Consider the following 114,537-nt stretch of genomic DNA (forward strand, 5'->3'; position numbering starts at 1 on the left):
CCGGTAACCACCCCCTGACGTGCCCAAACCTACGAATCCTTGAAACCCCCACCCCCCCCCCGGACCTTCGAACCCGGTGCACCCACCCGCCGCACCCCGGGGCCCACCCCCCCGCCCCACGGCCCCCGACCCCCCGCCCCCCCCCCCCCCGGACGCCCCGGCCGCCCCCCCTGGGGCGGGCCGGCCGGGCCGACTGATCATCAATTCCCTTGTCCGCCCCCTTGTTTGACCTTCGACTGCCCTGGGCAGGCGTTGGTCCAGACAAGGGGGCGGCCGCGTTTCGGCGCACTTTCAGGGATGTAACACTGCGTAACAAGTAGGAAATCCGAACTTTCGACCACTTCCGGGCCCGCAGCAGCCCGGAGGTCCTTCGTCAATCCCTCGGATGTCCGATATTCGGACGCACACGCCCGAAACCAGCACGCCGAACAATCATGTCCGATTATCGGTGAGGCCAGGAGTCACCCGCATTTCTGGCCCTTACATGCGCCTACCAGCGAGTAAATGCCCGATGGTGCGGGATCGATCGAACCAGAACGACCACATACTGAGACGGTCGCTCCGTGTGCTCATAACAAGAGAATCACAGCCTCGCCGCACTACTGCCCGAGCCGCCCAGGGGCATCTAGAGTCACGGCCAGTCACCGCGCCACCGGAGTGGGCCAGCCCCACCGCGCATCCCGGCTCCCGCCACTCAGGCGCGGCGCCCTCCTGAACCGAAGGGGACCCCTGTGCGTCACCGTTCAGCAGTTGTCGTGAGCATTGCCGTGATCGGCGCCCTCAGCATCAGCGCCTGCGGATCCCGCGGCGAGAAGAAGTCCGGGGACGGCAACGCCGGGGCGACCACCACCGTCACCATCGGCGTCGACGCCCCGCTCACCGGCGACCTCTCCGCCCTCGGCCTCGGCATCCGCAACTCCGTCGAGCTCGCCGTCAAGCAGGCCAACGAGAAGAACGAGGTCCCGGGCGTCAAGTTCGAGATCAAGGCCCTGGACGACACCGCCAAGCCCGCCCCGGGCCAGCAGAACGCCACCCAGCTGGTCGCCGACAAGAACGTCATCGGCGTCGTCGGCCCGCTGAACTCCAGCGTCGCCCAGTCCATGCAGCAGATCTTCAACGACGCCAAGCTCGTCCAGATCTCCCCCGCCAACACCGGCGTCGCCCTCAGCCAGGGCGAGAAGTGGGCCAGCGGCGTGAAGGCCCGCCCCTTCACGTCCTACTTCCGCACCGCCACCACCGACGCCGTCCAGGGCCCCTTCGCGGCCCAGTACCTGGTCAAGGACGCCAAGAAGACCAAGGTCTTCCTCATCGACGACCAGAAGACCTACGGCGCCGGCCTCGCCGCCACCTTCAAGGGCGAGTTCACCAAGCAGGGCGGCACCGTCGTCGGCGAGGAGCACGTCAACCCCGACGACCGCGACTTCGCCGCCGTCGTCACCAAGGTCAAGACCTCCGGTGCCGAGGCCGTCTACTACGGCGGCGAGTACCCCGCCGCCGGCCCGCTCTCCCTCCAGCTCAAGGACGCCGGCGTCAACATCCCGCTGATGGGCGGCGACGGCATCCAGAGCGGCGACTTCATCAAGCTCAACCCCAAGAGCCAGGGCGACTACGCCACCGCCGTCGGCCTGCCCGTCGAGGCGCTCCCGACCGCCGCCAAGTTCATCGCCGACTACAAGGCCGCCGGCTACAAGGACGCCTACGAGACCTACGGCGGCTACTCCTACGACAGCGCCTGGGCCATCATCCAGGGCGTCAAGGCCGTCGTGAGCGCCAACAGCGGCAAGCTCCCCGACAGCCCGCGCGCCAAGGTCGTCGACGCCGTCCAGAAGGTCTCCTTCGACGGCGTGACCGGCAAGGTCTCCTTCGACGAGTTCGGCGACACCACCAACAAGCAGCTCACCGTCTACACCGTCAAGGACGGCAAGTGGGCCGTGGAGAAGTCCGGCACCTTCAGCGGCTGAACCGACCGCACGTCGGAACCGAGGAACGGCTGAGCCGACCGCACGTCGGCGACGCCGCGGCACGTCGGAACGACCCGCGCGGGGGCACCACGAGTGCCCCCCCGCGCCCCCACATCCACCACCCACGCGGACCCACCACACGCACAACGGAGGCCCAGCGGTGCACGACCTACCGCAGCAGCTGGCCAACGGCCTGATCCTCGGCGCCCTGTACGGGCTCGTCGCGATCGGCTACACGATGGTCTACGGCATCGTCCAGCTCATCAACTTCGCCCACGGCGAGATCGTCATGGTCGGCGGCTTCGGCGCCCTGACCGCCTACCTCGCCCTCCCCGGCGGCACCACACTCTGGCTGGCCCTACCGCTGATGCTGATCGCCGGCGTCCTGGTCTCCACCCTCACCGCCGTCGCCGCCGAGCGCTTCGCCTACCGGCCGCTGCGCAGCGCCCCCCGGCTCGCACCGCTGATCACCGCGATCGGCCTGTCGATCGTCCTCCAGCAGCTCGTCTTCTCGTTCTACCCCGACGCCAAGAAGGCCCGGGTCTTCCCCAAGATCCCCGGCGACCCCTTCGAGCTCGGCTCCGTCACCATCCAGCGCAGCGACATCTTCCTGATCATCGCCGCCCCGCTCTGCATGCTCGCCCTCGGCTGGTTCGTCACCCGCACCCGCTCCGGCCGCGCCATGCAGGCGACCAGCCAGGACCCCGACACCGCCAAGCTCATGGGCATCGACACCGACCGGATCATCGTGATGGCCTTCGCCATCGGTGCCGCCTTCGCCGCCGTCGCCGCCGTCGCCTACGGCCTGCGCAGCGGCCAGGTCGACTTCCGGATGGGCTTCATCCTCGGCCTCAAGGCCTTCACCGCCGCCGTCCTCGGCGGCATCGGCAACATCTACGGCGCCATGCTCGGTGGCGTCGCCCTCGGCCTCGCCGAAGCCCTCGCCACCGGCTACATCCAGCACCTGCCCGGCATGCACCTCTTCGGGGGCGGCGCCTGGAAGGACGTCTGGGCCTTCGTACTCCTCATCGTCGTCCTGCTCGTCCGACCCCAGGGCCTGCTCGGCGAACGCGTCGCGGACAGGGCGTGAGCACCATGACCACCACCTCGACCACCGAGACCACCCCGGTCATCCCGCTCCCCGCCCGAGCAGCCGCCGCCCTCACCGGCATCGGCGCCGTCACCACCACCGCCTCCGCCCTGATGGCGTGGACCTGGACCGACGAGTTCCCCGGCGACCTCACCTACTACGGCTCCCCCGCCGGCCTCCAGTGGCTCGCGCTCACCTCCGGCCTGCTCACCCTCGCCGTGCTGCTGGCCACCCAGGGCGTCCCCGGCCTGCGCTGGCTCGCCCCCGCCCGCAGCAACAACGCCGTCCTGTTCGCCGCCGCCGGCGCCTTCGCCGTCAGCTGGTTCTCCGTCATCGCCATCGCGGTCGACCTCGGCGGCCTCGCCAACCTCGAACCCGGCGGCTGGGTCGCCGCCCTCGGCTCCCTGCTCGCCCTCGCCGGCACCCTCGGCCTGCCGCTCGACCGCCGCCTCCACGTCCCGCTGCGGATCCTCGACCGGCGGCTCTTCCTGCTCGTCCCGGCCGCGCCGATCGCCTGGTTCGCCACCCACGCCGTCCCCGAGGACAAGCCGGTCGCCCCGGTGCTGACCGCCCTGGCCGGCGCCCTCGTGATCGCCACCGGTGTCGTCCTGCTGCTCCAGCTGGGCCACCTCGCCAACAGCCGGCTCCGGCTCGGCACCGTCGAGCGGCCGCTGCCCGCCGCCCGGGAACTGCCCTCCTGGGTCGAGGTCCTGCTCATCGTCGCGGCCTTCGCGGTCGGCCTGTTCGCGATCACCTTCGGCATCGACACCGAGTACGGCGAGCTCTTCATCGCCTACCTGCTGCTGGCCGGCGCCGTGATCCCCGCCCTCGGCAAGGCCGGCCTGCTGGCCCGGCTGCGCGCGCTGACCGTCAAGCACCGCCCGGTCACCACCGGCGCCGCCTTCGCCGCCGCCGCGGGCTTCCCGTTCACCCAGACCAGCGACCAGTACACCTCGGTCGCCGCCAACATCCTGATCTTCGCCACGGTCGCGCTCGGCCTCAACATCGTCGTCGGCCTGGCCGGCCTGCTCGACCTCGGGTACGTCGCCTTCCTCGGCGTCGGCGCCTACGCCGCCGCCCTGGTCTCCGGCTCCCCCGCCTCGCCGATCCAGGTCCAGTTCCCGTTCTGGGCCGCGATGCTGACCGGCGCCGTGGTGTCGATGATCTTCGGTGTCCTGATCGGCGCCCCCACCCTGCGGCTGCGCGGCGACTACCTCGCCATCGTCACCCTCGGGTTCGGCGAGATCTTCCGCATCACCATGCTCAACCTCAACGGCACCACCGGCCCGAAGATCACCAACGGCTCCAACGGCATCCCGCGGATCCCCGACCTCCAGATCTTCGGCTTCGACCTCGGCAAGCCGCACACCGTCCTCGGCGTCGAACTCGGCCGGTTCTCCAACTACTACCTGCTGATGCTGCTGGTCACCGCCCTGGTGGTGCTGGTCTTCGCCCGCGTCGGCGACTCCCGCATCGGCCGCGCCTGGGTCGCCATCCGCGAGGACGAGACCGCCGCCGAAGCCATGGGCATCAACGGCTTCCGGCTCAAGCTCCTCGCCTTCGCCCTCGGCGCCTGCCTCGCCGGCCTCGCCGGCACCGTCCAGGCCCACGTCAGCTACACCGTCACCCCCGACCAGTACACCTTCGCCGAGGCCCTGCCGCCCAACTCCGCCTTCCTGCTCGCCGCCGTCATCCTCGGCGGCATGGGCACCATCAGCGGCCCGCTGGCCGGCGCCACCCTGCTCTTCCTCGTCCCGAAGAAGCTCGAATTCCTCTCCAACTACCAGCTGCTCGCCTTCGGCATCGCCCTCATCGTGCTGATGCGCGTGCGCCCCGAAGGGCTCATCCCCAACCGGCGCCGCCAGCTCGAATTCCACGAGGCCGCGATCCCCGCGCAGCCCACCGGCGACACCGTCGCCCTCACCAAGGCAGGGGCGTGACCAGCCAGATGACCACCACCGACGCCCCCGCTTCGGTCTCCGACCGGCCCGGCCCCGCCCGACCCCTGCTCGAAGTCTCCGGCGTCACCATGCGGTTCGGCGGCCTCACCGCCGTCAACGACGTCTCCCTCACCGTCGGCGAGGGCGAGATCATCGGCCTGATCGGCCCCAACGGCGCCGGCAAGACCACCTTCTTCAACTGCCTCACCGGCCTCTACGTGCCGACCGAGGGACGCGTCGCCTACCGCGGCACCGTCCTGCCCCCCAAGCCCCACCTCGTCACCCAGGCCGGCATCGCCCGCACCTTCCAGAACATCCGGCTCTTCGCCAACATGACCGTCCTGGAGAACGTCCTGGTCGGCCGGCACAGCCGGACCAACGAAGGCATCTTCTCCGCCATCCTGCGCGGACCCCGCTACCACCGCGCCGAGGCCGAGAGCCGCGCCCGCGCCATGGAACTCCTGGAGTTCACCGGGCTCGCCGACAAGGCCGACCACCTCGCCCGCAACCTCCCCTACGGCGAGCAGCGCAAGCTGGAGATCGCCCGGGCCCTCGCCTCCGACCCCGGCCTGCTGCTCCTCGACGAGCCCACCGCCGGCATGAACCCGCAGGAGACCCGGGCCGCCGAGGAGCTGGTCTTCGCCATCCGTGACCGGGGCATCTCCATCCTCGTCATCGAGCACGACATGCGGTTCATCTTCAACCTGTGCGACCGCACCGCCGTCCTGGTCCAGGGCCAGAAGATCGTCGAAGGCGACCGCGAGACCGTCCAGAGCGACGAGCGCGTCATCACCGCCTACCTCGGCGCGCCGCTCGAAGGCACCGCCCCCGCAGCAACGGAGACCGACCAGTGACCGCACTCCTCGAGGTCAAGGACCTCCGCGTCGCCTACGGCAAGATCGAAGCCGTCAAGGGCATCAGCTTCACCGTCAACCAGGGCGAGGTCACCACCCTGATCGGCACCAACGGCGCCGGCAAGACCACCACCCTGCGCACCCTGTCCGGCCTGCTCAAGCCCACCGGCGGCACGGTCACCTTCGACGGCCGACCCCTCACCACCGTCCCCGCCCACAAGATCGTCGCGCTCGGACTCGCCCACTCCCCCGAAGGCCGGCACATCTTCCCCCGGATGACGATCGAGGAGAACCTGCTGCTCGGCGCGTTCCTGCGCAGCGACACCGCCGGCATCGCGGCCGACGTGGAACGCGCCTACGGCCTGTTCCCCATCCTCGGCGAGCGGCGCAAGCAGGCCGCCGGCACCCTCTCGGGCGGCGAGCAGCAGATGCTCGCGATGGGCCGCGCGCTGATGTCCCGGCCGAAGCTGCTGATGCTCGACGAACCCTCGATGGGCCTCTCCCCGCTGATGATGCAGAAGATCATGGCGACCATCGTCGAGCTCAAGGCCTCCGGCACGACCATCCTGCTGGTCGAGCAGAACGCCCAGGCCGCGCTCTCGCTCTCCGACCACGGCTACGTGATGGAGACCGGCCGCATCGTCCTCAAGGGCACCGGCGCCGACCTGCTGCACGACGAGTCCGTCCGCAAGGCCTACCTCGGCGAGGACTGACCCGGCACCCGAACGGCGAGGGGCCCCGTCCGACCGGACGGGGCCCCTCGCCGTTCCGCGCGGGACTTCTCAGGCCTCCGAGGCGCCCTCGTCGGCCTTCTTCCTGTCCTGCGCCTCACCCTCCTCGATCACGGCCTCCGCGACCGCGGCCATCGTCATCCGACGGTCCATCGAGGTCTTCTGGATCCACCGGAAGGCGGCCGGCTCGTTCAGACCGAACTTGGTCTGCAGCACGCTCTTCGCCCGGTCCACCAGCTTGCGGGTCTCCAGCCGCTGGGTGAGATCCGCGATCTCCTCCTCCAGCGTCCGCATCTCGGTGTAGCGGGACACCGCCATCTCGATCGCGGGCACCAGGTCGCTCTTGGAGAACGGCTTCACGATGTAGGCCATCGCGCCCGCGTCCCGGGCCCGGTCCACCAGCTCGCGCTGCGAGAACGCGGTCAGCATCAGGACGGGCGCCAGGTGCGCCTCGTGGATCTGCTCGGCGGCGGAGAGCCCGTCCAGCACGGGCATCTTCACGTCCAGGATCGCCAGGTCGGGCCGCAGCTCCTGGACCAGCTTCACCGCCGTCGCCCCGTCACCGGCCTCGCCGACGACGGTGTACCCCTCCTCTTCGAGCATCTCCTTCAGGTCGAGGCGGATCAACGCCTCGTCCTCGGCGATCACAATTCGGGTGATCTGGGGCATATCGGTCTCAAGCGGCTCTGCCTGCTCGTCGGCGGTGCTCACGGGGCTCCTCATTCCGGCGGGGTACTGCATGCACGAGGGTACCTAGCTGCGCCGAACAACGCGCGCAGGGTATCCTGCACGAGCGCAAACCAGCCGGGTTGGTGGAAGGGCAGACACGATCGCCTCAAAAGCGATTGCTCGAAAGGGCGTGTGGGTTCGAATCCCACACTCGGCACCCGTTATCTCCTCGCATTCCCAGGTCATGGGGAATTCATCACATTCGGTGAATCGCCCACGAACCCACTTCCACGCGACCGCGCGCTTCCCATGCTGATGCGCATGACCAGCTCATCCGTTCGCGAACAAGCCGTCCTCCTCCTGCGCCAAGGCGTCCGCAACCGCGACGTCTCCCGTCGCCTCGGAGTCCCGCAGAGCACCGTCGGCGACTGGAAGCACCACGACCTCGCCAAGCGCGGCATGCTCCCCGGCCGCAAGCGCTCCACGTGCGCCCACTGCTACGGCGACGAGCTCGACCGACCCGCGTACGCGTACCTGTTGGGCCTCTACCTCGGCGACGGCCACATCCTGCTGCCCAACGAGCACCGCAGGACCCAGAGCCTCCAGATCACCTGTGACGACAAGTGGCCCGGCATCGCCGATTCCGCGGAGACGGCCATGCGCCGGGTCCTCCCGAGGAACACACCCTGCCGGGTCCGCCGTACCGGCTGCCACGACGTCAAGATCCACTCGAATCACCTGACCTGCCACTTCCCCCAGCACGGCCCCGGCAAGAAACACGCTCGCGCCATAGCCCTGGAGCCCTGGCAGCAGGAGATCGTCGACGCCCACCCCTGGGAGTTCCTCCGGGGCCTGATCCACTCCGACGGCTGCCGGATCACCAACTGGGCGACCCGCACCGTCAACGGCGTCGTTCGGCGGCACGAGTACCCGCGCTACTTCTTCACCAACACCTCGACCGACATCATCCGCCTCTTCACCGACACCCTCGACGCCGTCGGCGTGCGCTGGAAGGCCTCGGCCCCGCGCCCGACCGGCCAGGTCAACGTCTCCGTCGCGCGCAAGGAGTCCGTCGCCCTCATGGACGCCCACATCGGGCCCAAGTACTGACCCCGGCGCGGCTCCCCCCGGAGGCGGAGCCGCACCGACGTCCGGTCAGTTGTCCAGCGTCCCCACGTGGTGGACGCGGACGAGGTTGGTGGACCCGGCCAGGCCGGGCGGGGAGCCGGCGGTGATGACGACGATGTCGCCCTTGCGGCAGCGCCCGAGCGAGAGCAGCGCGGCGTCGACCTGTTCGACCATCTCGTCCGTGGTGGGGGCGAAGGGGCCGAGGAAGGTCTCCACGCCCCAGGTGAGGGCGAGTTGGCTGCGGACGGCGGGCTCGTAGGTGAAGGCGAGCACCGGGATCGGCGAGCGGGAGCGGCTGAGGCGGCGGGCGGTGTCGCCGGACTGGGTGAAGGCGATCAGGTACTTGGCGCCCAGGAAGTCGCCGATCTCGGTGGCCGCGCGGGCGACGGCACCGCCCTGGGTGCGCGGCTTGGTGCCGGCGGTGAGCGGCGGGAGGCCGGCCGAGAGGACGTCCTGTTCGGCGGCCTCGATGATGCGGCCCATGGTCCGGACCGTCTCCACCGGGTACTTGCCGACGGAGGTCTCGCCGGAGAGCATCACCGCGTCGCTGCCGTCGAGGACGGCGTTGGCCACGTCGGAGGCCTCGGCCCGGGTGGGGCGGGAGGCGTTGATCATCGAGTCCAGCATCTGGGTGGCGACGATGACCGGCTTGGCGTTGCGCTTGGCCAGCTTGACGGCGCGCTTCTGGACCATCGGGACCTGTTCGAGGGGCATCTCCACGCCCAGGTCGCCGCGGGCCACCATGACGCCGTCGAAGGCGTCCACGATGGATTCCAGGTTCTCGACCGCCTGCGGCTTCTCCACCTTGGCGATGACCGGGACGAAGCGTCCCTCCTCCGCCATCACGCGGTGGACGTCCTCGATGTCGCGGCCGCTGCGGACGAAGGAGAGCGCGATCAGGTCGGCACCGGTCCGCAGGGCCCAGCGCAGGTCGGCGACGTCCTTGTCGCTGAGCGCGGGGACGGAGACGGCCACGCCGGGGAGGTTGAGGCCCTTGTGGTCGGAGACCAGGCCGCCCTCGACGACGGTGCAGCGGACCAGCGGGCCGTCGACCGCGACGACCTCCAGGGTGACCCGGCCGTCGTCGACGAGGATCCGCTCGCCGCTCGTGACGTCGGCGGCCAGGCCCGGGTAGGTGGTGCCGCAGATGTTCTGGTCTCCCACGACGCCCTTGTCGGTGGAGATGGTGAACGTGTCGCCGCGTTCGAGAAGTACCGGACCTTCGGCGAAGGTCTCCAGGCGGATCTTCGGGCCTTGAAGGTCGGCGAGCACACCGACGCTGCGGCCGGTCTCGTCGGCGGCCTTGCGGACCCGGCGGTAGCGCTCCTCGTGCTCGACGTGGGAGCCGTGGCTCAGATTGAGGCGGGCGATGTCCATCCCGGCGTCGACCAGGGCCTTGATCTGGTCGTACGAGTCGGTGGCTGGCCCGAGAGTACAGACGATTTTTGCTCGGCGCATACTGCTGAGGGTAGGCATTACCGGCGCGTAACATCGACGCCCGTCCGACCAGCGGGATGACCTTTGCAGGAAGGCGAGTTGAACAATCTGACACAGGGTCGGACAGGTGTGCGCGCGGCGGCCGGCGCGGACCTCCCGATGCGATTCCGTGAAGGGGTGTTCACCCCCGGTTCACCGTGACTTCCCGCGCCGCTCGCGGCCCGGCGGGACGCTCGTCACCCGGGTGGGAGCCCGGACAGTGATCCGACGAGGGGGGAATCGTCCGGCATGAAGCGTGTGTTCGGAGTGGTCGCAGCGTTGGTGCTGCTCGGCGGGGTGGCGTTCGCGCTGCTCAGGTCGCCCGGGGGCGACCCGGGGCCCAAGGTCGTCACCGTCACCGGAGTGATCGGATCCGAGAAGCGCGACTTCTTCAAGGACCCGGCCGTCATCGCGGAGCTGGCGGCCCAGGGCCTCAAGGTCGAGGCGCAGACGACCGGTTCGTGGCTGATGAGCGAGAGCAAGGTCGACCAGCTCGACTTCACCTTCCCCGCCAGCCTGTCCCCGGCCGAGGCGATCCGCAAGCAGCTGCAGGTGAAGGACGCGCCGATCCGCCCGTTCTACTCGCCGCTGGTGGTCCTGGCGCACCAGTCCACGGCCAAGGTGCTGGCACGGAACGGGCTGGCCTCCCAGGATCAGAACTCCCGGGTGTGGACGTTCAAGATGGACGAGTACCTCACCCTGGTCAAGGCCGGCAGGAAGTGGGAGGAACTCGCCGGGGCCAAGGACGAGTCGGACCTCAGCGGGTCGATCTTCATGACCACCACCGACCCTGCCGAGTCCTCCTCCGGCGCCCTGTACATCGCTCTCGTCTCCTACCTGTTGAACAACCACCAGGTGGTGTCGAACGACACCGAGGTGCAGCAGACCAGGGGCGTCCTGCAGACGCTGACCGCCAAGCAGGGCATCCAGAAGAGCAGCAGTGACGAGCCGTTCCGGGACTTCCTCTCGAACGTCGGCAATCCGCTGGTGCTCGCCTACGAGTCGCAGGCGGCCCAGCTGACGGTGGAGGGCAAGAGCACCGGCGACATGGTGGTGCTGTACCCGGACACCACCATCTCCTCCGACCACACCATCGTCGGGCGCACCGAGGCCGGGCAGAAGCTGGCCAACCTGCTGCGCGACAACGAGCGGCTGCGCAAGCTGGAGGCCACGTACGGCTTCCGGCCGCAGTCGGACCCCAAGGCCTTCGGCCTGCAGACCGCCGGCCGGGAGAATCCCGCCTTCGCGGCGGAGCTGGCGCCGGCCGGGGTGAAGCAGGCGCCGGTGCCGGAGTCCGCGGTGCTGGCCAAGCTGGTCGACGCGGCCAAGGGGAAGTGACCGGCCGATGGCGATCAGGACCGGCGGCACGACGGCAGGCCCGGCACCCGGCTCGACCGCCGGCGCAGCGGGCGGCACAGCAGCGGGCGGCACCACGGGCGGCACAGCAGCGGGCGGCACCACGGGCGGCACCACGGACGGCACGGCACACGGCAGGCTCGACGGCAGGACAGGCGGCACGGTGATGGGGACGAGCAGGGCGGGGGCCGCGCTGCGGCGCGGCGGGCGGGCGGTGGCGGCGGGGGTGGCCCTGCTGGTGGCGGTGACGGCGTGCACGTCCTCGCCGGCGCCGGCGCCCAGGCAGAGCGACGCGCCCGCGCCGACCGCGCGGGCGGGGGTGCTGCGGGTGCTGGCCGGGAGCGAACTCCAGGACATGGCTCCCGTCCTGGAGGAGGCGCAGAAGGCGACCGGGGTGACCGTCCAGTTCTCCTGGACCGGGTCGCTGGACGGCGCGGACGCGGTGGCCTCGGGCCGGGCCGACGGCAAGTACGACGCGCTGTGGTTCCCGTCCAACCACTACCTGCGGCTGGACGACACGGGGAAGTCCAAGCTGTTGTCCGAGACGCCGGTGATGGTGTCGCCGGTGGCGGTGGGGGTGCGCTCCTCCGCGTTGGGCGAGCTGGGCTGGGGGGACGGCTCGAAGGTGAGCTGGGCGCAGCTGGCGGACGCGGCCTCGACCGGCAAGCTGGCGTACGGGATGGCCGATCCGTCGCGGTCCAACTCGGGGTTCTCGGCGCTCGTGGCGGTGGCCTCGGCGTTCTCGGGGGCGGACGGGGCGCTCACGGACGCGGATGTGCGGAAGGCGACGCCGTCGCTGAAGCAGTTCTTCACGGGGCAGAAGCTGACCTCGGGGTCGTCCGGCTGGTTGGCGCAGGCGTACACGCGGGCGGAGCAGGGCCGGGTCGGGGCGCTGGTGAACTACGAGTCGGTGCTGCTGTCGCTGAACAAGACCCTGGCGGCGGACCAGCGGTTGACGGTGGTGCGCCCGACCGACGGCGTGGTGTCGGCGAACTATCCGTTGACGCTGTTGAGTTCGTCGGCGCAGCGGGAGCGGGACTCCTTCCAGCGGCTGACGGAGTACCTGCTGAAGGAGGACACGCAGAAGCGGATCTCGGAGCTGACGCTGCGGCGTCCGGTGGCGGCGGGGGTGGCGCCGGCGGCGTCGTTGCCGGCGGACCGGCGGCGTGAGCTGCCGTTCCCCGGCAACAAGGCGGTCGCGGACGGGCTGTTGGCCTCGTACCAGGACGAGCTGCGCCGGCCGTCGCGGACGGTGTACGTGCTGGACACCTCGGGGTCGATGGCGGGTGGGCGGCTGGCGGCGCTGAAGTCGGCGATGGGCCGGCTGACCGGGGCGGACGATCCGCGCGGGGTGCGGCGGTTCCGCAACCGGGAGGAGGTCACGCTGCTGTCGTTCGCGTCCAAGGTGAAGTCGACGAAGACCCACACGGTGCCGGCGACCGGGGCGCAGCAGGAGCTGGCGTCGATCAACGCGGATGTGCAGGCGTTGTCGGCGGACGGCGGGACGGCGGTGTACAGCTCGCTGCAGGAGGCGTACAAGGTGCTCGACCGTCAGCAGGCGGCGGCGGGGGACGACCGGTTCACGTCGATCGTGGTGATGACGGACGGCGAGAGCAACGAGGGCGCGTCGGACAAGGACTTCCGGAGCTTCTACAACGGGTTGTCGGCGGCGCAGAAGGCGGTGCCGGTGTTCCCGATCCTGTTCGGGGACGCGGCGAAGAACCAGTTGCAGGGGATCGCGGACCTGTCCGGCGGCAAGCTGTTCGACGGGACGGCTTCGCTGGACGGCGCGTTCGAGGAGATCCGTGGGTACCAGTAGCGGCGCCGGCCCGGCCGGGAGGGCGGGCGGGCGGCGGGTGGTGGGCTATCTGGAGTCGACCCGCAACATGGTCGGTTGCGGGGCGGGGGCGGTCGGGCTGCTGCTGCATTTCGTGGGGCTCGGCGGGGTGTGGTGGCCGGGGATCGTGGCGGCGCTGTACACCGCGGGTGTGCTGCTGACGCCGCGGCCGCGGGTCCTGCCGCCCCGGGTGGCGCAGGTCGCGCCGCCCGTGCCGCCGGCGCCGCCGGAGTGGGCGGCGCTGGAGGTGCTGGCCGGTTATCTGGGGACGGTGGCGGTGCCGCCGTCGGTGGAGTTGGGCGCGCTGTTGGCGCGGTTGCGGGTGGCCGGGCCGGGGCCGGCGGCGGAGCGGATCGTGCTGCGGCGGCTGCCGGTGGCGGTGGACGGGTACCTGCGGGCCCGGACCTGGCAGCGGTGGACGCCGGACGGGGCCGACCCGGGGGTGGCGCTCGCCCGTGAGGTGGAGCTGATGTCGGCGGCGCTGGCCGGCTGAGCGGGCGGGGCGGCCGGGGGCCGACGGGCCGCCCGGGCGTGGTCCGGGCGGCCGTCCCGGGGGCGGGTCACGCCTCCAGGGCGCCGGCCAGTTCGGCGCGCCGGCGGACGCCGAGTTTGCGGAAGCTGTTGGTCAGGTGGGTCTCCACCGTCCGGACGGCCAGGTGCAGCATCGCGGCGATCTCGGCGTTGGAGTGGCCGGCCGCGGCCAGTCGGCAGATCCGCAGTTCGCTGTCGGTGAGGGCCTCCGCCCCGGCGTGTTCGCCGCGGCCGCGGCGGGCGCCGCTGGCGCGCAGGGCCTCCACGGCGACGGCCCGCTGCCGGACCGCGCCGAGCCGTTCGGCCCGGCCGGCGGCCTCGCGCAGGGCCCGGCGGGCGGCGCCGCGCCGGCCGCCGTCGGCGAGCAGGCGGCCGTAGGTGATCAGCGCGGGGATGAGTTCGGTCTCGACCTCCGCGGTGCGCAGCAGTTCGACGGCTTCGGCGGCGAGGTCGAGGCCGTGGCGGCCGCCGGTGGCGGCGCCGAGGGCGCGCAGGGCGCGGCCGACGACGCGCGGGGTGCCCCAGATCCGGGCGAGCCGCAGTTCCTCCTCGGCGAGGGCGACGGCGGGGCCGGGCTCGCCGAGGGCGATGTGGCAGTCGGCGGCCGCGGAGCGCCAGGGGGTGACGATGGGGCTGTGGACCTGCCGTTCGCTCTGGCGGCGTCCGCATTCCATCAGGTCGGCGAGGGCTTCGGCCGGTTCGCCGGTGGCCAGCCGGAGCAGGCCGCGGGCGTACAGGTACTCGTTCCACTCCCAGGAGCCCTGGGCGCGGTCGGCGGCGACGGCGCGGGCGAGGCCGTGGGCCTGCCAGTGGCGGCCGGTCTCGGTGAGGGCGATGACGGCCTGGGCGACGAGGTGGGCGTTCTGCTGTCCGAGCAGGCCGGCGTAGTGGCCGGTGGGCGCGTCGGTGGCGGCGGTGTCGCGGTCCCCCGCGCGGGCTCCGACCGGTTCGCCGGGGCCGTGGCCGGGCCCTGCCCCTGCCCCGGCGAAGACCTCGGCGAAGGCCTCGACGCTGCCGGGCGCGGCGCCGGCCGGGCCCGTCGGGGCGAGGCCCCGCACGGTCGGCGCGGTGGCGTCCGACCCGAGCTCCGCCGGTGCGCCGCACCACCAGGACCGGACGGACCGCTCGGACCGCTCGGCGGCCTCGCCGCCGGCCCGTCCCCGCGCCCCGCTCCAGGGCCCGTGCCGACCGTTCTGGACGGTGGGCCGAGGAGCCGGCCCGTCGGCGGGCGGGCCCGCCGGACCGGCGGTGTCCCCGCCCTCCGGCACCCCGGCGGCCAGGGACATCGCGGTCGGCCCGGTGAGGGCGAGGTCGTCCAGCAGTTCCTGGTACTCCCCCCGCATCACCCGGGTCTCGGCCCGGACGCTCAGCAGGCACTGGTACCCGGGGTCGAGCGACGGCCCCCGGTACGCGGCCAGGCCGCGCGCCACGACGCGGTCCGTCTCGGGCAGCAGGTCCGCCCACTGGGCGAGGGTGGCGGCCGAGACCAGCACGTAGGAGCGGCAGAGCGGGTCCACCGGGGCGTCGAGCAGTTCCCTGACCCGCCCGGCCACCTGGGCGGCGGAGAGCACGCCGCTGGTCGAGTCGAACTCGGTGAGCAGCGCGTACGCGGGCGGCGCGAGCCGGTGCTGGGTGCGGGCGGCGAACCGTTGGACGCCCTCGACCACCTGGAGCCAGCTGTGGCCGTCGTGCGCGGCGATCAGCGCGGCGGCGGCCTGCACGGCGTGGACGAGGTCGTCGCGGTCGGCGAAGCGTTCGGCGAGTTCCTCCATCAGCTCCAGCGCGGCGGGGGCGTCACCGCGGGCGGCCAGCACGGCGCCGAGCGTGTTGGCGGTCTGGAAGACGCCTTCGTCGGACTGCTGGAGGTGGACGGCCTCGGCGAGGTGGCGGACGCCGGCGGTGCGCTCGGCGGGGCCCAGGGTGACTTCCAGGCCGCCCAGCTCGGTGAGCACCAGGCCGCGCCGGCGGTCGCTGAGCGGCTCGGTGAGGGCGCGGCGCAGCAGGGCGACGGCGTCCTCGGGGCGGTCGGCCTCGGCGGCCTTGCGGGCGGCGCGGCGCAGTGCTTCGGCGGCCCAGCGCGGGTTGGGGGCGGGGGTGAACAGGAGGTGCCCGGCGACGCGTTCGTCGGGTGCCCCGCCGCGGTGCAGGAACTCGGCGGCGGCGCGGTGGACGCGGGCGCGGTGGCCGGGTTCGTGGCCGGCCAGGACGGCGTCGGCGAGCAGCGGGTGGGCGAAGCGGGGCCAGCGGCCGGGTCCGGGGTCGTCGAGCAGCCGCTGGGCGGTGAGTTCGGCGAGCCAGCCGGCGGTCTGGTCGGGGTCGGTGCCGGCGAGTTCGGCGAGCATCGGGACCGGGTCGCAGTCGCCGGCGCCGGGCAGCGGCGCGCTGCGGGCGGCCGGGTGCTCCTGCATCCGGGCGAGCGCGCGGGCCGCGCCGAGGGCGCGTTCACCGCCGCCGCGCAACCACTGTTCGACGGCTTCGGGGAACGCGCCACCGGGCAGCCGGGCGCAGCTGTCGGGCAGCTGCCGCAGGGCGGCGTGGGCGCGGGGCGGCGGCAGGGCCGGCAGGCCGACGAGGGCCGGGGGCGCGGGGAGCGCGGTGAAGGCGGTGGGGCCGGGCCCGTCGGGGTGGTCGCGCAGGTCGGAGAGGAGCGCGGTGAGCAGCAGCGGGTTGCCGCCGGTGGCGTGCGCGCAGGCGGCGGCGAGGGTGGGCGGGGCGCCGAGCCCGAGGTGGAGTTCGGCGAGCCGGATGGCGGCGGTGGTGTCCAGGGGGCCCAGCCGGGTGGTGTCGGCCAGGCCGGGGGGCAGGCCGCGGCCGAACCGCGCGGGCGGGGTGCCGAGGGCGGCCTGGCGGCGTTCGGTGGCCAGCAGGAGGACGGGCAGCCGGTCGATCCGGCGGGCGAGCTGGAGCAGCCAGTCCCGGGAGGGCCGGTCGGCGAGGTGGATGTCGTCGACGGCGAGCAGGACGGGGTGGTGGGCGGCGTGCAGGCGCAGCAAGGACCAGAGGTCGGCGTCGGTGTCCGGTGCGCGACCGGGTCCGGCGGGCGGTGTGCCGAGGCCGGGGACCGCCTCGAACAGCTGGCGGGCGGCGGCGAAGGGGGTGGTGGCCTCGTCGGCGGAGCAGCGGGCCCACAGGACGGTGCTGCCGTGGGCGGACTCGCGGCGGGCGGCTTCGGCGAGCAGGGCGCTGCGGCCGGTGCCGGCGGCGCCGGTGAGCAGCAGGACGCCGCCGGTGCCGGCGCGGGTCCGGGCGGCGAGCGCGGCGATCCGGCGCAGCTGGGAGTCGCGGGCCGCGAGGTGCGGTGGTGCGGCGACGGCCCGGTCCTGGTGGTGTCCCCGCGTCCTGACGGTGCTCATCTGCTTCCCTCCCGCGACGCCCGCCGGATGACCGGACGGGCATGTTTCCCCGTTGTGCGGGGAAACGGCTTGACGCCGTGTCAGCGGCTCGGCTAGAGCTGTGATTCTCGTCGCACCCCTTCCGGAGCCGCACATCACCCCTACCCGACCCGCCCGGCACCCCCCGTCGGGCCCCGCACCGCCCCCGCCCGGGATCGGGCGGCGCGTCTCGTCCGCGTGTCCGCACGGCGCTGCGCTGCTCCGATGCCGCCGGGTGGCCGATCTCGTGGTGGACCACGATGGTCGTGGCCGCCCGTGGCGGGGACCATGGAGCCTACCGGGGGGCCGTCGTCGTCCCCGCATCGCACGCCGCACGCCTCCGCCCGCCGGGTTCACGCACCGCCCCTCGGCGCGGCGCACCGGCCGTTCGGTGGCGGGCCGGGACCTTTGAGGAGGGGGCCAGATTTGACTGTCCTGCACACCGACCACGAACGCCGCGCCGTGCCCCGGCACGCTCCCGCGTCGACCGGTCAGCGCATGGTGCCGCCACAACGCCCGACCGCCCGCCACGTCGCCCCGTCTGCCGCTCCCCCGTCCAGCGGTGGCCGGACCAGTGTCGTCGTGCAGGCCGCGGACCCGATCTCGCGGGCCGGCGCGGAGGCGCAGCTGCGCCGTCACCCGGGCCTGGAGCTGGCGGACCCGGCTCCGGGCACGCCGACCACGCCGGGGGCGGTCACCGTCCTGCTGGCCGAGTCGGCGGACGCCGCCGTGATGGCGAATCTTCGGCGGCTGGTGCGCGGCGCGGACCAGCGGGTGGTGCTGGTCGTCGAGCGGATGCGCGAGGCGGAGCTGCTGGAGGCGGTGGAGTGCGGGGTGGCCGCGATCATCTGGCGCCGCGAGGCGACCGCCGAGCGGCTGGGCCGGGCGGTGCTCGCCGCGGCCCGGGGTGACGGGGATCTGCCGGCGGACCTGCTGGGGCGCCTGATCAGCCAGGTGGGCCGTTTGCAGCGCAGTGTCCAGGGGATGCCGGGGCATGCGCCGGCGGGCCTGTCCGAGCGGGAGTCGGACGTACTGCGACTGGTGGCCGAGGGCTGGGACACGGGGGAGATCGCGGCCCGGCTGTCGTACTCCGAGCGCACGGTCAAGAACGTGCTGCACGGGCTGACCACCCGTCTGCAGTTGCGCAATCGGGCACATGCCGTCGCCCATGCGGTCCGCGAGGGCTACATCTAGGCCCGACGGCCCCCGCCCGCCCCGCCCCACCCCACCCCGCCCCGCCCCGCCCCGCCGCGATTGCGCCCCGCGGCGGGGCGGGCGTGCTCGGGCGACCGCGAGGCGGGCGGGGCCGTGCGTACGTGGGCGGGCGGGGCGGTGTCACGAACGAGTCGCCAAGATCTCACCTGCTGGAAACGTTCCGGGGCTATCCATCGACCCGGTCGCGCGGCACACTTCTACGCGCGTACTTCTACGCGCGTCACCAGTACCGTTGACGATCCGTTCGCCGTCCCCACCCGGGAGAGTCGTCCATGCCTCTGAACCGCCGTGACTTCGTCACCCGGTCCGCCGCCACCGCCGCCGGCGCAGCCCTCGTGAGCGGCGCCGGCCTCGCCGCGGCCTCGCCCGCCGCGGCGGCCGGCCCGGACGGGGCCCGGGCCAAGGGCCCGGCCAAGAAGCAGGCCTTCACCGTCATGGGCACCACCGACCTGCACGGCCGGGTGCTCAACTGGGACTACTTCACCGACGCGGTCTACGCCGACAAGGCGCACAACGAGGTCGGCCTCGCCAAGATCTCCACGCTGGCCAAGCAGGTCCGCGAGGAGAAGGGCTGGGACCGCACCCTGCTGATCGACGCCGGTGACACCATCCAGGGCACCCAGCTGACCTACTACTACGCCCGGGTCGACCCGATCGCCACCGACGCCGACACCGCTCCCGAGCACCCGATGGCGCTCGCCATGAACACCATGGAGTACACGGCCGCGGCGCTCGGCAACCACGAGTTCAACTACGGCATCGACACCCTGCGCGCCTACGAGGAGCAGCTGGACTTCCCGCTGCTGGGCGCCAACGCGCTGAACGCCAAGAACGACAAGCCGGCCTTCCCGCCGTTCGTGATCCGCAAGCTGAAGCTGGGCGGCGGCCCGGCCCTCAAGGTCGGCATCCTGGGCCTGACCAACCCGGGCATCGCGATCTGGGACAAGGCGAACGTCGCCGGCAGGATGACCTTCCCCGGCATCGTGGAGACCGCCAGGATCTGGGTGCCCAAGGTCAAGGCGGCCGGCGCGGACGTCGTCGTGGTGGCCTGCCACTCCGGGATGGACGAGGCGACCTCCTACGGCGACCAGCTGCCGTGGGCGGAGAACGTGTCGGTCGCGCTGGCCGAGCAGGTCGCGGGCATCGACGCCGTCCTGGTGGGCCACGCGCACAAGGAGATCCCGCAGCGCCTGGTGGTCAACAAGGAGACCGGCCGCACGGTCGTGCTCTCCGAGCCGCTCTGCTGGGGCCAGCGGCTGACCTGCTTCGACTTCGAGGTGGAGCTCGACAAGGGCGCCTGGAAGGTGGTCTCGCTCTCCTCCCGGGTGCTGAACTCCAACACCGTCCCGGAGGACCCGGAGATCGTCGGCCTGATGACCGACCAGCACAAGAAGGTGGTCGAGTACGTCAACCAGGTCATCGGCACCGCGAAGATCCAGCTGTCGATCGCCGAGGCGCCGTTCAAGGACGTGCCGATCATCGACCTGATCGGCCGCGTCCAGGCGGACGTGGTCAAGGAGGCGCTGGCCGGCGGCCAGTACGCCAAGCTGCCGGTGCTGGCACAGGCCGCGCCGTTCAACCGCAGCGCGGTGATCCCGGCCGGCCAGGTCAAGCTGCGCGACGCGGCCGGCCTGTACATCTACGAGAACACCCTGGAGGCCCGGATCCTGACGGGTGCCCAGCTCAAGGACTACCTGGAGTTCTCCGCCAAGTACTACGCCCAGCTCGCCCCGGACGCGCCGGTCGACAAGGCCACCCTGACCAACGCGCAGAACACCCCGGACTACAACTACGACGCGGTGTACGGCCTGAGCTACGACATCGACATCGCCCAGCCGGTCGGCTCCCGGATCGTCAACCTCTCCTTCGAGGGCAAGCCGGTCGACCCCGCCGCCCAGTTCGTCCTCGCGGTCAACAACTACCGCGCCAACGGCGGCGGCAACTTCCCGCACGTCGCGGCCGCGCCGAAGGTGTGGGCCAACTCGGACGAGATCCGCAACGCGATGATCTCCTGGGTGAAGGCCCGCGGCGTCATCGACCCGGCCGACTTCGCCGCCGAGTCCTGGCGCCTGGTCCGGGCCGGCCGCCCGGTCTTCTGATCCCGCCGCCGCACGCGGACGGGAGCGCCCCGCCTCCACTTCCCCGGATGGCGGGGCGCTCCCGTCCGCGCGGCGGCACCCCGGCGACCGGGTACCGATCCCGGCACCGTTCGCCTTCGAGCCGGCCACCGCCGCACTGCTCCGCCACCCCGCCTGAGCCTGGGCCCCGCGGCACCGCGGCACCGCGACCGGCGGAGCACCGGCGGAGCACCGGCGGAGCACCGGCGGAGATCACCCGCCCGCCGTGCCCCTTGAGGCAGCGGACGCCGACGCCGGGGCAGCGGTCACCCGGCGTCATTGACGACGCGTCAGATCCTGGCGAAGGCTGACGGCGGGCCACTGCCGGCCCTTCGCGCCCCCGCATCGCCGGGCACCACCAGGAGTACTGATGAGCAGGTTCAAGACCGCCGTCGTCGCCGTCGCCACCGTGGCGGCCATCGGGCTGGGCTCGTCCCCGGCCCTCGCCGCGGGCCAGGGCGGCGACACCGGCACCGCCCAGCCGGGGCCCGCCAAGCCGAAGTCCTGCAGCGCGTACGGCGGGACCTTCTTCTGCGGCGGGGACTACGGGGACGGCAAGACCTCCGTGACCCTCTCGGACGGCACCAAGCAGATCTTCGTGGTCGGCACCGACTACGACATCTGGACGACCTGGTTCCCCCCGAAGGGCGCGCAGGCCCCGTGGATGTCCCTGGGCGGCGACCACGACTTCGTCAACAAGGTCAAGATCTCGAACAAGAAGGGCAACGCCTTCACCGTCGGCGCGCGCTCCTTCCACCTCGGCGCGGACCTGAACCGTGACCGCGACAACGGCGGCGCCTGGAGCGGCTGGTGGACCAAGGCCGTCCCGGCCGGCTGACCGGTCCGCCCCGCACGCGTGACACACCCCGCGTACGGCGGGAGCGAGCCCCTGCCGTACGCGGGAAACGGCCGTCCGGCCGCGCCGGTCAGAACGGGAAGCGGCTGCGCCCGTGCTGGATGGAGATCCACTTCACCGTGGTGAAGGCGTCCACGGTGGACTCGCCGTTGAGGCGGCCCACCCCGGAGTTCTTCTCGCCGCCGAAGGGCACCACCGGCTCGTCGGCGATGGTGCCGTCGTTGACGTGGATCATGCCGGTCTCGATCCGCTGCGCCACCCGCACGCCGCGCTCCACGTCCGCCGTGTGCACGGCGCCGCTGAGCCCGAACGGGGTGTCGTTGGCGAGCCGGACCGCCTCGTCCTCGCCGTCGAACGGCACCACCAGCACGACCGGGCCGAAGAGTTCGCGCTGCAGGATCGGCGCGCCGGCCGGCAGCCCGCCGAGCACGACCGGGTCCATCAGGCTGCCGTTGGTCTCGCCGCGCAGCAGGGCGGTGGCGCCGCCGGCGATCGCCTGGTCGACCTGGGCGGTGATGGCGTCGGCCTGCACCGGGTTGATCAGCGGGCCGATCTGGGTGGCCGGGTCCTTGGGGTCGCCGACGCGCAGCGAGGCCACCTTGCGGACGAAGCGCTCGGTGAACTCCGCCTCGACGGCCCGGTCGACCAGCACCCGGTTGGCGGCCATGCAGACCTGGCCCTGGTGGGCGAAGCGGCTGAACACGGCGGCGTCCACCGCGTAGTCGAGGTCGGCGTCGTCGAGCACGATCAGCGCGCTGTTGCCGCCGAGCTCCAGCACCGTCCGCTTGAAGTGCGAGGCGGCGACGGTGGCGACGTGCCGGCCGACCTTGTCCGAGCCGGTGAAGGAGATCACCTTGGGGACGGGGTGCTCGATGAACGCGTCCCCGATCTCGGCGATGTCGGTGACCACGACGTTGAGCAGGCCGGCCGGCAGGCCCGCCTCCTCGAAGATCTTGGCGATCAGGGTGCCGCCGACCACCGGGGTCTCCTGGTGCGGCTTGAGCACCACGCCGTTGCCGAGCGCGAGGGCGGGGGCGACCGCCTTCAGCGACAGGAACAGCGGGAAGTTGAACGGGCTGATCACGCCGACGACACCGACCGGGAGGCGGTACAGGCGGTTCTCCTTGCCCTCCACCGGGGAGGGCAGCAGGCGGCCCTCGGCGCGCAGCGAGAGCTGCATCGACTCCCGCAACATGTCCTTGGTGAGGGAGAGTTCGAACCCGGCCTTGAGGGCGGTGCCGCCCAGCTCGGCCATGATCGCCTCGGTGATCTCCCGCTCGCGGTCCTCGATGATCCGCAGCGCGCGCTCGAAGACGAGCCGGCGCGTGTAGGGGTTGGTGGCCGCCCACTCCTTCTGCGCCCGCTCGGCGGCGCGGTACGCCCGGTCGACCTCCTCGACGGTGGCGACGGTGATGGTGGCGAGCTTGTCACCGGTGAAGGGGTCGACGTCGACGATGTCCCAGGAGCCGCTGCCGGCCCGCCACTCGCCGTCGATGTACTGCAGCGCCAACTCGGAAAGGTACGACATCTGGTCCCTCTCGTACTGATTCGGGGGCTGCGGGAAAGCCCGCAGGCCTCCCTCGATCAGATCTGATCGAAACTCATCGTACTGACGGGTTACAGCTCTTGGCGTACGGAGCGAAGAAGTTCCCGTGTCAGCTCGGGGGAGAGACTGTCGGCCACCAGACCGTCCGCCGCGCCGGAGTACTCGGCCACCTCTGCGGGCTTGTCCAGGTACAGCGCGGTGGTGAACTGCTCCAGGTAGACGACGTCCGCGAGGTCCGGCTCGGCGAAGCTCAGCACCGAGAAGGCACCGCCCTCCGCGCGCAGCCCGCCGAAGCCCAGCGGCATCACCTGGAGGACGACGTTGGGCAGCTCGGTCAGCTCCAGCAGCCGGTCGATCTGCGCCCGCATCAACTCGGGCCCGCCCCAGGGGCGGCGCAGCGCGGCCTCGTCCAGGACGGCGAGCAGCCGCGGCGCCCGGTCGGCGGTGAGCACCTGCTGGCGCTTCAGCCGGACCTCGACGCGCCGCTCGACCTCCTCGGGCTCGGTGACGTGGCCGCCGTGGGTGATCACCGCCCGCGCGTAGTCGGCGGTCTGCAGCAGCCCGTGGACGAACTGGACCTCGTAGCTGCGGATCTCGGTGGCGGCCTCCTCCAGGCCGAGATAGGTCTGGAACCAGCCGGGCAGGACGTCGCCGTAACCGTTCCACCAGGACGTCGCGTTGGCGTCGCGGACCAGGCCGAGCACCGAGGCCCGCTCCTGCTCGGCCTCGACCCCGTACAGGGTGAGCAGGTCGGCGACGTCGCGCTCCTTGAAACCGACCCGGCCCAGCTCCATCCGGCTGATCTTCGACTCGGACGCGCGGATCGAATAACCCGCCTCCTCCCGGCTGACGCCTCTGGCCTCCCGCAGCCTTCGCAGCTGGGAGCCCAGCAGCAGGCGCCGTACCGTGGCACCTCCGCCTGCCTGAGTCGTGCTCATCGCGTCACCCTCCGCACCTCGCGCAGCCCCCCGGCCGTCGGCCGCAGTCTGCCATCTGGCACCGACAAACAACAGTCCGTCAGCGGTCGCGTTCCAGGCGTAGCAGCCCCGGAACCGCGGCCAGGCTCAGGACCAGCAGGAACAGCCAGGGCCAGCCGGCGCCCCGGCCGAGCAGCAGGGTGAGCAGGGCGGGAGCGACGGCCTGGCCGATGTTCCAGGAGAGTTGGTAGACGGCGAGGTAGCGGCCGCGCAGCCCGGGGTCGGCGAGCGAGACGCTGAGTTCCTCCCGGAACGGGGTGGCCATGGTCTCGGCGAGGTTGTAGAGGACCATCGCGGTGTAGAGCCCGGCGAGGACGGCCCAGCCGGGGGCGGCGGCCAGCAGGGCGAAGGCGCCGAAGGCGAGGGCGTTGAGGAGCGAGGCGGCGGCGAGCACCCTGGTCGGCCGGAACCGCTCCAGCCGCCCGGCCACGACGTTCCCGGTGAGGACGACCTGGACGCCGTTGAGCACCAGCAGCGAACCGGCCTCCCAGGCCTCCCGGTGCAGGCCTTCGGTGAGGTAGACGGCGAGCAGCATGCTGAGGATCATCGAGCCGAAGACGAAGGTGAGGTTGACGGCGACCAGCAGCAGGTACCGGCGGTCGCGCAGCACCACCCGGTAGCCGCCCGCCTCCACAGCCGCCGGGGTCGACTCCCCCGCCTCCGGGACCACCGGCGCGGGCGCGGGCCGCCAGACGGCCAGCAGGGCGGCCGCGAGGACGTAGCTGGCCGCGTTGAGCGCCACCAGCAGCCGCAGGCCTCCGGTGCCGCCGCCGGCCACCAGGAGGGCGCCCAGCGCCCCGCCCAGGCCCAGCCCGGCGTTGCGCAGCGTCTGCACCAGCGCGAACCAGCGGGTGCGCTCCCCCTCGGCGGAGGCGAGCACCACCAGGCCGGTGCTGGAGGTCCAGTACGCGACGTGGCCGATCTGGGCGAGCAGGCAGACCAGCACGATCTGCCAGAGCTGCTGGGCGAGCAGGTAGCCCCCGAACGCGAGCGCGGAGAGGACGTTGCCGCCGACGGCCACCACCCGGGCGCCGTGACGGTCGATCAGCGGGCCGACGCCGATCGCGGTGGGCAGGGCGAGCAGCCGGGCGGCGGTGACGGCGGCGCCGACGGCGGCCACCCCCAACCCGGTGGCGCGGGTGAAGTAGACGAGGGTGAAGGCGAGGATCAGGCCGGTGCCCAGGCTGTCGATCAGGTGGGCGCCGACCAGTCCGGTCCGGCCGGAGGTGTCCGGCAGGCCCAGTCGGTCGCGGAGCGGGGTGAGCGTCGCGGTGGTCATGGCACCAGGCTCTCGGGCATGATCATCCCTGCCCAGAGATTCCATCCTGATCGAATCCGTCCCGCGTCCCCGCCGGAGGCACCGTGCTGACCTTGGACTTCTCGGCCCAGGACGTGGCCGCCATCCGGTTCGCCTGCTCACGCGTCATCGAGGTGGTGACCAGCGTCCAGGTGCTCAAGGACCCGGGCGCCAAGGCCGTCCACCTGCCGTGGGTGCGCCGGGCCCGGCAGCGGCTGGCCGCCGGCGATGTCCGGTACGAGCTGCTGTCCCAACTGGTGCCGATGCCCGCCTGGCACCTGCCGGGGTTCCTGACCGCGCTCCCGGCCTCGTCCGCTCCCGACATCGAGGCCGAACTGGCGGTGCTGACGGCCACCACCCCGGAGGCCGTCCGGGCCGAGCTGGCCCTGGTCGGACAGCCGCTGCCGCCGCTGGTGGCGGCGCTGCACGCCGATCCGGCGGCCGGCCTGGAGCGGCTGGCCGGCGAGATCCGGGCGTACTGGTCCGCGCTGGTGGAGCCGCACTGGAGCCGGATCGTCCGGCTGGTGGAGGGCGAGATCCTGCACCGGGCGCGGCGGATGGCGGCCGACGGGCCGGCCGCGCTGTTCGACGGCCTCCACCCCAAGGTGCGCTGGGAGGAGAGCCGGATCACGGTGACGCAGCGGCGCTACGAGATCGCGCACCGGCTGGACGGCGGGCGCGGTCTGGTACTGGTGCCGGCGGTGTTCGTCTGGCCGGGCATGGTCTGGCAGGCCGAGGGGCAGCCCGGCCTGGTCTACCCGCCGCGCGGGGTGGCCACGCTCTGGGAGAACGCCGGGGCGCCCGTCCCCGACGGCCTGGCGCGCGTGATCGGCCGGACCCGGGCCCGGCTGCTCGCCGAGCTCGACGCGCCCGCCTCGACCACCGAGCTCGCCGCCCGGACCGGCCTGTCCGCCGCCAACGTGTCGCACCACCTCACCGCGCTGCGCGAGGCGGGCCTGACCGCCCGGCACCGGACCGGCCGCACCGTCCTCTATCTGCGCACCGACGCCGCCGACCTCCTGCTGCGCGGCTGAGGCCCGGCACAGGACCCGAGTCGGGACTGGCAGAGGACCGGGCAGAGGACCCGACGGAGAGCCCGGCACACGACCCCGGCACACGACCCCGGCACACGACCCGACGGAGAGCCCGGCACACGACCCGCCCCGCCCCCGGAGCGGGACAACGAAAAGCGGCACCTGCCCTCAACTTGGTCGGGGAGAGGGCAGGCGCCGTGGGACCGCGTTTGGCCCGGCGACACTGGCGGGAGGAGCGGCTCATACTCCCGGCGATGCGGTGCCGGGCGCTCTGGGGGTGGACGGGATCCGACGGCGGCGGTGGCCGCGACCGGTCCGGCCGTGCGTCAGACCACCAGCGGGCGGTCCGTCGGACGGATCGGGGCGGGCAGCGGGGTCTTGCCGCCCAGGTACGTGTCCACCGCGGCGGCGGCCGAACGGCCCTCCGCGATGGCCCAGACGATCAGCGACTGGCCACGACCGGCGTCACCGCAGACGTAGACGCCATCGACATTGGTGGCGAACTTCCCGTCCCGGGCCACATTACCCCGAGCGTCGAGCTCGACGCCAAGCTGCTCGACCAGGCCGTTCTTCACGTCCGTACCGGTGAAGCCCATGGCGAGGGTGACCAGCTGGGCCGGGATCGCCCGCTCGGTGCCGGGCACCGGCTCGAAGCGGCCGTCCTTGAACTCGACCTCCACCAGGTGCAGCTCCTGGACGTTGCCGTCCTCGTCGCCCGTGAAGTGGGTGGTGTTGACGGCGTAGACCCGGCCCTCGTTGCCGCCCTCGGGCGCGGGGGTTCCCTCCTCCTGGCCGCCCACCGTCTTCGTCTCGCGGACGAAGACGGCCTCCTCGTGGGCCGAGGTGACCTTGTAGGTCATCGGCATGGTCGGCCAGGGCTGGTGGCCGGGGCGCCCCTCGCTCGGCCGCGGCATGATCTCCAGCTGGGTGACCGAGGCCGCCCCCTGGCGCAGCGCGGTGCCGAGGCAGTCCGCGCCGGTGTCGCCGCCGCCGATCACGATGACGTGCTTGCCCTTGGCGCTGATCGGGGAGTCGACGAAGTCGCCCTCCTGCACCTTGTTGGCCAGCGGCAGGTACTCCATCGCCTGGTGGATGCCCTTGAGCTCCCGCCCGGGGACCGGCAGGTCGCGGGCGGTGGTGGCGCCGGCGGCCACGACCACCGCGTCGAAGCGCTCGCGCAGCTGCTGGCCGGTGATGTCCTCGCCGACGTGCACGCCGGTGCGGAACCGGGTGCCCTCCGCGCGCATCTGCTCGATGCGGCGGTTGATGTGGCGCTTCTCCATCTTGAACTCGGGGATGCCGTAGCGCAGCAGGCCGCCGACGCGGTCGGCGCGCTCGTACACCACCACGGTGTGCCCGGCCCGGGTGAGCTGCTGGGCGACGGCCAGGCCGGCCGGGCCGGAGCCGACCACGGCGACCGTCTTGCCGGACAGCCGCTCGGGGATCTGCGGCGTGACGCCGCCGCGGTCCCAGGCCTTGTCGATGATGGTGACCTCGACGTTCTTGATGGTCACCGCGTCCTGGTTGATGCCCAGCACGCACGCGGACTCGCACGGAGCCGGGCAGAGCCGCCCGGTGAACTCCGGGAAGTTGTTGGTCGCGTGCAACCGCTCGATCGCGCCGGTGAAGTCGTCCCGGTAGGCCAGGTCGTTCCACTCGGGGATGAGGTTCCCGAGCGGGCAGCCGTTGTGGCAGAACGGGATGCCGCAGTCCATGCAGCGGCCGGCCTGCTTGGTGATGATCGGCAGGAGGCTGCGTTCGACGTAGACCTCGTTCCAGTCCCGCAGACGGACGTCCACGGGCCGGCGCTCGGCCAGCTGCTTGCCGGTGGTCAGGAAGCCCTTGGGGTCAGCCACGTGCCGCCTCCATCATCTTGCGAGTGGTCTCGGACTCGGAGAGTCCATCGCGCTCAGCGGCGTCCTTGGCGGCGAGCACAGCCTTGTAGTCGGTCGGCATGATCGTGGAGAAGCGGGAGACCCCGCTGCCCCAGTCCGCCAGGAGCTCGGCGGCGACGGTGGAGCCGGTCTCCTCGTAGTGCTGCTGCACGGTCTCGCGCAGCCAGTCGCGGTCGGCGGCACTCGGGGCCTCGATGCCCACCATGCCGTCGTTGACGTTCGCGGGACGCAGGTCCAGCACGTAGGCGACACCGCCGGACATGCCGGCCGCGAGGTTGCGCCCGGTCTCACCGAGGATGACGACCCTACCGCCGGTCATGTACTCCAGGCCGTGGTCGCCCACGCCCTCGACCACCAGGGTGGCACCGGAGTTGCGGACGGCGAAGCGCTCGCCGGCCTTGCCGCGCAGGTGCACGCGGCCGCTGGTGGCGCCGTAGCCGATGGTGTTGCCGGCGATCACGTGGCTCTGCGCGTCGGCACCGATCGCGGCGGCCTCGCGCGCCGGGCGGACGACGACCACACCGCCGGAGAGGCCCTTGCCGACGTAGTCGTTCGCGTCGCCCTCCAGGCGCAGCGTGACGCCCTTCGGCACGAAGGCGCCGAAGGACTGCCCGGCCGAGCCGGTGAAGGTGACGTCGATGGTCCCCTCCGGCAGGCCCTCGCCGCGGTAGCGCTTGGTCACCTCGTGGCCGAGCATGGTGCCGACCGTGCGGTTGACGTTGCGGATCGGCAGCTGGATGCGGACGGCGTCGCCGCGCTCCAGGGCGTCCTGGGCGAGGTCGATCAGCTGGTTGTCCAGGGCCTTGTCGAGCGCGTGGTCCTGCGTGGTGGTGCGGTGCAGGGCCGCGCCCTCGGGCAGCTCGGGCACGTGGAACAGCGGCGCCAGGTCGAGCCCGGCGGCCTTCCAGTGCTGGATCGCGGCCTGGGCGTTGATGTGCTCGGCGTGGCCGACGGCCTCCTCGATCGAGCGGAAGCCCAGCTCGGCCAGGATCTCGCGGACCTCTTCGGCGATGAACTCGAAGAAGTTGACGACGAACTCGGGCTTGCCGGAGAAGCGCTCGCGCAGCACCGGGTTCTGGGTGGCGACGCCGACCGGGCAGGTGTCCAGGTGGCAGACGCGCATCATGATGCAGCCGGAGACGACCAGCGGGGCCGTGGCGAAGCCGAACTCCTCGGCGCCGAGCAGCGCGGCGATGACCACGTCGCGGCCGGTCTTCAGCTGGCCGTCGGTCTGCACCACGATGCGGTCGCGCAGGCCGTTGAGCAGCAGGGTCTGCTGGGTCTCGGCGAGGCCGAGCTCCCAGGGACCGCCCGCGTGCTTGAGCGAGGTGAGCGGCGAGGCGCCGGTGCCGCCGTCGTGGCCGGAGACCAGCACGACGTCCGCGTGCGCCTTGGAGACGCCGGCCGCGACCGTACCGACACCGACCTCGGAGACCAGCTTCACGTGGATGCGGGCCGCCGGGTTGGCGTTCTTGAGGTCGTGGATCAGCTGGGCGAGGTCCTCGATGGAGTAGATGTCGTGGTGCGGCGGCGGCGAGATCAGGCCGACGCCCGGGGTGGAGTGCCGGGTCTTGGCGACCCACGGGTAGACCTTGTGGCCGGGCAGCTGGCCGCCCTCGCCGGGCTTGGCGCCCTGGGCCATCTTGATCTGGATGTCGTCCGCGTTGACCAGGTACTCGGAGGTGACGCCGAACCGGCCGGAGGCGACCTGCTTGATCGCCGAACGGCGCTCCGGGTCGTAGAGGCGGTCCGGGTCCTCGCCGCCCTCACCGGTGTTGGACTTGCCGCCGAGGCGGTTCATCGCGATGGCCAGGGTCTCGTGCGCCTCGCGGGAGATCGAGCCGTACGACATGGCGCCGGTGGAGAAGCGCTTGACGATCTCGGAGACCGGCTCGACCTCGTCGACCGGGACGGGGGTGCGGCCGAGGCCGTCCAGCCGGAACAGGCCGCGCAGCGTCATCAGGCGCTCGGACTGCTCGTTCACCCGGTCCGTGTACTGCTTGAAGATGTCGTACCGGCGGTTGCGGGTGGAGTGCTGCAGCCGGAAGACGGTGTCCGGGTCGAACAGGTGCGGCTCGCCCTCGCGGCGCCACTGGTACTCGCCGCCGATCTCCAGCGCGCGGTGCGCGGCGGGGATGCCGGAGGCGGGGTAGGCCTTGGCGTGGCGGGCGGCCACCTCCTTGGCGACCTCGTCCAGGCCGATGCCGCCGAGCTTGGTGGTGGTGCCCGCGAAGTAGGCGCCGACCAGCTCCTGGGAGAGGCCGATCGCCTCGAAGACCTGCGCGCCGCGGTAGGAGGCGACGGTGGAGATGCCCATCTTCGACATGACCTTGAGGACGCCCTTGCCGAGCGCCTTGATCAGGTTCTTGATGGCCTTGTCGGCCTCGACGCCCTCGATGAAGACGCCCTGGGCGACGAGGTCCTCGACGGACTCCATGGCCAGGTACGGGTTGACCGCGCCGGCGCCGTAGCCGACCAGCAGCGCGACGTGGTGCACCTCGCGGACGTCGCCGGCCTCGACCAGCAGCGACACCTGGGTGCGCTGCTTGGTGCGGATCAGGTGGTGGTGGATCGCGGAGGTGAGCAGCAGCGAGGGGATCGGGGCGTGCTCGGCGTCCGAGTGCCGGTCGGAGAGCACGATGATCCGGGCGCCGTCGGCGATCGCGGCGTCGGCCTCGGCGGCGATCGCGGCCAGCCGCGCGGCCAGCCCCTCGCCACCGGTGGCGACCTTGTAGAGGCCGGACAGCGTGACGGCCTTGAGGCCGGGCTGGTCCCCGTCGTGGTTGATGTGGACGAGCTTGGCCAGCTCGTCGTTGTCGATCACCGGGAAGGTGATGCCCACCGAGCGGCAGGACGCGGCCTCGGCGGCCAGCAGGTTGCCCTCGGGGCCGAGGTTGCTCAGCAGCGAGGTGACGAGCTCCTCGCGGATGGCGTCCAGCGGCGGGTTGGTGACCTGGGCGAACAGCTGCACGAAGTAGTCGAACAGCAGGCGCGGCTTCTCGGAGAGCGCGGCGATCGGGCTGTCGGTGCCCATCGAGCCGAGCGCCTCACCGCCGGTCCGGGCCATCGGCGCGAGGATGACCCGCAGCTCCTCCTCGGTGTACCCGAAGGTCTGCTGGCGGCGCGTCACCGACGCGTGGGTGTGCGCGATGTGCTCGCGCTCGGGCAGCTTGGCGAGCTGGATCTGGCCGCCGGCGACCCACTCCGCGTAGGGGTGCTCGGACGCCAGCGCCGACTTGATCTCCTCGTCCTCGACGATGCGGTGCTCCGCGGTGTCGATGAGGAACATCTTGCCGGGCTGCAGCCGGCCCTTGCGGGCGATCTTCTCCTGGTCGATGTCGAGCACGCCGACCTCGGAGGAGAGGACGACCAGGCCGTCCTCGGTGATCCAGTAACGGGCCGGGCGCAGGCCGTTGCGGTCCAGCACGGCACCGATCTGGACACCGTCGGTGAAGGTGACGCAGGCCGGGCCGTCCCAGGGCTCCATCAGGTTGGAGTGGTACTGGTAGAAGGCGCGGCGGGCCGGGTCCATGGTCGCGTGGTTCTCCCACGCCTCCGGGATCATCATCAGCACCGAGTGCGGCAGCGAGCGGCCGCCGAGGTGGAGCAGCTCCAGGACCTCGTCGAAGGAGGCCGAGTCGGAGTGGTCCGGGGTGCAGATCGGGAAGATCCGGTCGAGCCCCTGCCCGTTGCGGTTGACCGGGATGAGGTCGGTGGCGAGCTGGGACTCGCGGGCGGTCATCCAGTTCCGGTTGCCCTTGACCGTGTTGATCTCGCCGTTGTGCGCGACGAAGCGGTAGGGGTGGGCGAGCGGCCAGCTCGGGAAGGTGTTGGTGGAGAAGCGCGAGTGCACCAGGCCGAGCGCGGAGGCGTAGAGCCGGTCCGACAGGTCGGGGAAGAAGGGCTCCAGCTGGCCGGTGGTCAGCATGCCCTTGTAGACGATGGTGCGCGCGGAGAGCGACGGGAAGTAGACACCGGCCTCGCGCTCGGAGCGCTTGCGGACGACGAAGGCGATCCGGTCCAGGGCGATGCCGCTGGTCCCGTCCTGCGCCAGGAAGACCTGCCGGAAGCGCGGCATCACGCCGCGGGCGGTGGCGCCGAGCAGGTCCGGGGTGACCGGGACGTCGCGCCAGCCGAGGACGGTCAGGTTCTCCTCGGCGGCGATGGCCTCGATCCGCGCGACGGCGGCGGCGGACGCCTCGTCCTCGTCGGGGAGGAAGGCGATGCCGACCGCGTAGGAGCCGGCGGCCGGCAGCTCGAAGGAGACCTTGGCGCGCAGGAAGGCGTCCGGGATCTGGGTCAGGATGCCCGCGCCGTCACCGGAGTCCGGCTCGGCGCCGGTGGCACCCCGGTGCTCCAGGTTGCGCAGGACGGTCAGCGCCTGCTCGACGATCTTGTGGTCGGCGATGCCGGTCAGCGTGGCGACGAAGCCGACGCCACAGGCGTCGTGCTCGTTCCGCGGGTCGTACAGGCCCTGAGCAGCAGGTCGCGCATCCGGAACGAGCGCGTACGGCGGGCGGGCGGCGCCGGCCTGGGGCTCGTTGGCGGAGTGCATGGATGCAGACAGCATCGGCTCTCCCGTCGTCGTCTTGAGCAATGAGCTTCGTGCAATAGGGACGACGTTGGCCCTCTGCGATTTCGTGCAGGTTACATGATGCCGGAGATCCCGAGAAGTGGAACATCGCGTCCACATGGCGGACATGACCCCAGGTCAGGGGCTATTACCGGCGAGTACGGCGAGCGAAAGGAGTCGGCTTCCCGACTGCGCGCTCCCTCAAGTGTGCCCGTGCCCCGGAGGGCCGAAACGGAACCGAAATCCCCCGTCGACAAGATCGCTCCGGGCGTGCCTGCGATTCGATCCTCCGGGGCCGATCGGACCGGGGAATCCTCGGACCGGTGGGCCTGCGGCCGATACTAGGACGACCGTGCTTCCGGGCCCATGTGCGGAACGTCACGCATGGCCCAGCATAACCATGCAGCCGACTGTAGCAATCGACGAATCCCCCGCCCCGACCGTCCCGAGCCACCCCCGGACCCCGGCGGGCCCGGCCGTCCCACCCGCCACCGGCGGGCCCGACCCCCGCACCCGCCCCGGCCGCCGGGCCGACCCCGTCAGCCGACCTGTGCGCCGATCAGCACGCCCAGCAGGTACGTCACCGCGGCCGCCGCCCCGCCCAGCACCAGCTGCCGCAGCCCGCTGTACCACCAGGTCCGCGCCGTCACCCGGGCGACCACCGCGCCGCAGAGGAAGAGCCCGCCCATCGAGAGCAGCAGCGCCGGCAGCAGCGAGGTCGCGCCCAGCAGGTACGGCAGCAGCGGCAGCAGCGCGCCGACCGCGAAGCAGACGAACGAGGAGCCGGCCGCGACCCACGGCGAGGGCAGGTCGTTGGGGTCCACGCCCAGTTCCTCCCGCGCATGGACCTCCAGCGTCCGGTCCGGATCGGCGGAGAGCTGCCGGGCCACCTCGTAGGCCAGCGCCGGGTCGACCCCGCGCGCGGTGTACAGCTGGGCCAGCTCGGCCAGCTCGCCCTGCGGGTTGCGGCGCAGCTCCAGCCGCTCGGCCTCGATCTCCGCCTGCACCAGCTCGCGCTGGGAGGCCACCGAGGTGTACTCCCCCGCCGCCATCGAGCAGGCGCCGGCCGCCAGACCGGCCAGGCCGGTGAGCACCACCGTGCCGCTGGAGACCGCGCCGCCGACCACGCCGGTCATCAGCGCGACGTTGGAGACCAGCCCGTCCATCGCGCCGAACACCGCCGGGCGCAGCCAGCCGCCGTTCACATCACGGTGGTGCCCGGCGGCGGGCACGCGGGGGTGCTGCCCGGCCTCGGGTTCAAGGGTGGTCACGCTCACGGTCTGGGGCCTCCGTCCGATGGTCCGACGACCTGAACGTATCCCTCCTGACCTGCGGACTTCCAGCAAAGTAAGGCTTCCCGAACACGCCACCGGCCGCCCTCCGGGAAAGCCCGGAGAGCGGCCGGTGGCCACGGAAACCGCTGGTCAGGTGAGGTTCTTGGCGTTCTTGTCGGCGCTCTCGGAGTCGGCCTCGGCCGGCTCGGCGGCCGGCTTTCCGTCCGAGGGGCGAGACGGCGCGGGGCTCCGGTCCGGGGAGTCCGCGGCGGTCGCGGCCTCCGAGGTCCCGGCGGTCCCGGCCTCGGTGGCCTCGGCAGTCCCCGTGGTCCCCGCCTTGGCCTCGGCGGCCTCGGCGGCCTCGGCCTCGGCGGTGGCGGTCGGGTCGATGCTCGCCGGGTCCTCCCGGCCGGGGTGCCGCTTGCCGACGATCACGAAGGCCGCGACGGCGGCGATGAAGACCACGATCGCCACCCAGTCGTTGAGCCGCAGCCCGAAGAAGGTGTGCGCCTCGTCGATCCGCAGCCACTCGGTCCAGAACCGGCCGACCGTGTACGCGGCCACGTAGAGCGCGAAGGCCCGGCCGTGGCCGAGGGTGAACCGGCGGTCCGCCCAGATCACCAGCACCGCGACGCCCACGCACCAGAGCGACTCGTAGAGGAAGGTCGGGTGGTAGATCCCGGTGACCACCTGGCCGTTCGGCAGCGTCTTGTCGATCTCCAGGCCCCACGGCAGCGTGGTCTCCCGGCCGTAGAGCTCCTGGTTGAACCAGTTGCCCCAGCGGCCGAGCGCCTGGGCCAGCGCGATGCCCGGCGCGATCGCGTCGGCGTACGCGGGCAGCGGCACCCCCCGGCGGCGGGCGCCGATCCAGGCACCGACCGCGCCGAGCGCGATGGCGCCCCAGATCCCGAGGCCGCCCTCCCAGATCTTGAAGGCGTTCCAGGGGTTCTTCCCCTCGCCGAAGTAGAGCTGGTTGTCGGTGATCACGTGGTAGAGCCGGCCGCCGACCAGGCCGAACGGCACGGCCCAGACGGCGATGTCACCGACGGTGTGCTTGCCACCGCCCCGGGCGACCCAGCGCTTGCTGCCGAGCCAGACGGCGACGACGACACCGAGGATGATGCAGAAGGCGTAGGCGCGCAGCGGGATCGGTCCGAGATCGATGACGCCCCGCGACGGGCTGGGAATGTAGGCGATATCCATGGCAGCTCCGACGCTACAGGGTCGGCGGCCCGCCCCGGGCACCCCGTGGGTCACAGATCCCGAACAACAGGGCGGGCCCCCGGCCGCCGGACCGCCGCCGGACGTGCCGCCGCCCGCTCCGGACGGGGAGCGGGCGGCGGCGAGGTCGGCCGCTGCCGGGTTCGGCCGGTACCGGGTTCAGCCGGCCTTCGGCGACGGGTTGTTGCTCGCCGGGGCGGTACCGCTGGGCGCCGGTGACTGCCCGTGCGAGCCCGGCGTCCCGAGCTTCTTGCCCTGGTTGGCGGCGTCCACCCACTTCACCAGGTTCTCCGGGGTGATCTCCTCGGCGCCGTTCTTCGGGTAGATCGGCTGGCCGTTGAGCAGTACCGTCGGCGTCGACTTGTAGCTGGACTTGTCGAAGTCCTGCTGCACCGCGGACACCCAGCCGCCGAAGGTGTTGTCGTTGACGCAGGCCTCGAAGGCGGGGGTGTCCAGGCCGTCGACCTGCTTGGCCAGGTTGATCAGGGTGGCCTTGTCGCCGAAGGCGTCGCTGGTCTCGTCCGGCTGGTTGCGGTAGAGCACGTCGTGGTAGTCCCGGAAGTGCCCGGCCTCCTGGGCGCAGCCCAGCGCGTTGGCCCCGTACTTGGAGCCCTTGCCGGGCACGGCCCGGTCGATGAACGAGACGATGTGGTAGTTGGTGTAGATCTTGCCCGCGTCTTCCAACTGGTCGATGGTCGAGGTGAACTCGCGCTCGAAGGTGCCGCAGGCGGGGCAGCGCGGGTCCTCGTAGACGGTGAGCACGGAGGGGGCGTCGGCCGCGCCGACCGGGACGACCAGGTTCTTGTCGCCGATCGTGCCGGCCGGCGCGGCGGTCGGGGTCTCCGGCTTGGAGCGCTCGTTCTGCACCACGACGCCGGTGACCACGGCGGCGGCGATCACCGCCAGCACCACCCCGCCGATGACCAGCTTCTTCCTGCGCCGGTCGCGGGCCTCGTCGGCCACCCGCTCCGCCTGCATCCGCTCGCGGGCGGTGCGCTTGCCTTCTCGGTTCTTCTCGCTCATTGCCTTGACATCCACCATCGGGAAAAGGGGTGTGGGGGTGGGTGGTGGCGGCGCTCAGGCCGCCAGCCAGCCGTCCACCGAGAACTTGGTGCGGGGGCGCCAGATCAGCCAGCCGGCCAGGAGCAGGAACCCGGTGTCGCGCAGGATCTCCTGCAGGTACTCGGTCTGCGAGGCGTCGACCGCCCCACCGCCGCCGAAGCAGCCGCAGTCGATCGAGATGCCGCGGGCCCAGGCCGAGGCGATCCCGGCGATGAAGCCGAGCAGCAGCAGCGCCGAGACGCCCGCGACCAGCCGGACGCCGAGACCGATCAGCAGCAGCAGCGCGAGCGCCAGCTCCAGGAAGGGCAGGGCGTAGCCGACCGGTTTGACCAGCGATTCGGGCAGGATCTCGTAGGCGCGCACGGCCTGGGCCGCCTCGGCCGGGTCCGCGATCTTGGCCAGTCCGGCCCACCCCCAGACCACCGCCAGGCCCAGCCGGGCGGCGGTGCCGATCCATTGCGTCCAGGCCGGCCACGGGCGCCGGGCCGCCTGCCCGGTCTCGCTGAGGTGCGCTGCCGGGCCGGCCATCGGGAAACCCCCCTCGGGAAACACGTTCACTTCCTGATGAACCGTAAGGGAGGAAGGGCGGTTCCTCCATATTCAGGAATTAAGCCGTATGGGTGACATCTGATGACGGTCTGCCCGAATATGTTCTAGTGCCCGTTCGGATCGCAGCCCGGCGGCCGCCCCGGGTCGTGGAGGTCCGGCCGGCCCTCGCGCGCCGAGCGCGTCGCCCGCGCCACCGCGTCCACCCGGGCCGCCTCGGCGCAGACGTACGCGTCCCGCTCGGCCCGCTCCGCGCCCCGCCTGGCCAGTGCCTGGCCGACCGCGGTGTCCGCCCCGACGGCCGCGGTCAGGGCCAGCACGGCGGCCGCCGCCCGCAGCAGGACGGCTCGCTGCAGACCCGGCACCGGCGGACCCCTTTCCGTTCGCTCCACGCCCCCGTACACGGGGTGCGTGCACTCGTCCCTCCACTCAACGCCGGTCAACCCCACCTGATGCGTCGGGGCCGCACTGTTCACCCGTTCGGGTCCGGCCCGGGAACGCCGACGGCCCGCCGCCCCCGGGGAGGGGGCGACGGGCCGTCACGAGCGGGCGCCTACCGGCGGCGGACCCCCTGGGCCAGCTCGCCGGCCAGGGCGCGGACGGCCGCCAGCGCGGCCGGCTCGTCCCCGTCGGCGTCCAGGATCCGCTGGACGAAGGCCGAGCCGACGATCACACCGTCCGCGAAGGCGGCCACCTCGGCGGCCTGGGCCGCGGTCGAGACGCCGAGGCCGACGCAGACCGGCAGCTCGGTGGTGGCCCTGGTCCGGGCGACCAGGTCCTCGGCGAGGTTGCCGACCCGGGCCCGGGTCCCGGTCACCCCCATCACCGCCGCCGCGTAGACGAAGCCGGAGCCCGCCGCGGTGACCTCGGCCAGCCGCTTGTCCTGGCTGCTCGGAGCGACCACGAACACGGTGTCCAGGCCGTGCTCGGCCGCCGCCTTGCGCCACTCCCCGGACTCCTCGACCGGCAGGTCCGGCAGGATGCAGCCGGCCCCGCCGGCGGCGGCCAGGTCGGCGGCGAACCGGGCGGTGCCGTAGCGGTCGACCGGGTTCCAGTAGGTCATCACCAGCACCGCCGCCCCGGGGTGCGCGGTGGCCACCTCCTGGACGGTGCGCAGCACGTCCTTGATCTTCACGCCGGCCCGCAGCGCGATGTCGTCGGCGGTCTGGATGGTCGGGCCGTCCAGGACCGGGTCGGAGTGCGGCAGGCCGACCTCGACGATGTCGCAGCCGCCCTCGATCAGCGCGTTGACGGCGCGCACGCCGCCGTCCACGGTGGGGAAGCCGGCCGGCAGGTAGCCGATCAGCGCGGCGCGGTTCTCCGCCTTGGCCGCGGCCAGGACGTCACTGAGCTTCGAAGCCATGGTCACTTACCCCCGTTGCCGGCGCCGTCGCCCGCGTTGTCGGCAGGCCCGTCGCCGGCGGCCCCGTGGTCGGCGGCCGCGGTGCCGGCGGCCTCGTCGTACAGGCCGAAGTACTCGGCCGCGGTGTGCATGTCCTTGTCGCCGCGCCCGGAGAGCGAGACCAGGATGGTGGCCTCCGGCCCGAGCTCGCGGCCCAGCTCCAGCGCGCCGGCCAGCGCGTGGGCGCTCTCGATGGCCGGGATGATGCCCTCGGTGCGGGAGAGCAGCCGCAGCGCCCGCATGGCGGCGTCGTCGGTGACGGGGCGGTACTCGGCCCGGCCGGTGTCCTTCAGCCAGGCGTGCTCCGGACCGACGCCCGGGTAGTCCAGACCCGCCGAGATGGAGTGCGACTCGATGGTCTGGCCGTCCTCGTCCTGCAGGACGTAGGTGCGCGAGCCGTGCAGCACACCCGGGTCGCCCTTGGTGAGGGTGGCCGCGTGCTTCGGGGTCTCGGCGCCCTCGCCGGCCGCCTCGCAGCCGATCAGGCGCACCCCGGCGTCCGGGATGAACTCGTGGAAGATGCCCATCGCGTTGGAGCCGCCGCCGACACAGGCGACCACGGCGTCCGGCAGCCGGCCGGTCCGCTCCAGCACCTGCTCGCGGGCCTCGACGCCGATGACCCGGTGGAAGTCGCGGACCATCATCGGGAACGGGTGCGGCCCGGCCACGGTGCCGAACAGGTAGTGGGTGGAGTCCACGTTGGCGACCCAGTCGCGGAACGCCTCGTTGATGGCGTCCTTGAGGGTGCGGCTGCCGGAGGTGACGGCCACCACCTCGGCGCCGAGCATCCGCATCCGGGCGACGTTCAGCGCCTGGCGCCGCGTGTCGACCTCGCCCATGTAGATGGTGCAGTCGAAGCCGAACAGCGCGCAGGCGGTGGCGGTGGCCACGCCGTGCTGGCCGGCGCCGGTCTCGGCGATGATCCGGGTCTTGCCCATCCGGCGGGTCAGCAGCGCCTGGCCCAGCACGTTGTTGATCTTGTGCGAGCCGGTGTGGTTGAGGTCCTCGCGCTTGAGCAGGACGCGCGCGCCGCCCGCCTCGGCGGAGAAGCGGTGCACGTCGGTCAGCGGGCTGGGGCGGCCGGTGTAGTCCTTGAGCAGCCCGTCCAGTTCGGCCGCGAAGGCCGGGTCGGCCTTGGCCTTCTCGTACTCCTCGGCGACCTGCTCGACGGCGGCGACCAGCGCCTCCGGGATGAAGCGGCCCCCGTAGGCGCCGAAGTAACCGCGGGCGTCCGGCACCTCGGCGCCGGGCAGGTAGTCCTTCTCGGACATGGTGGAGATCCTTCTCGCAGATGACGGCAGTGACGTCGGAACGGCTGGTTCAGCCGTGCGTCCCGCGCCATCGGCGACCCGGCACCTGCCCGGGCTCGCAGCCGATCACGTAGCGCACCCGCCTGCCCAGCACCCGGCGCGCGGGCGCGCGGCAGCCGCGCGGGCGGCAGCCGGGAGCGAGACGGGAGGCGAGTTTCATGGCGGCGGGGTCAGTCCTTGTGCCGGAGGGCGGGGTGGGCACCGGCCGCGACCAGGTCGGCCACGGCGGCGCGCGGGTCCCGGCCGGTCACCAGGGTCTCGCCGACCAGCACCGCGTCGGCGCCGAGGTTGGCGTAGGAGATCACGTCCAGCGGGCCGCGCACACCGGACTCGGCGATCTTGACGATGCCGTCCGGGATCGCGTGGACCACGTTGCCGAAGGTGTTGCGGTCCACCTCCAGGGTCTTGAGGTTGCGGGCGTTGACACCGATGATCTTCGCACCGGCGTCCACCGCGCGGGCGATCTCCTCCTCGTCGTGCACCTCGACCAGCGGGGTGAGGCCGATCGACTCGGCACGCTCGATCAGCGACACCAGGGCCGGCTGGTCGAGGGCGGCGACGATCAGCAGCGCGAGGTCGGCGCCGTGCGCGCGGGCCTCCCAGAGCTGGTAGGCGGTGACGATGAAGTCCTTGCGCAGCAGCGGGGTGTCCACCGCCGCGCGGACGGCGTCCAGGTCCGCGAGCGAGCCGCCGAAGCGGCGCTGCTCGGTCAGCACGCTGATCGCGGCGGCGCCGCCGGCCGCGTAGTCGGCCGCCAGGGCGGCCGGGTCGGCGATCGCGGCCAGTGCGCCCTTGGACGGGCTGGAGCGCTTGACCTCGCAGATCACCCGCACACCGTCGCCCTTGAGCGCGGCGACGCCGTCCTTGGCGTCCGGGGCCTTGGCGGCGAGCTCCTTGAGCGCGTCCAGCGAGACCCGGGCCTGCCGCTCGGCGAGGTCCTCACGGACCCCTTCGATGATCGTGTCGAGCACACTCACGCGAGCGCCCCCATCAGTTCTGCTAGTTCTGCTAGCGAGGAGCCGGACGGCCAATGGGCCCGCCGGCCCTTCGATGGTATCGGCACCGGGGAGCGCGGGGCGCATCCGCCCGGCGCGCGTCTCGCGGTACGGACGCCCCCACCCCGCCCCCCAACTGCGGCTTCACCGCGCGCACACGGTGCCGGGGCTCAGATCAGGGGCGGCGCCAGGCCCGCGCCGACCGGCAGGTTGCGCACCACCGTGAACACCAGGAGCAACAGGCCGACCAGCACCCAGCGGCGGGCGCCGAGCGCGATCCGGGGCGCCGCGCCGCCGGTCACCGCGGCCCAGACCCAGCGCACCCAGAGCACCGCCAGCACCGCGAAGAGCAGCACCGCGGGCGCGTTGTCGTGCAGGGCACCGCTGAGGTCGCCGTGGGCGAGGGCGTGCACGCAGCGCAACCCGCCGCAGCCCGGGCACCACCAGCCGGTGGCGGTCAGGAACGGGCAGGCCGGGTAGTGGCCCGGGGCGTTCGGGTCCACCACCGCGAGGTAGACGGTGGGGACGGTCACCGCGGCCAGGGCGGCCAGCGGCGGACCGAGCCGGCGCAGCACGGGCGGCCGGGCGGAGGCGATGGGGGCGGCGTTCACGCCCACGATTGTGCCGGTCCGGCGCGCCCGGTGGGCGAAACGAAACGACCGGGTCGAACGGACCGGAGCGCCGGGAACGCGGAACGGCGGGCAGGGCGCCCGCCGTTCGGCCGTACGAGGGGTGGTGCGTCAGGCGGTGACGGCGGCGGCCGCGGCGGCGCGCTCCTCGCGGGTCTCGACGTGCGGGCTGGGCTGCTTGCCCATGCCGGCCATCGACATCGCCTTGCCGACCACGCCGCCGATCACGACGACCGCCAGGCCGCCCCAGACCACCGGCACCGACGGGAGGATCATCGCCACGCCCGCGATCGCGAAGCCGACGAAGGAGATGGTCACGCCGGTCCAGGCGGCGGGGTTGTGGCCGTGTGCTGCTGCCGACATCTGCGGTGCTCCTTGGTTCTCCGGGGCCCTGCCGGGCCTGCGCGGCCCCTGGCGGGTTGACGTGTTCCATTGTGCCGGGCCACACACCGCCACCCCAAAGGGGGTGCTCGTCTATCGGGTCACACCGACACGGCGGCCCGCGGCGGCCGCGCGGTCGGTCCCGGTCAGACCGCGGTCGGGTCCTCGCCCCGGTCCAGCGCCTTCCAGAGGTCCGCCGGGCTCTCCGCGGCCTTCGCCGGTGCCTTCCGGGTCGGCGCGTCGTAGCGGCTGCCCATGGCCGGCCAGCTCCGCCCGTACCGGACGACCAGCAGCCCGGCCAGGGCCAGCAGCAGCCCGCCGACCAGGGCCACCCAGGGCCAGCCGGTGTGGCCGACCTCCGTGGCGGTGGTGCCGGAGAGCGCGAGCTTGCGGGCCGCCTCGCTGTCCAGCGCGGCGCTGTCGCCCGCCCCGGCGGCCGCGGTCGCGGCCGCCCCGAGGCCGGCCAGCAGGGTGAGCGCGCCGACCGCGATCCGTCCGGCGCCGCGCACCGCGAACACCGCGAGGGCCGCCGCCATCGCCACCAGGGCCAGCCCGCCGGGCAGCTCGGAGATCCGGCTGCCGGTGACGGACACCTCCAGCGTCCCGGCGGCCGAGTCGGCCACCCGGCCGTCGGCCCAGACCCGGCCGACGGCGGTGAGGACCAGCACCGCGCCCAGCAGGGTCGACAGCAGCATCAGGCCGAGCGTCCGCCGCCCGGGCTTCGCGGGGGCGGCGGAAACGGCTTCGGCACGGGACTGGCTAGGAACGCTCACCCGTCCACTATCCCCCGCCCGACGCCCGGCTCCGCACCCGGGGTCGGCGACTCGACCGGGAAGTCGTCGGTCCGCAGCACCAGGGTCCGCTCCGCCAGCGGCAGGAAGAGATCGTTGCCGAACGGCACCCGCTCCGCCTCCCGGTAGGTGCCGCCCGGCTGCGGTGCGCCGTACACCGTGCAGGCCGCCGCCACCGGGTCCACCAGCACGTACAGCGGGATCCCGCACTCCGCGTAGAAGCGGTGCTTGCGGACGAAGTCGTCGTCCTGCTGGAACCGCGGCACGGCCTCCAGCACCACCTCCAGGTCGCGCCACCCGAACCGGCCCCGGTCACCGGGGCGCGCGCCCGGGGCGACCAGGGCCACGTCCGGCGCGTAGCCGTACCGCGCGGACGGGAAGTCCACGACGGCCTCCGTGAGCACCGTGCCGTGCCCGGCCGACTGCTCCCCGGCCTGCGCGGCGACGGCCCGTGCGATCGCCGCCGACGCGGCCGTGCGCGGCGTCATGGTGACCTTCCCGGCGGTGATCTCCACCCGGTGGCCGGGCGGCAGCCGCACTCCCGCCAGGACGTCCCAGGCCGACCCGGTGAACTGCCGCTCGTCCGGCATGGTGGCCTCCCGGTCCCTAGAGCGTCGGCGTGCGCAGGGTGTTGGCGGTGGCCACGGCCCGCAGGACGGCGGCGGCCTTGTTGCGGCACTCGGTGTCCTCGCCGTGCGGGTCCGAGTCGGCGACCACGCCCGCACCCGCCTGGACGTAGGCGGTGCCGTCGCGCAGCACGGCGGTGCGGATGGCGATCGCGGTGTCGGAGTCCCCGGCGAAGTCCAGGTACCCGACGCAGCCGCCGTACAGACCACGGCGGGTGGGCTCCAGCTCCTCGATGATGCGCATCGCGCGCGGCTTCGGCGCGCCGGAGAGCGTCCCGGCCGGGAAGCAGGCGGTCAGCACGTCGAACGCGCTCCGGCCGGGCGCCACCTTGCCGGTGACCGTCGACACGATGTGCATGACGTGGCTGTACCGCTCGATCTGCATGAAGTCGACCACCTCGACGCTGCCCGGCTCGCAGACCCGTCCGAGGTCGTTGCGGCCCAGGTCCACCAGCATCAGGTGCTCGGCCCGCTCCTTCGGGTCGGCGAGCAGCTCGGCGGCCAGCTCGGCGTCCTCGTGCGGGGTGGCGCCGCGGTGCCGGGTGCCGGCGATCGGGTGCAGCATCGCCTCGCCCTCGGTGACCTTGACCAGGGCCTCGGGGCTGGAGCCGACCACGTCGAAGCCGCCCTCGGCGGCGCCGTCCGGGCCGGGGAAGCGGAACAGGTACATGTACGGGCTGGGGTTGGTGGTGCGCAGCACCCGGTAGACGTCCAGCGCGGAGGCCGGGCAGGGCGCCTCGAACCGCTGCGAGGGCACCACCTGGAAGGCCTCGCCGGCCCGGATCCGCTCCTTGATCTCCTCCACGACCGCCCGGTACGGCTCCCCGCCGAAGGGCGAGCGGACCTCCCCGGGGCCGGACGGGGTGAAGGTGGCGAGCCCCGGGTCGACCGGCTTGAGCAGGTCGGCCTCCATCGCGTCGAGGCGGGCCACCGCGTCCGCGTAGGCCTCGTCGACGCCGCTGGCCAGGTCGTTGTGGTTGACCGCGTTGGCGATCAGCAGCACCGTGCCGTCGGCGTGGTCGAGCACCGCGAGGTCGGTGGCGAGCAGCATGGTGAGCTCGGGCAGCCGCAGGTCGTCCGGGTTGAGGTCGGGCAGCTTCTCCAGCCGGCGGACGATGTCGTAGCCGAGGTAGCCGACCAGGCCGCCGGTCAGCGGGGGCAGGCCGTCGTCGGTGCGGCGCGGGGTGTGCAGCGCCTCCAGCGCGGCGCGCAGCACCTGGAGCGGGTCGCCGCCGGTGGGGATGCCGACCGGCGGGGCGCCGAGCCAGTGGGCCTCGCCGTCGGCGTCGGCGGTCAGGGTGGCGGCGCTGCGCACGCCCACGAAGGAGTAGCGGGACCAGCTGCGTCCCTGCTCCGCGGACTCCAGCAGGAAGGTGCCGGGGCGCTCGCCGGCCAGGCTGCGGTAGAGACCGATCGGGGTGAGGCCGTCCGCGAGGAGCCTGCGGGTGACCGGGATGACCCGGGTGTCGACGGCGAGCTTGCGGAAGGCTTCGAGGTCCATGGCGGGCGGCACCTTCTGGTCGTGGTGAGCTGTGGGGGTCAGGCGAGCGGGAGCACGTCGGCGTCGAAGCAGGTGCGGTCGCCGGTGTGGCAGGCGGCGCCGCTCTGGTCGACCTTGACGAGCAGGGTGTCGCCGTCGCAGTCCAGCGCGACCGAGGTGACCCGCTGGACGTGGCCCGAGGTGTCGCCCTTCACCCAGTACTCCTGGCGGCTGCGGCTCCAGTAGGTGCAGCGGCCGGTGGTGAGGGTGCGGTGCAGCGCCTCGTCGTCCATCCAGCCCAGCATCAGCACCTCGCCGGTGTCGTACTGCTGCGCGATGGCCGGGAGGAGACCGTCGGCGGTGCGCTTGAGCCGGGCGGCGATCCCGGGAGCCAGGGCGGTCGAGCCGGGGACGGCGGGTGTGGTGGACATGGGGCCATTGTGTCAGTCCGGCCCGGCCCGCCGGGCCGCCGTCCGGATCGCGGCGGCGGCCCTCGGGACGGCGGGCGGACGGCTCACGGCCGCTCGCAGCCCGGCGGCCAGATCCGGTGGACGAACAGTCCGGCCCGCCCGGCCAGTTCGGCGACCCGGGCCGGCTCACCGCCGGGCTCGCCGTCCCAGACCGCGATCACCTCGTCGACCATGCCGACCAGGGCGCGCGCGGTGTCGTCGCCGAGACCGCCGTGCTCGACGGCGGCGAGCCGGTGGATGGCGTTGGCCTCGTTCATCAGCCGCAGCCGGGTGCCCCGGTGCTCGTCGTCGGCGCGGCCCACCAGCGGTGCCCCGGCGGGGACGATCACCTCCAGCTTGCCGCCGTGATCCAGCACGGAACGGGCGAACCAGCTCTCCGGGCCCTCGTCGGCGCAGGTGACGCCGACCAGTTCGTAGGCGCCGTAGGTGGTGATCAGCTTCCAGAGGTCCCCGCGGACCAGCATCTCGGTGATGCCCCCCGACAGGCCCCGGTGACCGGTGATTCCGACGCGCATCCGCAACTCCTGGGATCGTGTCGTGCCGGGGCGAGCCTAGCCGACCACGGCGGGCCCACCCCGGCGGGCCGCCCCCGCTCCCGGCCCGCCGCGCCGGCCCGGTCTGCTCGTACGAGTTGTGCCAACCGGCTGCCACGGGGCCCCGGAGTGGGCCATTCTCGTGGCCATGACCTCCGAGCAGCCGCCCGAAGCCGCCGCCTCCCGTCCGTCGCGGGGCCTGGTCCTCGCCGTCTCGGCCGTACTGGCCGTGCTGCTCGCGGTGGTGGCCACCGTGCTGCTCTGGCCGGAGACGAAGCCGGCCGCGCTGCCGCCGCCGCCCGCCCCCAGCACGACCACCGCGACCCCCACGCCCACCCCGACACCCACCCCGACACCGACCAGGGTGGTGCCGTACACCTTCTTCCCGGTGGGCTCCTGCTTCGACCACCCGCAGCTGAACAAGACGGTCACCAAGCCCGAGGCGCGGCCCTGCGAGGGCGAGCACGACGGCGAGGCGATCGCCGACCTGCTGCTCCCGGACGGGCTGACCGGCGACAGCCAGATCAGCAAGGCGATGCGGGAGGGCTGCCAGGCGGCGCAGGCCGCCGCCGAGGCGCGCCAGGGCGGCGGCGGCCCGTACTACGGCTACCCGTTCGGCCCGTCCACGGCCTTCTACCAGCAGGGCTGGCGGGACTTCACCTGCACGCTGACGGCGAGCAACCGCCCGGGCGGCGTCCGGCTCTCCGGCCACCTGCGCTGAGGACCGGCCCCGGGGCGACCGGCCCCGGGACACCGGCCGCCCCCTAGGCTTGCCGCATGTCGAACCATGCCCTCGCCGAGCGCCACCGGCTGGCCGAACTCCTCACCGCCGCCGGACCGGACGCGCCCACCCTCTGCGCCGGGTGGACCACCCGGGACCTCGCCGCCCACCTGGTGCTCCGTGAGCACCGCCCGGACGCCGCGGCCGGCATCCGGGGCGGCCCGCTGGCCGGCTGGACCCGCCAGGTGCAGAACGGCTACGCCGCGCGCCCCTACGAGGACCTGCTGCGCTCGTTCCGGGCCGGCCCGCCGCTGCTCTCGCCGTTCGCGCTGCCGGGGGCCGACGAGGCGGCGAACACCGTGGAGTACTTCGTGCACGCCGAGGACGTCCTCCGGGCGGGCGAATCGTGGCAGGCCCGGCCGGTGCCGTCCGGACGGGCCGAGGCGCTCTGGCGCCGCCTGCCGCTGATCGCCCGGCTGGAGGCGGGCCGGCGCTCCCCCGCCCGCCTGGAGCTGTGCCGCCCGGACGGACGGAGCGTGACGGTGGGCCCCACCGGCGCGCCGACGGTGCGGATCACCGGCGAGCCGGGCGAGCTGACGCTGTTCGTCCACGGGCGGGGCGCCCGGACCGAGCTGTCCGTGGACGGCCCGCCGGACGCCGTCGCCGCCCTGCACCACGTGTTCCCGCTGCCGCCGGTCCGGCCGTAGGAACGGTCGCGGCACAGGCCGGGAGGCGGTCGCGGGACAGGCCCGCGACCGCCCCGGCTGCGAATGTCGGTGGCGGGGTGCAGACTCGCATCGGGCCGGGAAGAGGCGCGACCGCGCCTGCGGAAAGCCGCCCGGCCGTCTGTCCCGTCGAAGGAGCACCACCTCATGCTCACCACCGACTTCCCCACCGGTTCGCCCTGCTGGATCGACCTCGGCAGCCCGGACCCGGCCGCCGCCGCCACCTTCTACGGCGCGGTGTTCGGCTGGACGTTCCAGGAGCTCGGCCCGGAGGCGGGCGGCTACGGCTTCCTCCAGGCGGAGGGCAGGACGGTGGGCGCGATCGGGCCGCTCACCGAGGAGGGCGCGCGGTCCGCCTGGACGACGTACTTCAAGACACCGGACGCCGAGGCCACCACCAAGTCCGTCGAACAGGCCGGCGGCACCGTCCGGGTCGCGCCGTTCGACGTGATGGACGCCGGGCGGATGGCCCAGCTGACCGACCCGCAGGGCGCCCCGTTCGCGATCTGGCAGGCCGGCGCGACCGTCGGCCTGGACGCGGTCTCCACCGACAACGCGCTGGTCTGGTCCGAACTGCACACCACCGACCAGGAGGCCGGGTTCGGCTTCTACCGGGCGGTGTTCGGCTGGCGCTCGGAGAAGTTCCCGGCCCCGGGGATGACCTACCTGGTGGTCTCCACCGCCGAGGGCGACCAGCAGGACACCAGCTTCGGCGGCATCGCCCCGGTCATGGGCGAGGGCCAAGCGCCCTCCTGGACGCCCTACTTCGCCACCGAGCAGGTGGACGAGCTGGCGCGCCGCGCCACGTCGACCGGCGGCACGGTGCTGATGCCCGCCGAGGACGTCCCGGAGGTCGGCCGGATCGCCTGGCTGGCGGACCCGTTCGGCGCGCCGTTCGCGCTGATCAAGGGCGAACCGCGGCAGGGCTCCTGAACGCCGCCGCCCGGTGCCGCCCGGAGCGCGGGCGGCACCGGGCGGCCGGGCGTCAGTGGTCCGGGCGGCAGTGGGCGACCGGGCGGCAGCGCACCCGGCGGCCGGAGGTCAGCGGACCGGGTGGCCGCTCTCCCGCAGCGCGTCCTTGACCTCGCCGATCCGCAGGTCCCCGAAGTGGAAGACGCTGGCGGCCAGCACGGCGTCGGCGCCCGCGTCCACCGCCGGGGCGAAGTCGGCGAGCTTGCCGGCCCCGCCGGAGGCGATGACCGGGACGGCGACGCTCTTCCGCACGGCCCGGATCAGCTCCAGGTCGTAGCCGTCCTTGGTGCCGTCCGCGTCCATCGAGTTGAGCAGGATCTCCCCCGCGCCCAGCTCGGCCGCGCGGCCCGCCCACTCGACGGCGTCCAGGCCGGTGCCCCGGCGCCCGCCGTGGGTGGTGACCTCGAAGCCCGAGGCGGTCTCGGTGCCCTCCGGGCAGCGCCGGGCGTCCACCGACAGCACCAGCACCTGGCGGCCGAAGCGCCGCGCGATCTCCCGGACCAGCTCCGGGCGGGCGATCGCCGCGGTGTTGACGCCCACCTTGTCGGCCCCGGCCCGCAGCAGCTTGTCCACGTCGTCGACGGCGCGGATGCCGCCGCCGACGGTGAGCGGGATGAAGACCTGCTCGGCGGTGCGGCGGACCACGTCGTAGGTGGTCTCGCGGTCGCCGGAGGAGGCGGTGATGTCGAGGAAGGTCAGCTCGTCGGCACCCTCGGCGTCGTAGAGCTTGGCCATCTCGACCGGATCCCCGGCGTCGCGCAGGTTCTGGAAGTTGACGCCCTTCACCACCCGGCCGGCGTCGACGTCCAGGCAGGGGATGACACGTACGGCGAGGGTCACGGCTGATTGCCTTCCAGAGTGCGTGCGAGCCCGGCGCGATAGGCGTCGAGTTCGACCTCGACCATCATCCGGGAGTCGATCAGGCCCCCGACCACCACCATGGTGGTCACCGGGCGGGCGGCGTCGAAGAGGGTGCGGTGGGCGCGGCCCACCTCCTCGGCGTCGCGGGCGTGGGTGATGTACATCCGGGTACGGACCACGTCGTCCGTCGTCAGTCCGTACGCGGCCAGGGCCTTGAGCCCGACGCCGAACGCGGCGAGGGTCTGCTGGTACGGGTCGCTCTCGTGCTCGACCTTCCCGTCCACCCAGGCGGTGGAGCCGGCCACGTGCACATGGTCTCCCGCGGCGACCGCCCGCGAGTAGCCGAACTCGTCCTCCCGAGGGGAGAACCCGGCCACCCGACCGCGTACGATCTGACGTTCCGTCATCCTGAAACCGCCTCCAGGGCCTCTTCGAGGGTGAACTTCTGCTCGTAGAGTGCCTTGCCCACGATGGCCCCCTCGACACCCTCGCCGACGAGGGTGGCGATGGCGCGCAGGTCGTCCAGCGAGGAGACGCCGCCGGAGGCGACCACCGGCTTGTCGGTGGCGGCGCAGACGTCGCGCAGCAGCTGCAGGTTGGGGCCGGTCAGGGTGCCGTCCCGGTTGACGTCGGTGACCACGTAGCGGGCGCAGCCCTCGGCGTCGAGGCGGGCCAGCACGTCGAAGAGCTGGCCGCCGTCGCGGGTCCAGCCGCGGCCGCGCAGGGTGGTGCCGACCACGTCCAGGCCGACGGCGATCTTGTCGCCGTGCTCGGCGATGACCTTGGCGACCCACTCGGGGCTCTCCAGGGCGGCGGTGCCGAGGTTGACCCGGGTGCAGCCGGTGGCCAGGGCCGCGGCCAGCGACTCGTCGTCGCGGATGCCGCCGGACAGCTCGACCTTGATGTCCAGCGCGGCGGTGACCTCACGGAGCAGGTCACGGTTGCCGCCGGTGCCGAAGGCGGCGTCCAGGTCGACCAGGTGGAGCCACTCCGCGCCGGCGTTCTGCCAGGCGAGGGCGGCGGCGAGCGGCTCGCCGAAGGAGGTCTCGGTGCCGGAGGCTCCCTTGACCAGGCGGACGGCCTGGCCGTCCCGGACATCGACGGCGGGAAGCAGTTCGAGGCGGCTCATGATGGTGACAACTCTCAGCTCGTCAGAGGGTGTTGACCCAGTTGGTCAGCAGGGCGGCGCCGGCGTCGCCGGACTTCTCGGGGTGGAACTGGGTGGCCCAGAGCGGGCCGTTCTCCACGGCCGCGACGAACGGCTGCCCGTGCGTGGCCCAGGTGACCAGCGGGGCGTGCAGCCGCGCGCTGTGGACCTCCAGCTCCCAGCGGCGCACCCCGTAGGAGTGCACGAAGTAGAACCGGGTGTCGGCGTCGAGACCGGCGAAGAGCCGGCTGCCCTCGGGGGCGTCGACGGTGTTCCAGCCCATGTGCGGGACGATCGGCGCGTCCAGCGGCTCGACGGTGCCCGGCCACTCGTCGCAGCCGGGGGTCTCCACGCCGTGCTCGACCCCCTTCTCGAAGAGGATCTGCATGCCGACGCAGATGCCCAGCACCGGGCGGCCCCCGGCGAGCCGGCGGCCGATGACCTGCTCGCCGCGGACGGCCTTCAGCCCGCGCATGCAGGCCTCGAAGGCCCCGACGCCGGGGACGAGCAGACCGTCCGCGTCCAGGGCGGTCCGGAAGTCCGACGTGACGGTGACGGTGGCGCCGGTGCGCTCGACGGCGCGCTGGGCCGAGCGGAGGTTGCCCGACCCGTAGTCGAGTACGACGACGTTCTTGCCCATGTTCAGGTGTCCAAGTCTCTCGGCTGTTCCGGACCGGCTCCGCGCGGCGCTCTCCGTGCGGAGCCGGTCCGTACGACGTGCTGTCCGTACGACGTGCTGTCGGTACGGCGGCGCTAGAGGCGCATCAGGCCGGAGGCCAGGCAGAGCACCGAGCCGATGGCGAGCACCGCGATGACGCCCTTCGGGATCTTCTGCTTCCAGAACGAGATGACCCCGCCGGCCAGGAAGAGCCCGACGAAGAGGAGGACGATCGTGGCCTTGCTCACAGCGCACCCTTGGTCGACGGGAGGATGCCGGCCGCGCGCGGGTCGCGCTCGGCGGCGTAGCGCAGGGCCCGGGCCAGCGCCTTGAACTGGCACTCCACGATGTGGTGCGCGTTGCGCCCGTACGGCACGTGGACGTGCAGGGCGACCTGCGCCTGGGCCACGAAGGACTCCAGGATGTGCCGGGTCATGGTGGTGTCGTAGCTGCCGATCATCGGCGCCATGGTCTCCGGCTCGGTGTGCACCAGGTAGGGGCGGCCGGAGAGGTCGACGGTGACCTGGGCGAGCGACTCGTCCAGCGGCACCGTGCAGTTGCCGAAGCGGTAGATGCCGACCTTGTCGCCGAGCGCCTGCTTGAAGGCGGCGCCCAGGGCGAGGGCGGTGTCCTCGATGGTGTGGTGGGTGTCGATGTGCAGGTCGCCGTCGGTCTTCACGGTGAGGTCGAAGAGGCCGTGGCGGCCGAGCTGGTCGAGCATGTGGTCGTAGAACCCGACGCCCGTGGAGATCTCGGTCCGGCCGGTGCCGTCGAGATCGATCTCGACCAGGACCGAGGTCTCCTTGGTGGTGCGTTCAACGCGTCCGATACGGGACATACGGGGTTACAGCTCCTTGATCACGGTGGAGACGGCGTCCAGGAAGGCGTCGTTCTCGGCGGGGGTGCCGGCGGTGACGCGCAGCCACCCGGGGACGCCGTTGTCGCGGACCAGGACGCCCTGGTCGAGGATGGCCTGCCAGACGGCGTGGGTGTCCGCGAAGCGGCCGAACTGGACGAAGTTGGCGTCCGAGTCGGTCACCTCCAGGCCCAGCCCGCGCAACGCGTCGACCAGCCGGTCACGCTCGGCCTTGAGCCGGTCGACGTACCCGAGCAGGGTGTCGGTGTGCTCCAGGCAGGCCAGCGCGGTGGCCTGGGTGACGGCCGACAGGTGGTAGGGCAGCCGCACCAGCTGGACGGCGTCCACCACGGCGGCGTCGGCCGCCAGGTAGCCCAGCCGCAGGCCGGCCGCGCCGAAGGCCTTGGACATGGTGCGGGTGACCACCAGGTTGGGGCGGCCCTCCAGCAGCGGCAGCAGCGAGGCGCGGTGCGAGAACTCGACGTACGCCTCGTCCACGATCACCACGCTGGGCCCGGCGGCCTGCGCCGCCTCGTACAGCCGCAGCACCACGTCGGCCTCGACGGCGGTCCCGGTCGGGTTGTTCGGCGAGCAGACGAAGACGACGTTCGGCCGGTGCTCGGCGATGGCCTCGACGGCGGCGTCCACGTCGACGGTGAAGTCCTCGTCGCGCGGCCCCGGGATCCAGCCGGTGCCGGTGCCCCGGGAGATCAGGGCGTGCATCGAGTAGGAGGGCTCGAAGCCGAGCGCGGTGCGGCCGGGACCGCCGAAGGTCTGGAGCAGCTGCTGCAGGATCTCGTTGGATCCGTTGGCGGCCCAGACCTGCGCGCGGGTGCGCCCGAAGCCGGTGGTCCGGGTCAGGTAGCCGGCCAGGCCCTCGCGCAGCTCGACCGCGTCCCGGTCGGGGTAGCGGTTGAGGTCGCGGGCGGCCTCGGCGACGCGCTCGGCGATCCGGGCCACCAGCTCCTCGGGGAGCGGGTACGGGTTCTCGTTGGTGTTCAGCTGGACGGGGACGTCCAGCTGGGGGGCACCGTACGGGGACTGGCCGCGCAGCTCGTCACGGATGGGAAGGTCGTCGATCCTCATGTACCGGGAACCGTCCAGTCGAAGCGGGCCTTGATGGCGTCACCGTGACCGGGGAGGTCCTCGGCGTCGGCCAGGTTGACGACGTGCGCGGCGATACCGGCCAGCGCCTCACGGTCGTACTCGACGACCTGCACACCGCGCAGGAAGGTCTGCACGGACAGCCCGGCCGAGTGGCAGGCGCAGCCGCCGGTCGGCAGCACGTGGTTCGAGCCGGCGGCGTAGTCGCCCAGCGACACCGGGGTCCAGCGGCCGATGAAGATCGCGCCGGCGTTGCGCACCCGGGCCGACACGGCGTGGGCGTCCCGGGTCTGGATCTCCAGGTGTTCGGCGGCGTAGGCGTTGACCACCGCGAGCCCCTGCTCCAGGTCGTCGACCAGGATGATGCCGGACTGCCGGCCGCCCAGCGCCTCGGCCACCCGCTCGCCGTGCTTCGTCCGGGCGACCTGCGCCTTCAGCTCGGCCTCGACGGCCTCCGCCAGCTCGGGCGAGTCGGTGACCAGCACCGAGCCCGAGGTCGGGCCGTGCTCGGCCTGGCTGATCAGGTCGGCGGCGACGTCCACCGGGTCGGCGCTGTCGTCGGCGAGGACGGCGATCTCGGTCGGACCGGCCTCGGAGTCGATGCCGATCCGACCGGCGAAGTAGCGCTTGGCCGCGGCCACGTAGATGTTGCCCGGGCCGGTGACCATGTTGACCGGCTCGCACTCCTCGGTGCCGAGCGCGAACATGGCGACCGCCTGGGCCCCGCCGACCGCGTACACCTCGGTGACGCCGAGCAGCGCGCAGGCCGCCAGGATCGTCGGGTGCACCCGGCCGCCGAAGGCCTTCTGCGGCGGCGAGGTGACCGCGATGCCGGTCACCCCGGCCTCCTGCGCGGGCACCACGTTCATCACGACGGAGGACGGGTAGACGGCGAGACCGCCCGGCACGTACAGGCCGACCCGGTCCACCGGCGCCCAGCGCTGGGTGACCGTGCCGCCCGGCACGACCTGGGTGGTGTGCCCGGTGCGGCGCTGGTCCGCGTGGACGAGGCGGGCGCGGCGGATCGACTCCTCCAGCGCGGCGCGGACCTTCGGGTCCAGCGCCGCCAGGGCCTCGGTGAGCTGCTCGGCGGGCACCCGGGTGGACTCCAGCCGCACACCGTCGAAACGTTCCGTGATGTCGATCACCGCCGCGACCCCGCGATGACGCACGTCCTCGGCGATCGGGCGCACCGTCTCCAGGGCGGCCGCGACGTCGAAGTCGGCACGGGGCAGCAGGTCACGCGGGTCGTCGAGCGAGCCGCGCAGGTCGATTCGAGAGATCACGCCACCCAGTGTAAGGAGTGGCCGGAACAGGCGACCGCGCATTTCAGTCCGTGATACGAAGGGTGAGACAACCGGGGGAGACGGGGGAACGATGACGGAGCGTGCTCCGGACGGCTGGACGCGGACCGAGCAGGGTCTCTGGGAGGCGTTCCGCCAGGGCGAGGTCTACGACCTGCGGGCCGGCGCCACCGGCCCGGACCACGCCCCCAACACCGCCCCGCCCGGCACCCCGCCCCCCGCCGGACCGCGGTCCGGCGACCCCCTGGACGACCCCTTCGGCGACGCGACGTGGGGCCCCGGGCGCACGGTCCGCGCCGAGGTGCTGGCCCACCTGCTGCTGGACGGCCCGCCGGCCGCCCCCGGGCGGGTCGCGGCCCTGAAGCTGACCGGCGCCCGGGTCACCGGCCCACTGGTGCTGGCCGGCGGCACCATCGGCCACTACGTCGAGGTGCACGACTGCCGCTTCGAGCGGAAGGTGCTGATATCCGAGGCCGACGCCGGCACCCTGCGCTTCGTCCGGTGCCTGATCCCCCGGCTGGAGGCCTCCCGCCTCACCACCTCCGGTGACCTGCACCTGGCCCGCTGCCGCATCGCGCAGGGCATCCGGCTCACCGACTCCCGGATCGGCACCGACCTGCTGCTCAACCAGGCCGTCCTGGGCGGTGACCGGTTCGGCCGGGCGCTGTCCGCCGACGGCATGGCGGTCAGCCAGGACTTCGAGGCCGACCGGCTGGAGTCCCGCGGCGAGGTCAGCCTGCGGACCGTCAGGGTCGGCGGCCGGCTCTCGCTGCGCGGCGCCCAGCTGCACGCCCTCCCGCAGAACCCGGTCGCCCTGAACGCCGTCCGGCTCACCGTCGGCCACACCCTGTACCTCAGCGGCTCGATGGACGGCGGCTGGTTCTCCTCCGGTTCGTACTACGGCTCCGGCTACGGCCAGGTCGTCCCGGCCGGCACCCCCAGCACCCCGTTCCGCGCGCACGGCGCCGTCCGGCTCTCCGACAGCCGCTTCGAAAGTGCCTGCCTGATCACCGACGCGGAGTTCCACCTCGGCCCGGAGGACGAGCTGGCGCTGCGCCGCATCCAGACCCCCGAGCTGCGCTTCACCTGCCGCACCCCGCCCACCGGCAAGGTCACGCTCTCCCGCGCCCGGGTCGGCAACCTGGTCGACGCCCCCGACTCCTGGCCGCACGGCCGGCACCTCGGCCTCACCGGCTTCACCTACGAGTGCCTGCGCCCGGCCGCCCCCTTCGGCATCCGGCAGCGGATCGCCTGGCTGGAGGAGTCCGCGGTCGAGTTCCAGCCCGAGTCCTACGAGCAGCTGGCCGCCGCCCTGCGCCGCGACGGCGCCGACGACGACGCCCGGGAGGTGCTGTACGCCAAGCAGCGCCGCCGCCGGCAGTCCCTGCCGCTGCCCGCCCGGGTCTGGGGCCGGGTCCAGGACGTCACCGTCGGCTACGGCTTCCGTCCCGGCCGGGCCGCGCTCTGGTTACTGCTCGCCTGGGCGCTCGGCAGCGCCTACTTCGCCACCCACGAGCTCCAGCCGCTGAAGGCCGACGAGCGCCCGCACTGGAACCCGGTGCTGTACGCGCTGGGCCAGCTGCTGCCGGTCGTCGACCTCGGCCAGCAGGGCTGGAACCCCGGCGGCACCGCCCAGTGGGTCGCCTCCGGCCTGGTCGTCGTCGGCTGGGTGCTGGCCACCACCGTCGCCGCCGGGGCCAGCCGGATGCTCCAGCGGGGATAACCCCCGGGCGTACCCACCGCTCGGGGAACTACGCTGTGCGCCGTGACAGAACGGCTGCCGCTCTTCCCGCTGAACTCCGTGCTCTACCCGGGCCTGGTGATGCCCCTGAACATCTTCGAGGAGCGTTACCGCCGTCTGGTCGCCGACCTGCTCGCCCTCCCCGAGGACCAGCCGCGGCGGTTCGGCGTGCTCGCCATCAAGGACGGCCGCGAGGTCGCGCCGGTCCGCCCCGAGGAGGGCCCGGCCGGGCCGCTGGACGGTCTGGGCACCGTCACCGGGGACCCTCTGGAGGCGCTGTACCACGTCGGCTGCGTGGCCGACGTGGCCTCCGCCCAGGAGCAGCCGGACGGCCGGTACGAGCTGCTGGTCACCGGCACCACCCGGTTCCGGCTGCGCTCGGTGGACACCGGCGGTCCGTACCTGAGCGGCGAGATCGAGCCGATCGAGGAGCTGCCCGGCGAGGGCGCCGGGGCGCTGGCCTCCGGCGTCGAGCGGGCCTTCCGGGTGTACCAGAAGCGGCTCGCCGGCGCCCGCGAGGCCAGCACCGTCGGCCGCCAGGAGCTGCCCGACGACCCGCAGGTGCTCTCCTACCTGGTGGCCGCCGCCTCGGTCTTCGAGACGCCGGTCAAGCAGGAGCTGCTGGCCTGCCCCGACACCGCCCGGCGGCTGACCGCCGAACTGGAGCTGCTGCGCCGCGAGACGGCGGTGCTCAGCTGGCTGCCGTCACTGCCCGCGGTGGATCTGACCCGCCAGTCCTTCAGCCCCAACTGACCCCGTCCACCGACGCGTTCGAAGAGGTCCCGATGGCCAGGAAGCCGAAGCAGGCCGGCGGGGGCACGCCCGCCACCGTCGCCCTGGAGGCCGCCGCGGTGGTGTTCACCGTGCACGCCTACCCGCACGACCCGGCCGCCGCCTCCTACGGCGGCGAGGCCGCCGAGGTCCTCGGGGTGGCGCCCGAGCGGGTGTTCAAGACCCTGGTCGCCGAGGTCGACGGCGTGCTCACGGTCGGGGTCGTCCCGGTCGCCGGCCGGCTCGACCTCAAGGCGCTGGCCGCCGCCGTCGGCGGCAAGCGGGCCGCGATGGCGGACCCGGCGGCCGCCGAGCGCAGCAGCGGCTACGTCCTCGGCGGCATCTCCCCGCTCGGCCAGCGCCGCGCGCTGCGCACGGTGGTGGACGACAGCGCGCTCGGCCACGCCACGGTGTACGTCTCGGCCGGCCGGCGCGGGCTGGAGGTCGAACTGGCCCCGGCCGACCTGGTCGGTCTCACCCGCGCGGTGACCGCCCCGATCGGCCGCTGAGGCCGCCGAGGCCGCCGACCATCGGGGCGGCCCGCCGTCAGGGCGCGGGGTCGGCCGGGGGCCGGTCCCCCGGGTGCGGCCGGTCGGCCGGCCGCTCCCCCACCGGCCGCTCCCCCGCCGGAGCCGGGTGGAACGACCCGCCCGGCAGCCCGTCCACGGGCCGCTGCACGCCGTACGGACCCGCCCAGTACGGCGGCGGGTCCTCCTCGCGCTTGCCGAACGCGGCCGAGAGCGCCAGCAGGAGCACCATCGCGGCCATCGGCCAGGCCAGCAACGCGCCGTAGGCCCCGAGGTCGATGTCGGCGTCGAAGTGGCCGCCGTTGCCGACCCGCCGGGCCTCGGCGACGAGGTCGCTCGCCGGGCCGAGCCGCCGGCCCAGCCCCCAGGCGCCCACCGAGGCCAGCAGACCACCGATCGCGAGACCGATCGCCACCGCGATCCCGCCGCCGCGCCGCCGGGTGAACAGGAAGGCGCCGAGCGCGGTCAGCAGGCCCATGCCCAGCCCGATCAGCACGAAGACGCTGTCGGCCCCGGCCCGCTGCTCGCCCTCCGGGTCGCCGTAGAGGATCTTGTTGCCGTCGACCACCAGCGGCACCTTCGGCGCCAGCCAGGCCCAGAGCACCGCCATCACCAGGCCCAGCGCCAGACAGGCCAGCACCGTGACCGCGCCGACCTTCAGCTCGGGCAGCAGCCGCTCCAGCGGCGCCGGCCGGTCCGCGGCCCGCAGCACGGCCTGGTCCGCGGACGGCGGCGCGTACGGGTTCGGGTCGGCGGCCGGACCGGGGGCGGCGGCGTCCGCGTCGGTGCCCGCGGCGGCACGCGGGGGATCCGGAGGTGTGTTCGGTACGGTCACCGGCCCATCGTTTCACGATCGCCGCCCGAACGGACCCGCCACCCGGACGGGCGGGGCTCCCAGGGCGTGTTTGCAAAGTCCCGCCGGGTACGCGACGCCGGGCATCCCGCCCAACACCGCGGCCTGGTCCGACGCGACTTTGCAAACACACCTAGCGCGTGGTGGCCCGCTCCGACGCGACTTTGCAAACACACCTAGCGCGTGGTGGCCCGCCGGTAGGCCCAGGTGGCCACCGCCAGCGACACCACGCCCACTCCCGCGCAGACCGCCAGGTTCCCGGCCACCGCCACCCAGTCCGGGTCGGCCGCGAAGGTCCGGGCGAAGGCCTCCACGCCGTACGTGGAGGGCAGCAGGTCACGCAGCCAGAGCACCGGCTGCGGCAGGTGATCCACCGGGAGCACCCCCAGCAGCAGCGCCGCCGACATGCCGAGCTGCCCCAGCATGGTGGCGATCTCCTGCTTGGGCGCCAGCAGCCCGCAGGCCGCGCCGAGCCCGGACAGCGCCGCCCCGGCCAGCGGCACCACCGCGAGCAGCACCCAGAGCTGTCCCATCGGGAGCCCGAACATCCACGCCCCGGCGACGGCCGTCACCAGGGTGCCCGGGAGCGTGAACGAGGCGTACGCGGCGGCCGCGCCGAGGACCACCGAGGCCGCCGGAACGGGCAGCGTCGCGTAGTGGTCGAGACCGCCGCTGGCCCGCAGCCGGCCGAAGTACTGGGCCAGCAGGTTGAGCGCCACGAAGGCCACCACCAGGACGCTGGAGCCGGCCACCACCGACCGCGCGGCCGAGGTCTGCCCCGGGTCGACGACACCGCGCATCATCACCAGGATGCCGAGCGACTGGAAGGTCGCCACGAACAGCAGCGGGATGCGGGCCACCTTGGCCCGGGCCAGCTGCGCCCGGTAGACGGCCGCCAGCGCGGGCAGCAGCCGGGCGGCGGGGGCCAGCGGGGCGGGACCGACGTCGGCGACCCCGGCGGTCTGCGGCGGCACCGAGAGCAGGGTCACTTGGCCAGTCCTCCATGGCGGCCGCCCAGCTTGAGGTAGGCGTCCTCAAGACTCGGGGTGGCCAGGGTGAAGTCGTCCAGCGCGGCGAACGCCGGGCCGGTGGTGACGGCGGCGACCAGCTCACGGGCCCGCTCGGGGGTGGTGCGCACGGTCCAGCGGCGGCCGGTGCGCTCGGCCCGCTCGGCGAGCGCGGCGACGGCGGCGACCGCCATCGGCGCCTCGTCCCGCCAGACCAGGTCCAGCCGGACGTCGCCGTCCACCAGCGCCTTGAGCCCGCCGGGGGTGTCGCAGGCGATCACCCGGCCCTCGTCCACCACCGCGACCCGGTCCAGCACGGTCTCCGCTTCGATCACGTTGTGGGTGACCAGCAGCACCGTGGTCCGCCGCTCGGCCCGGCGGCGGTCGACGGCGCTCCAGACCGCCCGGCGGGCGACCGGGTCCATGCCGGTGGTCGGCTCGTCCAGCACCAGCAGCGGCCGCTCCCCCACCAGCGCGGCGGCGAAGCAGGCGAGCCGGCGCTGGCCGCCGGAGAGTTTGGCGAGCGGCCGGTGGGCGAGCGGTTCCAGGGCGAGTTCGGTGAGCACGTCGGCGGCCTCGGCCCGGGCCCGGGCCCGGCTGAGGCCACGCAGCCGACCGGTGGTCTCGGCGGCCAGCGCGACGGTCAGCTCGTCCAGCGCGGTGGACTCCTGGCCGAGGTAGCCCAGCAGCCGGGCGGCCCGCTCGGGGTGGCGGACCACGTCGTGGCCGAGCAGTTCGATGGAGCCGGAGTCGGGCCGCAGCAGGCCGGTGAGCTGGCGGACCAGGGTGGACTTGCCGGCCCCGTTGGGCCCCAGCAACCCGAAGATCTCGCCCTGCCGGACGGTCAGGCTGATGCCGTCGTTGGCCCGGATCGCGCCGGCACCGGCGCCGCGCCCGGAGCGGTACGTCTTCACCAGGTCGCGTACGGCACAGCACGGCGAGGCCTCCAGGGGTGCCCGCCCGGCCGTCTCGCTCATCCGCCCGCCTCGCTCCACCGAGCGGTCGCTTCGCGGACCGCGCCCCGGTCGGCGCTCCGCTCCTTGCCCTCGCTCACGAGCGAAGACTCTACGCGGTGGACACCACCAACCGGACAAGGGGGCCTGATCCCCCGAAACGGGAACGCCGCTCAGTCGTCGACGACGAGGTCCCCACCGGGGACCCGGCCCGCCAGCTCCTTCCAGAATCCCGCCCGGATGGCGTACCGGTCGTGCTCGTCGATCTGGTCGTCCTTGTGCGCGAGCAGCCCGAACCGGGCGGCGTAGCGGAGCAGCTCGCCGTCGACCCGGTGCGGGATGCGCGGGTAGTCGGGCCAGAGCACGGTGAGCCGTTCGACGTCGCCGAGCCGCTCCGTCCAGCGGCGGGCGAACACCTGACCGACCTCGTGCGCGTCGCCGCCGATGGTGGTGATGTCCTCCTCGCGGTCGGCCCAGCGCTGCTCGGCGGTGGTCAGCTGGGCGAGGGTGGGCAGGCCGTCCCCGGCGGTGACGGCCGGCTCGACGGCGGGCCGCTCGACCCAGCCCCGGTCGGAGGACCAGCGCAGCACCGGGCCGGTGGGGTGGGCCGCCGTCGCGGGCTGGGGGGCGGTGGTGCGCCCGGCGAGGTCCTTGGGCGTCGGGACGACCTTCAGCGCGGTGGCCGTCCCGTTGGAGCGCCCGTTCGCGACCGGTACCTCGACGGGCCCGGGCACGGCGGCGGGCCGGACCGCGGACGCCACCGCCGCGGGCGGGGCGGCCAGGATCTTGGCGATCTCGTGCCGCGACCCGGGGGCGGGGAAGCCGGTGGAGGTGTCGCGCAGGCTGAACGAGCCCTCGATCCACTCCCGGTCGAGCACCCGCCGCTCGTCGGCCTCGCCGACCAGGTCCTCGGACTGGTTGAAGTCGCCGTCGGCGGCCTGCAGCGCCCACAGGTGGACGACCACGCCGTGCTCCTTGGCGGACATCATGCCGGGCAACAGGTCCCCGTCGCCGGTGATCAGCACGACGTCGGCACAGGCCCGGTTGCGGGCGAGTTCGGAGAGCTCGGCGTGCATCGCGGCGTCCACGCCCTTCTGCACCCAGCGGCCCTCGGCCCGGGTGAGGGCGCCGAGCCGGACGGTGACCCGCGGCAGGACCCTGAGCCGGCGGTGCTCGGGCATCGGGCGGCGGTCCGGGGCGGCGTCGAACCAGTAGATCCGCAGCAGCGGCAGCCCGGTCTCGGCCTCGGCGCGCTCGCGCAGGGCGGTGATGAGCGCGGTGTGGTCGACACTGACCCGGGAGCGGGACGGGTCACCGGCGAGCAGGCTGGCGGCGGCACCCAGCAGGTAACCGGCGTCCACCAGGACGACACAGCGGTCCATCGCGCACCTCTTCTCGCTCGCCCTCGGGATCCGGCGTCGCCGGTCGCGGCGCTGCCGGGTGGGCGCGGTCCGCCCGGCGCTCGGGCCCGGTGGGGTGAGGGGGGCCCGCGGCCGCCCGATCGTTGGGTCACCTTTACCCCTGGTTCGCCGACCGAATCTCGGCGGATGTCGCGGTCCGGCAACAGCCGGCGGCGGTGTACCGGGGCCCGGGCGGCGGTGGGCGCGCCCCGGCTCGCACCGGGGAACGCGAAGCGGGCCCCGTCCGAAGACGGGGCCCGCCGGGTGCGACCGCGCGCTCAGCCCTTGAGCTCGGCGGCGACCAGTTCGGCCAGCTGGACGGCGTTGAGCGCGGCGCCCTTGCGCAGGTTGTCGTTGGAGACGAACAGCGACAGACCGTTCTCCACCGTCTCGTCGACGCGGATCCGGCCGACGAAGCTCGGGTCCCGGCCGGCGGCCTGGAGCGGGGTGGGGATCTCGCTCAGCTCGACGCCGGGGGCGCCGGCGAGCAGCTCGACCGCGCGCTCCGGGCTGATCGGGCGCTCGAAGCGGGCGTTGATCTGCAGCGAGTGGCCGGAGAAGACCGGGACGCGCACGCAGGTGCCGGCCACCTTCAGCTCGGGGATGCCGAGGATCTTGCGGCTCTCGTGGCGGAGCTTCTGCTCCTCGTCGGTCTCGTTGGAGCCGTCGTCGACGATGGAGCCGGCCAGCGGCAGCACGTTGAAGGCGATCGGGCGCTTGTAGACCTTGGGCTCGGGGAACTCGACCGCGGCGCCGTCGTGGGCGAGCGCCGAGGCGCCGTCGACGACCTTGGCGGCCTGGTCCTGGAGCTCGGCCACACCGGCCACGCCGCTGCCCGAGACGGCCTGGTAGGTGGAGACGACCAGCGCGGCGAGGCCGGCCTCGTCGTGCAGCGGGCGCAGCACCGGCATGGCGGCCATGGTGGTGCAGTTCGGGTTGGCGATGATGCCCTTGGGGCGGTTCGCGATGGCGTCGGGGTTGACCTCGGAGACGACCAGCGGGACGTCGGGGTCACGGCGCCAGGCCGAGGAGTTGTCGATCACGACGGCGCCGGCCGCGGCCGCCTTGGGGGCGAGGGCCTTGGAGGTGGAGCCGCCCGCCGAGAAGATCACGATGTCCAGGCCGGTGTAGTCGGCCGTGACCGCGTCCTCGACGGTGATCTCGGTGCCCTGCCAGGGCAGCGTGCGCCCGGCCGAACGGGCCGAGGCGAACAGCCGCAGCTGCTCCACCGGGCCCACTCCTCCGGGGAGTCCTGCGCGCTCCGCCAGGATCTCGCGGACCACGCCGCCGACCTGGCCGGTGGCCCCGACAATGCCGATCTTCATTCCGACTACTCCTCTTGATGTCGCTGGTCACAGCCGCACTCCGCCCATCATGCCTTGTCACCGGAGCGGGGCGACCGGGTATTCCACGGTGTGAGAGTCAGTGATCCAGACCACTGGCCAGTTCGAGCGCCCGCGCCACCTCCGCCGGGCCCGCCGGCAGCAGCGGCAGCCGGACGTCCGGGGTGGGAATCCGGCCCTGCGCGTGCAGCACGCCCTTGACCACGGCGGGGTTGGGCGCGGCGAAGGCGGCCAGCGTCAGCGCGGTGAGCCGGTGGCCCAGGGCGCGGGCCCGCGGCACGTCCCCACACTCCCAGGCGGCGGCCAGCTCGACGAACCGGGCGGTGGCCAGGTGGGCCGAGGCCAGGATGCCGCCGGCGGCGCCGAGCGCCAGCATCGGCGCGAGGAAGGCGTCCTCGCCGGTCAGGACGGCGAACCCGGCGGGCGGGTCGGCCAGCAGCTCCACGGCGTCCTGGTCCAGTCCGCCGGTCGCGTACTTGACGCCCACCACGCCCGGCAGGGCGGCCAGTTCACGCAGCACCCCGGCCGTCAGCGACTGCCCGGTCCGGTACGGGATGTGGTACACGACCAGCGGCACCGGGCTCGCCGCCGCCAGCGCCCGGAAGTGCGCGACCGTACCGGCCTCGCCCGGGCGCACGAAGGACGGCACGGTGACCAGCGCGGCCGCCACCCCCGGCACCCGCCCGACCCCGGCCAGCTCCTCGGCGGCCGCCCCGGTGCCGGCCCCGCCCACGCCGACCACCAGCTGGGCGCCGCGGTCGGCGCAGACGGCCGCGCAGACCTCGGTCACCGCGCGCCGCTCGTCCGCGCCCAGGGTGGCCGGCTCGCCGGTGGTGCCGAGGGCGACCAGCCCGGCCGCGCCGCCGTCCAGCACCGAACCGGCCAGCTTCTCCAGCGCGTCCAGCGCCACCGAGCCGTCGGCGGCGAACGGGGTGACCAGCGGGACGTAGATGCCCTTGAGGACCGTGTGTTCCATGCCCACGATCCTGTGCCCCGCGATCCCGCAGGTCCAGTTCACAGATGTGACGCTTCTCGTAAGCTGAGCCGATGCTCGATGTCCGACGCCTGCGCCTGTTGCGCGAACTCGCCCACCTCGGCACCATCGCCGCCGTCGCCGAGGCGCTCTCGTTCAGCCCTTCGGCGGTGTCCCAACAGCTGTCCGTCCTGGAGAAGGAGGCCGGTGTCCCGCTGCTGGAACGCACCGGGCGCCGGGTCGCGCTGACGCCGGCCGCGCTGGGGCTGGTCCGGCACGCCGAGGCGGTGCTGGCCCGGCTGGAACAGGCCGACGCCGAACTCGCCCACGCCAGACAGGGGTTGGCCGGGCCGCTGCGGATCGGCAGCTACCCCTCGGCGGCCCGGGCGGTGATCCCGGCGGTGCTCGCCGAACTGTCCGGCTGGCACCCGGACCTGGAGCCGATGGTCACCGAGGTGGACCCGGCGGCCGTGGCGGCGGCGCTGCGCGCGGGCGAGCTGGACGTGGCGCTGGTGCACGAGTACGACCTCGTGCCGGCCGATCCGGAGCCGGGCCTGGCGGTGACCCGCCCGGTGTTCACCGAGCCGATGTACCTGGCGGCCCGGGCCGCCGGCACCGTCGCCGGGCAGCGCGACGCGCCGTGGATCATGTCCCCGCGGGGCACGCTCTGCCACAGCATGGCCGTCCGGGCCTGCGAGAGCGCCGGTTTCGCCCCCCGCGTCCGGCACCAGATCGACGACTTCGCCACCGTGCTGGCCCTGGTGGCGGCCGGCCAGGGGGTGGCGCTGGTCCCGCAGCTGGGCACCGTGCGGACCCCGCCCGGTGTCGTCCTCACCCGGCTGCCGATGTACCGGCGCACCCGCGCCGCCTTCCGCGCGGGCGCGGGCTCGCACCCCGCGATCTCGGCCTTCGTCTCGGCCCTGCACACCGCCGTGCCGCCCGGCCTCGGCGGCACGGCGGCCTGAGCCGTGCGACCACCCGGGGCGCACGGCCCGGGCCGTGCGCCCCACGCCCGGGAGCCGGGGCCGGTCTCAGTTCGCCAGGCAGCTCGGACCGAGCAGCTGCTTGAGGTCCCCGAACAGCGCCGGGTCGGACTTCACCCGGTGCCGGTCCAGCCGCAGCACCGTGGTGCTGTGATCGCGCCGGAGGTGGACGTGCACCTCGGTACTGCCCTTGTGGTGGGCCAGCACCTCGCCGAGCCGGGTCACCACCGCCGGGTTGAGCCGGCTCTCCGCGATGGTGAGGGTGATCGGCAGCTGGGCCGCGACGTTCGTCAGGTCCGGCACGGCCAGCTCCATGCCCATCAGCCGCGGCACGTCCTCCCGCCTGTCGAGCTTGCCGCGGACGAACACCACGGAGTCCTCGACGAGTTGGGAGGCGACCAGCTGGTAGCTGGCGGGGAAGAACATGCAGTCGATCGAGCCGGCCAGGTCCTCGACGGTGGCGATCGCCCAGGCGTTGCCCTGCTTGGTCATCTTCCGCTGGAGCCCCGAGATGATGCCGCCGACGGTGACGATGGCACCGTCCGGCCGCTCCGCGAGGTCGGCCACCGCGCAGTCCGCCTTGTCGGCGAGCAGGTGCTCGATGCCGTGCAGCGGGTGCGAGGAGACGTAGAGGCCGAGCATCTCCCGCTCCTGGGTGAGCAGGAAGGCCTTGTCCCACTCCTCCTCGGAGAAGACCACGTCCAGGCCGAAGCTCGGCTCCTCGCTGCCCGTGTCGCCACCGCTCTGCCCGATCTCAGCGGAGCTGAAGAGGTCGAACTGGCCCTCGGCCTGCTTGCGCTTGACCCCGACGACGTTGTCGATCATCGGCTCGAACTGCGCGGTCAGCCCCTTGCGGGTGTGCCCGAGCGAGTCGAACGCGCCCGCCTTGATGAGGGATTCGACGGTCCGCTTGTTGCAGACCACCGACTCCACCTTCTCCAGGAAGTCGGGGAAGGCGGTGAACTTCCCCTTCGCCTTCCGGGTGCGGATCATCGACTCCACCACCGGCCCGCCGACGTTGCGGATCGCGGTGAGGCCGAACCGGACGAGGGTGTCCCCGTGCGGGGTGAAGTCGGAGTCCGACTCGTTGACGTCCGGCGGGAGCACCTGGATGCCCATCTTGCGGCACTCGTTGAGGTAGACCGCCGACTTGTCCTTGTCGTCCTTGACCGACGTCAGCAGCCCGGACATGTACTCGGCCGGGTAGTTGGCCTTGAGGTACGCCGTCCAGTACGAGACCAGCCCGTACCCGGCGGTGTGCGCCTTGTTGAACGCGTAGCCGGAGAAGGGGACGAGGACGTCCCACACCGCCTGGATCGCCGCGTCCGAGTAGCCGTGCTCGCGGCAGCCCCGCCGGAACGGGACGAACTCGGCCTCCAGGATCTCCTTCTTCTTCTTGCCCATGGCCCGGCGCAGCAGGTCGGCCTGGCCGAGCGAGTAGCCGGCCAGGATCTGCGCGGCCTTCTGCACCTGCTCCTGGTAGACGATCAGGCCGTACGTCGGCTTGAGGATCTCCGCCAGGGGCTCGGCCAGCTCCGGGTGGATCGGGGTGATCTCCTGCTGGCCGTTCTTGCGCAGCGCGTAGTTGGTGTGCGAGTTGACGCCCATCGGACCCGGCCGGTACAGCGCGAGGACGGCGGAGATGTCCTCGAAGTTGTCGGGCTTCATCAGGCGCAGCAGTGACCGCATCGGCCCGCCGTCGAGCTGGAAGACGCCGAGCGTGTCGCCGCGGGCCAGCAGTTCGTAGGTGGGCTTGTCGTCCAGGGGCAGATCGAGCAGGTTGATCGTGACGCCCTTGTTCCGCTCGATCGCCTTGACGGCGTCGTCCATGATCGTCAGGTTGCGCAGGCCGAGGAAGTCCATCTTGAGAAGGCCGAGGCCCTCGCAGGTGGGGTAGTCGAACTGGGTGATGGTGACGCCGTCGGTGTGCCGGGTCCAGACCGGGACGTGGTCGGTGAGCGGCTCGGAGGACATGATGACGCCGGCCGCGTGCACACCGGGCTGGCGGATCAGGCCCTCGATGCCGCGCGCGGTGTCGATCACCTTGCGGACGTCCGGGTCGTTCTCGTACAGCCCGCGGATCTCGCCGGCCTCGCCGTAGCGCGGGTGCGCGGAGTCCGTGATGCCGGAGAGCGGGATGCCCTTGCCCATGACGTCCGGCGGCATCGCCTTGGTGATCCGGTCGCCCATCGCGTAGGGGTAGCCGAGGACGCGCGAGGAGTCCTTGATGGCGGCCTTCGCCTTGATCGTGCCGTAGGTGACGATCATGGCGACCTTGTCGGAGCCCCACTTCTCCGTCACGTACCGGATCACGTCGCCGCGCCGGCGCTCGTCGAAGTCGATGTCGACGTCGGGCATCGAGACGCGCTCGGGGTTGAGGAAGCGCTCGAAGATCAGGCCGTGCGGGATCGGGTCGAGGTCGGTGATGCCCATCGCGTAGGCGACCAGCGAGCCGGCCGCCGAGCCGCGGCCGGGGCCCACCGCGATGCCCTGGCTCTTCGCCCACATGATGAAGTCGGCGACCACCAGGAAGTACGCCGGGAACCCCATCTGGACGATGGTGTCCATCTCGTACTCGGCGAGCCGGCGGTGCTCGTCGTCGTAGCCGCCCGGGAACCGCCGGTCCATGCCCTTCCACACCTCGGCCCGGAAGAACTCCGCCTCGGACTCGAAGCCCGCCGGGATGGGGAAGCGCGGCATCAGGTTCTTGAACTCGAACATGCCCTCGGTGTCGACCCGGGAGGCGACCAGCAGCTGACTGTTGCGGCAGCCCTCCTGCCAGGCGTCCGAGGAGTCCAGCGCGTACATCTCGGCGGCCGACTTGATGTAGTAGCCGGTGCCGTCGAAGCGGAAGCGGTCCGGGTCCGAGAGGTTCTTGCCGGTCTGGACGCAGAGCAGCAGGTCGTGGGCGCCGGCGTCCGCCTCGGTGGTGTAGTGCGAGTCGTTGGTGACCACCGGCGGGATGTTCAGCTTCCGGCCGATCTCCAGCAACCCGTCGCGGACCCGCTTCTCGATGTCCAGGCCGTGGTCCATCAGCTCCAGGAAGTAGTTCTCCCGGCCGAGGATCTCCTGGTAGTCGGCGGCGGACCTCAGCGCCTCGTCGAACTGGCCGAGCCGCAGCCGGGTCTGCACCTCGCCGGAGGGGCAGCCGGTGGTGGCCATCAGGCCGGCCGCGTGCTCGGCGATGATCTCCTTGTCCATCCGGGGCCACTTCACCAGCCAGCCCTCGGCGTAGGAGCGCGAGGTCAGCTTGAAGAGGTTGTGCAGGCCCTGCTTGTTCCGGGCCCAGATGGTCTTGTGGGTGTAGGCGCCGGACGCCGAGACGTCGTCCCGCTTCTGGTGCGGCTGGCCCCAGAGGACGCGCTTGGTGTTGGTGCGCGCCTCCGGCGCGACGTACGCCTCGATGCCGATCACCGGGGTGATCCCGGCCGCGACGGCCTGCTTGTGGAACTCGGCCGCGCCGTACATGTTGCCGTGGTCGGTCATCGCGACATGGGTCTGGCCCAGCCGCTCGACCTCCTTGAAGAGCTGCTTCAGCCGGGCGGCCCCGTCCAGCATCGAGTACTCGGTGTGGACGTGCAGATGCGCGTACGGCTGGTCGCTCAAGGCGGGGCCTCCGGAGGCTGGTGCTGGCTGGCTGGCCGGCGAACGCGCAGGTCACAGCGGTGCCTGGAAACATAGGAGGCCCGAGCCGCTTCATCAGGGGCCCGGACCGGCTCTCACGCGTTCACGCCCCTACTCTAGCTCTGGCCCCAGCCGCCCCAAGTCGCCGACCACGCCGCAAAGGACTCCCCATGTCCCACCCGCAAGCCACCGCCGACCACCGCGCCGAGACCGTCCTGAGCGTCTTCGACACGGCCTTCGGCGACCTGCTCGCCAAGGACCCGGCGGCGTTCCGGGTGAAGTTCCGCAAGATGGCCGCCTCCGCCTTCGCCTTCTACCGGGGCACCGCCGGGCTCTACTACGCGGACCTCGCCGAGGGCCCGTTCGCCGGCTACGGCGCCGCCTTCCTGGACGAGCGCACCAGCCGGGTCTGGATACACGGCGACCTGCACGCCGAGAACTTCGGCACCTACCTGAACGCCGAGGGCCGCCTGGTCTTCAACGTCAACGACTTCGACGAGGCCTACGTCGGCGCCTTCACCTGGGACGTCCAGCGCCTCGCCGCCTCGCTGGCCCTGATCGGCTACGCCAAGGCGCTGTCCGACGGGACGATCACCCGGCTGGTCACCGCCTTCGCCGAGGCCTACCGGGCCCAGATCTCCGCCCACGTCTCCTCCGGCGACGCCGACCCCGTCACCCTGGACACCGCCACCGGCCCGGTCCTGGACACCCTGCGCCGGGCCCGGCTGCGGACCCGGGTCGCGCTGCTGGACGCGGAGACCGTCGTCGAGGGGTACGAACGCCGCTTCCGCACCGGCGGCGGCGCGATCCAGCTGGACGAGCCGACCCGGGCCGAGGTGCTGGAGGCCTTCGCGGCCTACCTCACCACGCTGCCGCCGGCCTCCCGCACCCGCCCGGAGTCGCTGCGGGTCAAGGACGTCGTCGGCCGCCGAGGCATCGGGATCGGCAGTGCCGGCCTGCCCTCCTACAACGTGCTGCTGGAGGGGCACACCGACGCGCTGGAGAACGACGTGATCATCTACCTGAAGCAGGGCCAGTCACCCGCCGTCGCCCGGCACGTCACCGACCCGGCGATCGCCGGGTACTTCGAGCACGAGGGCCACCGCACCGTCATCTCGCAGCGCGCCCTCCAGGCCCACAGCGACCCGTGGCTCGGCTACACGACGCTGCGCGGGCGCGGCCAGCTGGTCGCCGAGGTGTCGCCGTACGCCACCGACCTCGACTGGACCGACCTCAACGAGCCGGCCGACCTGCTCGCCGTCACCGAGTACCTCGGCCGGGCCACCGCCACCATGCACGCCGCCGCCGACGAGTCCTCCAGCGGCCACACCCTGGTGCCCTTCTCCACCGAGCACGCCATCGACGAGGCGATCTCCCGCGACGAGGCCGGCTTCACCGCGACGCTGGTCGACTTCGCCCACGCCTACGGCGCCCGGGCCCGCCAGGACCACCAGCTCTTCGTCGACCTCTACCGCAACGGCCGCATCCCCGGCCTGTAGGGCCCTACCCGGTCAGGGCCGCCAGCCGCGCCCCGGCGGCGGCCCCGACCGCCGGCTCCTCCATCGCGTCGTCCCGCAGGTACGCCAGCCGCTCCCGGAGGTCCGGCCCGTCCGGCGCGTGCGCGATCCCCAGCAGCCGGGCGTCCTCCTCGCAGTCCCAGAGGCACTCCCCGTACACCGCGTCCAGGCCCGTCGGGTCGACGGAGGCCAGCGCCTCCAGATAGCCGGCCCGCTCGGACGAGTGCGGCGTCCACAGCCAGAACCGCCGCAGCAGCGAGGCGGCCTCACGGGCCTCCGGCCCGAACCGCGCCAGCCCGCGCGCCGTCCGCGCGGGCCCGCACCAGGTCCGCGCCACCCAGTCCCGCTCCAGCGAGGCGACCAGCTCCGCCACCTCCGCCCGCTCCTCCGGATCGTCCGGGCGCCCGCCCGCCCGGGCCGGACAGCCCGCACCGGCAGGCGCCGACCCGGCCCCGACCGCCGGGGTGTGCCCGGCCGGCGCCGACCCGCCGAGGGCCAGCAGACCCAGGACGCGGGCGGCCCGCCCGGAGGCCTCCCCGCCCCCGTCGAGCAGGTCCGTCAGCGGCTCCGGCGACAGCTCCAGGTCCCGGACGAGCCGGGCCAGGTAACGGGCCCGGCCGTCGGCCCGGCGGTCCCACCGCCAGTCCCACCGGACGCACCCGTAGACCAGCGCGGCGGCGGCCGACGGGTCCTCCGCCGCCATCCGGGCGCCCAGGCCGCGGCCGCGCTGCAGCAGTCCCGGCAGCGTCGCCGCCGGCGCGTACGCGTCCGCGCGCACGGTCGTCATGCCCGTCCTCCTCCGGAACCGCCCCGCACGGGCCGCCTCAGGCCGCCGACTCGTCCAGCTCGGCCAGGAAGTCCAGGGCCACCGCCCAGGTCCGCTCGGCCGCCTCGGCGTCGTAGTCCGGCAGCTCCGGGTCGGTGAACACGTGGCCCGCACCCCGGTAGCGGTGCACCTCCACGTCCGCGCCGGCCTTGCGCAGGCCCAGGTACCAGGCGTTCAACCAGTCCTCCGGCTCGAACGGGTCCGGTTCGGCGATGTGCAGCTGCACCGGGATCGAGGTGGCCGCGTCCTCGCGGATGTCGGAGGTGCCGTGCAGCAGGAGCAGGCCGAGGGCCTTCTCGTCGGCCAGGGCGAGGTTCTGGGCGAGCGAGCCGCCGAGCGAGAAGCCGGCGTAGACGAGCGCGGCTCCGGAGCCCAGCAGCGGGGCGGCGGCGCCGACGGCCCGGCGCAGCAGTTCGTCGCTGCCGAGCTCCTCCTTGTACGCCATGCCCTCCTCGACGTCGTCGAAGGTCTTCCCGTCGAACAGGTCGGGGGTGTGCACGGTGTGCCCGGCGGCCCGCAGCCGGTCGGCCGCGGCGTGGACGGCCGGCCGCGGTCCGTAGACGGAGTGGAGGAGCAGGATCTGGGCCACGGTGGGACTTCCTTGCAGCGGTGGTCGGGGTGTCCCCATCATCGCTCATGGCCGCGGGGTGGCCGCGCGCACCCGCACCGGTGGCGGGACGTCACGCGCCGGTGAATCGGCGACAAACAGTCAGTTCGACATATGGAACGCATCATTACCGCCCGGTAGCCTGTCCGCCGTGACTGACCTTGTCGATGACATGACCGCCGCCCGCCCGCGCCGTCGCCAGGTGCTGAAGGCCACCGCGATAGCGGCCGGCGCCGCCGCCCTGCCGCTCGCACTCGGTACCGCGGCCTCGGCCGCGACCGCCCCCCGGTTCCTCCACGGCGTCGCCTCCGGCGACCCGCTCCCCGACGGCATCCTGCTCTGGACCAGGGTCACCCCGACCCCCGACGCCGTCCCCGGCTCCGCCACCGGCCCCGACACCGAGGTCCGCTGGGAGCTCGCCACCGACAAGGGCTTCACCCGGATCGCGGCGAGCGGCACGGTGACCGCCACCGCCGCCTCCGACCACACCGTCAAGGCCGACGTCCGCGGCCTGACCCCGGACACCCTCTACTGGTACCGGTTCACCGCCGGCACCGCCGTCTCCCCGGTCGGCCGCACCCACACCACCCCGGCCGCCGACGCCGCCCTCGCCCGTCTGCGGCTCGGCGTCGCGTCCTGCGCCAACTGGGAGGCCGGCTACTTCTCCGCCTACCGCCACCTCGCCGCCCGCGGCGACCTGGACGCCTTCCTCTTCCTCGGCGACTACATCTACGAGTACAAGACCGGCGAGTTCTGCGCCCGCGGCACGGTCGTGCGTCCGCACGCCCCCACCCACGAGATCCTCACCCTGGCCGACTACCGCACCCGGCACGGCCGCTACAAGACCGACGAGGACCTCCAGGGGCTGCACGCGCAGGTCCCGACCATCGCGATCTGGGACGACCACGAGTTCGCCAACGACGCCTGGTCCGGCGGCGCCGAGAACCACACCCCCGGCACCGAGGGCGACTGGGCCGACCGGATGGCCGCCGCCAAGCAGGCCTACTTCGAGTGGATGCCGGTCCGTCCGTCGATCGCCGGCACCACCTACCGCCGGCTGCGCTACGGCAAGCTCGCCGACCTCCACCTGATGGACCAGCGCTCGTTCCGCTCGGAGCAGGTCAAGGTCGGCAACGGCGAGGTCGACTCGGCCGACCGCAGCATCACCGGTCGGGCCCAGATGGACTGGCTGAAGGCCGGGCTCTCCGCCTCCGACACCACCTGGCGGCTGATCGGCAACGAGGTGATGATCTCCCCCGTCGCCTTCTTCTCGCTGCCGGACTACCTGCTGCGCCCGCTGGCCAAGCTGCTCGGCCTGCCCGGCGAGGGCCTCGCGGTCAACACCGACCAGTGGGACGGCTACACCCACGACCGCCGTGAGCTGCTCGGCCACCTCAAGGGCAACGGCATCACCAACACCGTCTTCCTGACCGGGGACATCCACTCCGCCTGGGCGTCGGACGTCCCGAACGAGGCCGCCACCTACCCGCTCTCGGGCAGCGCGGCCACCGAGTTCGTGGTCACCTCGGTGACCTCGGACAACATCGACGACGTCCTCAAGGTCGCCCCGCAGACCCTCTCGCTGGTGGCGGCCGCCGCGATCAAGTCGGCCAACCCGCACGTCAAGTGGGTCGACCTGGACTCGCACGGCTACGGCGTCCTGGACATCACCCCGAGCCAGACGCAGATGGACTACTACGTCCTGTCCGACCGCACCCGCAAGGACGCCACCGCCAAGTGGACGCGGTCCTACCGCACCCGCTCCGGCACCCAGCAGGTCGAGCGGGTCTACTCCCCCGTCAAGTGACCGCCCCCTGAGGGGCGCGCCCCCGGCGCGCCCCTCAGGACACCACGTCCTTGCGGGCGAACCCGCGGAAGGCCAGCGCCAGCAGCACCACCGCGTAGGACAGCGACAGCGAGACCCCCTGCACCATGCCGCCCCACTCCAACTGCGGCTGCAGCGCGTCCGCCCAGGCGTACTGCCAGTGCGCGGGCAGCCATTCGCGCAGGTCGCCGAGGGCGGTGACGGCGTCCAGCACCCCGGTGACGATCGAGGCGAACACCGCCCCGCCGACCGCGCCCAGCGGCGCGTCGGTGGCGGTGGAGAGCCAGAACGCCAACGCCGCGATCACGACCTCGCTCAGGAACACGAACGCCACCGCGAGCGCCAGCCGCGGCAGCGCCTCCCCCGCCGACAGGCTCGCCCCGGCCGGCAGCTTGAGGTCCCCCCAGCCGTACGCGGCGGTGCCGACCAGCAGCCCGATCGCCGGCAGCAGCACCACGGCGGCCGCCGAGAAGGCCAGCCCCACCGCGAACTTGCGGGCCAGCAGCCGGGCCCGGGGCACCGGCGCGGCCAGCAGGTAGCGCAGCGAGGACCAACTCGCCTCCGAGGCCACGGTGTCCCCGCAGAACAGCGCGACCGGGATCACCAGCAGGAAGCCGGTGCCCATGAAGAGCAGGGTGGTCGCGAAGTTCGGGCCGGAGGCGGTGGCCAGCTCGATGAAGCTGGTCCGGTCGGCCCGGCCCGGAGTGCCGCCGATCTGGAACGCCGCCAGGATGACGAACGGCATCGCGGCCAGCACCCCGCCGATCACCAGGGTCCGCCGGCGCCGCAGCTGGCGCATGGCCTCGACCCGCAGCGGCAGCGTCCGCCCGGCCCGGTAGCCGGACGCGTGGTCCGGTGACACAACGGCGCTCACGCCGTACCTCCGATCAGCGACAGGAACGCGTCCTCCAGCCTGCGGTGCGGCCCGGCCCGCTCCACCGGCACCCCCAGCCGCACCAGTTCGGCCAGCAGCCGGCTGGCCGTCATGCCGTCCAGCCGCACCAGCAGCCCGCCCTCGACCGCCTCCACCGAGCCGACTCCGGCCAGCGCGGCCGTCTTGTCGGCGGCCGCCGCCAGTTCGTCCGGCCCGAACGAGGCGGGCGTGCCGATCAGCAACTGCTCGCCCGCGCCGACGATCTCGGCCACGGCGCCGGCGGTGACCAGCCGGCCGCGGTCCATCACCACCAGGTGGGTACAGCTCTGCTCGACCTCCGCCAGCAGGTGGCTGGAGACGATGACGGTCCGCCCGGCGGCGGCGTAGCGCACCATCACCTCGCGCATCTCGCGGATCTGCGGCGGGTCGAGCCCGTTGGTCGGCTCGTCCAGGATCAGCAGGTCCGGCAGTCCGAGCATGGCCTGGGCGATGGCCAGCCGCTGCCGCATGCCCTGCGAGTAGGTGCGCACCGCGCGGTCCAGCGCCTCGCCGAGGCCGGCGATGGCGAGCGCCTCCGCCAGGTGCGCGTCCTCCTCCGGGCGGCCGGTGGCCTGCCAGTACGACCGCAGGTTGGCCCGGCCGCTGAGGTGCGGCAGGAACCCGGCGCCCTCGACGAAGGCGCCGACCCGGGAGAGCACCGGCGCACCGGGGCGCACCAGGTGGCCGAAGATCCTGATCTCCCCGGCGTCGGGCCGGATCAGGCCCATCAGCATCCGCAGGGTGGTGGTCTTGCCCGCGCCGTTGGGACCGAGCAGCCCGAGCACCTGGCCCTGTTCCACCCGGAAGCCCACGTCCCGGACGGCGTACCGGTCGGCTGCGCCCTGGTAGCGCTTGCCGAGCCCGGTGATCTGCAGCGGTACCCCGGCCAGCGCCGGGTCGTAGAGCGGTCCGCGGCCGGCCCGCCCTCGGCGGCGCAGTCGCGGCAGCAGCAGCAGCGCGGCCGCCACCGCGACGGCGACCAGCGGCAGCGCCCAGGTCCGGGCGGGCAGCGGCGCGGCCTCGGTGACCAGCTCCTCGACGGTCGGCACGGTGAGCGGACCGGCCAGGGCCGCCCGGTAGGTGGCCGGCTCGGCCGGTGAGGCGTACGCCAGGTCGGTGGCGGCGAGCACCAGCCGCAGCCGGTGCCCGGCGGCGAAGGTGTGGTCCACCGCGGGCAGCGCCACCGTGACGGTCCTCCCGTCGGGGGTGTCCGCGCCGGTCACCCTGAGCGGGGCGGACAACTGCTGCGGCAGGCTCTGCTTGCCGTCCGGCGCGACGTCGTACAGCTTGGCGAACAGCACCGCGTCCGGCCGGTCGGCCCGGACCGTCACCGGGACGGTCGACTGCCCGGTGAGGTGCAGTTCCCGGTCCAGCGGGGCCGAGTCGAAGCCGGCGTACTGTCCGGGGAAGTCGAGCGAGAGTCCGGCCCCGAGCGCGGCCGCCTGACTGAGCGCCCCGATGCCGGGCAGCGCGGAGATGTTGGGCGGAGCGCCGCCGGGCGGGTTGGCGAAGGTCTGCTCGGCGCCCGCCGCGCCGCCGGTCAGCTCCAGCTGCCGTGCGCCGGTGCCCGCCAGGCCCGGGTAGGCGTCGGCGGAGGCGCCGCGCAGCACGGCCTGGAACCCGGTGGTGTCCACCCCGCCGGTGCGGGTGACCCGGAACGCCGGACCGGTGCCACCGTCCGCCGCGGCCGCGGCCGCACCGGTCGGGGCCCCGGTGCCGGGCGCCTTGAGGAACCGGTCGAACCAGGCCCCGACCCGGTCGTCCACCCGGGCGCTGGTGTCGGTGCCGCCGTCGTGGCCGCCGGCGAACCAGTCCACCGCGACCGGCGCGCCGTTGGACGCGACCGCCCGGGCGATCGCGTCCCCCTGGTCGAGCGGGAACAGCGAGTCCTGCTGGCCCTGGACGACCAGAGTCGGTGCCTTGAGCCGCCCCGCCACCGAGGACGGACTGGAGCGCTCCAGCAGGGCCACGGCCTCCGGATCGGCGTGACCGGCGGTCGCGACCCGGTCGTACATCCGGCAGAGCTCGTCCAGGAAGCGGCCGCAGCCGACCGCCGCGTCCGCCGACCCGCCCGGGGCCTGTGCCGGCCCGGTACCGCCGCGCGGTGCCTCGCCCGAGGGGCCGAGGTCCCCCGCTGACCCGGTGGTGAAGAAGATGCCGGCCCAGAGCTTCTTGAACACGCCGTCCACCGCGCCGGAGCCCCGCACGCCCTGCGGGAACAGCGCGTCGGCCAGGTTCCACCAGGTGATCTGGCTGGCCACGGCGTCGATCCGGCTGTCGTACGCGGAGCCGAGCAGCGCGACCGCCCCGCCGTAGGAGGCGCCGGTGATGCCGACCCGCGGGTCGCCCGGCCCGTCCAGTCGCACCTCGGGCCGCTGGGCCAGCCAGTCGACCAGGTGCCGGACGTCCTCGACCTCGCGGTCCGGCGCGTTGAGGCCGATCCGGCCGCCGGAGTGGCCGAAGCCGCGGGCCGACCAGGTCAGCACCGCGTAGCCCTGCCGGGCGAGCTGCCGGGCACGCTCCAGCTCGCCCTCCTTGGAGCCGCCGAAGCCGTGGGCGAGCAGGACCGCCGGGCGCGGACCGGCCCCGGTGGTGAAGAACGAGGTGTCCAGCTGGACCTGTGCGGTACTACCGGGGGTCTCCGGCATGCCGAGAAAACGATCCTCCTGCCGGACCGTCGCGTCGCCGCCCCCCGTCACGGCCACCGCCGTACCGACCCCGACCACCGCCAGCAGGGCCACCGCGCCGGCCAGTACCCTGCGTCCGGCCGTCGCCTTCCGGCCGCGCCACCGGCGCCACGCCCCACCGAGCTTCATGGTCGGTGATCGTATCCGCCGCACCGGTAGGCGTCCGATAAGGTCACCCGGGCCGAGCTGGACCGAATGGTCCGATTCACCTGACTACGCCCGGGTATCGTACGCACATCCCGCCTCACCACCCCACGACGAGGTGCCTGTGCTCCGGCCGCTGATCGCCCTGCTCGCCGCCATCGCCGCCACCCTGGTGATCGGCTGGATCGTCGACCAGGTGCTCCAGCGCGTCGCCGCGAGCCACCCGGACGCCGCGGTCTGGCCGCTGCTGCGCCGCTGCCGCGTCCCCCTGCAGCTCGTCGTCGTGTCGGCCCTGCTGCTCGCCGCCGCACCGCTGGAGCGGATCTTCCACCAGCAGGACGACACCCTGCACCACCTGGTGCTGCTGTTCCTGCTCGCCTCCGTCGGCTGGCTCGCCGTCCGGGTGGTGGCCGCCGTCCTGGAGGCGGTGCTCGCCCGGTACGAGACGGTGGCCGACGACCCCGCCCGGCTGCAGCGGGTGCAGACCCAGATCAGCATGCTCCGCCGGGTGGCCGACGCCCTGATCGTCGTGGTCACCGTCGCCGTGATGCTGCTGACCTTCTCCGCGATGCGCAGCATCGGGGCCGGTCTGCTCGCCTCCGCCGGCATCCTCGGCATCGTGGCCGGCATCGCGCTCCAGGGCACCCTGAGCAACTTCTTCGCGGGCCTGCAGATCGCCTTCGGCGACACCGTCCGGATCGGGGACACCGTGGTGGTCGACGGCCAGCAGGGCACCGTCGAGGAGATCACCCTCTCCTACCTGGTGATCCGGCTCTGGGACTACCGCCGCCTGGTCGTCCCGGTCTCGTACTTCGTCAACAAGCCCTTCGAGAACTGGACCCGCCGCGACCCCGGCCTGCTCGCGGTGGTGGTCCTGCACGTCGACCACACCACCCCGGTGGACCGGCTGCGCGCCGCCCTGTACGAGCGGCTGGAGCGCAACCCGCGCTGGGACGGCACCGAATGGGCCCTGCACGCCACCGACACCACCCCGAGCACCCTGGTGGTCCGTGCCACCATGACCGCCCGCACCCCCGACGACGCCGCGCTGCTGCGCTTCGACATCCGCGAGCAGCTGGTCGCCTACCTGCGCGACGAGCACCCGGGCGCGCTCCCCCGCCTGCGGACGGAGGAGCACCCGGGACCGGCCTAGGACGCGTCCCGGAGGACCCGGGTCATGGTCCGGTGCGGGATCCCGGCATCGTCGTAGACCGGGCCCTCGGCCGTGTAGCCGAGCCGCTCGTAGAAGCCCAGCGCCTGCACCTGCGCGTGCAGCTCGACCTCGCGGGCGCCCCGCCCGCGGCCGGCCGCCTCCACCGCGCGGACCAGCTCGGCGCCCAGCCCGGTGCCGCGCGCCGCCTTCACCACCGCGAGCCGGCCGAGCAGCACCCGCCCCGCCGTCCCGCCGGTCAGGGCGAGCGCCTGCGGGCCGTGGATCAGCCGGGCGGTACCGAGCGGCTCGCCGGCCGGGCCGACCGCCAGCAGGTGCTCGGAGGTCGCGTCGAGGTCGTCGTACTCCAGCTCCTCCGGCACGCCCTGCTCGGCGATGAACACCTCGTGCCGGACACCCCGCACCAGCGCCAGGTCGCCCTCGCCCTCGGCCACCCGGATCCGCACCGCGAACGCGCTCATCTCAGCTCTCCGAGGCGATGACGTCAAGGGCCTTGCGCAGGTCCTCCGGGTACTCGCTGGAGAACTGCACCCACTCGCCGTCGGACGGGTGCTCGAAGCCGAGCGAGACCGCGTGCAGCCACTGCCGGGTCAGCCCGAGCCGCTTGGCCAGCGTCGGGTCGGCGCCGTAGGTGAGGTCACCGACGCAGGGGTGGCGCAGCGCCGACATGTGGACCCGGATCTGGTGGGTGCGGCCGGTCTCCAGCTTGATGTCCAGCAGCGAGGCGGCCCGGTAGGCCTCGATCAGGTCGTAGTGGGTGACGGAGGGCTTGCCCTCGCGGGTGACCGCCCACTTCCAGTCGGAGCTGGGGTGGCGCCCGATCGGCGCGTCCACGGTGCCGCTCATCGGGTCCGGGTGGCCCTGGACCAGCGTGTGGTACTTCTTCTCGGTCACCCGGTCGTGGAACTGCCGCTTGAGGTCGGTGTAGGCGCGCTCGGACTTGGCGACCACCATCAGCCCGGAGGTGCCCACGTCGAGCCGGTGCACGACGCCCTGGCGCTCGGCCGCGCCCGAGGTGGAGATCCGGTAGCCGGCGGCGGCCAGGCCGCCGATCACGGTCGGGCCGGTCCAGCCGGGGCTGGGGTGGGCGGCGACGCCGACCGGCTTGTCGACGAGCACGATGTCCTCGTCGTCGTGGACGATGCGCATGCCCTCGACGTGCTCGGCGACGATCCGCACGGGAGCGGCGGGGGCCGGGATCTCGACCTCCAGCCAGGAGCCGGCGGTGACCCGGTCCGACTTTCCGGCCAGGGCGCCGTCGAGCGTCACCTTGCCGTCGGCGGCCAACTCGGCGGCCTTCGTCCGGGAGAAGCCGAACATCCGGGCGAGGGCGGCGTCGAGACGCTCGCCCTCAAGGCCGTCGGGTACGGGGAGGCTGCGGATCTGCGCTGCGGTACTCACCCGTACGAGTATGCCGGACGCCGGAGCCGCCCCTTACGCGGTCGGACCGGGCCGGTCCCGGTCCGCGTCACCCGCGCCGGCCTCGTCCTTGCCGCTCGCGCCCTTGTCGGCCGGCTGGTGGACGGTGCCGTCCGGGTTGCTGCCGCGGAAGGAGAGCAGCACCACCAGGATGCCGCCGCAGACGATCGCCGAGTCGGCGAGGTTGAAGACCGCGAAGTGCTGGACGGAGATGAAGTCCACGACGTGGCCGCGGAACGCGCTCGGCGAGCGGAACAGCCGGTCGGTCAGGTTGCCCAGCGCCCCGCCGAGCAGCAGCCCGAGCGCGATCGCCCACGGGAGGCTGTACAGCCGGCGGGCGATCCGCCAGATGACCACGATCACCGAGGCCGCGATCACGGTGAAGACGATGGTCAGCGCCTGCCCCATGCCGAAGGCGGCGCCGGAGTTGCGGATCACCTGGAAGGTCACCACGTCGCCGATCACCTTGATCGCCGCGTGGTTCTCCAGCCGGGCGACCACCAGCAGCTTGGTCCCCAGGTCGATCAGGAAGGCGACCAGCGCGACGCCCAGCAGGACACCGATCCGCCGCCGCCCCTTGGGCGCCTCCGGCTCCACCGGAGCGGTCACCTCGCCGGGCTCGGCCACGGCCTCCTCCAGGGCTACGGCGGGGGTCGGGACGGACTCGTCCCGCGTCTGGGGGGAACCTTGCGTACTGATGATCCGCTCCGGTGCCGATGAGGGTCCCCCGGGGCCGAAGGTCGGGGGAGAGTGGGCCGGTGGTCGCCGGCCTCGACGAGTCAGGCGACGTTACGGGGTCGAGCGTACGGCAAGCCCGACCCCCCGCGTCGCCCCGGTCAGCGGCGTTCCTGCTTGGCCTTGCACTGGACGCAGAGCGTCGCCCGGGGGAAGGCCTGCATCCGGGCCTTGCCGATGGCCTGGCCGCAGGACTCACAGGTCCCGAAGCCGACGCCCTCCAGCCGGCCGAGCGCCCGCTCGACCTGGGCGAGGCTGTCCCGGGCGTTGTTGGCCAGCGCGAGCTCGCTCTCCCGGGAGATGTTCTTCGTACCGGCGTCCACCTGGTCGTCGCCGGCGCCGTCGTTGGAGTCGCGCATCAGCCCGGTGATGGCGGCCTCGGCGGCCTCGATCTCGTTCTGCAGCCGGTCCAGCTCGGTGATCAGCTCGGCGTGCAGCTCGTGCACCTCCTCCGAGGTCCACGCGTCCTCACCCGGACGGACGGGCAGCTCGGCCGGGTCCACCGACTCGGCGCCGCCGCGGGCCGCGACCGCGGCGGCGGCCGGGACGCGGGTGCGGCCGGGGGCCACGAGCGCGGAATCGTTGCTGGTCTTGTGCCGTGCGGTAGTGGTCACGGTCCCCTCCCCTGGTTCGCCTGCCACAGCCTTGCGAGCCCGCTTGGTGACGGTACCCGCGCCGGTTGCCTCATCAGCCATGGCTTCGACCCCATCTACGAACGAATCGAGCCGCCGGTTCCCGGCGGCCTCCAGTGCCGGAACGATAATCCCCATCAAAACCGGTCACAACATGACATACCGACGCCTCACAATGATCCCACCCAGGCAGCCGTCACAGCCGCCCCGCCCCGCGCGCTGACCAGAGTTGTGCCCAGAACACCCCCGCCTAACCGCCTCCGCGCGCCGTCGCGGCGGCGGCGAAACCGACTTGCGACTGCCGATAGACTGGGCCCGCAAGGCGCAGATGGGACGAGTACCGACGTACGCAGCCACCAGCGACCCGGGGACGGTGCGAGCCCGGGGGTGTGCACGGCGGGAAGATCACCCCGGAGCCGCCGGAAGAACGGCAGCCAGGCACGGCCCGGCAGCCCGGTAGACCCGGCAGCAAGACCAAACAAGAGGGTCGCAGCGGCACCGCGGCCAAGGAGGGTGGTACCGCGGGGCGGCAGGCCGCCTCGTCCCTCCGTCGGATCCAGCCCATATCCGTCGGAGGTTTGACACCCGCGATGACCACCTACAACGCCGTCCCCGCGCAGGTCGACCTGCCTGCCCTCGAACACCGGATCCTGTCCTTCTGGCAGGACAACAAGATCTTCCAGCGCAGCCTGGAGCAGTCCGAGGGCCGCCCCGAGTGGGTCTTCTACGAGGGCCCGCCGACCGCCAACGGCATGCCCGGCGCCCACCACATCGAGGCCCGCGTCTTCAAGGACGTCTTCCCCCGGTACCGCACCATGAAGGGCTACCACGTCGCCCGCAAGGCCGGCTGGGACTGCCACGGCCTCCCGGTCGAGCTCGCCGTCGAGAAGGAGCTGGGCTTCTCCGGCAAGCAGGACATCGAGGCGTACGGCATCGCCGAGTTCAACGCCAAGTGCCGCGAGTCGGTGACCCGCCACACCGACGCCTTCACCGAGCTGACCAGCCGGATGGGCTACTGGGTCGACCTCGACGACGCCTACCGGACGATGGACCCGTCCTACGTCCAGTCGGTCTGGTGGTCGCTCAAGCAGATCTTCGACAAGGGCCTGCTGGTCCAGGACCACCGGGTCGCCCCCTGGTGCCCGCGCTGCGGCACCGGGCTGTCCGACCACGAGCTGGCCCAGGGCTACGAGACCGTCGTCGACCCCTCGGTCTTCGTCCGCTTCCCGCTCACCTCGGGCCCGCTGGCTGGCGGGGCCGCGCTGCTGGTCTGGACGACCACCCCGTGGACCCTGGTCTCCAACACCGCCGCCGCCGTCCACCCCGAGGTCACCTACGTGGTGGCCACCGACGGCACCGAGCGGCTGGTCGTCGCGGAGCCGCTGCTGGCCAAGGCGCTCGGCGAGGGCTGGGAGGCCACCGGCGAGTCGTTCACCGGCGCCGAGATGGAGCGCTGGGCGTACCGCCGCCCCTTCGACCTGGTCGAGATCGAGGACGCGCACTACGTCCTCAACGCCGACTACGTCACCACCGAGGACGGCACCGGTGTCGTCCACCAGTCCCCCGCCTTCGGCGCGGAGGACCTCGCGACCTGCCGCCGCTACGGCCTGCCGGTGGTCAACCCGGTGCTCGCCGACGGCACCTTCGCCCCCGAGGTCCCGCTGGTCGGCGGCCAGTTCTTCAAGAAGGCCGACGAGGCCCTGGTCGCGGACCTCAAGGAGCGCGGCCTGCTCTTCCGCCACCTGCCGTACGAGCACAGCTACCCGCACTGCTGGCGCTGCCACACCGCGCTGCTCTACTACGCGCAGCCGTCCTGGTACATCCGGACCACCGCCGTCAAGGACGCGATGATCCGCGAGAACGAGGCCACCAACTGGTACCCGGAGACGGTCAAGCACGGCCGCTTCGGCGACTGGCTGAACAACAACATCGACTGGGCCCTCAGCCGCAACCGCTACTGGGGCACCCCGCTGCCGATCTGGCGCTGCGAGGAGAACCACCTCACCTGCGTCGGTTCGCTGGCCGAGCTCTCCGAGCTCACCGGCACCGACCAGAGCGCCCTCGACCCGCACCGCCCGTACATCGACGACGTCACCTTCGCCTGCCGCGAGTGCTCCGGCACCGCCACCCGGGTGCCCGAGGTGATCGACGCCTGGTACGACTCCGGCTCGATGCCCTTCGCCCAGTACGGCTACCCGCACCAGAACAAGGAGCTGTTCGAGAAGCGCTACCCGGCGCAGTTCATCTCCGAGGCGATCGACCAGACCCGCGGCTGGTTCTACACGCTGATGGCCGTCGGCACCCTGGTGTTCGACAAGAGCAGCTACGAGAACGTCGTCTGCCTGGGCCACATCCTGGCCGAGGACGGCCGCAAGATGTCCAAGCACCTGGGCAACACCCTGGACCCGATCCCGCTGATGGACCAGCACGGCGCGGACGCGGTCCGCTGGTTCATGGCGGCCGGCGGTTCGCCCTGGTCGGCCCGCCGGGTCGGCCACGGCACCATCCAGGAGGTGGTCCGCAAGACCCTCCTCACCTACTGGAACACCGTCGCCTTCCAGGCCCTGTACGCCCGCACCGCCGGCTGGGCGCCGTCCGCGAGCGACCCTGCCCCGGCGCTGCGCCCGCAGCTGGACCGCTGGGTGCTCTCCGAGCTGAACACCCTGGTCCGCGAGGTGGACGCGGCCTTCGAGGCCTACGACACCCAGCGCGCCGGCAAGCTGCTCTCCGGCTTCGTCGACGACCTCTCCAACTGGTACGTGCGCCGCGGCCGCCGCCGCTTCTGGCAGGGTGACGCCGCCGCGCTCGCCACCCTGCACGAGGCGCTGGAGACGGTCACCCGGCTGATGGCCCCGCTCACCCCGTTCATCGCCGAGCGGGTGTGGCAGGACCTCGTCGTCCCGGTGGTCCCGGACGCCCCGGCCTCGATCCACCTGGCCACCTGGCCGGAGGCGGACGAGGCGCTGATCGACGCCGACCTCTCCCGGCACATGACCCTGGTGCGCCGGCTGGTCGAGCTGGGCCGGGCCACCCGCGCCGAGTCCGGCGTGAAGACCCGTCAGCCGCTCTCCCGCGCGCTGATCGCCGCCCAGGGCTGGGAGGAGCTGCCGGCCGATCTGCGCGCGCAGATCGCCGAGGAGCTCAACGTCTCCGCCCTGGAGTCGCTGGCGGAGGTCGGCGGCTCGCTGGTCGACACCACCGCCAAGGCCAACTTCCGCGCGCTGGGCAAGCGGTTCGGCAAGGGCGTCCAGGACGTGGCCAAGGCGGTCGCCGCCGCCGACGCCGCGCAGCTCGCCGCCGAGCTCCGGGCGACCGGCAGCACCGGTGTGGAGCTGAACGGCGAGCGGATCGAGCTGGGCCCCGACGAGGTGATCATCACCGAGACCCCGCGCGAGGGCTGGGCGGTCGCCAACGAGTCCGGCGCCACCGTGGCGCTCGACCTGGCCATCAGCCCCGAGCTCAAGCGGCTCGGCATCGCCCGTGACGCGATCCGCCAGATCCAGGAGGCCCGGAAGAACTCCGGTCTGGAGGTCTCCGACCGGATCGTGCTGCGCTGGCGGGCGGCCGACGAGGAGACCGCCGAGGCGATCGCCGAGCACGGCCCGCTGGTCGCCGAGGAGGTCCTGGCCACCGACTTCACGGCCGGCGCCGCCGACTGGGAGTCCGAGACCTTCTCGGACGAGGGCCTCGGCCTCGCCTTCCAGCTCCGCAAGGCCTGATCCTCGGAGCCCGATCCGTCGGGCCCGGTCCACCGGCCCGACCGGACACCCCGAAGCCGCCGCCACCCCACCCGGGTGGCGGCGGCTTCGCCGTTGCCCGGAGCCCCGCCGCGACTCCCGGTCCGGTCCCGCTCCGGTCACCCGCGAGGGTCCGGGCACGCACGAGGGCGCCCCCGTCATGACCCGGAAGTCACGGCAGGGGCGCCCTCGAAATGCCTGGCTACAACCTCAGTTGTCGCCGTCCTCGTCGATCAGGAACCCGCGCATCGGCGCCGGCGCCTGCTGCATCGGCTGCGGCGGCTGCGGACGGACGGCCGCCATCGGCTGCGTCATCCCGGCCGGCTGCATCTGCGGGGCACCGGAGTTGCCGCCGGACTGCCCGCCGAAGCTCGGCGCACCGTTGTTGCCGCCGAAGGAGCTCTGGCCACCGAACGAGGGCTGGTTCCCGCCGAAGGACGGCTGGTTGCCCCCGAAGCTCGGAGCGCCCCCGCTCATCGCGGACGCACCGGCCGGAGCCATCGACGACGCGGCCGGCGGCAGCGAGGCGGTGGCCGGGATGCGCGGCGGGGCGAGCGAGTCGTCCGCCTGCGACTCCAGCTGGCGCAGCTGGGTCTCCAGGTAGGACTTCAGACGCGTGCGGTACTCACGCTCGAACGCCCGCAGGTCCTCGACCTTGCGCTCCAGCGTGGCGCGCGCGGACTCCAGCGAGCCCATCGCGACGCGGTGCTTCTCCTGCGCGTCCCGCTCCAGGGCGTCAGCCTTGGCACGGGCGTCCCGCTCCAGGCCCTCGGCCCGGCTGCGCGCCTCGCCGACGATCTTGTTGGCCTCGGAACGGGCCTCCGAGATCGCCTGGTCGGCGGTCTGCTGGGCGAGCGCCAGCACGCGGGCCGCGCTGTCGCCACCGGGGCCCTGCTGCGGCTGCTGCTGCTGCATCGGAGCGCCGAGCGGGCCGCCCATCTGCTGCGGCTGACCCATCGGGCCGCCCATCTGCTGCATCTGCTGCTGGCCCATGCCCTGGCCCATCGGGTTGCCCATCTGCTGCGGGCCACCGGGACCGCCCATGGGCTGGAGCATCTGACCGCCCATCGGCTGCACCAGCTGCTGCTGGCCGCCCATGGTCTGGTTCATCTGCTGCTGCGGGCCGCCCATCGGGCCGCCCTGACCGGCGGGGAGCTGCGGGGCACCGGACGGCAGGCCGAGGGGCTGGTTACCCATCTGCTGCTGCTGCGGGCCGCCCATCTGCTGCGGGCCACCGGGGCCGCCCATCTGCTGCGGACCGGGGCCCTGCTGCTGCCCGGGGACCGGCGGGCCGGATATGGCGGCCGGCACCGGGGCGCCGGGACGCGAGTCCTGCGGCGGCTCCTTGCGCATGTTGGCCTGGTTCTGCGCGGCGGCACGGGTCGCGGCGGCCAGCTTGGCGCGCAGGTCCTCGTTCTCGCGGAGAAGTCGGGTCAGCTCCGCCTCGACCTCGTCGAGGAAGGCATCGACCTCGTCCTCGTCATAGCCTTCGCGCAGGCGGACGGTCGTGAACTGCTTGTTCCGAACGTCCTCGGGGGTCAATGGCATCTCTTCACCTCAACGTGATCGTCGGCACACCGGCATCCTGTCGCATCGCTCACCTACGACTAGGGCCGCACAAGCGAGATCAGGACATACACAATGATCATCAGTACGAAGAAGGACAGGTCGAGCGCCACGCCCCCGAGACGCAACGGCGGAATGAACCGCCGAAGAAGCTTGAGCGGCGGATCCGTGACAGTGTACGTGGCCTCCAGGACCAGGACCATGGCCTTGCCGGGCCGCCACGAACGTGCGAACTGGAAGACCCAGTCCATCACCAGCCGCACAAGCAGAAACACCAGGAAGACGGTCAGCGCGTAGTAGAGCACCGCCCACACGATCCCCATCGCGCTTCCCTCTCCCCGGTTCTCGGCCCTTCGGCCGTGCCGCCTGTCACTTACTCACTGTCGATCAGATCCACACGTAAAGTCGTGGCCGGGTCAGCTCTGGTTGAAGAACCCACCCTCGGCGATCCGAGCCTTGTCCTCCGCCGTGACATCGACGTTAGCAGGCGACAGCAGGAACACCTTCTGTGTCACGCGCTCGATACTGCCGTGCAGACCGAAGACGAGTCCAGCGGCGAAGTCTACGAGCCGCTTGGCATCGGTGTCGTCCATCTCGGTCAAATTCATGATCACCGGGGTGCCGCCGCGGAACTGTTCCCCGATCGTACGGGCCTCGTTGTAGGTCCGGGGGTGCAGCGTGGTGATGCGGTAGGGCTCTCGTTCGTTCACTACCTTGGGCATGATCACCGGGGCGCTCTTCTCCAGGTTGTGGCGGCGTTCGGGTGTGATGGACGACACTGGGGCCATCCTCGGGGTCTCCTGGCGGATCGGGACCGCGGCCGGCACCGGCTGCGGCGTGATCGAGGAGACCGGGGCGGGTGCCGCGGCGGGCCGGGGGATGTCCTCCGTCCGCCCCGTTCGGATCGGCTCGGGGTCCGCGTCGTAGTCGTCGTCGGGGTCGTAACCCTGGCCGTCGTACGTCTCGTCCTCCACGAGGCCGAGGTAGACCGCCATCTTGCGCATTGCGCCGGCCATGCTCCTGTCTCCTCCGCTCATGCCCACCTCGCCGCGCTCGGTGGTCGCTTCGCGAACGCGCGCCTCTCGATGGCCGCTCGCCCTGCTCGCTCCGTGGTGGACCGACTCCGTACCGACGGCCGGACCGGGGGCCCCGCCTGCGGATTCCGCGGTCCGCCCACGACGAGCCGTCGGGCCGACGGCCGGTCAGAACTCGTGGGTGGGTGCCGCGGAGCTGCGATCCACGGTTCGCTAGCGCTCTGGAAAGCTGCTAGTTTCTGTCCTATTTTGTCCTGCAGTCTGATCTACTACCCGGTGACGTTACCTGAGGGGTGACCGCACTCCGAGTACCGCCGTTCCGACGCGCACATGTGTCGCCCCGGCGGCGACGGCCTGCTCAAGGTCACCGCTCATTCCCGCGGAAACCATGGTGGCAGCAGGATGGGCCGTCCGTACGGCGGTTGCGATTTCCGCCAACCGCTCGAAGGCCCTGGCCGGGTCCCCGGCCAGCGGCCCGGACAGTGGAGCGACGGTCATCACACCGTCCAGTCGCAGCCCGGGCGCGTCGGCGATCGCGTCGGCCAGTGCCCCGACCTGCGCCGGGGAGACCCCGGCGCGGCCCTCGCCCTCGCCGTCCTCCTTCTCCAGCGCGACCTGCACCAGGCAGCCGAGCTCGGGCCGCTCGGCCTTGAGCACCGCCGCGGAGAGCGACTCGACCAGCCGCGGGCGGTCCACCGAGTGCACGTGGTTCGCGTAGCGGACCACCGAGCGGACCTTGTTGGTCTGCAGCTGGCCGACGAAGTGCCAGTCCAGCGGAAGGTTTCTGCACTGCTCCGCCTTGGGCGCCGCGTCCTGGTCACGGTTCTCCGCGACATCGGTGACGCCCAGGGCCGCCAGCAGCGCGCTGTCCTGTGCCGGGTAGGTCTTGGTGACGACCACCAGCCTCACCTCGTCACGCGCCCGCCCCGCGGCGGTGCAGGCGTCGGCGATCCGGCGCTCGACCACGTCGAGGTTGAGCCCGAGTTCCTCGTAGCGGGCCCGTTGGCCCTCCGTCAGGGCCGCCAGGAATTCGGCACCGCCCGGGAACGGTCCGTAGATGTCGTTCGTCATGAGTGATCAGAGCCCAACCAGACGTAGCTCGCGAGCCGGCCTGTGCGCTGCTCGCGGCGATAGGAGTAGTGATCGGCGGATTCGAGGGTGCAGACCGATGATCGCACCAACTCGGTGACCCCCGCAGCGGCCAGCTGGGCCGCCACTCCCTCCGCGACGTCCAGGGCCGGGGTGCCCCAGGAGGTCTCGGCGTGCGCGGCCGGCACCAGCTCGGCCACCTCGGCACGCATCCGGGCCGGCACCTCGTAACAGCGACCGCAGACCGCGGGCCCGGTCGCGGCGGTGATCCGCCCCGGCTCGGCCCCCAGCTCCACCATCGCCCGGACCACCGCCGGCACCACCCCGGCCGCGAGGCCGGGCCGGCCCGCGTGGGCCGCGCCCACCACGCCCGCCACCGGATCGGCCAGCAGCACCGGCGTGCAGTCCGCGGTCAGCACCGCCAGCGCCAGCGGCCGGTCGGTGACCACCGCGTCGACGGTCGGCGCCTCCCCGTCGGGCTGGCGCCGCGTCACCACCGCCACGTCCGCGCCGTGGACCTGGTTCATCCAGACCACGTCCGCCGGGTCGAGGCCCAGCGCACCGGCCGCGATCGCGCGGTTGCGCCGCACGGCGGCCGGGTCGTCCCCCACCGCGCCGCCGAGGTTCAGCTCCCCGTACGGCGAAGTGCTCACCCCGCCCCACCGGTCGGTGAAGGCGAAGTGAGCACCGTTGCGTACCGCGTGATCGACCACTGCTTACTTCAGGAAGTCCGGCACGTCGAGCTCCTCGGCGGGGCTCTCCACGTACGGCTGGCGGACCGGCTGCACCTGCGGCGGCACCGGAGCCGCGGTCGCGGTGGCCGGGCTCTCCGCCGAACGCGCCGGGGACTCGCCCTCCGACCGGGCCGTGACCGAGCCGATGCTCCCGTACGAGGGCCGGCCGGCCGGACGCTCGGGGGCGGCCGCGGGCTGCGGCGTGGTCGAGGTGGCCTTGACCACCGGGTCACGGACGATCGCCGGCGGCTGCCCGCCGTCGAAGCCGGCCGCGATCACGGTGACCCGCACCTCGTCGCCGAGCGCGTCGTCGATGACCGCACCGAAGATGATGTTGGCCTCGGGGTGCGCGGCCTCGCTGACCAGCTGGGCGGACTCGTTGATCTCGAACAGACCGAGGTCGGAGCCACCGGAGATGGAGAGCAGCACGCCGCGGGCGCCGTCGATCGAGGCCTCCAGCAGCGGCGAGGAGATCGCCATCACGGCGGCCGCCTTGGCGCGGTCCTCGCCCCGGGCCGACCCGATGCCCATGAGCGCCGAACCGGCCTCCGACATGACGGACTTGACGTCGGCGAAGTCCAGGTTGATCAGACCGGGGGTGGTGATCAGGTCGGTGATGCCCTGGACGCCCGAGAGCAGCACCTGGTCGGCGGAGCGGAACGCGTCCAGCACGCTGACCTGGCGGTCCGAGATGGACAGCAGTCGGTCGTTGGGAATCACGATGAGGGTGTCGACCTCTTCGCGCAGGCCGGCGATGCCGTCCTCGGCCTGGTTGGCGCGACGGCGGCCCTCGAAGGTGAAGGGGCGGGTGACCACGCCGATGGTCAGTGCGCCGAGCGAGCGGGCGATGTTGGCGACGACCGGCGCGCCGCCCGTGCCGGTACCACCACCCTCACCCGCGGTCACGAAGACCATGTCGGCCCCCTTGAGGACCTCCTCGATCTCCTCGCGGTGGTCCTCGGCGGCCTTGCGGCCGACCTCGGGGTTGGCGCCGGCGCCGAGGCCCCGGGTGAGTTCACGGCCCACATCGAGCTTGACGTCGGCGTCGCTCATCAGGAGGGCCTGCGCATCGGTGTTGATCGCGATGAACTCGACGCCCTTGAGACCGACCTCGATCATCCGGTTGATGGCGTTGACACCACCGCCGCCGATACCGACGACCTTGATGACTGCGAGGTAGTTCTGCGGTGCTGCCACGTCGAAGGCCTCTCGCCTCGAATTTCCGGGTCGGCCGGCCCCGGCGGGGTGCCGAACCGACGGATGTCGATGGGTAGGGAGCCTGGTTTCTGACTGAATGTCCGAAATGCCGACCGCCGACCCCAACCCTAAACTTGACCTTTAGGGTTAGTCCTGTGCCTCCGTCACATCACCAGGAAACACAGTCTGGTGACACAGGACACTAGGTGGCCCCGGGCACGTGTTTCAACGAACACGCCGAGCTTCCCTTTTTCTTTTGAGCCTATGTGATCATCAACCGGCTTATGAAACCGGGGTGACCACCAAGGGTCGGGCCGTCACCGAAAGGCGTCAACCCCTCCCCAGGGAGAGAACCTACCGGATCATCCCGACACCGCCGGCGCCTCCGGCGTACTGACGTCGAAGTTCGTACCCTTCTGACTCATCAGCGCCACCAGGACCCGGGCTTTTCGATCGATCTGCTCCGGACTCCCCCAACGCACCGTCGCACCCCCGCTGAGCTGCAGCTGGATGTCGTCGTAGGAGTGCACCAGCACCGCCCCGGCCCGCTGCCGGACCTCGGCCGGCAGGCCGGCGGCCACCGCCACCGCCCCCTGCACCAACTGCGGACGGGTGATCACGGAAGCGACGTCGTTCGCTTGCTGACTGAGCCGCAGTTCGACCACCGGTACTCCGGCCGGTGCGGCGTCCTCGGTGGCGAAGCTCACGCCGCTCGCATCCATCTGGGTGAATCTGCCGTCCTCGCCCTTGACGGCGGCGACCGCCGTACGCTGGGTGATCTTCACCCGCAGGGTGTGCGGCCAGCCCCGCCAGACCTCGGCCCGGGCCACCCTCGGGATCGCCTCCACCCGTCGGGTGGCGTCGTCGAGGTCCACCCGGGCCAGCGGGCCGGCGCCGACCGTCCCGATCGCCGCACGGACCTGGTCGACCGTCAGCTTGTCGTCCTGCACCCCCTGGACCGCGACGCTGCGCACGTCCAGCACCGAGGAGAGGAAGACCAGCCAGGCCAGGGCGCCGAACACCGCGACCCCGAGCGCGGCCAGCACCGCCACGCCCCGCCGGGAGAGCCGGAGCCGGGGCGCGTGCTCCTCGTCCCCGAACTCCACCTCCTCCTGCGGCTGCCCACCGCCGGCCCGGCGGCCGGGAGGTGCTCCCGGACCGCCGGCCGGCGGTGGAACGGCGCGGCGGCCGTCAGCCACGACGGCGGCCACCCCTGGCGGCCTCGATCGCCTCGTAGACCATGCCGACCAGCAGCTCGTCGGCGTCCCGGCGGCCGAACTCGGCGGCGGACCGGCTCATGTCCCAGAGCCGCTGCGGGTCGGTGAGCACCGGCAGCACGTTCTGCAGCACCCACTCCGGGGTCAGTTCCGCGTCGTCGACCAGCAGGCCGCCACCGGCCTTGACCATCGGCTGGGCGTTGAGCCGCTGCTCGCCGTTGCCGATCGGCAGCGGGACGAAGGCGGCCGGCAGACCGACCGCCGCCAGCTCGGCCACCGTCATGGCGCCGGCCCGGCAGAGCATCAGGTCGGCCGCGGCGTAGGCGAGGTCCATCCGGTCCACGTAGGGCACCGCGCGGTAGGGCGGCATCCCGGGGATGTCGTCCACCTGCGGCAGCTCGTTCTTCGGGCCGACGGCGTGCAGGATCTGCACGCCGTACTGCTGCAGCCGGGGCGCGATGGCGGTGACGGTCTCGTTGAGCCGCCGCGCGCCCTGCGAACCGCCGGAGACCAGCAGGGTGGGCAGCCGCTGGTCGAGACCGAAGTAGTGCCGCGCCTCGGGGCGGGCCGCGTTGCGGTCCAGGGTGGCGATGGTCCGGCGCAGCGGGATGCCGATGTACCGGGAGTCGCGCAGCTTGCTGTCCGGCGTGGAGACCGCGACGAAGTCGCTGTACCGGGCGCCGATCTTGTTGGCCAGGCCGGGCCGGGCGTTGGCCTCGTGGACCACGATCGGCACCCCGGCCCGCTTGGCGGCCAGGTAGGCCGGCATGGCCACGTAGCCGCCGAAGCCGACCACGGCGTCCGCGTTGACCCGCTCGATGATCTCCTGGGCGGCCCGGACGGTCCCGCGCAGCCGGCCCGGGACGGTGATCAGCTCGGGGGTGGGCTTGCGGGGCAGCGGAACGGCCGGGATCAGCTCCAGGTGGTACCCGCGCTCGGGTACCAGCCGGGTCTCCAGGCCGCGCTCGGTGCCCAGGGCGGTGATCCCGATGGACGGGTCGTGCCTGCGGAGGGCGTCCGCGAGGGCGAGGGCCGGCTCGATGTGACCGGCGGTCCCCCCGCCGGCGAGTACGACATGCACCGAAATTCACCGCTCCCTGCGTGCCGGCACCGGGGCCGGGCGCGCTGTGGTTCGTCGTCGTGGCAGCACCCGGGCCAGTCGTCTCCTGACCCGGGAGTTCTTGCTCCGGGCGGCCAGGGCCGCCTTCGCGCCCGAGGTGCTGCGTGCGAGGCACAGCAGCACACCGATCGCGGACATGGCCGACAGCATGGCGGAACCGCCGTAGGAGAACAGCGGGAGCGGGACGCCCGCGATGGGCAGCAGTCCCAGCGCCGACCCCAGATTGATCACGGCCTGCGCCATGATCCAGGTGGTGGCGGCTCCCGCGGCGTACCTGACGAAGGGGTCCTTCGTGCCGATGGCCACACGGATACCCGCGTAGCCTAGTGCCGCGAAGAGACCGATCACCGACAGCGTCCCCACCAGGCCCAGTTCCTCGCCCGTCGTGGCGAAGATGAAGTCGGTGTGCGCCTCCGGCAGCTGGCCCCATTTCTCGACGCCGGCGCCGAGACCGGAACCGAACATGCCGCCGAGCCCGAACGAGTAGACACCGTGCAGGGCCTGGAAGCAGGCACCGGCCGGATCGAGTTTGGTCACGCCGATGCAGGAGAGCCGTTCGGCCCGGTGCGGGACGGTGACCACCAGGGCGGTGCAGACCACGACGGCGACGCCGAGGGTGGCGACGAACAGCCGCATCGGGGCGCCGACCATCCAGAGCAGGCCGAAGAGCATGGCGACCAGGATCATCGAGGTGCCCATGTCCCCGCCGAGCATGATCAGCGCGAGTAGCAGCAAGGCGCCCGGCACCAGCGGGACCAGCAGGTGCTTCCACTGGTCGAGGGTGCCGTTGCGCTGCTTGCGGGCCAGCAGGTCGGCGGCCCAGAGCACCAGGGCGAGCTTGGCGAACTCGGACGGCTGGAACTGGAAGAACCCCAGGTCCAGCCAGTTCCGGTTGCCGTTGACCTCCACCCCGACGCCGGGGATCGCGACCAGCGCGAGCGCGCCGATCACGCCGAACATCACGGGGTAGACGATCACCCGCAGCACCGCGACCGGGACCAGGGCGAAGCCGACCAGCAACGAGAAGCCGAGCAGCACCGCGACCAGCTGCTTGAAGAAGTAGAACTGGGTCGAGCGGTGCTGCCCCAGCGCCAGGATCTGCGAGGCCGAGAAGACCATCATCAGGCCGAGCACCACCAGCAGCAGGGTCGCGCCGATGATCAGCAGATAGGGCGTCAGCGGTCGGTCCAGGGTGTACCGCAGACGGGCCCGGAAGGCCCGCAGACGGGCCACCGGGCCGGCCGACTTGTAGGCGGTCGTGGTGGCCGAGATCACCCGCCACGGATCGGCGGGGCCCTTTTCCGGTACACCGGAACCGCCCACCCTGCCCTGCCCCGCCACCACACGCTCCCTCTCTCCTGTGGCTCGCCTCGCCCGTGTGCGGGTGGCGTGGCCCGACGGCCGTCGCCGTGCGCCGCCTCAGCTGTCCGCGAGCTCCCGGACCCGCGCGGCGAAGAGGTCGCCGCGCTCCCCGTAGTTGGTGAACATGTCCATCGAGGCGCAGGCCGGTGCCAGCAGCACCGTGTCACCCGATCGGGCGAGCGAGGCGGCCGTGCGGACCACCTCGGCCATCGCCACCGCGCCAGTCTGGCCCTCGGCCGCCTCGATCACCGGGACATCCGGCGCGTGTCGCGCCAGCGCCTCCCTGATCACCGCGCGGTCCTCGCCGATCAGCACCACCGCGCGCAGCCGCTCGGCCGCGCCCCGGACCAGGTCGTCGAACGCGGCGCCCTTGGCCAGGCCGCCGGCGATCCAGACCACCGGCCGGTACGCGGCCAACGAGGCCGCGGCGGCATGGGTGTTGGTGGCCTTGGAGTCGTCGATGTAGGTGACTCCGCCGACCACGGCGACCTCGGCGATCCGGTGGGCGTCCGGGCGGAAGGCCCGCAGCCCCTCCCGGACGGCCGCGGCGTCCACCCCGTAGGCCCGGGCGAGGGCGGCGGCGGCGAGGGCGTTGGCGATGTTGTGCGGGGCCGGCGGGTCGACGTCCGCGACAGAGCCGAGCTCGGCGGCGTTCTTGGTCCGGTCCGGCACGAAGGCGCGGTCCACCAGCAGGCCGTCGACGAGGCCGAAGTTCGACGGGCCGGGCGAGCCCAGGCCGAAGCCGATCGCCCGGCAGCCCTCCTCGACGTCGGCCTCGCGGACCAGCGCCTCGGTGGCCGGGTCGGCCAGGTTGTACACGCAGGCGACGACGTTGCCCTGGTAGATCCGGCCCTTGTCGGAGGCGTACGCCTCCATCGAGCCGTGCCAGTCGAGGTGGTCGGGCGCCAGGTTGAGCACGGCCGCCGCGTACGGGCGCAGCGAGGGCGCCCAGTGCAGCTGGTAGCTGGAGAGCTCGACGGCGAGCACGTCGTACGGCTCCTCGGCGAGCACCGCGTCCAGCACCGAGACCCCGACGTTGCCGACGGCGGCGGTGCGCCGGCCGGCGGCGGTGAGGATCGAGGCGAGCATCTGGACGGTGGTGGTCTTGCCGTTGGTGCCGGTGACGGCCAGCCAGGGGGCCGGCTCGCCGGTGGCCGCCAGCGGCCGGCGCAGGCGCCAGGCCAGTTCGACGTCGCCCCAGACCTCGACGCCGGCCTGCTCGGCGGCGGCGAACAGCGGGCTGCCGGGCGGCCAGCCCGGCGAGGTGACGACCAGCCGGGTGCCCTCGGGCAGGCTGTCGCCGTCGCCGAGGCGGACGGTGACGCCCCGCGCCCGCAGCTCGGCGGCGCGGGCCTCCAGGCCCGGGCCGGAGCCGCCGTCCACGACGGTGACCGGCGCGCCGAGGTCGTGCAGGACGCGGGCGGCGCTGATGCCGGAGACGCCGAGGCCGGCGACGGTGACCGGCAGGGAGGTCCAGTCGGGTCCGGTCATCCGGTCACCCATCCCGCGTAGAAGAGGCCGAGGCCGACCGCCACGCAGAGGCCCTGGATGATCCAGAACCGGACCACGATCAGGACTTCGGTCCAGCCCTTGAGTTCGAAGTGGTGCTGCAACGGAGCCATCTTGAAGACGCGCTTGCCGGTCATCCGGAAGGAGCCGACCTGGATGATCACCGAGAGGGTGATGATCACGTAGAGGCCGCCGAGCAGCGCGAGCAGCAGCTCGGTGCGCGAGCAGATCGCCAGACCGGCCAGGGCGCCGCCGAGGGCGAGCGAGCCGGTGTCACCCATGAAGATCTTGGCGGGCGAGGTGTTCCACCAGAGGAAGCCGAAGCAGGAGCCCATCAGGGCGGCGGCGACCACCGCGAGGTCCAGCGGGTCGCGGACGTCGTAGCAGTTGGAGGTGGCCGAGATCGCGTAGGCGCAGCTCTGGCCGTACTCCCAGACGCCGATGAAGGTGTAGGCGCCGAAGACCATCACCGAGGCGCCGGTGGCCAGGCCGTCCAGACCGTCCGTCAGGTTCACGCCGTTCGACATCGCGGCGATCATGAAGTACGCGAAGATGACGAACAGCACCGGGCCGATGGACCAGCCGAAGTCCCGGACGAAGGACAGGTGTTGGGAGGCCGGGGAGAGCCCGCGGTCATCACTGAACTGCAGGGCCAGGATCGCGAACGCGAGGCCCACGAACGACTGGCCGAAGAGCTTGGCCTTGGCCCGCAGACCGAGCGAACGGCGCTTCACGACCTTGATGTAGTCGTCCAGGAAGCCGACCAGGCCCAGGCCCACGGTCAGGAAGAGCACCAGCAGACCGGAGGCGGTCGGGGACTCGCCCGTTATCGCCTTGGTCGCGAAGTACGCGATGAGCGTCGCCAGGATGAAGGCGATGCCGCCCATGGTGGGCGTGCCCTTCTTGCTGTGGTGCGCCTTGGGGCCGTCGTCGCGGATGTACTGGCCGTAGCCGCGCTTGGCGAGCAGCTTGATCAGGGCCGGGGTCCCGAGCAACGAGAGGACGAGGCCGATCATGCCGGAGAAGAGGATCTGCTTCATTACTCGGCCGCACCGTCCGCGAGCAGTGCCTCGGCCACCTTCTCCAGCCCCACCGAACGGGAAGCCTTCACCAGGACCACATCCCCCGGCCGAAGCTGACTGCGCAGCAGTTCGACCGCCGCGTCCGCGTCGGACACCAGCACCGACTCCTCACCCCACGAACCTTCGTTCCTCGCGCCCAGTTCCATGCAGGCCGCCTCGCGTCCGCCGACCGCCACCAGCTTGGTGACGTCCAGTCGTACCGCGAGCCGCCCGATGGCGTCGTGCTCGGCCAGGCTCTCCTCGCCGAGCTCCCGCATCTCGCCGAGCACCGCCCAGGTTCGACGGCGCTCCGGGCCGCGTCCTCCGATCGAGACCAGCGCCCGCAGCGCGGCCCGCATCGAGTCGGGGTTCGCGTTGTAGGCGTCGTTCACGACGGTGACACCATCGGCCCGGTCGAGGACCTCCATGCGCCAGCGGGACAGCGCACCCGCCTCGCTCAGCGCTTCGGCGGTGTCATCGACGGACATCCCGAGCTCCACCGCCACCGCTGCGGCGGCGAGGGCGTTCGAGACGTGGTGCTCACCGTACAGGCGCAGCTGCACGGGTGCGGAACCGGCCGGGGTGGTCAGCGTGAACGATGGCCGTCCGGTGGAGTCGAGGCGAACATCCTGTGCGCGGACGTGCGCCTCCCGGGACTCCCCGAAGTACACCACCCGGGCCTTGGTGCGGGAGGCCATCGCCCGGACCAGCGGGTCGTCGAGGTTGAGGATCGCCACGCCGTCCGCCGGCAGTGCCTCGACCAGTTCGCCCTTCGCCTCGGCGATCGCCTCCTGGGAGCCGAACTCGCCGACGTGCGCGGTGCCGACGTTCAGCACCAGGCCGATCCGGGGCGGGGTGATCGAGGTGAGGTACTCGATGTCGCCCTTGTGCCGGGCGCCCATCTCCATCACCAGGTGCCGGGTGCCGGCCTCGACCCGCAGGGCGGTCATCGGGTGCCCGATCTCGTTGTTGAGCGAGCCGGGCGGGTAGACGGTCTCGCCGAGCCGCTGGAGCAGCTGGGCGATCAGGTCCTTGGTGCTGGTCTTGCCGGCCGAGCCGGTCAGCGCGACCACGGTGGTGGACTCGGCGCGGGCCACCACGGTCCGGGCCAGCTTGCCGAGCGCGTCCACCACGCTGTCGACCAGGACGGCGGGCACCCCGAGCGGGCGGGAGGCCAGCACCGCGACGGCGCCGGCGGCCACCGCCCGCTCGGCGTAGTCGTGGCCGTCCACGTGCTCACCGGCGAAGGCCGCGAACAGGCAGCCGGGGCGCACCTTGCGGGAGTCGACCTCGACCGGGCCGGTGACCGGGGTCGCGGGGTCGGCGCCGTCCAGGGTGCCTCCGACGGCCGCGGCCACCTCGGCGAGGGTCAGTGCGATCACGGCTGCTCCACTCCTCCGGCACCCCGGGCGGCCGTGGTCCGCGCGATCGAGTCCCGCAGCACCTCCCGGTCGTCGAAGGGGCGGATCTCGTCTCGTACGTACTGGCCGAGTTCATGGCCCTTGCCGGCCACCAGCACGGTGTCACCGGCCTGGGCGCGGGCCACCGCGAGGTGGACCGCCTCGGCCCGGTCGGGCACGACCAGGACGGCGCCGCGCTCGGCCTCGGGCACCGAGGCGGCGCCCGTCAGCATGGTGGCGAGGATCGCCAACGGGTCCTCGCTGCGGGGGTTGTCACTGGTCAGCAGGGCGGTGTCGGCGAGCTCGGCGGCGATGGCGCCCATCGGGGCGCGCTTGTGCGGGTCGCGGTCCCCACCGCACCCGACCACCACGTGCAGCCGGCCCTTGGTGACCTCGCGCAGCGAGGCCAGGACCGCGCGCAGGGCGTCCGGCTTGTGGGCGTAGTCGACCACCGCGACGAACGGCTGTCCGGCGTCCACCCGCTCCAGCCGGCCCGGTACGCCGGGCACCGCCGCGACCCCGGCGACGACCTGCTCCAGCGGCAGTCCGGCGGTCACCAGCAGGGTGATCGCGGCCAGCGCGTTGGCGACGTTGAACGGTCCCGGCAGCGGGACGGACGCGTCGGCCTCGGCGCCGTCGGGGCCGAGCACCCGGAAGGTCGACCCGATCGGGCCGAGCTGGACGTCCACCGCCCGCCAGTGCGCCTCGGGCGCGCCGGTGGCGGAGAAGGAGGTGACCGGGATCTTCGCCTCGGCGATCAGCCGGCGCCCGTAGGCGTCGTCCAGGTTGGCCACGCCCAGGCGCGACTTGCCGGGCTGGAAGAGCCGGGCCTTCGCCTGGAAGTAGTCCTCCATGTCCGGGTGGAAGTCGAGGTGCTCGGGCGTGAGGTTGTTGAACAGCGCGACGTCGTAGGCCACCCCGTCGGTACGGCCGAAGACCAGCGCGTGGCTGGAGACCTCCATGGTCACCGCGTCCGCGCCGCGCTCGCCCATCACGCCGAGGATCGCGTGCAGGTCGGTGGCCTCGGGGGTGGTGCGCTCGCTCTTGATCCGCTCGTCGCCGACCCGCATCTCGACGGTGCCGATCACCCCGGGGCTGCGCCCGGCGCCGCGCAGGCCGCCCTCGACCAGGTAGGAGGTGGTGGTCTTGCCGTTGGTGCCGGTCAGCCCGATCATCAGCAGCCGGTCGGCGGGCCGGCCGTAGACCGCGGCGGCCAGTTCGCCCATCCGGGCCCGCGGCCGGTCGACCACCAGCAGCGGCAGGCCGGTGCCGGCCGCCAGTTCGGCGCCGGCCGGGTCGGTGAGCAGCGCCACCGCGCCCGCCGCGGCCGCCTGGGCCGCGAAGGCGGCGCCGTGGTGGTTGGCGCCCGGGAAGGCCACGTAGACATCGCCCGGGCGCACCGCGCGGGAGTCGTGGGTGACGCCGGTGACCGGGCCCCCCTCGACCGGCGCGAGGCCGAGCAGTCGGGCCAGCTCGGCGAGCGGCTGGGCCTGCGCCCGGACGGGGCGAGGCGGGCTCACGGTGATTTGATCGGGTTTCGGCACGGCGGGAAGGCTATCCGCCGAAGGGTGTCCAGGGCCAAACCGGCCCCGCGCCGTGCCGTGGTCCCACCCGGCCCGCTGCTTGCTCATGGTCGATCACGGCTTCCACTCGACGGGCAGGTTGGGTGCCTCGCTGCCGCTCGGCGGCACCTGCAGGGTCTTCAGGGTGAACTCCATCACCTGCTTGAACACCGGCCCGCAGAGCTGGCCGCCGAAGTGGCCGTTGACCGGGTCCTGGATCACGCAGGAGACGGTGACCCGGGGGGCGTCGGCGGGCGCGAACCCGATGAACGAGGCGGTGTAGCCGCGGTAGCCGCCGGTCTTCGGGTCCACCCGGTTGGCGGTGCCGGTCTTGCCGGCCACCCGGTAGCCCGGGATCGCGGCCTTGCCGCCGGTCCCCTGCTCGTCCGAGACGACCGACTCCAGCATCTCGGTGAGCGTCCTGGCGGTCTGCTCGCCGACCACCCGGGACCGCGCGCCGGGCTCGGCCGGGGTGAAGCGCCCGTCCGGGGCGGTGGTGCCCTGCACCACGCTGGGGGCCACCCGCACCCCGCCGTTCGCGATGGTGGAGAAGACCGAGGTCGCCTGCAGGGCGTTCACCGACAGGCCCTGGCCGAACGGGATGGTGTACTGCTTCGACGCCTTCCAGTCCTCCGGCTTGTCCAGGATGCCGGGGGTCTCGCCGGGGAAGCCGAGGCCGGTGGACTGCCCGATGCCGAACCTGCGCAGGTAGTCGTTGAGCACCTTGTTGGCCTCCGGCTGGGTCGCCCCGAGCGTCTGGGCGGCCTCGATGGTGCCGATGTTCGAGGACTTGGCGAGCACCCCGGCCAGCGTCAGGTACCAGGTGTCGTGCGGGATGTCGTCCTTGAACGCCACATCGCCGCGGACCAGCGGGTACGGCACGGTGACCTTGGTGTCCCAGGTGGCCTTGCCGGTGTCCAGCACGGCCGCCATGGTCATCAGCTTGGCGGTGGAGCCGGGCTCGTAGGCGTCCTGCAGGGCCGGGTTGCCGAGCTGGGAGGACCTGGCCGTGCTCAGGTCGTTGGGGTTGAAGCCGGGCGAGGTGGCCATCGCCAGCACCTGGCCGTTCCTCACGTCCTGGACGATGACGTAGCCCTTCTCCGCCCCGGCGTTGGCGACCTGGTCGGTGATGGCGCGCTGGGCGGCCCACTGGATGTCCCGGTTGATGGTCAGCCGCAGGTCGGTGCCGGGTACCGCCGGGTCCAGCGAGCCCCCGGCGGTGGGCACCAGCCGGCCGCCCGCCTGGGCGTAGCTGCTGTGGCCCTCCTTGCCGGCCAGTTGCTTCTGGTACTGCTGCTCCAGGCCGCCCGCGCCCTCGCCCTCGGCGTTGACGAACCCGACCAGGTTGGCGGCCAGCCCGTCCGACGGGTAGACGCGCTTCTGGGTGTCCCGGTTGAAGACGCCGGCCAGCGGGTTGACGCACTCGTTGTCCACCCTGGTCCGGCCCCCCTCCTCCACGGACTTGTTCAGCAGGCGCTTCTGCGCCTGGCAGGTCTTGGAGTTCGCCTGCTTCTCCAGGCCCGACTTGAGGTCGCTGATCTGGTTCTTGACGTCCGGGCTCTGCTGGGCGGCGAGCCGCTTGTAGCGGGTCTTGGGGGTGTGCAGGTCCGCCGCGAGCTTCTCCTTGGACTGGCCGAGGATCGGTGCCAGCAGCGCGGCCGCCTGCTCGGGGGCGTCCGGGACGCCGGCCGCCGCCGGGGTGAACATGGCCGGGTCGGCGGTGATGTCGTACGCGTCGACGGTGGTGGCCAGTGCCACGCCGTCGGCGGACGTTATCGAGCCGCGCTCGGCGGTGATCGGGATGCTCAGGTAGCGGTTGGTGTTGGCGTCGGCGGCCAGCGCGTCCGAGTCCAGCAGCTGGAGCTGGACGAGGCGGCCGGCGAAGACCGAGAACACCAGGGAGAGCGCCACCGTGACCACCCGCAGCCGGCGGCGCGGGTCGGCCAGCCGGATCGCCCTGGACTGCGGGCGCTGCGGCGGGCGGGACTTCGGCCGCGGCCGGACGGGCGAGCGGCCGTCCGGGCGGCGCTGCTGCGGGGGCCGGGCCGGGCGGGCGGCCGCCTTCGGGTCCCGGGCCCTGGCCGGCTGCGGCTTCGGGGGCTGGGCCTTGGGGGCCTGCGCCTTGGCGGGCGGGGGTTTCGGGGGCTGCTTGGACCGGGCGGGCTGCGGCTTGGCGGGCTGCGCCTTCGCCGGTTGGGCCTTGCCGGCCTGGCCGCGCGGGGTCGGCCGCGGTGCGGCGCCCTTGGCGACGGGCCGGCGGCCACCGGCGCCGCCGGTCCCGCCGGTGGGCTGTCGGGGCTCGCTCATGCGCCCACCTCGCTACGCGCGCTCATGCGCCCCCCAATGACTCGCTCGGCGAGCGCCTCGCACGACGCGCACCCTCTGACGACTCGTTCGCCGTGCTCGCTCATCGGCCCGCGCCTCCGGTCGCGGCCGGCGAACCGGCGGGAGCGGGGGCGGCCGGAGCGGCCGGGTTGATCTGGACGGTGGTGTCACCGCCGGGCGCGGGCGCCGCCGGGGCACTCGGCTGAGCGCTCGGCGACGGCTGCCGGCCGGGCCACGGTTCGGCGGTGGACCGTTTCACCGGGGGGCTGTCCTGGGCCGGACCGGGCGTGCCGAGCACCTTGCCGCCGTTCGGGACGTCCAGGAAGGCCATCCCCCCGGCGGGCACCATGCCCAGCTCGGCGGCGCGGCGCGCGAGCGCGTCCGGCGCGGAGTTCTGGTCGATCTGGTGCTGCAGGCCCTGCTGCTCGTCGGTGAGCACGGTGGTCTGCCGCTGCAGCTTGGACAGCTCGAACGAACCCTCGTTCAGCGCGGTGTTCAGCGCCAGCAGCCCGAGCAGTCCGGCCGCGAGCAGGACCACGACCAGGACCGCGAACGGCGTCCTCCCCCGTACCGGGCGCCGACCGGGCCGGACCGTGATCCGCGCCCTGCCGCCCTGCCCGGGGAGCACCGTGCTCCCCGCCCCGCCTCCGGCCACCGGCCCCACGCTGTTCCTCCACCCTTCGGACCCCGCCCCGTGAACCTGGTCAGCCCCGGGTGCTTCGGTCCCTGATCCTCTCCGCCACCCGCAGCCGCACGGGCGCGGCGCGCCGGTTCTCCTCGATCTCCTCCTCGGTGGCCAGCTCGGCACCGCGGGTGATCAGCTTCAGCCAGGGCTGGTGCTCCTCCGGGACGAACGGCAGCCCGGGCGGGGCGGTGGTGGTCGCGCCGGCCGCGAGGTACTGCTTGACCAGGCGGTCCTCCAGCGACTGGTAGGACATCACGACGATCCGCCCGCCGAGTGCCAGGGCGTCCAGCGCGCCCGGGATCGCCCGGTCCAGCACCTCCAGCTCGCCGTTGACCTCGATCCGCAGCGCCTGGAAGGTGCGCTTGGCCGGGTTCCCGCCGGTGCGGCGGGTGGCGGCCGGAATGGCGTTGCGCACCAGATCGACCAGACGCGCGCTGGTGGTGAACGGTTCCTTCTCCCGCTCGCGCAGGATCACCGAGGCGATCTTCCCGGCGAACCGCTCCTCGCCGTACACCTTGAGGATCCGGGCCAGCTGCCCGTGGCTGTAGGTGTTCAGCACCTCGGCCGCGCTCAGGCCCCGGGTCTGGTCCATCCGCATGTCCAGCGGGGCGTCCTGGGAGTAGGCGAAGCCGCGCTCGGCCTCGTCCAGCTGCATCGAGGAGACGCCGAGGTCGAACAGGACGCCCTGCACCCGGGGGATGTCCAGGCGCTCCAGCACCTCGGGGATCTCGTCGTAGACGGCGTGCACCAGGGTGGCCCGGTCGCCGAACGGGGCCAGCCGCTCGGCGGAGAGCTTCAGGGCGGCCGGGTCACGGTCCACCGCGACCAGCCGGACGTCCGGGAACTGGGTGAGCAGGGCCTCGCTGTGCCCGCCGAGCCCCAGCGTGGCGTCCACCACCACCGCGCCGGGCCGCGAGATCACCGGGGCCAGCGCGTCCATGCACCGCTGCAGCATCACGGGGACGTGCTTGGGGGCCGGATCGTTGGTGCTCATGCGCGGTGGCGCCCTTCTTCGGTGCGGAGCAGCCCGACGTCCGGGAGCTCCGACCATTTTGGCCCACTGTGTGCCGGAGTCGGCGCCTGGGGCGCCGGGTGGCGGCCGCCGGTGGCCGGGACGCGGCCCGTGGTCCCCGCCCGCCCAGGGGGAAGATCGTGACCGCCCGGCGCCGGGGAAGGTGCGCCAGGTGGCACGGAGCGGGTGGAGGCCACCGGCCGCGTCGGCCGCCGCACCGGCCGGAATCGCCCGGTTGACGGGGCCCGGCGGGTGTGCTCCACTGCGCCGCAAACTCTATCGCGGACACCCCGTCAGTCAATGGTCCGCTCCGGCGCACCACCCGGGCGGCGGTATGGATCACCGCAGGTCGCGGCCGTCCGGCGGGCCGTGGGGGCACCGCTCGGGGCTCGTCCGCCCTGGCCGCGCGCCCCGGCCGGGACGAGGGGGGACAAACCGGCCCGGACCACCCCGCCGGCCGCGCCCCGTCCCCCACCCGGTTGTGGATATGCGCTCGGTCACAGCCGGCCGCTCTGTAGCCCTCGACCCCACCACGGACGGCCAAATCGCACTAACGTCTTCAGCATGACAGTGACCCCCGACCGGCCCACGCCGACAGCCGCTGCCGACACCACCGGATCGAACATCATCGACCGCTTCGTGGCGGCCAACCGCGAGTACGCGGTGACCTTCCGCGACGGCGGCATGGACGCCCGCCCCGTCCAGCACATCGCCGTGGTGGCGTGCATGGACGCCCGACTCGACCTGTTCGCCGCGCTCGGCCTCGAACTCGGCGACGCCCACGTCATCCGCAACGCCGGGGGTGTCGTCACGGACGACACCATCCGCTCGCTCACCATCAGCCAGCGCGCCCTGGGCACCCGCTCGGTGGCGCTGATCCACCACACCGGCTGCGGTCTGCTCGGCCTCACCGAGGACTTCCGGCGCGAGCTGGAGCTGGAGGTCGGCCAGCGGCCGCAGTGGGCGGTCGAGTCCTTCGTCGACCTCGACAGCGACGTCCGCCAGTCCATGCAGCGGGTCCGCACCTCCCCGTTCCTGCTGCACACCGACGACGTCCGGGGCTTCGTCTTCGACGTCCACACCGGGCTGCTCCGCGAGATCGCCTGACCCACCCCGCCCCCACCGGCCGCCGCCGGCCCGGCCAACGTCGTCCGGGCCCCGACCGGCGCTCCCGCCCCCGGGCGGGAGCCCTGCCCCCAGCGCTTCCCGGGCGCTTTCGGCCGGGTGGTGACTTCTGGCCACCGCCCGGGGGAGAATGCGCCTGCCGGTCGGACCCCGAACCACCTGGGGCGGCCAGCCGCAGGCCCCACCAGGGCACCGGCTCCCGCTACGGAACCGCTCCCGGAGGAGTCGCGTCCAGCATGGGGTGGGGGCCCGCCTCGGGGTGAGGCGGGCGCAGTGTGCCAGGGAGCGTACGGGTGACGAGCTACAACGATCAGGCCGGTCTCGAAGGTCGCGCGGGGGGCGACCAGGAGGCGCGGGGATACCACCCGGTCGGCCTGCCCGAGCTCGCCGCCGTGGTGGACCGCGTCCGGGCCAACATCGAGAGCGTGATCGAGGGCAAGCCGGAGGTCGTCCGGATCGCGCTGACGGTCATGCTCGCCGAGGGTCACCTGCTGCTGGAGGACGTGCCCGGCGTCGGCAAGACCATGCTGGCCAAGGCGCTGGCCCGGTCCGTCGACTGCACGGTGCGACGCATCCAGTTCACTCCGGACCTGCTGCCCTCCGACGTCACCGGCACCAACATCTTCGACCAGCACGAGCGCGACTTCGAGTTCCGACCGGGCGCGATCTTCGCCCAGATCGTGGTCGGCGACGAGATCAACCGGGCCTCGCCGAAGACCCAGTCCGCGCTGCTGGAGTCGATGGAGGAGCGTCAGGTCACCATCGACGGCACCAGCTACGAACTCCCCTCGCCGTTCATGGTGGTCGCCACCCAGAACCCGGTCGAGATGGAGGGCACCTACCCCCTCCCGGAGGCCCAGCGGGACCGCTTCATGGCCCGGATCTCGATCGGCTACCCGAGCCCCGAGGCCGAGTTCGCGATGCTCGACGTGCACGGCGGAGCCAGCCCGCTGGAGGACCTCCAGCCGGTCGCGCACGCCGCCGACATCCTCAAGCTGATCGACCTGGTGCGCACCGTGCACATCGCCGACCCGGTCCGCCGCTACGCCGTCGACCTGGTCGGCGCCACCCGTGCCAGCCACGAACTGCGCCTGGGCGCCTCGCCGCGGGCCACCCTGCACCTGGTCCGGGCCGCCCGCGCCGCCGCCGCGCTGGACGGCCGCGACTACGTCACCCCGGACGACATCCAGCGCCTGGCCGTCCCGGTGCTCGCCCACCGCCTGATGCCGACCGCCGAGACCCAGCTGAGCCGCCGCACCGCCGAGCAGATCGTGGCCGACCTGGTCGCCCGGCTGCCGCTGCCACGCCCGCAGGGCCAGGCCGGCCCGGCGCTGCGGAGGGGCTGAGGTGGGACCGTCCGACGCACCGTCGGGCCTGCGCGCCGGCCTGAACGGCCTCACCACCCGGGGCCGCTCCTTCCTCGCCGCCGGGGCCACCTCGGTGGTCTGCGCCTACCTGCTCGACCAGGACGCGCTGCTGCGGGTCGGCGTCCTGCTGGCGGCGCTGCCGCTGGCCGCCGCGCTGCTGCTGGCCAACACCCGCTACCGGGTGGCCAGCGGACGCCGGCTCAGCCCGCGCCGGGCCGTGGCCGGCCACGAGGCCCGGGTCCACCTGCGGGTGGACAACGTCTCCCGGGTGCCCACCGGCCTGCTGCTGCTGGAGGACAAGGTCCCGTACGTGCTCGGGCCGCGCCCGCGGTTCGTGCTGGACCGGGTCGAGGCGCACGGGCACCGCGAGGTCTCCTACCGGGTCCGGTCCGACCTGCGCGGCCGCTACCCGCTCGGCCCGCTCCAGCTGCGCCTCTCCGACCCGTTCGGGATGTGCGAGGTGAACCGTTCCTTCACCGCCTCCGACGTGCTCACCGTCGTACCGCAGGTGCAGCAGCTGCCGCAGGTGCGGCTCAGCGGCGAGTGGGTCGGCCAGGGCGAGAGCCGCAGCCGCACCCTGGCACTGGCCGGTGACGACGACGTCATCCTGCGCGAGTACCGGCACGGCGACGACCTGCGCCGGGTGCACTGGAAGTCCACCGCCCGCTACGGCGAGCTGATGGTCCGCCGCGAGGAGCAGCCGAAGAAGGCCCGGGCCACCGTCCTGCTGGACACCCGCGAGACGGGCCACCGGGGCAGCGGCCCGGCCTCCTCCTTCGAATGGGCGGTCAGCTGCGCCGCCTCGGTCGCCGCGCACCTGCTGGAGCGCGGCTACCAGACCCGGCTGCTCACCGACACCGGTCACTGCGTGCCCGGCCCCGACGCCGGCGGCGGCAACACCGTCGCCGACGCCTCCGGCCTGATCCTGGACGCGCTCGCGGTGGTCGACCTCTCCGACGGTGGCGGGCTCTCCCGCGCCGAGGAGCCCCTGCGCAACTCCGGCGAGGGCCTGCTGGTCGCCGTCCTCGGCGAGCTGGACGAGGCCCAGACCGCCCGGCTGGCCCGGTTGCGGCGCCGTACCGGCGGCGCCGTGGTCTTCCTGCTGGACACCGGCACCTGGTCCGGTCTGCGGATGCTCGCGCCGGAGACCGGCGGGGACGAGTTCCGCGCCCGGGTGCGACAGCTGCGCGAGGCCGGCTGGACCGTCCTGCCGGTCCGCGCCGGGGACTCCGCGCCGGACCTCTGGCAGGCCGCCGACCGGACCGAGTCGCCCTCCCCCTACCGAGATGAGGCCGGCGCGTGACCACCCGGGCCAAACTGACCGCGTACTCGGCGCTGGCCACCGCCCTGGCCTCGCTCTGCCTGACCCCGCTGCTGACCACCAAGGGCTGGATCACCCACGCCTACCTGGTGATCGCCGTGGTCGCGGCGGCCGGCGCGGGCCTGCGCCGGACCCCGTTCTACCGCTGGACGGTGCCGCTCGGACAGCTCCTCGTCCTGTTCGTCCTGCTGCTGATCGGCTTCGCCGGCTCCACCGCCCTGTGGGGCGGCCTGCTGCCCGGCCCCCAGTCGGTGCACACCCTCGCCCAGGTCCTCGGCCGCGGGCTGGACGACATCCGGGAGTACGCCATCCCCGCGCCGCCCGACCCGGGCCTGCGGCTGATCCTGGTCGGCTCCGTCGGTCTGATCGCCATCACGGTGGACACCGTCGCGGTCACCTACCGGCGTTCCGCGCTGGCCGGGCTGCCGCTGCTGGCGCTCTACTCGGTCGGCAACGGGCTGGCCGGCGACGGCGGCAGCTGGGTCTGGTTCGGGCTCGCCGCGGCCGGCTACCTGGTCCTGCTCTTCGCCGAGGGACAGGACCGGGTCTCCCGCTGGGGCCGGGTCTTCCGCGGTACCTCGCGCCAGGGCGTGAGCTCCGGCACGCTCAGCCAGGGCGGCCAACGGATCGGCGTCCTGGCGCTCGCGCTGGCCCTGCTGGTGCCGGCCTTCCTGCCGCGCTGGGAGGGCGGCCTGCTCCACACCGGCCGGACCGGTGGCGCGGCCGCCGGCGGCGCGGGCGGTGTCACCACCCTCGATCCGCTGGTCACCCTGGAGGCGGCCCTGGCCACCCCCAGCAACGTCGAGCTGCTCACCTACCGGATGGACAGCAGCCTCGCGGACACCGCGTACCTGCGCACCGGCTCGTTGGACCAGTTCGACGGCACCGCGTGGAAGCTCAGCAACCCCGCGGTGAGCGAACTCAAGGGCACCTTCGCCCCGCCCGAGGGCCTGGCGAACGTCGACGTCCCCACCCAGACGGGCGACTTCCAGGTCACCGACAAACTGGAGTCGGGCTGGCTGCCCATGCCCTACCCGGCCTCCGGCGTCAGCGTCCCCGACCCCGGCGCCTGGCGGGTGGACGCCCTCACCGGCACCGTGCTCCCGGCCCGGGACAAGGCGATCAAGAACCTGCGCTACAAGGCCACCGCCTACGACGTCCGGCCCACCGCGGCCGAGCTGCGCCGCGCGGCCGCGGCACCGACCAAGCTCGCCGACCACTACACCGAGCTGCCCAAGGACCTGCCCCCGGTGGTCCGGGAGAAGGCCCAGGAGGTCACCAGGAACGCGGCCACCCCGTACGACCGGGCGCTCGCGCTGCAGGACTGGTTCACCAGCTCCGAGTTCAGCTACAACACCAAGATCAAGGCCGGCACCGGCAGCACCGCGATCGCGGACTTCCTGCGCGACCGCAAGGGCTTCTGCGTGCACTTCGCCTCCACCATGGCGGCGATGTCGCGCACCCTGGGCATCCCGTCCCGGGTCGCGGTCGGCTTCACCCCGGGCGACGCCAAGGGCGGCGACCGCTACTCGGTCAACGGGCTGATGTACCACGCCTGGCCCGAGCTCTACTTCCAGGGCTTCGGCTGGCTGCGCTTCGAGCCCACCCCGAGCCGCGGCGTGCAGCCCTCCTACACCGAGCCGGTCGCCGCGCCCACCGCCGCCCCGACCCAGCAGCCGACCGCCGCCGCGCAGAGCACCGCGCCGGTCGCGGCGCCCTCCAGCAGCAGCGACTGCGACCCCAAGCTGCGCCGAATGGGTGAGTGCGGGGACAAGGACAAGGCCTCGGCCGGGGCCCGGCAGGACTCCTGGCTGCTGTCCTGGCAGGTGCTGACCACCCTGGCCGCGGTGCTCGTGGTGCTCGCCCTGCTGCTCACCCCGATGCTCTGGCGGGGGCTGCTGCGCCGCCGCCGGCTCGGTACCGGCGGGCGCCGCCGGCCCGGCGGGGAGGGCCCGGGCGGGCCGACCGACACCCAGGTGCTGGCCGCCTGGGAGGAGCTGGTCGACTCCGCCTGGGACCTCGGCATCCCGCCCGACGAGTCGCGCACCCCGCGCGCCGCCGCCCGCCGGATCTCCGAGGCCGCCGAACTCGACGAGGCCTCGGCGGCCGCCGCCGGGCGGGTGGCCCTCGCCACCGAACGGGTGCTCTACGCCCGCTCCGCCGAGGTGTCCGCACCGCTGGCGGCGGACGTCCGGACCGCCCGCAACGGCCTGCGGGCCGGCGCCGGCCGCCTCGGCCGGACGAAGGCGGTACTGCTGCCGCCGTCCTCGGCCAAGCTCTGGTGGCGGCTCTCGGAGACGGTCCTGGCCGCCCGGGTCACGACCCGCGGCCGGATCTCCCGGGCGGCCGGGCCGCTGCGCCGGGGCCGGGACCGGCTGCTCCGCCGCGGGAGTGGAGACGGCGAGGCGTCCTGAGACCGGACGCGCACGGAACGCCGACACGGGGCGCACACGAAACGCGAGGGCGGGCAGTCGGATCGACTGCCCGCCCTCGCGGCGTTCCCCGGTGCGGCCGGTGGCTCAGAAGCCGCCGGTCTGCTCGTCCCGGCGGCGCTGCCAGCGCTGCTCCACCCGGTCCATCACCCCGGCCTTGCGGCGCGGTGCCGCGGCCGGGCGGGGACCGGAGGCCTGGCCCGCGGGGCCGCGCCGCCAGCCGGTCACGGCGAAGACGGCGCACCCCAGCATCACCAGGAACCCGACCACGCTCACCCAGATCTGGTCCGGGACGACCATGCCGCCCATCAGCAGGGCGATACCCACCACGAAGCCGCCGACAGCCAGGTAGACCCGCCGACGGGTGTAGGTACGCAGCCCGGTTCCCTCGAGCGCCGTCGCGAATTTGGGATCTTCGGCATACAGCGCTCGCTCCATCTGGTCGAGCAGTCGCTGCTCGTGCTCCGAGAGCGGCACGGAGTCCTCCTACTCGTCGGTCGCCGGTGCGACCGGTCCGCCGCCCCGGTCGGGGAGGCAAAGTCCAATCAGCCTTCAGAACACGCGGTCGGACGCCTGTACGGGGGCCCAGGCCCGTGTCGTCCATATGCCCCATGCATCCGGCTGTCATGCTTTCCGGCTTTACCCAGATCATACGGTCCACGAGCCCGTTGCGGGGTGGTCGGCCACGCGTGGGCCGGGGCCGCCCCGGGCGGTCCCGGCCGCACAGTGCTCAACGCCGCCGGGGCCGGACAAGTGCCCGAGCGGGTGGAATCGGCCGGGACCTGGGGAGCTTAGGCGAAGACCGTGCGGAGACCGGCCGGAGAACCCCGGGAGAAGGCGAGGTCAGGCCAGGGTGGCCAGCAGGTGGAGCTGGGTCGCCACGGCGTGGAAGGCCGGCTGCTCGGCGGCGGCCTGCTCCAGCTTGAGCAGCGCCTCCAGCGCGCCCGGCTCGGCGTCCACCAGTACACCGGGCACCAGGTCGGCGAAGACCCGGACACCGTGCACCGAGTCCACCCGCAGGCCGGCGCCGGCGGCCAGCCGGTCGAGCTCCTCGCCGGTGAACCGGCGCGGCATCGGGTCGCTCGCGCCCCAGCGCCCGTCGGAGGCCGCCAGGACGGTGCGGGCGTCGTTGAAGTGGCCCCCGAGCGCGCGGGCCAGCACCGCGCCGTTGCGGTTGGCGGCCAGCAGGCTGACGAAGCCGCCGCGGCGCAGGGTGCCGGCCAGGCTGCCGAGCGCCTCGGCCGGGTCGTCCACGACCTCCAGCACGCCGTGGCAGAGCACCGCGTCGACGGTGCCGGGGGCGACCAGCTCGGGCAGCGTCTGGGTGTCGCCCTGGACGGCACGGACCAGGGCGGTGACGCCGGCCTCGGCGGCCCGGCGCTCCAGCGCGAACAGCGCGTCGGGGCTCGGGTCGACCACGGTCACCCGGTGGCCGAGCCGGGCGACCGGCACCGCGAAGTTGCCGGTGCCGCCGCCGGTGTCGACCACGTCGAGCACGGGCTGGTCCAGCTCGGCCGCCCGCTTCTCCAGGGCTGCCCGCACCACCTCCCACACCACGGCGGTACGCAGGGCGCTGCGGGGACGCGTCGGGTACAAGGTCGGGCTCCTTGGCACGTGCAGATCGATCAGGATGCCTCCACCTTAGACCGGGCCGGGGGCCGGGCCGCGCCGCTGGTCACCGCCGGGACGCCGGGTCGTGGCCGTCGTCCCGGCCCTCGTCCAGCGGCAGCCGCGGGGCGGGCGGCGCCGGACGCAGGCCGAGCAGCCGTTCGACCAGGCGCAGGAAGAGCGCGGAGTTGCGGATCAGGTCGTCGGCGTCGCGGGCCGAGGCGGCGCCCCTGATCCCGGCCTCGGCGGCGGCCCGGCGACGGGCACCGGCCGCGAAGTACACCGCCCACTCGGCGAGCTCCGGGGCGATCTCGGGCAGCACCTCCCAGGCACTGCGGATGGCCTGGCGGCGCCGGGGGCTCTTCTCCGGCCGGCCCCGGACCGCGAGCACCGCCGCGACGGTGCGCAGCGCGGCGAGGTGGGCGGCGGCGTAGCGCTCCAGCGGGTCCTCCCGGAGGCGGGCCCCGGCCAGGGTGCGGTGCGCGTCGGCGAGCAGGTCGAGTGCGGCGGGCGGAGCGGCGATCCGGCGCACCACGGGGTGGACGTCCCCGGTGGCGGGGCGGGGCGCGTCCGGGTCGTGGGCGGCGCGGTGGAGGCGGGTGGTGACGGGCTCAGGACGGCTGATGGTCATGGTCTCCCCCGGTCCGAGGCAGCGTACGGACCGGGTGGTCCGTGCTCCTCCATCGTGACCGGCACCACTGACAACGGGGCCGTGCGCCGGCCGCGCGGGCCGGTTCCGGCCGGGGACACGCGTGCGGGCGGCGGCCCGCCGACCGGCTCCGCCGGCCCCGCGCCCCACCGCCCCGCGCCCCTGCCGAAGCGCCGTCCCCCACGGTCGGCGCTTCGGATCCCCCTCCGGGTCGCCGGTCCCCCCTGACCGCGCTCCGCCGCCCCGTGTCGGCGGTGCGCGGCCTGCGACCGGCTCCGGTGCGGACCCACCGCTGACGTCCGCGGCCCCCGTGCCCGCTGGACGGCACCTGTCCGCCGCCCCGGGGCGCGGCGCCCGACGCGCCGCTGTCCCGGTGCCACTACTTTCCCGTCTCCGCAGGTCGGAGGCCATCCGTTGAGCTACTCAACCGGGAATCTGAGTATCCGTACTCAGTTCCGCCCGGGCGGGAACCGACGGCCGCCCGGCCGGCGTCCCGGTACGGTACGGCGAGCCGGGCGGATCCCGGCGGGTGCCACGAGGAGGAACGGATGACGATCGTTCCGCTGATCTTCACCAGCGGACTGGCGAGCGGGATCAACGCGTACGCGGTGGTGCTGCTGCTCGGACTGCTGGGCCGGTTCGCCGGGGCCGAGTCGGTGCCGGCCGCGCTGGAGCGGACCGATGTGCTGATCGCCGCCGGGGTGCTGTTCCTGCTGGAGGCGGTGGCCGACAAGATCCCCTACGTGGACAGCCTGTGGGACGCCGTCCACACCGTGATCCGCCCGATCGCGGGCGCCACCGTGGGCGCGCTGCTGGCGAGTGCCGACCCGGGCTCGCTGGGCGAGGTCGCGGCAGGGGCGATGGGCGGGACCACCGCCCTGCTCAGCCATCTGGTGAAGGCCTCGCTGCGGATGGCGGTCAACACCTCGCCCGAACCGGCCAGCAACATCGTGGTGAGCCTGGCCGAGGACGTCTCGGTCGCCGGCCTGGTCACACTGGCGATCTTCCATCCGTGGGCGGCCGCCTCGGTCGCCGCCGTCCTGCTGGCCGTCGGCCTGCTGCTGGTCCGGTTCGCGATCAGCCGGATCCGTGGCTTCCGGGACCGCCGCCGCGAGCGCCGGGCCGCCCGGGCCGCGGGCGTCCGGCCGGCGCGGGGGGTGCCCGTACCCCGGCCGTAGGATGCGGTGCATGGCACGGATCGTCATCATCGGCGCAGGAATGAGCGGGCTCGCGACGGCCTCCCGGCTGGCGACCCTCGGCCACCGGGTGACGGTCTGCGAGGCGAGCGGGACGTACGGCGGCATGGTCGGCCGGTACGAGCGCGACGGCTTCGCCTTCGACACCGGGCCCGGACTGCTCACCCTGCCGGCCGTCTACCGCGACCTCGCGCTGAAGACCGGGCGGGAGCCGCTGGAGGAGCTGGTCGAGCTGGCCCCGGTGGACCCGGAGAGCCGGCACCTGTTCCCCGACGGCACCGACCTGCTGCTGCCCAACGCCTCCCGCGGCGGCGTGATCCAGGCCCTGGACGCGGCGTTCGGCGCCGGCTCGGGCGCCCGCTGGGCGGAGGTGACCAACCGCGGCCGCACGGTCTGGGAGGCCACCCGCCGCCCACTGCTGGAGGAACCGCTGCCGGCCGACCCCACGCCGCTGCACACCGACCCGTACCCGGCGCCGCCCCGCAAGGGCCTGACCCGGCTGTTCCGCCCCCGGCCCTGGACGCTCGCCGATGTGGCCGCCCACGAACTGGGCGGCCACCCGGGGCTGACCGCCCTGCTGGCGGAGTACGCGCTGCGCTTCGGCCTCCACCTGGGCACGGCCCCGGCGAGCGCCACCGTGCTCCCCTACATGGAGCAGTCCTTCGGCGTCTGGTACGTCAAGGGCGGCATCCGGGCGCTGGCCGACGCGGTGTACCGGCGCTGTGAGCAGCGCAAGGTGGGGTTCCGCTTCGACACCGAGGTCACCTCGGTGGTCATCGAGGACGGGCGCGCCCGCGGGGTCGACACCGCGGCCGGCCGGATCGACGCCGATCTGGTGATCTCCTCGATGGACGCCCGGGCGCTGTTCGGCCGCGGCATCGCCACCTGCCCGGGTGGCGGCGACCCGGCGCCGCGGAGCGACCACGAGGCGCCGAACGGGCGGTTCACCGTGCTGCTAGCGCTGCGCGGGGCGCGGCCGGCGGCGGCCGCACACCGCACGGTGGTCCATGCCGCCGACCCCGGCGCCGAGTGGACCGCCCTGACGCTCGGCACCGGCCTCTGCGAGCGCCCGACGGTGCAGGTCCTGCGGCCCGACGATCCGTCGCTGCGGCCGGACGCCGGCCACGAGAGCGTGGTGCTCACCGCGACCGTCCCGGCGCAGGGCGACGTCGACTGGACGGAGCCCGGCCTGGCCGACCGCTACGCCGACCGGCTGCTGGAGCACGTCGACGGGGCGGGCCTGGACCTGCGCGGGCGCGTCCTGTGGCGGGTGGTGCGCACACCCGAGGACACCCGCCGGGAGACCGGTGCCCCCATGGGCGCCGTCCCCCGTCCCGCCCTGGCCGGGCACGGCGGGCACTGGCTCCAGAGCGCCAACGAGTCCCCCGTCCCCGGCCTCTACCTGGTCGGCGGCGCCGCGCACCCCGGCGGCGGGCTGGCCCGGGTCGGCATGTCGGCCTGCGTCGCGGCCAACCTGGTCGGCCCGGCCTGAGCGGTCGGCCGCGCTACCGGTCCCGCCGACTTCCCGCGTCCGTCCGGCCTGAGCGGTCGGCCGCGCGGGACGTCGGTCCCGCCGACCTCTCGTGCGGCGGCCCGCGTCCATCGCTCCGGAAGGGACGGGCGGGGAGTGACCGCCCCGGGCTCAGCCCTGCTGCTGCCAGGTGGGCTGCTGCTGGTAGCCGTAGTCGTAGCCGGGCTGCTGCGGGATCCCGTGCTCGGCGTGCTGGGGCTGCTGGCCTTGCTGCTGGTCGAACTGCTGCTGGGGCTGCTGCCACTGCTGCTGAGCCTGCTGGCCCTGCTGGTCGTAGCCGTACTGGTCCGGCTGCTGCTGGTAGCCGCCGTACGCGTCGACCTGCTGCTGGTACCCGGCGTACGGGTCCGGCTGCTGCTGGTAGCCGCCGTAGCCCTGGTCGTAGGCGAAGGCCGGCTGTTGCTGGGTCTGCCACTGCTGCTGGGTGTTCGCGTCCCAGCCGGGCTGCTGCCGCGGGGTGTCGTAGCCGGCCTGGTAGGCCTCGGCGTACTGGTCGGGCTGGGCCTGCGCGACGGGCTGCTGCTG

Annotated in this window: 97 protein-coding genes and 1 tRNA gene (1 of these 98 only partly in view); 31 read left to right on the forward strand and 67 right to left on the reverse strand. The window is 73.2% G+C overall.

Features of this window, described 5'->3' with window-relative positions:
* The first annotated feature begins 731 nt into the window (after window positions 1-731).
* The 5 genes from ACFXHB_RS10680 (at window position 732) to ACFXHB_RS10700 (ending at window position 6,558) form a co-directional block, all read left to right on the forward strand.
* Complete coding sequence (locus ACFXHB_RS10680; protein WP_380573571.1) at window positions 732-1,961, forward strand: branched-chain amino acid ABC transporter substrate-binding protein; 1,230 nt, start codon at window positions 732-734, stop codon at window positions 1,959-1,961.
* Window positions 1,962-2,121: 160 nt separating this feature from the next.
* On the forward strand, window positions 2,122-3,051 hold the full coding sequence (locus ACFXHB_RS10685; RefSeq protein ID WP_380573573.1) for a branched-chain amino acid ABC transporter permease: 930 nt from the start codon (window positions 2,122-2,124) through the stop codon (window positions 3,049-3,051).
* 5 nt (window positions 3,052-3,056) lie between these two features.
* The gene (locus ACFXHB_RS10690; RefSeq protein ID WP_380573721.1) at window positions 3,057-4,991 is read left to right on the forward strand and encodes a branched-chain amino acid ABC transporter permease; all 1,935 of its coding nucleotides are present in this window, start codon (window positions 3,057-3,059) and stop codon (window positions 4,989-4,991) included.
* 8 nt (window positions 4,992-4,999) lie between these two features.
* A complete protein-coding gene (locus tag ACFXHB_RS10695; RefSeq protein WP_380573722.1) occupies window positions 5,000-5,845 on the forward strand; it encodes an ABC transporter ATP-binding protein in 846 nt (281 codons plus the stop codon).
* Window positions 5,842-6,558 (forward strand): ABC transporter ATP-binding protein, encoded by a 717-nt coding sequence (locus ACFXHB_RS10700; RefSeq protein ID WP_380573574.1) that lies wholly within the window; start codon window positions 5,842-5,844, stop codon window positions 6,556-6,558. Before ACFXHB_RS10695 ends, ACFXHB_RS10700 begins: the two co-directional genes overlap by 4 nt.
* Before the next feature lie 69 nt (window positions 6,559-6,627).
* On the opposite strand, the gene ACFXHB_RS10705 is transcribed toward ACFXHB_RS10700, so the two are convergent.
* A complete protein-coding gene (locus tag ACFXHB_RS10705) occupies window positions 6,628-7,299 on the reverse strand; it encodes an ANTAR domain-containing response regulator (RefSeq protein ID WP_380573575.1) in 672 nt (223 codons plus the stop codon).
* Window positions 7,300-7,379: 80 nt separating this feature from the next.
* On the opposite strand from ACFXHB_RS10705, the gene ACFXHB_RS10710 reads away from it, so the two are divergent.
* Window positions 7,380-7,462: transfer RNA gene (locus ACFXHB_RS10710), tRNA-Leu, on the forward strand.
* A gap of 98 nt (window positions 7,463-7,560) precedes the next feature.
* Window positions 7,561-8,355, forward strand: coding sequence for a helix-turn-helix domain-containing protein (locus tag ACFXHB_RS10715; RefSeq protein WP_380573577.1), 795 nt, complete (start codon window positions 7,561-7,563; stop codon window positions 8,353-8,355).
* A 45-nt stretch (window positions 8,356-8,400) separates the two neighbouring features.
* Here the strand turns inward: ACFXHB_RS10715 and pyk are convergent, their stop codons facing one another.
* A complete protein-coding gene (pyk, locus tag ACFXHB_RS10720; RefSeq protein ID WP_380573578.1) occupies window positions 8,401-9,831 on the reverse strand; it encodes a pyruvate kinase in 1,431 nt (476 codons plus the stop codon).
* Window positions 9,832-10,098: 267 nt separating this feature from the next.
* Here pyk and ACFXHB_RS10725 point away from each other — a divergent pair, with 267 nt between their 5' ends.
* From ACFXHB_RS10725 to ACFXHB_RS10735, 3 genes are read left to right on the forward strand one after another with little or no spacing between them, the layout of a single operon-like run.
* Window positions 10,099-11,187 (forward strand): hypothetical protein, encoded by a 1,089-nt coding sequence (locus tag ACFXHB_RS10725; RefSeq protein WP_380573580.1) that lies wholly within the window; start codon window positions 10,099-10,101, stop codon window positions 11,185-11,187.
* A gap of 7 nt (window positions 11,188-11,194) precedes the next feature.
* Window positions 11,195-13,024: an extracellular solute-binding protein gene (locus ACFXHB_RS10730; protein ID WP_380573581.1), complete on the forward strand. Its 1,830-nt coding sequence runs from the start codon at window positions 11,195-11,197 to the stop codon at window positions 13,022-13,024.
* Entirely contained in the window at window positions 13,011-13,535 is a 525-nt protein-coding gene (locus ACFXHB_RS10735) for a hypothetical protein (protein ID WP_380573582.1), read from the forward strand. Before ACFXHB_RS10730 ends, ACFXHB_RS10735 begins: the two co-directional genes overlap by 14 nt.
* 67 nt (window positions 13,536-13,602) lie before the next feature.
* Here the strand turns inward: ACFXHB_RS10735 and ACFXHB_RS10740 are convergent, their stop codons facing one another.
* On the reverse strand, window positions 13,603-16,926 hold the full coding sequence (locus ACFXHB_RS10740; protein WP_380573583.1) for an AAA family ATPase: 3,324 nt from the start codon (window positions 16,924-16,926) through the stop codon (window positions 13,603-13,605).
* A 516-nt stretch (window positions 16,927-17,442) separates the two neighbouring features.
* On the opposite strand from ACFXHB_RS10740, the gene ACFXHB_RS10745 reads away from it, so the two are divergent.
* From ACFXHB_RS10745 to ACFXHB_RS10755, 3 genes are all read left to right on the forward strand, one after another.
* Window positions 17,443-18,138: a LuxR C-terminal-related transcriptional regulator gene (locus tag ACFXHB_RS10745; RefSeq protein WP_380573723.1), complete on the forward strand. Its 696-nt coding sequence runs from the start codon at window positions 17,443-17,445 to the stop codon at window positions 18,136-18,138.
* Between the two features lie 293 nt (window positions 18,139-18,431).
* Window positions 18,432-20,258: a bifunctional metallophosphatase/5'-nucleotidase gene (locus ACFXHB_RS10750; protein WP_380573584.1), complete on the forward strand. Its 1,827-nt coding sequence runs from the start codon at window positions 18,432-18,434 to the stop codon at window positions 20,256-20,258.
* Between the two features lie 388 nt (window positions 20,259-20,646).
* Window positions 20,647-21,114 carry a hypothetical protein gene (locus ACFXHB_RS10755; protein WP_380573585.1) on the forward strand — a complete coding sequence of 156 codons (468 nt, stop codon included), beginning with the start codon at window positions 20,647-20,649 and terminating at the stop codon, window positions 21,112-21,114.
* 88 nt (window positions 21,115-21,202) lie between these two features.
* Here ACFXHB_RS10755 and ACFXHB_RS10760 read toward each other — a convergent pair whose 3' ends face one another.
* From ACFXHB_RS10760 to ACFXHB_RS10770, 3 genes are all read right to left on the reverse strand, one after another.
* Window positions 21,203-22,660 (reverse strand): aldehyde dehydrogenase family protein, encoded by a 1,458-nt coding sequence (locus ACFXHB_RS10760; protein ID WP_380573587.1) that lies wholly within the window; start codon window positions 22,658-22,660, stop codon window positions 21,203-21,205.
* A gap of 89 nt (window positions 22,661-22,749) precedes the next feature.
* Window positions 22,750-23,616, reverse strand: a complete 867-nt coding sequence (locus ACFXHB_RS10765) for a helix-turn-helix domain-containing protein (protein ID WP_380573588.1) — start codon at window positions 23,614-23,616, stop codon at window positions 22,750-22,752.
* 79 nt (window positions 23,617-23,695) lie between these two features.
* Window positions 23,696-24,934: an MFS transporter gene (locus ACFXHB_RS10770; protein ID WP_380573589.1), complete on the reverse strand. Its 1,239-nt coding sequence runs from the start codon at window positions 24,932-24,934 to the stop codon at window positions 23,696-23,698.
* A gap of 83 nt (window positions 24,935-25,017) precedes the next feature.
* On the opposite strand from ACFXHB_RS10770, the gene ACFXHB_RS10775 reads away from it, so the two are divergent.
* Window positions 25,018-25,986 (forward strand): helix-turn-helix domain-containing protein, encoded by a 969-nt coding sequence (locus ACFXHB_RS10775; protein WP_380573590.1) that lies wholly within the window; start codon window positions 25,018-25,020, stop codon window positions 25,984-25,986.
* 326 nt (window positions 25,987-26,312) lie between these two features.
* Here ACFXHB_RS10775 and ACFXHB_RS10780 read toward each other — a convergent pair whose 3' ends face one another.
* The 18 genes from ACFXHB_RS10780 to ACFXHB_RS10865 all read right to left on the reverse strand — a co-directional run bounded on the left by ACFXHB_RS10780 (window position 26,313) and on the right by ACFXHB_RS10865 (window position 45,156).
* A complete protein-coding gene (locus tag ACFXHB_RS10780; protein WP_380573592.1) occupies window positions 26,313-27,842 on the reverse strand; it encodes a glutamate synthase subunit beta in 1,530 nt (509 codons plus the stop codon).
* Window positions 27,835-32,436 (reverse strand): glutamate synthase large subunit, encoded by a 4,602-nt coding sequence (gene gltB / locus ACFXHB_RS10785; RefSeq protein WP_380573724.1) that lies wholly within the window; start codon window positions 32,434-32,436, stop codon window positions 27,835-27,837. Before gltB ends, ACFXHB_RS10780 begins: the two co-directional genes overlap by 8 nt.
* Window positions 32,437-32,993: 557 nt before the next feature.
* Complete coding sequence (locus ACFXHB_RS10790; RefSeq protein ID WP_380573593.1) at window positions 32,994-33,725, reverse strand: VIT1/CCC1 transporter family protein; 732 nt, start codon at window positions 33,723-33,725, stop codon at window positions 32,994-32,996.
* 153 nt (window positions 33,726-33,878) lie between these two features.
* On the reverse strand, window positions 33,879-34,931 hold the full coding sequence (gene lgt, locus ACFXHB_RS10795; protein ID WP_380573594.1) for a prolipoprotein diacylglyceryl transferase: 1,053 nt from the start codon (window positions 34,929-34,931) through the stop codon (window positions 33,879-33,881).
* Window positions 34,932-35,108: 177 nt separating this feature from the next.
* Entirely contained in the window at window positions 35,109-35,972 is an 864-nt protein-coding gene (locus ACFXHB_RS10800) for a DsbA family protein (protein WP_380573595.1), read from the reverse strand.
* Between the two features lie 54 nt (window positions 35,973-36,026).
* The gene (locus tag ACFXHB_RS10805; RefSeq protein WP_380573597.1) at window positions 36,027-36,539 is read right to left on the reverse strand and encodes a MauE/DoxX family redox-associated membrane protein; all 513 of its coding nucleotides are present in this window, start codon (window positions 36,537-36,539) and stop codon (window positions 36,027-36,029) included.
* A 125-nt stretch (window positions 36,540-36,664) separates the two neighbouring features.
* Window positions 36,665-36,922 (reverse strand): hypothetical protein, encoded by a 258-nt coding sequence (locus tag ACFXHB_RS10810; protein WP_380573598.1) that lies wholly within the window; start codon window positions 36,920-36,922, stop codon window positions 36,665-36,667.
* A 188-nt stretch (window positions 36,923-37,110) separates the two neighbouring features.
* On the reverse strand, window positions 37,111-37,920 hold the full coding sequence (trpA, locus tag ACFXHB_RS10815; RefSeq protein ID WP_380573599.1) for a tryptophan synthase subunit alpha: 810 nt from the start codon (window positions 37,918-37,920) through the stop codon (window positions 37,111-37,113).
* A gap of 2 nt (window positions 37,921-37,922) precedes the next feature.
* Entirely contained in the window at window positions 37,923-39,230 is a 1,308-nt protein-coding gene (trpB, locus tag ACFXHB_RS10820; RefSeq protein ID WP_380573600.1) for a tryptophan synthase subunit beta, read from the reverse strand.
* Window positions 39,231-39,279: 49 nt separating this feature from the next.
* Window positions 39,280-39,429 (reverse strand): tryptophan biosynthesis modulator TrpM, encoded by a 150-nt coding sequence (trpM, locus tag ACFXHB_RS10825; protein ID WP_380573601.1) that lies wholly within the window; start codon window positions 39,427-39,429, stop codon window positions 39,280-39,282.
* Window positions 39,430-39,439: 10 nt separating this feature from the next.
* On the reverse strand, window positions 39,440-40,246 hold the full coding sequence (gene trpC / locus ACFXHB_RS10830; protein WP_380573603.1) for an indole-3-glycerol phosphate synthase TrpC: 807 nt from the start codon (window positions 40,244-40,246) through the stop codon (window positions 39,440-39,442).
* Between the two features lie 188 nt (window positions 40,247-40,434).
* A complete protein-coding gene (locus ACFXHB_RS10835; RefSeq protein WP_380573605.1) occupies window positions 40,435-40,875 on the reverse strand; it encodes a DUF2752 domain-containing protein in 441 nt (146 codons plus the stop codon).
* 129 nt (window positions 40,876-41,004) lie between these two features.
* Window positions 41,005-41,256, reverse strand: a complete 252-nt coding sequence (locus tag ACFXHB_RS10840; RefSeq protein WP_380573606.1) for an HGxxPAAW family protein — start codon at window positions 41,254-41,256, stop codon at window positions 41,005-41,007.
* A gap of 164 nt (window positions 41,257-41,420) precedes the next feature.
* Window positions 41,421-42,047 (reverse strand): TIGR02234 family membrane protein, encoded by a 627-nt coding sequence (locus ACFXHB_RS10845; protein WP_380573607.1) that lies wholly within the window; start codon window positions 42,045-42,047, stop codon window positions 41,421-41,423.
* Window positions 42,044-42,655, reverse strand: coding sequence for a Uma2 family endonuclease (locus ACFXHB_RS10850; RefSeq protein ID WP_380573609.1), 612 nt, complete (start codon window positions 42,653-42,655; stop codon window positions 42,044-42,046). The genes ACFXHB_RS10845 and ACFXHB_RS10850 overlap by 4 nt, the downstream gene beginning before the upstream one ends.
* Window positions 42,656-42,671: 16 nt before the next feature.
* Window positions 42,672-44,192 carry an anthranilate synthase component I gene (locus tag ACFXHB_RS10855; RefSeq protein ID WP_380573610.1) on the reverse strand — a complete coding sequence of 507 codons (1,521 nt, stop codon included), beginning with the start codon at window positions 44,190-44,192 and terminating at the stop codon, window positions 42,672-42,674.
* 38 nt (window positions 44,193-44,230) lie between these two features.
* Window positions 44,231-44,602: a phosphoribosyl-AMP cyclohydrolase gene (gene hisI, locus ACFXHB_RS10860; RefSeq protein WP_380573611.1), complete on the reverse strand. Its 372-nt coding sequence runs from the start codon at window positions 44,600-44,602 to the stop codon at window positions 44,231-44,233.
* An 83-nt stretch (window positions 44,603-44,685) separates the two neighbouring features.
* Window positions 44,686-45,156, reverse strand: a complete 471-nt coding sequence (locus tag ACFXHB_RS10865; protein WP_380573612.1) for a hypothetical protein — start codon at window positions 45,154-45,156, stop codon at window positions 44,686-44,688.
* A gap of 166 nt (window positions 45,157-45,322) precedes the next feature.
* Between ACFXHB_RS10865 and ACFXHB_RS10870 the strand changes: the two genes are divergently transcribed.
* The 3 genes from ACFXHB_RS10870 (at window position 45,323) to ACFXHB_RS10880 (ending at window position 47,553) form a co-directional block, all read left to right on the forward strand.
* Window positions 45,323-45,895: a hypothetical protein gene (locus tag ACFXHB_RS10870; protein WP_380573613.1), complete on the forward strand. Its 573-nt coding sequence runs from the start codon at window positions 45,323-45,325 to the stop codon at window positions 45,893-45,895.
* A gap of 56 nt (window positions 45,896-45,951) precedes the next feature.
* Complete coding sequence (locus tag ACFXHB_RS10875; protein ID WP_380573614.1) at window positions 45,952-46,602, forward strand: TIGR03085 family metal-binding protein; 651 nt, start codon at window positions 45,952-45,954, stop codon at window positions 46,600-46,602.
* Between the two features lie 165 nt (window positions 46,603-46,767).
* Window positions 46,768-47,553 carry a VOC family protein gene (locus ACFXHB_RS10880; RefSeq protein ID WP_380573615.1) on the forward strand — a complete coding sequence of 262 codons (786 nt, stop codon included), beginning with the start codon at window positions 46,768-46,770 and terminating at the stop codon, window positions 47,551-47,553.
* A gap of 108 nt (window positions 47,554-47,661) precedes the next feature.
* Here the strand turns inward: ACFXHB_RS10880 and hisF are convergent, their stop codons facing one another.
* From hisF to hisD, 8 genes are all read right to left on the reverse strand, one after another.
* Entirely contained in the window at window positions 47,662-48,432 is a 771-nt protein-coding gene (gene hisF / locus ACFXHB_RS10885; protein ID WP_380573616.1) for an imidazole glycerol phosphate synthase subunit HisF, read from the reverse strand.
* Entirely contained in the window at window positions 48,429-48,860 is a 432-nt protein-coding gene (locus ACFXHB_RS10890) for a Rid family hydrolase (RefSeq protein ID WP_380573617.1), read from the reverse strand. The genes hisF and ACFXHB_RS10890 overlap by 4 nt, the downstream gene beginning before the upstream one ends.
* Window positions 48,857-49,582, reverse strand: coding sequence for a bifunctional 1-(5-phosphoribosyl)-5-((5-phosphoribosylamino)methylideneamino)imidazole-4-carboxamide isomerase/phosphoribosylanthranilate isomerase PriA (gene priA / locus ACFXHB_RS10895; RefSeq protein WP_380573618.1), 726 nt, complete (start codon window positions 49,580-49,582; stop codon window positions 48,857-48,859). The genes ACFXHB_RS10890 and priA overlap by 4 nt, the downstream gene beginning before the upstream one ends.
* A 22-nt stretch (window positions 49,583-49,604) precedes the next feature.
* Window positions 49,605-50,240 carry an imidazole glycerol phosphate synthase subunit HisH gene (hisH, locus tag ACFXHB_RS10900; protein ID WP_380573619.1) on the reverse strand — a complete coding sequence of 212 codons (636 nt, stop codon included), beginning with the start codon at window positions 50,238-50,240 and terminating at the stop codon, window positions 49,605-49,607.
* A gap of 113 nt (window positions 50,241-50,353) precedes the next feature.
* The gene (locus ACFXHB_RS10905; protein WP_380573621.1) at window positions 50,354-50,506 is read right to left on the reverse strand and encodes a hypothetical protein; all 153 of its coding nucleotides are present in this window, start codon (window positions 50,504-50,506) and stop codon (window positions 50,354-50,356) included.
* Window positions 50,503-51,096 carry an imidazoleglycerol-phosphate dehydratase HisB gene (hisB, locus tag ACFXHB_RS10910; protein ID WP_380573623.1) on the reverse strand — a complete coding sequence of 198 codons (594 nt, stop codon included), beginning with the start codon at window positions 51,094-51,096 and terminating at the stop codon, window positions 50,503-50,505. The genes ACFXHB_RS10905 and hisB overlap by 4 nt, the downstream gene beginning before the upstream one ends.
* 6 nt (window positions 51,097-51,102) lie before the next feature.
* A complete protein-coding gene (locus ACFXHB_RS10915) occupies window positions 51,103-52,200 on the reverse strand; it encodes a histidinol-phosphate transaminase (RefSeq protein WP_380573625.1) in 1,098 nt (365 codons plus the stop codon).
* Entirely contained in the window at window positions 52,197-53,504 is a 1,308-nt protein-coding gene (gene hisD, locus ACFXHB_RS10920) for a histidinol dehydrogenase (protein ID WP_380573627.1), read from the reverse strand. The genes ACFXHB_RS10915 and hisD overlap by 4 nt, the downstream gene beginning before the upstream one ends.
* 91 nt (window positions 53,505-53,595) lie before the next feature.
* Between hisD and ACFXHB_RS10925 the strand changes: the two genes are divergently transcribed.
* The 3 genes from ACFXHB_RS10925 to ybaK are packed head-to-tail and all read left to right on the forward strand — an operon-like array spanning window position 53,596 to window position 56,543.
* Window positions 53,596-55,245 (forward strand): oxidoreductase, encoded by a 1,650-nt coding sequence (locus tag ACFXHB_RS10925; protein WP_380573628.1) that lies wholly within the window; start codon window positions 53,596-53,598, stop codon window positions 55,243-55,245.
* A gap of 42 nt (window positions 55,246-55,287) precedes the next feature.
* Window positions 55,288-56,016, forward strand: a complete 729-nt coding sequence (locus tag ACFXHB_RS10930; protein WP_380573630.1) for an LON peptidase substrate-binding domain-containing protein — start codon at window positions 55,288-55,290, stop codon at window positions 56,014-56,016.
* 32 nt (window positions 56,017-56,048) lie between these two features.
* Window positions 56,049-56,543 carry a Cys-tRNA(Pro) deacylase gene (gene ybaK / locus ACFXHB_RS10935; RefSeq protein ID WP_380573631.1) on the forward strand — a complete coding sequence of 165 codons (495 nt, stop codon included), beginning with the start codon at window positions 56,049-56,051 and terminating at the stop codon, window positions 56,541-56,543.
* 37 nt (window positions 56,544-56,580) lie between these two features.
* Here the strand turns inward: ybaK and ACFXHB_RS10940 are convergent, their stop codons facing one another.
* The 6 genes from ACFXHB_RS10940 to ACFXHB_RS10965 form a co-directional block, all read right to left on the reverse strand.
* A complete protein-coding gene (locus tag ACFXHB_RS10940) occupies window positions 56,581-57,396 on the reverse strand; it encodes a hypothetical protein (RefSeq protein WP_380573632.1) in 816 nt (271 codons plus the stop codon).
* A gap of 194 nt (window positions 57,397-57,590) precedes the next feature.
* Window positions 57,591-58,403 carry an ABC transporter permease gene (locus ACFXHB_RS10945; protein WP_380573633.1) on the reverse strand — a complete coding sequence of 271 codons (813 nt, stop codon included), beginning with the start codon at window positions 58,401-58,403 and terminating at the stop codon, window positions 57,591-57,593.
* The gene (locus ACFXHB_RS10950) at window positions 58,400-59,398 is read right to left on the reverse strand and encodes an ABC transporter ATP-binding protein (RefSeq protein ID WP_380573634.1); all 999 of its coding nucleotides are present in this window, start codon (window positions 59,396-59,398) and stop codon (window positions 58,400-58,402) included. The genes ACFXHB_RS10945 and ACFXHB_RS10950 overlap by 4 nt, the downstream gene beginning before the upstream one ends.
* A gap of 149 nt (window positions 59,399-59,547) precedes the next feature.
* The gene (locus tag ACFXHB_RS10955) at window positions 59,548-60,756 is read right to left on the reverse strand and encodes an NYN domain-containing protein (protein WP_380573635.1); all 1,209 of its coding nucleotides are present in this window, start codon (window positions 60,754-60,756) and stop codon (window positions 59,548-59,550) included.
* Window positions 60,757-61,052: 296 nt separating this feature from the next.
* Window positions 61,053-62,099: an aspartate-semialdehyde dehydrogenase gene (locus tag ACFXHB_RS10960; protein ID WP_380573636.1), complete on the reverse strand. Its 1,047-nt coding sequence runs from the start codon at window positions 62,097-62,099 to the stop codon at window positions 61,053-61,055.
* Between the two features lie 97 nt (window positions 62,100-62,196).
* The gene (locus ACFXHB_RS10965) at window positions 62,197-63,093 is read right to left on the reverse strand and encodes a dihydrodipicolinate synthase family protein (RefSeq protein WP_380573637.1); all 897 of its coding nucleotides are present in this window, start codon (window positions 63,091-63,093) and stop codon (window positions 62,197-62,199) included.
* A gap of 71 nt (window positions 63,094-63,164) precedes the next feature.
* On the opposite strand from ACFXHB_RS10965, the gene ACFXHB_RS10970 reads away from it, so the two are divergent.
* Window positions 63,165-64,055, forward strand: coding sequence for a LysR substrate-binding domain-containing protein (locus ACFXHB_RS10970; protein ID WP_380573638.1), 891 nt, complete (start codon window positions 63,165-63,167; stop codon window positions 64,053-64,055).
* Window positions 64,056-64,121: 66 nt separating this feature from the next.
* Here ACFXHB_RS10970 and dnaE read toward each other — a convergent pair whose 3' ends face one another.
* Complete coding sequence (gene dnaE / locus ACFXHB_RS10975; RefSeq protein WP_380573639.1) at window positions 64,122-67,679, reverse strand: DNA polymerase III subunit alpha; 3,558 nt, start codon at window positions 67,677-67,679, stop codon at window positions 64,122-64,124.
* Between the two features lie 188 nt (window positions 67,680-67,867).
* Between dnaE and ACFXHB_RS10980 the strand changes: the two genes are divergently transcribed.
* Window positions 67,868-69,196 (forward strand): DUF2252 domain-containing protein, encoded by a 1,329-nt coding sequence (locus tag ACFXHB_RS10980; protein WP_380573640.1) that lies wholly within the window; start codon window positions 67,868-67,870, stop codon window positions 69,194-69,196.
* Between the two features lie 4 nt (window positions 69,197-69,200).
* On the opposite strand, the gene ACFXHB_RS10985 is transcribed toward ACFXHB_RS10980, so the two are convergent.
* Window positions 69,201-70,001: a hypothetical protein gene (locus ACFXHB_RS10985; RefSeq protein ID WP_380573641.1), complete on the reverse strand. Its 801-nt coding sequence runs from the start codon at window positions 69,999-70,001 to the stop codon at window positions 69,201-69,203.
* 37 nt (window positions 70,002-70,038) lie between these two features.
* Window positions 70,039-70,668, reverse strand: a complete 630-nt coding sequence (locus ACFXHB_RS10990; RefSeq protein WP_380573642.1) for a dienelactone hydrolase family protein — start codon at window positions 70,666-70,668, stop codon at window positions 70,039-70,041.
* Between the two features lie 151 nt (window positions 70,669-70,819).
* Between ACFXHB_RS10990 and ACFXHB_RS10995 the strand changes: the two genes are divergently transcribed.
* Window positions 70,820-72,454, forward strand: a complete 1,635-nt coding sequence (locus tag ACFXHB_RS10995) for an alkaline phosphatase D family protein (RefSeq protein ID WP_380573725.1) — start codon at window positions 70,820-70,822, stop codon at window positions 72,452-72,454.
* 34 nt (window positions 72,455-72,488) lie between these two features.
* Here ACFXHB_RS10995 and ACFXHB_RS11000 read toward each other — a convergent pair whose 3' ends face one another.
* Together ACFXHB_RS11000 and ACFXHB_RS11005 are read right to left on the reverse strand one after the other, a co-directional pair.
* Window positions 72,489-73,346 (reverse strand): ABC transporter permease, encoded by an 858-nt coding sequence (locus ACFXHB_RS11000; protein WP_380573643.1) that lies wholly within the window; start codon window positions 73,344-73,346, stop codon window positions 72,489-72,491.
* Window positions 73,343-76,201, reverse strand: coding sequence for an alpha/beta fold hydrolase (locus ACFXHB_RS11005; protein ID WP_380573644.1), 2,859 nt, complete (start codon window positions 76,199-76,201; stop codon window positions 73,343-73,345). Before ACFXHB_RS11005 ends, ACFXHB_RS11000 begins: the two co-directional genes overlap by 4 nt.
* Window positions 76,202-76,340: 139 nt before the next feature.
* Here ACFXHB_RS11005 and ACFXHB_RS11010 point away from each other — a divergent pair, with 139 nt between their 5' ends.
* Complete coding sequence (locus ACFXHB_RS11010) at window positions 76,341-77,369, forward strand: mechanosensitive ion channel family protein (protein ID WP_380573645.1); 1,029 nt, start codon at window positions 76,341-76,343, stop codon at window positions 77,367-77,369.
* Here ACFXHB_RS11010 and ACFXHB_RS11015 read toward each other — a convergent pair.
* The 4 genes from ACFXHB_RS11015 to ACFXHB_RS11030 form a co-directional block, all read right to left on the reverse strand.
* Window positions 77,366-77,848, reverse strand: a complete 483-nt coding sequence (locus ACFXHB_RS11015) for a GNAT family N-acetyltransferase (protein WP_380573646.1) — start codon at window positions 77,846-77,848, stop codon at window positions 77,366-77,368. The two genes, ACFXHB_RS11010 and ACFXHB_RS11015, sit on opposite strands and share 4 nt — an antisense overlap.
* A gap of 1 nt (window position 77,849) precedes the next feature.
* A complete protein-coding gene (locus ACFXHB_RS11020; RefSeq protein WP_380573647.1) occupies window positions 77,850-78,788 on the reverse strand; it encodes an RluA family pseudouridine synthase in 939 nt (312 codons plus the stop codon).
* A 33-nt stretch (window positions 78,789-78,821) separates the two neighbouring features.
* On the reverse strand, window positions 78,822-79,433 hold the full coding sequence (gene lspA / locus ACFXHB_RS11025; protein WP_380573648.1) for a signal peptidase II: 612 nt from the start codon (window positions 79,431-79,433) through the stop codon (window positions 78,822-78,824).
* 209 nt (window positions 79,434-79,642) lie between these two features.
* On the reverse strand, window positions 79,643-80,155 hold the full coding sequence (locus ACFXHB_RS11030) for a TraR/DksA family transcriptional regulator (protein ID WP_380573649.1): 513 nt from the start codon (window positions 80,153-80,155) through the stop codon (window positions 79,643-79,645).
* A gap of 608 nt (window positions 80,156-80,763) precedes the next feature.
* Between ACFXHB_RS11030 and ileS the strand changes: the two genes are divergently transcribed.
* The gene (ileS, locus tag ACFXHB_RS11035; protein ID WP_380573650.1) at window positions 80,764-83,892 is read left to right on the forward strand and encodes an isoleucine--tRNA ligase; all 3,129 of its coding nucleotides are present in this window, start codon (window positions 80,764-80,766) and stop codon (window positions 83,890-83,892) included.
* A gap of 228 nt (window positions 83,893-84,120) precedes the next feature.
* Here ileS and ACFXHB_RS11040 read toward each other — a convergent pair whose 3' ends face one another.
* The 16 genes from ACFXHB_RS11040 to rsmH form a co-directional block, all read right to left on the reverse strand.
* The gene (locus ACFXHB_RS11040) at window positions 84,121-85,458 is read right to left on the reverse strand and encodes a DivIVA domain-containing protein (protein ID WP_380573651.1); all 1,338 of its coding nucleotides are present in this window, start codon (window positions 85,456-85,458) and stop codon (window positions 84,121-84,123) included.
* Between the two features lie 59 nt (window positions 85,459-85,517).
* Window positions 85,518-85,799 (reverse strand): YggT family protein, encoded by a 282-nt coding sequence (locus ACFXHB_RS11045; protein WP_148645520.1) that lies wholly within the window; start codon window positions 85,797-85,799, stop codon window positions 85,518-85,520.
* A 93-nt stretch (window positions 85,800-85,892) separates the two neighbouring features.
* Window positions 85,893-86,492, reverse strand: a complete 600-nt coding sequence (locus ACFXHB_RS11050) for a cell division protein SepF (RefSeq protein ID WP_329487250.1) — start codon at window positions 86,490-86,492, stop codon at window positions 85,893-85,895.
* A 300-nt stretch (window positions 86,493-86,792) separates the two neighbouring features.
* Window positions 86,793-87,581 (reverse strand): YggS family pyridoxal phosphate-dependent enzyme, encoded by a 789-nt coding sequence (locus ACFXHB_RS11055; RefSeq protein WP_380573652.1) that lies wholly within the window; start codon window positions 87,579-87,581, stop codon window positions 86,793-86,795.
* Window positions 87,578-88,312: a peptidoglycan editing factor PgeF gene (gene pgeF, locus ACFXHB_RS11060; protein WP_380573653.1), complete on the reverse strand. Its 735-nt coding sequence runs from the start codon at window positions 88,310-88,312 to the stop codon at window positions 87,578-87,580. The genes ACFXHB_RS11055 and pgeF overlap by 4 nt, the downstream gene beginning before the upstream one ends.
* A 3-nt stretch (window positions 88,313-88,315) precedes the next feature.
* Window positions 88,316-89,530, reverse strand: coding sequence for a cell division protein FtsZ (gene ftsZ, locus ACFXHB_RS11065; RefSeq protein WP_380573654.1), 1,215 nt, complete (start codon window positions 89,528-89,530; stop codon window positions 88,316-88,318).
* Between the two features lie 362 nt (window positions 89,531-89,892).
* The gene (locus ACFXHB_RS11070) at window positions 89,893-90,729 is read right to left on the reverse strand and encodes a cell division protein FtsQ/DivIB (RefSeq protein WP_380573656.1); all 837 of its coding nucleotides are present in this window, start codon (window positions 90,727-90,729) and stop codon (window positions 89,893-89,895) included.
* On the reverse strand, window positions 90,722-91,828 hold the full coding sequence (gene murG, locus ACFXHB_RS11075; protein ID WP_380573657.1) for an undecaprenyldiphospho-muramoylpentapeptide beta-N-acetylglucosaminyltransferase: 1,107 nt from the start codon (window positions 91,826-91,828) through the stop codon (window positions 90,722-90,724). Before murG ends, ACFXHB_RS11070 begins: the two co-directional genes overlap by 8 nt.
* Window positions 91,829-91,834: 6 nt before the next feature.
* Entirely contained in the window at window positions 91,835-93,142 is a 1,308-nt protein-coding gene (ftsW, locus tag ACFXHB_RS11080; protein WP_380573658.1) for a putative lipid II flippase FtsW, read from the reverse strand.
* A gap of 144 nt (window positions 93,143-93,286) precedes the next feature.
* Window positions 93,287-94,720 (reverse strand): UDP-N-acetylmuramoyl-L-alanine--D-glutamate ligase, encoded by a 1,434-nt coding sequence (gene murD / locus ACFXHB_RS11085; protein ID WP_380573660.1) that lies wholly within the window; start codon window positions 94,718-94,720, stop codon window positions 93,287-93,289.
* Window positions 94,717-95,778 carry a phospho-N-acetylmuramoyl-pentapeptide-transferase gene (gene mraY, locus ACFXHB_RS11090; RefSeq protein WP_380573661.1) on the reverse strand — a complete coding sequence of 354 codons (1,062 nt, stop codon included), beginning with the start codon at window positions 95,776-95,778 and terminating at the stop codon, window positions 94,717-94,719. Before mraY ends, murD begins: the two co-directional genes overlap by 4 nt.
* Window positions 95,778-97,181 carry a UDP-N-acetylmuramoyl-tripeptide--D-alanyl-D-alanine ligase gene (gene murF / locus ACFXHB_RS11095; RefSeq protein ID WP_380573662.1) on the reverse strand — a complete coding sequence of 468 codons (1,404 nt, stop codon included), beginning with the start codon at window positions 97,179-97,181 and terminating at the stop codon, window positions 95,778-95,780. Before murF ends, mraY begins: the two co-directional genes overlap by 1 nt.
* Complete coding sequence (locus ACFXHB_RS11100) at window positions 97,178-98,830, reverse strand: UDP-N-acetylmuramoyl-L-alanyl-D-glutamate--2,6-diaminopimelate ligase (RefSeq protein WP_380573663.1); 1,653 nt, start codon at window positions 98,828-98,830, stop codon at window positions 97,178-97,180. Before ACFXHB_RS11100 ends, murF begins: the two co-directional genes overlap by 4 nt.
* A 6-nt stretch (window positions 98,831-98,836) precedes the next feature.
* Window positions 98,837-101,068, reverse strand: coding sequence for a penicillin-binding transpeptidase domain-containing protein (locus tag ACFXHB_RS11105; RefSeq protein ID WP_380573664.1), 2,232 nt, complete (start codon window positions 101,066-101,068; stop codon window positions 98,837-98,839).
* A 100-nt stretch (window positions 101,069-101,168) separates the two neighbouring features.
* A complete protein-coding gene (locus ACFXHB_RS11110) occupies window positions 101,169-101,741 on the reverse strand; it encodes a cell division protein FtsL (protein ID WP_380573665.1) in 573 nt (190 codons plus the stop codon).
* Between the two features lie 49 nt (window positions 101,742-101,790).
* Window positions 101,791-102,765, reverse strand: coding sequence for a 16S rRNA (cytosine(1402)-N(4))-methyltransferase RsmH (rsmH, locus tag ACFXHB_RS11115; protein WP_380573666.1), 975 nt, complete (start codon window positions 102,763-102,765; stop codon window positions 101,791-101,793).
* 582 nt (window positions 102,766-103,347) lie between these two features.
* Between rsmH and ACFXHB_RS11120 the strand changes: the two genes are divergently transcribed.
* From ACFXHB_RS11120 to ACFXHB_RS11135, 4 genes are all read left to right on the forward strand, one after another.
* Complete coding sequence (locus ACFXHB_RS11120) at window positions 103,348-103,890, forward strand: beta-class carbonic anhydrase (RefSeq protein WP_380573667.1); 543 nt, start codon at window positions 103,348-103,350, stop codon at window positions 103,888-103,890.
* A 311-nt stretch (window positions 103,891-104,201) separates the two neighbouring features.
* The gene (locus ACFXHB_RS11125; protein ID WP_380573669.1) at window positions 104,202-105,254 is read left to right on the forward strand and encodes an AAA family ATPase; all 1,053 of its coding nucleotides are present in this window, start codon (window positions 104,202-104,204) and stop codon (window positions 105,252-105,254) included.
* 1 nt (window position 105,255) lies between these two features.
* Window positions 105,256-106,578, forward strand: coding sequence for a DUF58 domain-containing protein (locus ACFXHB_RS11130; protein WP_380573671.1), 1,323 nt, complete (start codon window positions 105,256-105,258; stop codon window positions 106,576-106,578).
* Window positions 106,575-109,010 (forward strand): transglutaminaseTgpA domain-containing protein, encoded by a 2,436-nt coding sequence (locus ACFXHB_RS11135; protein ID WP_380573672.1) that lies wholly within the window; start codon window positions 106,575-106,577, stop codon window positions 109,008-109,010. Before ACFXHB_RS11130 ends, ACFXHB_RS11135 begins: the two co-directional genes overlap by 4 nt.
* Window positions 109,011-109,115: 105 nt before the next feature.
* Here the strand turns inward: ACFXHB_RS11135 and ACFXHB_RS11140 are convergent, their stop codons facing one another.
* The 3 genes from ACFXHB_RS11140 to ACFXHB_RS11150 all read right to left on the reverse strand — a co-directional run bounded on the left by ACFXHB_RS11140 (window position 109,116) and on the right by ACFXHB_RS11150 (window position 111,267).
* Window positions 109,116-109,505 carry a DUF3040 domain-containing protein gene (locus tag ACFXHB_RS11140; RefSeq protein WP_380573674.1) on the reverse strand — a complete coding sequence of 130 codons (390 nt, stop codon included), beginning with the start codon at window positions 109,503-109,505 and terminating at the stop codon, window positions 109,116-109,118.
* Between the two features lie 366 nt (window positions 109,506-109,871).
* On the reverse strand, window positions 109,872-110,624 hold the full coding sequence (locus tag ACFXHB_RS11145) for a methyltransferase domain-containing protein (protein WP_380573675.1): 753 nt from the start codon (window positions 110,622-110,624) through the stop codon (window positions 109,872-109,874).
* A 79-nt stretch (window positions 110,625-110,703) separates the two neighbouring features.
* Entirely contained in the window at window positions 110,704-111,267 is a 564-nt protein-coding gene (locus ACFXHB_RS11150; protein WP_380573676.1) for an SAV_6107 family HEPN domain-containing protein, read from the reverse strand.
* A gap of 566 nt (window positions 111,268-111,833) precedes the next feature.
* On the opposite strand from ACFXHB_RS11150, the gene ACFXHB_RS11155 reads away from it, so the two are divergent.
* Both ACFXHB_RS11155 and ACFXHB_RS11160 read left to right on the forward strand, forming a co-directional pair.
* On the forward strand, window positions 111,834-112,463 hold the full coding sequence (locus tag ACFXHB_RS11155; protein ID WP_380573678.1) for a DUF4126 domain-containing protein: 630 nt from the start codon (window positions 111,834-111,836) through the stop codon (window positions 112,461-112,463).
* Between the two features lie 10 nt (window positions 112,464-112,473).
* Entirely contained in the window at window positions 112,474-113,973 is a 1,500-nt protein-coding gene (locus tag ACFXHB_RS11160; RefSeq protein ID WP_380573679.1) for a phytoene desaturase family protein, read from the forward strand.
* A 150-nt stretch (window positions 113,974-114,123) separates the two neighbouring features.
* On the opposite strand, the gene ACFXHB_RS11165 is transcribed toward ACFXHB_RS11160, so the two are convergent.
* Window positions 114,124-114,537, reverse strand: the 3' end of a protein-coding gene (locus ACFXHB_RS11165; RefSeq protein WP_380573680.1) for a hypothetical protein. The gene runs 492 nt beyond the window's last position; only the last 414 of its 906 coding nucleotides appear in the window; its start codon lies beyond the right edge, outside the window; it ends in the stop codon at window positions 114,124-114,126.

Origin of the sequence: Kitasatospora sp. NPDC059327 (genome assembly GCF_042752535.1) — a bacterium.
In the GTDB taxonomy this organism is placed as follows: domain Bacteria; phylum Actinomycetota; class Actinomycetes; order Streptomycetales; family Streptomycetaceae; genus Kitasatospora.

Coding starts and splice junctions, on each gene's coding strand:
- ACFXHB_RS10985 (WP_380573641.1), bottom strand. CDS start 70,001: ATGACGACCGTGCGCGCGGACGCGTACGCGCCGGCGGCGACGCTGCCG.
- ACFXHB_RS11155 (WP_380573678.1), top strand. CDS start 111,834: ATGACGATCGTTCCGCTGATCTTCACCAGCGGACTGGCGAGCGGGATC.
- ACFXHB_RS10850 (WP_380573609.1), bottom strand. CDS start 42,655: ATGCCGGACGAGCGGCAGTTCACCGGGTCGGCCTGGGACGTCCTGGCG.
- ACFXHB_RS11005 (WP_380573644.1), bottom strand. CDS start 76,201: ATGAAGCTCGGTGGGGCGTGGCGCCGGTGGCGCGGCCGGAAGGCGACG.
- rsmH (WP_380573666.1), bottom strand. CDS start 102,765: ATGAGCACCAACGATCCGGCCCCCAAGCACGTCCCCGTGATGCTGCAG.
- ACFXHB_RS10755 (WP_380573585.1), top strand. CDS start 20,647: ATGAGCAGGTTCAAGACCGCCGTCGTCGCCGTCGCCACCGTGGCGGCC.
- ACFXHB_RS10745 (WP_380573723.1), top strand. CDS start 17,443: ATGGTGCCGCCACAACGCCCGACCGCCCGCCACGTCGCCCCGTCTGCC.
- ACFXHB_RS10800 (WP_380573595.1), bottom strand. CDS start 35,972: ATGAGCGAGAAGAACCGAGAAGGCAAGCGCACCGCCCGCGAGCGGATG.
- gltB (WP_380573724.1), bottom strand. CDS start 32,436: ATGCACTCCGCCAACGAGCCCCAGGCCGGCGCCGCCCGCCCGCCGTAC.
- ACFXHB_RS10925 (WP_380573628.1), top strand. CDS start 53,596: ATGACGGAGCGTGCTCCGGACGGCTGGACGCGGACCGAGCAGGGTCTC.
- hisH (WP_380573619.1), bottom strand. CDS start 50,240: ATGGGCAAGAACGTCGTCGTACTCGACTACGGGTCGGGCAACCTCCGC.
- ACFXHB_RS11105 (WP_380573664.1), bottom strand. CDS start 101,068: ATGAGCGAGCCCCGACAGCCCACCGGCGGGACCGGCGGCGCCGGTGGC.
- priA (WP_380573618.1), bottom strand. CDS start 49,582: ATGAGCCGCCTCGAACTGCTTCCCGCCGTCGATGTCCGGGACGGCCAG.
- ACFXHB_RS10990 (WP_380573642.1), bottom strand. CDS start 70,668: ATGGGGACACCCCGACCACCGCTGCAAGGAAGTCCCACCGTGGCCCAG.
- hisI (WP_380573611.1), bottom strand. CDS start 44,602: ATGTCCACCACACCCGCCGTCCCCGGCTCGACCGCCCTGGCTCCCGGG.
- ACFXHB_RS10965 (WP_380573637.1), bottom strand. CDS start 63,093: ATGGAACACACGGTCCTCAAGGGCATCTACGTCCCGCTGGTCACCCCG.
- ACFXHB_RS10750 (WP_380573584.1), top strand. CDS start 18,432: ATGCCTCTGAACCGCCGTGACTTCGTCACCCGGTCCGCCGCCACCGCC.
- ACFXHB_RS11015 (WP_380573646.1), bottom strand. CDS start 77,848: ATGAGCGCGTTCGCGGTGCGGATCCGGGTGGCCGAGGGCGAGGGCGAC.
- ACFXHB_RS10880 (WP_380573615.1), top strand. CDS start 46,768: ATGCTCACCACCGACTTCCCCACCGGTTCGCCCTGCTGGATCGACCTC.
- ACFXHB_RS11160 (WP_380573679.1), top strand. CDS start 112,474: ATGGCACGGATCGTCATCATCGGCGCAGGAATGAGCGGGCTCGCGACG.
- ACFXHB_RS10875 (WP_380573614.1), top strand. CDS start 45,952: ATGTCGAACCATGCCCTCGCCGAGCGCCACCGGCTGGCCGAACTCCTC.
- ybaK (WP_380573631.1), top strand. CDS start 56,049: ATGGCCAGGAAGCCGAAGCAGGCCGGCGGGGGCACGCCCGCCACCGTC.
- ACFXHB_RS11040 (WP_380573651.1), bottom strand. CDS start 85,458: ATGCCATTGACCCCCGAGGACGTTCGGAACAAGCAGTTCACGACCGTC.
- ACFXHB_RS11120 (WP_380573667.1), top strand. CDS start 103,348: ATGACAGTGACCCCCGACCGGCCCACGCCGACAGCCGCTGCCGACACC.
- ACFXHB_RS10950 (WP_380573634.1), bottom strand. CDS start 59,398: ATGAGCGAGACGGCCGGGCGGGCACCCCTGGAGGCCTCGCCGTGCTGT.
- ACFXHB_RS10770 (WP_380573589.1), bottom strand. CDS start 24,934: ATGACCACCGCGACGCTCACCCCGCTCCGCGACCGACTGGGCCTGCCG.
- mraY (WP_380573661.1), bottom strand. CDS start 95,778: ATGAAGCAGATCCTCTTCTCCGGCATGATCGGCCTCGTCCTCTCGTTG.
- ACFXHB_RS10765 (WP_380573588.1), bottom strand. CDS start 23,616: ATGAGCACGACTCAGGCAGGCGGAGGTGCCACGGTACGGCGCCTGCTG.
- ACFXHB_RS10740 (WP_380573583.1), bottom strand. CDS start 16,926: ATGAGCACCGTCAGGACGCGGGGACACCACCAGGACCGGGCCGTCGCC.
- ACFXHB_RS10865 (WP_380573612.1), bottom strand. CDS start 45,156: ATGCGCGTCGGAATCACCGGTCACCGGGGCCTGTCGGGGGGCATCACC.
- ACFXHB_RS10730 (WP_380573581.1), top strand. CDS start 11,195: ATGGCGATCAGGACCGGCGGCACGACGGCAGGCCCGGCACCCGGCTCG.
- ACFXHB_RS11055 (WP_380573652.1), bottom strand. CDS start 87,581: ATGACGAACGACATCTACGGACCGTTCCCGGGCGGTGCCGAATTCCTG.
- hisB (WP_380573623.1), bottom strand. CDS start 51,096: ATGTCCCGTATCGGACGCGTTGAACGCACCACCAAGGAGACCTCGGTC.
- ACFXHB_RS10915 (WP_380573625.1), bottom strand. CDS start 52,200: ATGAGGATCGACGACCTTCCCATCCGTGACGAGCTGCGCGGCCAGTCC.
- ACFXHB_RS10995 (WP_380573725.1), top strand. CDS start 70,820: ATGACCGCCGCCCGCCCGCGCCGTCGCCAGGTGCTGAAGGCCACCGCG.
- ileS (WP_380573650.1), top strand. CDS start 80,764: ATGACCACCTACAACGCCGTCCCCGCGCAGGTCGACCTGCCTGCCCTC.
- ACFXHB_RS11045 (WP_148645520.1), bottom strand. CDS start 85,799: ATGGGGATCGTGTGGGCGGTGCTCTACTACGCGCTGACCGTCTTCCTG.
- ACFXHB_RS10760 (WP_380573587.1), bottom strand. CDS start 22,660: ATGTCGTACCTTTCCGAGTTGGCGCTGCAGTACATCGACGGCGAGTGG.
- ACFXHB_RS10890 (WP_380573617.1), bottom strand. CDS start 48,860: ATGACGGAACGTCAGATCGTACGCGGTCGGGTGGCCGGGTTCTCCCCT.
- ACFXHB_RS10805 (WP_380573597.1), bottom strand. CDS start 36,539: ATGGCCGGCCCGGCAGCGCACCTCAGCGAGACCGGGCAGGCGGCCCGG.
- lgt (WP_380573594.1), bottom strand. CDS start 34,931: ATGGATATCGCCTACATTCCCAGCCCGTCGCGGGGCGTCATCGATCTC.
- ACFXHB_RS10705 (WP_380573575.1), bottom strand. CDS start 7,299: ATGAGGAGCCCCGTGAGCACCGCCGACGAGCAGGCAGAGCCGCTTGAG.
- pyk (WP_380573578.1), bottom strand. CDS start 9,831: ATGCGCCGAGCAAAAATCGTCTGTACTCTCGGGCCAGCCACCGACTCG.
- ACFXHB_RS11150 (WP_380573676.1), bottom strand. CDS start 111,267: ATGACCATCAGCCGTCCTGAGCCCGTCACCACCCGCCTCCACCGCGCC.
- ACFXHB_RS10960 (WP_380573636.1), bottom strand. CDS start 62,099: ATGAAGATCGGCATTGTCGGGGCCACCGGCCAGGTCGGCGGCGTGGTC.
- ACFXHB_RS10870 (WP_380573613.1), top strand. CDS start 45,323: ATGACCTCCGAGCAGCCGCCCGAAGCCGCCGCCTCCCGTCCGTCGCGG.
- trpB (WP_380573600.1), bottom strand. CDS start 39,230: ATGTCCGAGAAGGACTACCTGCCCGGCGCCGAGGTGCCGGACGCCCGC.
- ACFXHB_RS11100 (WP_380573663.1), bottom strand. CDS start 98,830: ATGAGCAAGCAGCGGGCCGGGTGGGACCACGGCACGGCGCGGGGCCGG.
- trpM (WP_380573601.1), bottom strand. CDS start 39,429: ATGAAACTCGCCTCCCGTCTCGCTCCCGGCTGCCGCCCGCGCGGCTGC.
- ACFXHB_RS10695 (WP_380573722.1), top strand. CDS start 5,000: ATGACCACCACCGACGCCCCCGCTTCGGTCTCCGACCGGCCCGGCCCC.
- trpA (WP_380573599.1), bottom strand. CDS start 37,920: ATGGCTTCGAAGCTCAGTGACGTCCTGGCCGCGGCCAAGGCGGAGAAC.
- ACFXHB_RS10725 (WP_380573580.1), top strand. CDS start 10,099: ATGAAGCGTGTGTTCGGAGTGGTCGCAGCGTTGGTGCTGCTCGGCGGG.
- ACFXHB_RS10980 (WP_380573640.1), top strand. CDS start 67,868: ATGTCCCACCCGCAAGCCACCGCCGACCACCGCGCCGAGACCGTCCTG.
- ACFXHB_RS10855 (WP_380573610.1), bottom strand. CDS start 44,192: ATGGACCTCGAAGCCTTCCGCAAGCTCGCCGTCGACACCCGGGTCATC.
- ACFXHB_RS10970 (WP_380573638.1), top strand. CDS start 63,165: ATGCTCGATGTCCGACGCCTGCGCCTGTTGCGCGAACTCGCCCACCTC.
- ACFXHB_RS10690 (WP_380573721.1), top strand. CDS start 3,057: ATGACCACCACCTCGACCACCGAGACCACCCCGGTCATCCCGCTCCCC.
- ACFXHB_RS11050 (WP_329487250.1), bottom strand. CDS start 86,492: ATGGCCGGCGCAATGCGCAAGATGGCGGTCTACCTCGGCCTCGTGGAG.
- ACFXHB_RS10955 (WP_380573635.1), bottom strand. CDS start 60,756: ATGGACCGCTGTGTCGTCCTGGTGGACGCCGGTTACCTGCTGGGTGCC.
- murD (WP_380573660.1), bottom strand. CDS start 94,720: ATGACCGGACCCGACTGGACCTCCCTGCCGGTCACCGTCGCCGGCCTC.
- ACFXHB_RS10840 (WP_380573606.1), bottom strand. CDS start 41,256: ATGTCGGCAGCAGCACACGGCCACAACCCCGCCGCCTGGACCGGCGTG.
- ACFXHB_RS10715 (WP_380573577.1), top strand. CDS start 7,561: ATGCGCATGACCAGCTCATCCGTTCGCGAACAAGCCGTCCTCCTCCTG.